Origin of the sequence: Allomuricauda sp. d1, assembly GCF_039592695.1 — a bacterium.
Lineage (GTDB): Bacteria > Bacteroidota > Bacteroidia > Flavobacteriales > Flavobacteriaceae > Flagellimonas_A.
In genome coordinates this window covers 1-115,343 of the sequence record NZ_JBBUTK010000003.1, presented here as the reverse complement: position 1 = coordinate 115,343, position 115,343 = coordinate 1, and the positions used below count along the sequence as shown (strand labels likewise).

The 115,343-nt window shown below is 43.2% G+C and carries 96 protein-coding genes and 1 tRNA gene (1 of these 97 running past the window's edge); 53 read left to right on the top strand and 44 right to left on the bottom strand.

Annotated features, from left to right (window positions below; translation table 11 throughout):
• The 6 genes from AAAH86_RS12350 to AAAH86_RS12325 all read left to right on the top strand — a co-directional run.
• Window positions 1–701 carry the 3' portion of a formimidoylglutamase gene (locus AAAH86_RS12350; protein ID WP_343487956.1) on the top strand. The gene continues 457 nt to the left of window position 1, outside the view, so the window shows 701 of its 1,158 coding nt (coding positions 458–1,158); its start codon lies off the left edge, out of view; it ends in the stop codon at window positions 699–701.
• Between the two features lie 122 nt (window positions 702–823).
• Window positions 824–2,197, top strand: coding sequence for a gliding motility lipoprotein GldK (gene gldK / locus AAAH86_RS12345; protein WP_343487955.1), 1,374 nt, complete (start codon window positions 824–826; stop codon window positions 2,195–2,197).
• A 72-nt stretch (window positions 2,198–2,269) separates the two neighbouring features.
• The gene (gene gldL, locus AAAH86_RS12340) at window positions 2,270–2,920 is read left to right on the top strand and encodes a gliding motility protein GldL (RefSeq protein WP_343487954.1); all 651 of its coding nucleotides are present in this window, start codon (window positions 2,270–2,272) and stop codon (window positions 2,918–2,920) included.
• A gap of 63 nt (window positions 2,921–2,983) precedes the next feature.
• The gene (gldM, locus tag AAAH86_RS12335) at window positions 2,984–4,555 is read left to right on the top strand and encodes a gliding motility protein GldM (protein ID WP_343487953.1); all 1,572 of its coding nucleotides are present in this window, start codon (window positions 2,984–2,986) and stop codon (window positions 4,553–4,555) included.
• A gap of 15 nt (window positions 4,556–4,570) precedes the next feature.
• Window positions 4,571–5,476: a gliding motility protein GldN gene (gene gldN, locus AAAH86_RS12330; RefSeq protein WP_343487952.1), complete on the top strand. Its 906-nt coding sequence runs from the start codon at window positions 4,571–4,573 to the stop codon at window positions 5,474–5,476.
• A gap of 242 nt (window positions 5,477–5,718) precedes the next feature.
• Window positions 5,719–6,774, top strand: coding sequence for an FAD-dependent oxidoreductase (locus tag AAAH86_RS12325; RefSeq protein ID WP_343487951.1), 1,056 nt, complete (start codon window positions 5,719–5,721; stop codon window positions 6,772–6,774).
• Here the strand turns inward: AAAH86_RS12325 and AAAH86_RS12320 are convergent.
• On the bottom strand, window positions 6,762–7,154 hold the full coding sequence (locus AAAH86_RS12320; RefSeq protein ID WP_343487950.1) for a DUF983 domain-containing protein: 393 nt from the start codon (window positions 7,152–7,154) through the stop codon (window positions 6,762–6,764). The genes AAAH86_RS12325 and AAAH86_RS12320 overlap by 13 nt on opposite strands.
• A 64-nt stretch (window positions 7,155–7,218) precedes the next feature.
• Between AAAH86_RS12320 and AAAH86_RS12315 the strand changes: the two genes are divergently transcribed.
• From AAAH86_RS12315 to AAAH86_RS12260, 12 genes are all read left to right on the top strand, one after another.
• Window positions 7,219–9,132 (top strand): ABC-F family ATP-binding cassette domain-containing protein, encoded by a 1,914-nt coding sequence (locus AAAH86_RS12315; RefSeq protein ID WP_343487949.1) that lies wholly within the window; start codon window positions 7,219–7,221, stop codon window positions 9,130–9,132.
• 266 nt (window positions 9,133–9,398) lie between these two features.
• On the top strand, window positions 9,399–10,283 hold the full coding sequence (locus AAAH86_RS12310) for a hypothetical protein (protein ID WP_343487948.1): 885 nt from the start codon (window positions 9,399–9,401) through the stop codon (window positions 10,281–10,283).
• Window positions 10,284–10,573: 290 nt separating this feature from the next.
• Complete coding sequence (locus AAAH86_RS12305; protein WP_343487947.1) at window positions 10,574–11,704, top strand: HlyD family efflux transporter periplasmic adaptor subunit; 1,131 nt, start codon at window positions 10,574–10,576, stop codon at window positions 11,702–11,704.
• A 1-nt stretch (window position 11,705) separates the two neighbouring features.
• Entirely contained in the window at window positions 11,706–14,996 is a 3,291-nt protein-coding gene (locus AAAH86_RS12300) for an efflux RND transporter permease subunit (RefSeq protein WP_343487946.1), read from the top strand.
• The gene (locus tag AAAH86_RS12295; RefSeq protein ID WP_343487945.1) at window positions 14,993–16,390 is read left to right on the top strand and encodes a TolC family protein; all 1,398 of its coding nucleotides are present in this window, start codon (window positions 14,993–14,995) and stop codon (window positions 16,388–16,390) included. The genes AAAH86_RS12300 and AAAH86_RS12295 overlap by 4 nt, the downstream gene beginning before the upstream one ends.
• Window positions 16,391–16,392: 2 nt before the next feature.
• Window positions 16,393–16,575 (top strand): CPXCG motif-containing cysteine-rich protein, encoded by a 183-nt coding sequence (locus AAAH86_RS12290; RefSeq protein ID WP_343487944.1) that lies wholly within the window; start codon window positions 16,393–16,395, stop codon window positions 16,573–16,575.
• Between the two features lie 33 nt (window positions 16,576–16,608).
• Entirely contained in the window at window positions 16,609–17,955 is a 1,347-nt protein-coding gene (locus AAAH86_RS12285) for an MFS transporter (protein ID WP_343487943.1), read from the top strand.
• Between the two features lie 162 nt (window positions 17,956–18,117).
• Complete coding sequence (locus AAAH86_RS12280) at window positions 18,118–20,454, top strand: PSD1 and planctomycete cytochrome C domain-containing protein (RefSeq protein WP_343487942.1); 2,337 nt, start codon at window positions 18,118–18,120, stop codon at window positions 20,452–20,454.
• A complete protein-coding gene (locus AAAH86_RS12275) occupies window positions 20,451–21,947 on the top strand; it encodes a DUF1501 domain-containing protein (protein ID WP_343487941.1) in 1,497 nt (498 codons plus the stop codon). Before AAAH86_RS12280 ends, AAAH86_RS12275 begins: the two co-directional genes overlap by 4 nt.
• On the top strand, window positions 21,947–22,978 hold the full coding sequence (locus tag AAAH86_RS12270) for a 6-bladed beta-propeller (RefSeq protein ID WP_343487940.1): 1,032 nt from the start codon (window positions 21,947–21,949) through the stop codon (window positions 22,976–22,978). The genes AAAH86_RS12275 and AAAH86_RS12270 overlap by 1 nt, the downstream gene beginning before the upstream one ends.
• A 123-nt stretch (window positions 22,979–23,101) precedes the next feature.
• Entirely contained in the window at window positions 23,102–23,806 is a 705-nt protein-coding gene (locus tag AAAH86_RS12265) for a hypothetical protein (RefSeq protein ID WP_343487939.1), read from the top strand.
• Window positions 23,806–25,848 carry a c-type cytochrome domain-containing protein gene (locus AAAH86_RS12260; RefSeq protein WP_343487938.1) on the top strand — a complete coding sequence of 681 codons (2,043 nt, stop codon included), beginning with the start codon at window positions 23,806–23,808 and terminating at the stop codon, window positions 25,846–25,848. Before AAAH86_RS12265 ends, AAAH86_RS12260 begins: the two co-directional genes overlap by 1 nt.
• 55 nt (window positions 25,849–25,903) lie before the next feature.
• Here AAAH86_RS12260 and AAAH86_RS12255 read toward each other — a convergent pair whose 3' ends face one another.
• Window positions 25,904–26,605, bottom strand: a complete 702-nt coding sequence (locus tag AAAH86_RS12255; protein WP_343487937.1) for a LytTR family DNA-binding domain-containing protein — start codon at window positions 26,603–26,605, stop codon at window positions 25,904–25,906.
• Window positions 26,592–27,713, bottom strand: a complete 1,122-nt coding sequence (locus tag AAAH86_RS12250; RefSeq protein ID WP_343487936.1) for a histidine kinase — start codon at window positions 27,711–27,713, stop codon at window positions 26,592–26,594. The genes AAAH86_RS12255 and AAAH86_RS12250 overlap by 14 nt, the downstream gene beginning before the upstream one ends.
• Before the next feature lie 115 nt (window positions 27,714–27,828).
• Here AAAH86_RS12250 and AAAH86_RS12245 point away from each other — a divergent pair, with 115 nt between their 5' ends.
• The 9 genes from AAAH86_RS12245 (at window position 27,829) to AAAH86_RS12205 (ending at window position 41,826) form a co-directional block, all read left to right on the top strand.
• Complete coding sequence (locus tag AAAH86_RS12245; RefSeq protein WP_343487935.1) at window positions 27,829–28,866, top strand: carbohydrate-binding family 9-like protein; 1,038 nt, start codon at window positions 27,829–27,831, stop codon at window positions 28,864–28,866.
• A 109-nt stretch (window positions 28,867–28,975) separates the two neighbouring features.
• Window positions 28,976–30,004, top strand: coding sequence for a hypothetical protein (locus tag AAAH86_RS12240; protein ID WP_343488358.1), 1,029 nt, complete (start codon window positions 28,976–28,978; stop codon window positions 30,002–30,004).
• 295 nt (window positions 30,005–30,299) lie between these two features.
• Entirely contained in the window at window positions 30,300–33,428 is a 3,129-nt protein-coding gene (locus AAAH86_RS12235) for a SusC/RagA family TonB-linked outer membrane protein (protein WP_343487934.1), read from the top strand.
• Window positions 33,429–33,439: 11 nt separating this feature from the next.
• Window positions 33,440–34,930: a SusD/RagB family nutrient-binding outer membrane lipoprotein gene (locus AAAH86_RS12230; protein WP_343487933.1), complete on the top strand. Its 1,491-nt coding sequence runs from the start codon at window positions 33,440–33,442 to the stop codon at window positions 34,928–34,930.
• A gap of 109 nt (window positions 34,931–35,039) precedes the next feature.
• On the top strand, window positions 35,040–38,375 hold the full coding sequence (locus tag AAAH86_RS12225; RefSeq protein WP_343487932.1) for a VCBS repeat-containing protein: 3,336 nt from the start codon (window positions 35,040–35,042) through the stop codon (window positions 38,373–38,375).
• Window positions 38,376–38,407: 32 nt separating this feature from the next.
• Window positions 38,408–40,132: a GMC family oxidoreductase gene (locus AAAH86_RS12220; RefSeq protein WP_343487931.1), complete on the top strand. Its 1,725-nt coding sequence runs from the start codon at window positions 38,408–38,410 to the stop codon at window positions 40,130–40,132.
• A 2-nt stretch (window positions 40,133–40,134) separates the two neighbouring features.
• Window positions 40,135–40,857 (top strand): gluconate 2-dehydrogenase subunit 3 family protein, encoded by a 723-nt coding sequence (locus AAAH86_RS12215; RefSeq protein ID WP_343487930.1) that lies wholly within the window; start codon window positions 40,135–40,137, stop codon window positions 40,855–40,857.
• Between the two features lie 4 nt (window positions 40,858–40,861).
• Window positions 40,862–41,692, top strand: a complete 831-nt coding sequence (locus AAAH86_RS12210) for a sugar phosphate isomerase/epimerase (protein ID WP_343487929.1) — start codon at window positions 40,862–40,864, stop codon at window positions 41,690–41,692.
• Between the two features lie 61 nt (window positions 41,693–41,753).
• Window positions 41,754–41,826 (top strand) — tRNA-Met (locus AAAH86_RS12205).
• A 35-nt stretch (window positions 41,827–41,861) separates the two neighbouring features.
• Here AAAH86_RS12205 and AAAH86_RS12200 read toward each other — a convergent pair.
• The 9 genes from AAAH86_RS12200 to AAAH86_RS12160 are packed head-to-tail and all read right to left on the bottom strand — an operon-like array spanning window position 41,862 to window position 51,934.
• Window positions 41,862–43,049, bottom strand: a complete 1,188-nt coding sequence (locus tag AAAH86_RS12200; protein ID WP_343487928.1) for a Gfo/Idh/MocA family oxidoreductase — start codon at window positions 43,047–43,049, stop codon at window positions 41,862–41,864.
• Window positions 43,050–43,054: 5 nt separating this feature from the next.
• Window positions 43,055–44,386, bottom strand: coding sequence for a Gfo/Idh/MocA family oxidoreductase (locus AAAH86_RS12195; protein WP_343487927.1), 1,332 nt, complete (start codon window positions 44,384–44,386; stop codon window positions 43,055–43,057).
• Window positions 44,387–44,388: 2 nt separating this feature from the next.
• Window positions 44,389–45,762, bottom strand: coding sequence for a DUF1080 domain-containing protein (locus AAAH86_RS12190; protein ID WP_343487926.1), 1,374 nt, complete (start codon window positions 45,760–45,762; stop codon window positions 44,389–44,391).
• 20 nt (window positions 45,763–45,782) lie between these two features.
• Window positions 45,783–47,078, bottom strand: coding sequence for a TRAP transporter large permease (locus tag AAAH86_RS12185; protein WP_343487925.1), 1,296 nt, complete (start codon window positions 47,076–47,078; stop codon window positions 45,783–45,785).
• Window positions 47,079–47,081: 3 nt separating this feature from the next.
• The gene (locus AAAH86_RS12180) at window positions 47,082–47,543 is read right to left on the bottom strand and encodes a TRAP transporter small permease (RefSeq protein ID WP_343487924.1); all 462 of its coding nucleotides are present in this window, start codon (window positions 47,541–47,543) and stop codon (window positions 47,082–47,084) included.
• Window positions 47,540–48,523 (bottom strand): TRAP transporter substrate-binding protein, encoded by a 984-nt coding sequence (locus AAAH86_RS12175; RefSeq protein ID WP_343487923.1) that lies wholly within the window; start codon window positions 48,521–48,523, stop codon window positions 47,540–47,542. The genes AAAH86_RS12180 and AAAH86_RS12175 overlap by 4 nt, the downstream gene beginning before the upstream one ends.
• Window positions 48,524–48,532: 9 nt before the next feature.
• Complete coding sequence (uxaC, locus tag AAAH86_RS12170; RefSeq protein WP_343487922.1) at window positions 48,533–49,930, bottom strand: glucuronate isomerase; 1,398 nt, start codon at window positions 49,928–49,930, stop codon at window positions 48,533–48,535.
• Entirely contained in the window at window positions 49,927–51,108 is a 1,182-nt protein-coding gene (gene uxuA / locus AAAH86_RS12165) for a mannonate dehydratase (RefSeq protein WP_343488357.1), read from the bottom strand. Before uxuA ends, uxaC begins: the two co-directional genes overlap by 4 nt.
• Window positions 51,109–51,115: 7 nt before the next feature.
• On the bottom strand, window positions 51,116–51,934 hold the full coding sequence (locus AAAH86_RS12160; RefSeq protein ID WP_343487921.1) for an SDR family oxidoreductase: 819 nt from the start codon (window positions 51,932–51,934) through the stop codon (window positions 51,116–51,118).
• Window positions 51,935–52,077: 143 nt separating this feature from the next.
• Between AAAH86_RS12160 and AAAH86_RS12155 the strand changes: the two genes are divergently transcribed.
• The 3 genes from AAAH86_RS12155 (at window position 52,078) to AAAH86_RS12145 (ending at window position 55,266) form a co-directional block, all read left to right on the top strand.
• Window positions 52,078–53,445 (top strand): alanine/glycine:cation symporter family protein, encoded by a 1,368-nt coding sequence (locus AAAH86_RS12155; RefSeq protein ID WP_343487920.1) that lies wholly within the window; start codon window positions 52,078–52,080, stop codon window positions 53,443–53,445.
• Entirely contained in the window at window positions 53,432–54,313 is an 882-nt protein-coding gene (gene era / locus AAAH86_RS12150) for a GTPase Era (protein ID WP_343487919.1), read from the top strand. The genes AAAH86_RS12155 and era overlap by 14 nt, the downstream gene beginning before the upstream one ends.
• Before the next feature lie 242 nt (window positions 54,314–54,555).
• A complete protein-coding gene (locus tag AAAH86_RS12145; protein WP_343487918.1) occupies window positions 54,556–55,266 on the top strand; it encodes an acetyltransferase in 711 nt (236 codons plus the stop codon).
• Window positions 55,267–55,334: 68 nt separating this feature from the next.
• On the opposite strand, the gene AAAH86_RS12140 is transcribed toward AAAH86_RS12145, so the two are convergent.
• The gene (locus AAAH86_RS12140; protein ID WP_343487917.1) at window positions 55,335–55,841 is read right to left on the bottom strand and encodes a GTP-binding protein; all 507 of its coding nucleotides are present in this window, start codon (window positions 55,839–55,841) and stop codon (window positions 55,335–55,337) included.
• 74 nt (window positions 55,842–55,915) lie between these two features.
• Between AAAH86_RS12140 and der the strand changes: the two genes are divergently transcribed.
• Complete coding sequence (der, locus tag AAAH86_RS12135; RefSeq protein ID WP_343487916.1) at window positions 55,916–57,217, top strand: ribosome biogenesis GTPase Der; 1,302 nt, start codon at window positions 55,916–55,918, stop codon at window positions 57,215–57,217.
• Window positions 57,218–57,289: 72 nt separating this feature from the next.
• Window positions 57,290–57,709 (top strand): nuclear transport factor 2 family protein, encoded by a 420-nt coding sequence (locus AAAH86_RS12130; RefSeq protein ID WP_343487915.1) that lies wholly within the window; start codon window positions 57,290–57,292, stop codon window positions 57,707–57,709.
• Here the strand turns inward: AAAH86_RS12130 and AAAH86_RS12125 are convergent, their stop codons facing one another.
• The 6 genes from AAAH86_RS12125 to AAAH86_RS12100 form a co-directional block, all read right to left on the bottom strand.
• Window positions 57,710–58,171, bottom strand: a complete 462-nt coding sequence (locus AAAH86_RS12125) for a hypothetical protein (RefSeq protein ID WP_343487914.1) — start codon at window positions 58,169–58,171, stop codon at window positions 57,710–57,712.
• 98 nt (window positions 58,172–58,269) lie between these two features.
• Complete coding sequence (locus AAAH86_RS12120; protein ID WP_343487913.1) at window positions 58,270–59,049, bottom strand: TPM domain-containing protein; 780 nt, start codon at window positions 59,047–59,049, stop codon at window positions 58,270–58,272.
• A 91-nt stretch (window positions 59,050–59,140) separates the two neighbouring features.
• Window positions 59,141–59,578, bottom strand: a complete 438-nt coding sequence (locus AAAH86_RS12115) for a TPM domain-containing protein (RefSeq protein ID WP_343487912.1) — start codon at window positions 59,576–59,578, stop codon at window positions 59,141–59,143.
• A 2-nt stretch (window positions 59,579–59,580) separates the two neighbouring features.
• Window positions 59,581–60,180 carry a LemA family protein gene (locus AAAH86_RS12110; RefSeq protein ID WP_343487911.1) on the bottom strand — a complete coding sequence of 200 codons (600 nt, stop codon included), beginning with the start codon at window positions 60,178–60,180 and terminating at the stop codon, window positions 59,581–59,583.
• Window positions 60,181–60,249: 69 nt separating this feature from the next.
• Window positions 60,250–60,579, bottom strand: a complete 330-nt coding sequence (locus tag AAAH86_RS12105; RefSeq protein WP_343487910.1) for a MerR family transcriptional regulator — start codon at window positions 60,577–60,579, stop codon at window positions 60,250–60,252.
• Window positions 60,579–61,556 (bottom strand): M23 family metallopeptidase, encoded by a 978-nt coding sequence (locus tag AAAH86_RS12100; protein ID WP_343487909.1) that lies wholly within the window; start codon window positions 61,554–61,556, stop codon window positions 60,579–60,581. The genes AAAH86_RS12105 and AAAH86_RS12100 overlap by 1 nt, the downstream gene beginning before the upstream one ends.
• 102 nt (window positions 61,557–61,658) lie before the next feature.
• Between AAAH86_RS12100 and alaS the strand changes: the two genes are divergently transcribed.
• Together alaS and AAAH86_RS12090 are read left to right on the top strand one after the other, a co-directional pair.
• Window positions 61,659–64,274 carry an alanine--tRNA ligase gene (gene alaS / locus AAAH86_RS12095; protein ID WP_343487908.1) on the top strand — a complete coding sequence of 872 codons (2,616 nt, stop codon included), beginning with the start codon at window positions 61,659–61,661 and terminating at the stop codon, window positions 64,272–64,274.
• 154 nt (window positions 64,275–64,428) lie between these two features.
• Window positions 64,429–65,055, top strand: coding sequence for a DUF4230 domain-containing protein (locus AAAH86_RS12090; protein WP_343487907.1), 627 nt, complete (start codon window positions 64,429–64,431; stop codon window positions 65,053–65,055).
• On the opposite strand, the gene AAAH86_RS12085 is transcribed toward AAAH86_RS12090, so the two are convergent.
• From AAAH86_RS12085 to AAAH86_RS12065, 5 genes are all read right to left on the bottom strand, one after another.
• Window positions 65,052–65,534, bottom strand: a complete 483-nt coding sequence (locus tag AAAH86_RS12085; RefSeq protein WP_343487906.1) for a DoxX family membrane protein — start codon at window positions 65,532–65,534, stop codon at window positions 65,052–65,054. The two genes, AAAH86_RS12090 and AAAH86_RS12085, sit on opposite strands and share 4 nt — an antisense overlap.
• A gap of 31 nt (window positions 65,535–65,565) precedes the next feature.
• Window positions 65,566–67,323, bottom strand: coding sequence for an aromatic amino acid hydroxylase (locus tag AAAH86_RS12080; RefSeq protein WP_343487905.1), 1,758 nt, complete (start codon window positions 67,321–67,323; stop codon window positions 65,566–65,568).
• Between the two features lie 102 nt (window positions 67,324–67,425).
• On the bottom strand, window positions 67,426–67,899 hold the full coding sequence (locus AAAH86_RS12075) for a DUF3291 domain-containing protein (protein ID WP_343487904.1): 474 nt from the start codon (window positions 67,897–67,899) through the stop codon (window positions 67,426–67,428).
• A gap of 264 nt (window positions 67,900–68,163) precedes the next feature.
• The gene (locus tag AAAH86_RS12070) at window positions 68,164–68,778 is read right to left on the bottom strand and encodes a DUF4136 domain-containing protein (RefSeq protein ID WP_343488356.1); all 615 of its coding nucleotides are present in this window, start codon (window positions 68,776–68,778) and stop codon (window positions 68,164–68,166) included.
• Window positions 68,779–68,850: 72 nt separating this feature from the next.
• On the bottom strand, window positions 68,851–69,012 hold the full coding sequence (locus AAAH86_RS12065; RefSeq protein WP_343487903.1) for a DUF5522 domain-containing protein: 162 nt from the start codon (window positions 69,010–69,012) through the stop codon (window positions 68,851–68,853).
• Window positions 69,013–69,166: 154 nt separating this feature from the next.
• Here AAAH86_RS12065 and AAAH86_RS12060 point away from each other — a divergent pair, with 154 nt between their 5' ends.
• The 9 genes from AAAH86_RS12060 to AAAH86_RS12020 all read left to right on the top strand — a co-directional run bounded on the left by AAAH86_RS12060 (window position 69,167) and on the right by AAAH86_RS12020 (window position 76,239).
• Window positions 69,167–69,496 carry a hypothetical protein gene (locus tag AAAH86_RS12060; protein WP_343487902.1) on the top strand — a complete coding sequence of 110 codons (330 nt, stop codon included), beginning with the start codon at window positions 69,167–69,169 and terminating at the stop codon, window positions 69,494–69,496.
• Window positions 69,497–69,502: 6 nt separating this feature from the next.
• The gene (locus tag AAAH86_RS12055) at window positions 69,503–70,405 is read left to right on the top strand and encodes a pyridoxal-phosphate dependent enzyme (RefSeq protein ID WP_343487901.1); all 903 of its coding nucleotides are present in this window, start codon (window positions 69,503–69,505) and stop codon (window positions 70,403–70,405) included.
• Window positions 70,405–71,253: a glucosaminidase domain-containing protein gene (locus AAAH86_RS12050; RefSeq protein WP_343487900.1), complete on the top strand. Its 849-nt coding sequence runs from the start codon at window positions 70,405–70,407 to the stop codon at window positions 71,251–71,253. The genes AAAH86_RS12055 and AAAH86_RS12050 overlap by 1 nt, the downstream gene beginning before the upstream one ends.
• A gap of 196 nt (window positions 71,254–71,449) precedes the next feature.
• A complete protein-coding gene (gene hemL / locus AAAH86_RS12045) occupies window positions 71,450–72,727 on the top strand; it encodes a glutamate-1-semialdehyde 2,1-aminomutase (RefSeq protein WP_343487899.1) in 1,278 nt (425 codons plus the stop codon).
• A gap of 234 nt (window positions 72,728–72,961) precedes the next feature.
• Window positions 72,962–73,819 (top strand): AraC family transcriptional regulator, encoded by an 858-nt coding sequence (locus AAAH86_RS12040; protein ID WP_343487898.1) that lies wholly within the window; start codon window positions 72,962–72,964, stop codon window positions 73,817–73,819.
• Between the two features lie 97 nt (window positions 73,820–73,916).
• Window positions 73,917–74,306: a DUF5367 family protein gene (locus AAAH86_RS12035; protein WP_343487897.1), complete on the top strand. Its 390-nt coding sequence runs from the start codon at window positions 73,917–73,919 to the stop codon at window positions 74,304–74,306.
• Between the two features lie 28 nt (window positions 74,307–74,334).
• On the top strand, window positions 74,335–74,826 hold the full coding sequence (locus AAAH86_RS12030; RefSeq protein WP_343487896.1) for a DUF1772 domain-containing protein: 492 nt from the start codon (window positions 74,335–74,337) through the stop codon (window positions 74,824–74,826).
• A 26-nt stretch (window positions 74,827–74,852) separates the two neighbouring features.
• Window positions 74,853–75,689 (top strand): NAD(P)H-binding protein, encoded by an 837-nt coding sequence (locus tag AAAH86_RS12025; protein ID WP_343487895.1) that lies wholly within the window; start codon window positions 74,853–74,855, stop codon window positions 75,687–75,689.
• Window positions 75,690–75,882: 193 nt separating this feature from the next.
• Window positions 75,883–76,239 carry an endonuclease domain-containing protein gene (locus AAAH86_RS12020; protein ID WP_343487894.1) on the top strand — a complete coding sequence of 119 codons (357 nt, stop codon included), beginning with the start codon at window positions 75,883–75,885 and terminating at the stop codon, window positions 76,237–76,239.
• Between the two features lie 198 nt (window positions 76,240–76,437).
• On the opposite strand, the gene AAAH86_RS12015 is transcribed toward AAAH86_RS12020, so the two are convergent.
• The 5 genes from AAAH86_RS12015 to AAAH86_RS11995 all read right to left on the bottom strand — a co-directional run bounded on the left by AAAH86_RS12015 (window position 76,438) and on the right by AAAH86_RS11995 (window position 83,084).
• Entirely contained in the window at window positions 76,438–78,378 is a 1,941-nt protein-coding gene (locus AAAH86_RS12015) for an AAA family ATPase (RefSeq protein WP_343487893.1), read from the bottom strand.
• A gap of 218 nt (window positions 78,379–78,596) precedes the next feature.
• The gene (locus AAAH86_RS12010) at window positions 78,597–79,403 is read right to left on the bottom strand and encodes an SH3 domain-containing protein (protein WP_343487892.1); all 807 of its coding nucleotides are present in this window, start codon (window positions 79,401–79,403) and stop codon (window positions 78,597–78,599) included.
• A gap of 270 nt (window positions 79,404–79,673) precedes the next feature.
• Window positions 79,674–80,105, bottom strand: coding sequence for a hypothetical protein (locus AAAH86_RS12005; RefSeq protein ID WP_343487891.1), 432 nt, complete (start codon window positions 80,103–80,105; stop codon window positions 79,674–79,676).
• 126 nt (window positions 80,106–80,231) lie between these two features.
• Window positions 80,232–80,411 carry a hypothetical protein gene (locus AAAH86_RS12000; RefSeq protein WP_343487890.1) on the bottom strand — a complete coding sequence of 60 codons (180 nt, stop codon included), beginning with the start codon at window positions 80,409–80,411 and terminating at the stop codon, window positions 80,232–80,234.
• Between the two features lie 168 nt (window positions 80,412–80,579).
• A complete protein-coding gene (locus tag AAAH86_RS11995) occupies window positions 80,580–83,084 on the bottom strand; it encodes a zinc-dependent metalloprotease (protein WP_343487889.1) in 2,505 nt (834 codons plus the stop codon).
• Between the two features lie 290 nt (window positions 83,085–83,374).
• Here AAAH86_RS11995 and AAAH86_RS11990 point away from each other — a divergent pair, with 290 nt between their 5' ends.
• The 3 genes from AAAH86_RS11990 (at window position 83,375) to AAAH86_RS11980 (ending at window position 85,470) form a co-directional block, all read left to right on the top strand.
• Entirely contained in the window at window positions 83,375–84,052 is a 678-nt protein-coding gene (locus AAAH86_RS11990; RefSeq protein ID WP_343487888.1) for a hypothetical protein, read from the top strand.
• 378 nt (window positions 84,053–84,430) lie between these two features.
• On the top strand, window positions 84,431–84,730 hold the full coding sequence (locus AAAH86_RS11985) for a hypothetical protein (RefSeq protein WP_343487887.1): 300 nt from the start codon (window positions 84,431–84,433) through the stop codon (window positions 84,728–84,730).
• 152 nt (window positions 84,731–84,882) lie between these two features.
• Complete coding sequence (locus AAAH86_RS11980) at window positions 84,883–85,470, top strand: hypothetical protein (protein WP_343487886.1); 588 nt, start codon at window positions 84,883–84,885, stop codon at window positions 85,468–85,470.
• A gap of 54 nt (window positions 85,471–85,524) precedes the next feature.
• Here the strand turns inward: AAAH86_RS11980 and AAAH86_RS11975 are convergent, their stop codons facing one another.
• The 6 genes from AAAH86_RS11975 to AAAH86_RS11950 all read right to left on the bottom strand — a co-directional run bounded on the left by AAAH86_RS11975 (window position 85,525) and on the right by AAAH86_RS11950 (window position 92,623).
• The gene (locus AAAH86_RS11975; RefSeq protein WP_343487885.1) at window positions 85,525–86,955 is read right to left on the bottom strand and encodes a DASS family sodium-coupled anion symporter; all 1,431 of its coding nucleotides are present in this window, start codon (window positions 86,953–86,955) and stop codon (window positions 85,525–85,527) included.
• A 67-nt stretch (window positions 86,956–87,022) separates the two neighbouring features.
• Window positions 87,023–88,540, bottom strand: coding sequence for a M20/M25/M40 family metallo-hydrolase (locus AAAH86_RS11970; protein WP_343487884.1), 1,518 nt, complete (start codon window positions 88,538–88,540; stop codon window positions 87,023–87,025).
• Between the two features lie 56 nt (window positions 88,541–88,596).
• Entirely contained in the window at window positions 88,597–89,118 is a 522-nt protein-coding gene (locus AAAH86_RS11965) for an isoprenylcysteine carboxylmethyltransferase family protein (protein ID WP_343487883.1), read from the bottom strand.
• Between the two features lie 34 nt (window positions 89,119–89,152).
• Complete coding sequence (gene lysS, locus AAAH86_RS11960; RefSeq protein WP_343487882.1) at window positions 89,153–90,856, bottom strand: lysine--tRNA ligase; 1,704 nt, start codon at window positions 90,854–90,856, stop codon at window positions 89,153–89,155.
• Between the two features lie 65 nt (window positions 90,857–90,921).
• The gene (locus AAAH86_RS11955; protein WP_343487881.1) at window positions 90,922–91,476 is read right to left on the bottom strand and encodes a thioredoxin family protein; all 555 of its coding nucleotides are present in this window, start codon (window positions 91,474–91,476) and stop codon (window positions 90,922–90,924) included.
• Window positions 91,477–91,582: 106 nt separating this feature from the next.
• Entirely contained in the window at window positions 91,583–92,623 is a 1,041-nt protein-coding gene (locus tag AAAH86_RS11950) for a response regulator transcription factor (RefSeq protein ID WP_343487880.1), read from the bottom strand.
• 78 nt (window positions 92,624–92,701) lie between these two features.
• On the opposite strand from AAAH86_RS11950, the gene AAAH86_RS11945 reads away from it, so the two are divergent.
• From AAAH86_RS11945 to lipB, 3 genes are read left to right on the top strand one after another with little or no spacing between them, the layout of a single operon-like run.
• A complete protein-coding gene (locus tag AAAH86_RS11945; protein WP_343487879.1) occupies window positions 92,702–92,857 on the top strand; it encodes a YqaE/Pmp3 family membrane protein in 156 nt (51 codons plus the stop codon).
• An 18-nt stretch (window positions 92,858–92,875) separates the two neighbouring features.
• Window positions 92,876–93,622 carry a hypothetical protein gene (locus AAAH86_RS11940; RefSeq protein WP_343487878.1) on the top strand — a complete coding sequence of 249 codons (747 nt, stop codon included), beginning with the start codon at window positions 92,876–92,878 and terminating at the stop codon, window positions 93,620–93,622.
• Window positions 93,623–93,649: 27 nt separating this feature from the next.
• Complete coding sequence (gene lipB, locus AAAH86_RS11935) at window positions 93,650–94,366, top strand: lipoyl(octanoyl) transferase LipB (protein WP_343487877.1); 717 nt, start codon at window positions 93,650–93,652, stop codon at window positions 94,364–94,366.
• A gap of 25 nt (window positions 94,367–94,391) precedes the next feature.
• Here the strand turns inward: lipB and AAAH86_RS11930 are convergent, their stop codons facing one another.
• The 7 genes from AAAH86_RS11930 to AAAH86_RS11900 form a co-directional block, all read right to left on the bottom strand.
• Window positions 94,392–94,871 carry a hypothetical protein gene (locus AAAH86_RS11930; protein WP_343487876.1) on the bottom strand — a complete coding sequence of 160 codons (480 nt, stop codon included), beginning with the start codon at window positions 94,869–94,871 and terminating at the stop codon, window positions 94,392–94,394.
• Between the two features lie 64 nt (window positions 94,872–94,935).
• Window positions 94,936–95,943 carry a DUF11 domain-containing protein gene (locus AAAH86_RS11925; protein ID WP_343487875.1) on the bottom strand — a complete coding sequence of 336 codons (1,008 nt, stop codon included), beginning with the start codon at window positions 95,941–95,943 and terminating at the stop codon, window positions 94,936–94,938.
• A 14-nt stretch (window positions 95,944–95,957) separates the two neighbouring features.
• Entirely contained in the window at window positions 95,958–96,998 is a 1,041-nt protein-coding gene (locus tag AAAH86_RS11920) for a hypothetical protein (RefSeq protein ID WP_343487874.1), read from the bottom strand.
• A gap of 68 nt (window positions 96,999–97,066) precedes the next feature.
• Window positions 97,067–97,756 carry a hypothetical protein gene (locus AAAH86_RS11915; protein WP_343487873.1) on the bottom strand — a complete coding sequence of 230 codons (690 nt, stop codon included), beginning with the start codon at window positions 97,754–97,756 and terminating at the stop codon, window positions 97,067–97,069.
• A 5-nt stretch (window positions 97,757–97,761) separates the two neighbouring features.
• Complete coding sequence (locus AAAH86_RS11910) at window positions 97,762–99,099, bottom strand: OmpA family protein (RefSeq protein WP_343487872.1); 1,338 nt, start codon at window positions 99,097–99,099, stop codon at window positions 97,762–97,764.
• A gap of 125 nt (window positions 99,100–99,224) precedes the next feature.
• A complete protein-coding gene (locus AAAH86_RS11905; RefSeq protein ID WP_343487871.1) occupies window positions 99,225–101,558 on the bottom strand; it encodes a ribonuclease HII in 2,334 nt (777 codons plus the stop codon).
• Window positions 101,559–101,720: 162 nt separating this feature from the next.
• Entirely contained in the window at window positions 101,721–102,317 is a 597-nt protein-coding gene (locus AAAH86_RS11900) for a ribonuclease HII (RefSeq protein WP_343487870.1), read from the bottom strand.
• A 218-nt stretch (window positions 102,318–102,535) separates the two neighbouring features.
• Between AAAH86_RS11900 and AAAH86_RS11895 the strand changes: the two genes are divergently transcribed.
• From AAAH86_RS11895 to AAAH86_RS11885, 3 genes are read left to right on the top strand one after another with little or no spacing between them, the layout of a single operon-like run.
• Window positions 102,536–105,685, top strand: a complete 3,150-nt coding sequence (locus AAAH86_RS11895; RefSeq protein WP_343487869.1) for a SusC/RagA family TonB-linked outer membrane protein — start codon at window positions 102,536–102,538, stop codon at window positions 105,683–105,685.
• A gap of 17 nt (window positions 105,686–105,702) precedes the next feature.
• Window positions 105,703–107,124 (top strand): SusD/RagB family nutrient-binding outer membrane lipoprotein, encoded by a 1,422-nt coding sequence (locus AAAH86_RS11890; protein ID WP_343487868.1) that lies wholly within the window; start codon window positions 105,703–105,705, stop codon window positions 107,122–107,124.
• 12 nt (window positions 107,125–107,136) lie between these two features.
• Window positions 107,137–107,667, top strand: coding sequence for a hypothetical protein (locus AAAH86_RS11885; RefSeq protein WP_343487867.1), 531 nt, complete (start codon window positions 107,137–107,139; stop codon window positions 107,665–107,667).
• A 206-nt stretch (window positions 107,668–107,873) separates the two neighbouring features.
• On the opposite strand, the gene AAAH86_RS11880 is transcribed toward AAAH86_RS11885, so the two are convergent.
• Together AAAH86_RS11880 and AAAH86_RS11875 are read right to left on the bottom strand one after the other, a co-directional pair.
• Window positions 107,874–108,605, bottom strand: a complete 732-nt coding sequence (locus tag AAAH86_RS11880; protein ID WP_343487866.1) for a hypothetical protein — start codon at window positions 108,603–108,605, stop codon at window positions 107,874–107,876.
• 2 nt (window positions 108,606–108,607) lie between these two features.
• Window positions 108,608–112,849, bottom strand: coding sequence for a thrombospondin type 3 repeat-containing protein (locus AAAH86_RS11875; RefSeq protein ID WP_343487865.1), 4,242 nt, complete (start codon window positions 112,847–112,849; stop codon window positions 108,608–108,610).
• A 234-nt stretch (window positions 112,850–113,083) separates the two neighbouring features.
• On the opposite strand from AAAH86_RS11875, the gene AAAH86_RS11870 reads away from it, so the two are divergent.
• Complete coding sequence (locus AAAH86_RS11870; protein WP_343487864.1) at window positions 113,084–115,105, top strand: putative porin; 2,022 nt, start codon at window positions 113,084–113,086, stop codon at window positions 115,103–115,105.
• Window positions 115,106–115,343: the final 238 nt, after the last annotated feature.

The following is a 115,343-nucleotide window of genomic DNA, read 5'->3' as shown; positions in this document are numbered from 1 at the left end:
ATTTTGGTGAGGATGATGAGTTGATATCCTCCCATTCTTACATGAGCAGACTGATAACCGACAAGCCCAATAATCTTTTCAACTTTTCAAACATAGGCTATCAGAGCTATTTCAATGCCCAAGAAGAAATTGATTTGATGGAGCGCCTCTTTTTTGATGCGTACCGTCTTGGTGAGATGGCCAATGACATCACCTTGGCGGAGCCTGTGTTGCGCAGTGCGCATCTGGTGAGCCTTGATGCCCGTGCCATACGCGCCAGTGAGATGGGGCTGTCAGAGCATTTTTCACCCAACGGATTCACTGGCCGTGAAATTTGTACCATCGCCAGATATGCCGGTATCAGCGACAAGGTGATGCTCTTCGGAATCTATGAAATGGAAAATTCTTCGCTTTCATTTCAATTGACCGCCCAGATGATTTGGTACTTCATTGAGGGCATCAGTTACAGAATAACTGAAAAGCCCGATTCAAAAAACGAGGATTTCACCAAGTTCACGGTGCCCACCGACACAGAAGAACTTACCTTTTTCAAGAGCCATGTTACCGAAAGGTGGTGGGTTGAGGTACCCTCAATTTTGCCCGAGCATACTAAAACGAATTCGGCGGCGTTATTACCTTGCACCGAACAGGACTATCTGGATGCTTGCAATCAAATAATTCCTGAACGGTGGTTAAAGGCCTACAAGAAAGGGCTCAATTAATTTAAAATTTTTTTGACAGTAAGTTGCTACGGCACAATAATTCGTTCAAAATCCTGTTATGGAATTAGCGAAAATTGTCGAAAGCAATTTTAATCTTAAATCGAAATAATTTAACCTAAACTATGAGAAAGCTATTGTTGTCATCCATAGTCCTAGTTTTTTTGCTTGCCAGTTGTGGTTCGAAGTCAAAATCGAAAGGCGAATTGGTGGGTGTCAAAGGAAAAAAGTGGTATCCTGAGAAGCCCTACGGAATGGAATTGATTCCTAGAGGTGCGTTTGTCATGGGTAAAGCCGATGAAGACCAAGCGAAAGTGCTCAATGCTCCGACCAAAACGGTCACGGTGCGTTCATTTTATATGGATGATACCGAAATCACCAACAGTGAGTACCGTCAGTTTGTTGAGTGGGTCAAAGATTCTATCGTAAGAACCAAATTGGCCATCTTGGCCGATGAATTGGGTCTTGGTCCTGAAGATGAAGGTATTGGAGAGTACGCATTCAAGAGTGCCGACACTTCAAAAATTTCAGTCTATGAAAAGTACATGATTGACAATTATGCCGGTCTTGAAGGTGACTATTACGAAAGCCAGCCGTTGGACAAAGATGTTGATTTGGTGTGGGATACTGGAGACTATCCAGATGAATACTATGCAGAAGTCATGGATTCAATCTACCTACCCGAAGAAGAAGCGTACAATGGGCAACGTACCATTGATGTCACCAAATTGAAGTACAAATACAATTGGATGGATATTGAAGCAGCGGCCCGAGCCAAATCAGGCAAGCGTAGCGACTTCATCCGTCAAGAAGAACTGGAAATCTATCCGGACACCACAGTTTGGATCCGCGATTTTGAATATTCGTACAACGAGCCCATGCACAACGATTACTTCTGGCACGATGCCTACAGTGATTATCCGGTCGTGGGTGTGAACTGGATGCAGGCCAAGGCTTTCTGTAATTGGAGAACCAAGTTCAAGAACGATGACCAAAAGAGTCGTGGCAGGCAGTTCGTCAACCAGTTCAGGTTGCCAACTGAAGCCGAGTGGGAATATGCGGCCCGTGGCGGTATCGAAGGGGGCACGTACCCATGGGGTGGTCCTTATGTGATCAGCGACACAGGTTGTTTCATGGCCAATTTCAAGCCACAACGAGGTGACTATGCAGCTGATGCCGCTTTGTACACGGTAGAGGCCAAATCTTACGAACCCAACGATTTCAACTTGTACAATATGGCGGGCAATGTATCAGAGTGGACAAACTCTAGCTACAACCCGAACGCCTATGAATTTGTATCGACCATGAACCCGAATGCAGGGTCTGGCCAAAATGAAAGAAAAGTGATTAGGGGTGGATCTTGGAAAGACGTTGCATACTTCCTTCAGGTGAGTACACGCGATTATGAATACAGAGATTCAGCCAGAAGCTATATCGGATTCAGAACCGTTCAAGATTATATGGGCGAGGAAGATTCCACCAACGGAAATGGATTATAAATTTTTATTTGAGAACACTATACAAACCCAGTAACCAAATACTTATTTATATACTTAATTAAAACTAAAATTATGGCACAGTCAAAATCAACAAAAAAACTGTTTAACATGGCCTATGGCCTTGGTGCGTCGGTGGTAATCATCGGTGCATTGTTCAAGATCCTTCATTGGGAGTTTGGTCCCCTTACAGGCGGTCTGCTTCTAGCGGTCGGTTTGATTACCGAAGCACTTATTTTTGCGATTTCAGCATTTGAACCAGTAGACGACGAGTACGATTGGTCTTTGGTATATCCTGAATTGGCCAACGGTCAATCTAAAGGAAACAAAAATGAGGCCAAGCAAGCCAAAGAAGCTGAAGGTATCCTTTCAAGAAAATTGGATGATCTTTTAAAAGAGGCGAACATTGATTCTCAATTGTTCACTAGCTTGGGTGATAGCATCAAGAATTTTGAAGGTGCTGCCAAAAGCATTGCCCCTACTACTGATGCAATCCAGCATACCAAAAAATACTCTGAAGAATTGTCACACGCTGCCGCCCAAATGGAGTCTTTGAACAGCTTGTACAAAGTTCAATTGGAAAGTGCAAGCCGTCAAGCTTCAATCAACGAAGAAGTGGTGCAGAATGCAGGTGCGTTGAAAGACCAAATGGAGTCTTTGGCATCTAACCTTTCTTCATTGAACGGAGTATACGGTGGTATGCTATCTGCCATGTCTAAAAACTAATTGGAATTACCAATAAAATCGACGAAAAACCCAAATCAGATTAATTAATTCTAATTAGAAAACATGGCATCAGGAAAACAAACACCACGTCAGAAGATGATCAATCTTATGTATTTGATCTTCATCGCGATGTTGGCTTTGAATATGAGCAAAGAAGTTCTTGCTGCGTTCGGTTTGATGAACGAAAAGTTTGAAGCTTCTAACGAAAAATTGACTGCAAACAACGCTGACTATTTTGAGGGGCTTGAAACCAAAGCTTCAGAAGATAAGCTGAAGTATGGTCCGCTCTTTCAAAAAGCGCAAGAAGTAAAACAACTTTCGAACGAGTATTATGACTATCTGTCAAATCTCAAAGACGAAATGTTGGCAGATCAAGAAGACCCCAACAACTATGTTGTAATGGATAAGTCTGACTTTTTAGACCAGAAGTTTTTCCAAGGGGATAAATTGTCGCCGCAAGGAGAAGAGTTCTTGTCAAATTTGGAGAATTATCGAGAAAAAATGCTTCAGGTCATCCCTGCAAATATGGATGATGTGAAAGGATCGGTAAAGACCCGTTTTGAGACTGGTGATGAAAACGGACAAGTGACCCGCATCAGAGATGGTGTCAAGGTTGATTGGATGAACTACAACTATGAAGGATACCCCATGGTAGCCTCTTTGACCAAAATCTCTGCTTTGCAGGCCGATGTTAAGGCATCTGAGCAAGAGGTCTTGAAAGGATTGTTGGAAGGCAACCTGACCGCTGCCGTTTCTTTGAAAAACTTCTCAACTCTGTTGGATACTGAAAAATCAGTCTTCTATGCTGGTGAGCAGTTCAAAGGCGGATTGGTTCTTGGTAAGACCGACAAAACGTCGAAGCCTGTGAAGGCTGATTTGACCCTTGACGGTAGAAAATTGACCGAGGGCAAGGATTACCAGTTAGAGGCTGGTGGTGTTAAGCTATTGGTCAATGCCGGTGCTGCTGGCGACCACGAGTTGAAAGGTCAGTTGACATACATGCAAGATGGTAACGAAGTTCCTGTTGATGTGAACAATACGTTCTCTACCATCAACAAGCCAAACTCGGCCGTTATTGCTGCTGATAAGATGAATGTGGTATATAGAGGGGTTTCTAACCCAATGACGATATCCATTCCTGGTATTCCTGATAACAAGGTTACAGCTTCTGCTCCTGGTTTGAGCAAAAGAAGTGGTAGCAAATACATCATGAATCCTGGTACGGGTAGAGAAGTTACCATCAATGCCTCTGGTGTATTGCCAGATGGAACTCGAATCAGCACTCCTGCGACATTCCGTATCAAAGACATTCCACGACCAGCTGGTACCATTCGTGGTGAGGCCGGTAGTGTGAAAATGCCTAGAAGAAACCTTGAGATTTCTACCATTGGCGCCATGTTGGAAGACTTTGACTTTGACCTGAACCTTGCAGTTAGCGGTTTTAAGTTCAAAGTACCGGGTCAGCCTACGGTCAATGTCAATGGCGGTAAACTTGATTCTCGCGCCAAGTCTGCGCTGAAGAGGGCCAGAAGAGGCGATGCGGTTCAAATATTTGATATCAAAGCGTACATCACCAACAACAAGAGCTACAAGTTGAAAAAGGTATCTCCTGTGGTGGTAGAGCTTACAAACTAATAGTATACGATGATCATGAATTGGAAAAATGTAATTCTAGTAGCGGCTTTGAGCTTTTTGCCCATTTCTTTGGCGGCACAGGCAAACATTTTGAATGCCAAGAAGCCTGAAGAGGTTGGCCTTAAGACCGAAGCCCAAAAAGCCATGGATGATGACAAACCCTTGGATTATGGTTATGTTGACGACAGGGATATTCTCTGGTCAAAGACCGTATGGGAAATCGTCGACCTTGATGAGCGTGTCAACTTTCCGTTGTACTATCCTACCGATACCATCGGTATTGGTGCCGATAGGCGATCGCTCTACCATGTGTTGATGAAGAACATCAGAAATGGCAAGTTGACCGATGTGTACACAGACTCATATTTTACCGAAAAGTTGGGCGGTCTGGATGATTTGGAGGCGACCCTTCAAAAAGTCGATACCACTGACCTTGGGTATGAGCAGTACAATGCCGGTGAGCAAATCTCTGAAGAATTCATTAACCGTAGGGATATTTCTGCTGCCGACATTGAAGAGTACCGAGTTAAAGGTATTTGGTACTTTGACAAACGCCAAGGTGAATTGAAATACCGTTTGATAGGTATTGCACCAGTGGCGCCAGATGTCAACTTTATTGATGACGAATCGGTAGACCCAGGCGAAAACAAGGTAGAATTGTTTTGGGTATGGTACCCTAGTGCCAGGCAGATTCTACATGATGCCAAGGTGTACAACCAAGAAAATTCTGCACGGCCCATATCATTTGATATGTTGTTGAATGCACGAAGGTTCAACGGTGTCATCTATAAAGAGGAGAATGTTCACGGTGACCGTGAAATCGATGATTACATTTTTGACAATGCCCTTTTCCAGTTGTTGGAAGCGAATCGCATCAAAGAGCATATTCGCGATAGGGAACAAGATATGTGGGCGTATTAAGCCTATTCAATTTCCAATTCAATAAGACAAGCGTCCCGGTGGCAACACCAGGACGCTTTTTTTAGTAGTAATTGCGAGCAGTGCGAAGCAATCCGTTGAATTTATAAAAGGCTCGATGGTATCAACAATGCTACACAAATCTCTACTTTTGCCCCATGCTCGATTATTTGATTGTTGGATTGTCACCCTGAGCGCAGTCGAAGGGTTAGGGGTGTTTTCACGATACGACTTACATTTGTCTTATGTTGGATTACCTCATAGTCGGATTGGGATTGGCAGGCACCTGCTTTAGCGAAACGCTTCGCAAGAACAGTAAATCATTCAAGGTGATTTCTGACACTTCACAGCAGGCCAGTTTGGTGGCCGGCGGCCTGTACAATCCGGTGATTCTGAAACGCTTTACCCTCGCATGGAAGGCCGACGAGCAGCTTGACGTGGCGCTTCCGTTTTATACCGAGCTTGAAAGACAATTTAACGTCAAACTGGATTTCAAAGTGCGCATACTGCGACGGTTTGCATCCATCGAAGAACAAAATGGTTGGTTTGAGGCGGCTGACAAACAAGGTTTGAGGCGATTCCTTTCCACCAAAATCCATCCCAATAAAAATTCATCCTTAGATGCGCCATTCGGATTTGGAGAAGTGCTTGAAACAGGAAGAATAGATACCCAAAGATTACTAACTGTGTATAGAAAGTTATTGTTGCAAGAAGAAAAACTGGTGGAAGAAAGGTTTGATCACCAAACCTTAAAAATCAATGAAGATGGTGTTGACTACAAGGCGATAAAGGCAAAGAGAGTGGTCTTTGCAGAAGGCTTCGGGCTAAAGCACAACCCCTTTTTTGACTACCTGCCGCTAAACGGTACAAAAGGGGAATTGCTGACCATCAAAGCGCCGAAACTAAAAGAAATGAGCGTCATAAAATCCTCGGTATTTATCATTCCGCTTGGTGATGACCAGTACAGAATCGGAGCTACACATAAATGGAAAGACAAGACCAATAAGCCCACTGAAGAAGCCAAAGAAGAATTGCTAAAAAAACTGCGGACTTTTCTAAAATGTGATTTTGAGGTGATTGACCATGTTGCTGGGGTACGACCAACAGTAACGGATAGGAGACCTTTGGTGGGGCGGCATCCAGAACACAAAAACTTGTTCGTTCTCAACGGATTTGGTTCGAGGGGAGTTCTCATAGCACCCTATGCATCCCACCAACTGTATGAAGCTGTTGAAAACAACGGAACGGTACATCAGGAAATGAACAGCAATCGTTTCACATCAAAATATCAAGAAGCCTGACTCGACATTTTTTTGGGCTCGTATTTCACGAAAAAGTTGATCCAGATATTTCGAGACAATCGAATGATGACGGGCAAGAACACGACCAAAGTGGCCACAATGGATATAAAGACCTCAATCAAGTCTGCCCCAAAAAAGAAAAAGGATATGATAAAAGCCGCTACGGCAAAGGCCACGCCCACTGCATAGCTCACGTACATGGCCCCATAGAAAAAAGAGGGCTCCATTTTATATTTCAATCCGCAATTGGCGCAGGTTTCGTGCATTTTAAAAAGCTCAGAAATCACATACGGATTCTTTTGTTGGTACATGCTGGTCTCGTGGCAACGCGGACAACTTCCTGTTAAAATACTGTAGAGTTTATTCCCTTTTTTTAACATTTGCAAATCTTTGGGGCAAAGTTACGAAATCAGGCCCTCACGATTTGTAACCAAGATTACATAGATGTTAAACGTACACAGCCTTTCGGTTTCTTTTGGCGGCGAAATATTATTTGAAGACATCAGCCTGCAATTGAATGCAGGTGACAAGGTGGGGCTGATCGGTAAGAACGGTGCCGGTAAATCGACACTTCTGAAGATCTTGGCGCAAGAGCTTGATAGTGATTCTGGCAATATTGCCCTTGAAAAAGAAGTGGAAATTGGTTTTCTGAAACAGGACATCGATTTTGAACAGGGCCGGTCAGTTTTAGAAGAAAGCTACCAAGCGTTTGCGGCGATAAAAGAAGTTGAGCAAAAACTTGAACATATCAACACACAGCTCGCTGAACGAACTGACTACGAAAGTGAAGGCTATAACCAGTTGATGGTCGATTTGAATGAACTCACCCATCGCTATGAGATTCTGGGGGGCTATCATTACGAGGGCGAAACCGAAAAGATATTATTGGGTCTGGGCTTCAAAAGGGAAGATTTCAACAAACCTACCGATACCTTTTCCGGCGGGTGGCGCATGCGCATCGAACTCGCCAAACTACTTTTGCAGAACAATGATGTGCTCTTATTGGATGAGCCGACCAACCACTTGGATATTGAATCCATTATCTGGTTAGAACAATTTTTAAAGAACTATGCCGGTGCGATCGTCATTGTATCACACGATAGGATGTTTTTAGACAACGTCACCAACCGCACGGTTGAAATCTCTTTGGGGCGCATCTATGACTACAAGAAACCCTACTCAAAATATTTGGAATTAAGGGCCGAGATCATCGAGCAGCAAAAGAATGCCAAAAAGAACCAAGAGAAACAGATAGAGCAGACCGAGAAATTGATTGAAAAGTTCCGCGCAAAAGCATCAAAGGCATCCATGGCCCAGTCGCTGATCAAGAAATTGGACAAATTGGATCGCATTGAAGTCGACGAAACGGATACTGAGGTGATGAACGTTCGTTTTTCCACCTCCATCACTCCGGGCAAAGTGGTGCTGAAAATGAAAGACGTTTCAAAAAACTATGGAAAAAAGCAGGTTTTAGAGCACATTGACTTGTTATTGGACAGGGGGAGCAAAACGGCTTTTGTCGGTCAAAACGGTCAGGGTAAGACCACGCTGGCTAAAATCATCGTCGGTGAAATTGATCATTCAGGCAAAGTAGCGTTGGGCCACAATGTGCAGCTGGGCTACTTTGCACAGAACCAAGCAGAATATCTTGACGGTGGCAAAACCATTCTAGAAACCATGATAGATGCTGCCAACGAGAGCAACCGCAGCAAGGTGCGTGATATTTTAGGCGCTTTTCTCTTCAGTGGTGACGAGGTTGAAAAACAGGTCAAGGTACTTTCTGGTGGTGAGCGCAATCGTCTGGCATTGGCCAAACTCTTGTTGCAGCCGTTCAATGTATTGGTAATGGATGAGCCCACCAACCATCTTGATATGGCCTCAAAACAAGTGCTCAAACAGGCCTTGCAAAATTTTGAAGGTACTCTGATATTGGTATCACATGATCGTGATTTTCTCCAAGGGCTGACCGATAGGGTCTATGAGTTCAGCGATAAAAGGATAAAAGAGTATTTGGGCGATATCGATTTTTATTTGGACCAACGCAAAGCGGTGGATTTTCGTGGCATAGAAATGGGAAATGGCACTGAAAAAAATCACAAAGAAGAAAAATCAAGTGGGGCCGAAGACTATCAAAAACAGAAAAAACTCAAATCGTTAAAGAACAGGTTGAGCACTTTGGAGAAAGAAATTTCGAGTCTCGAGACTGAAATTGCTGAAATTGACCATCAATTATTGATGAACTACGACGAGACGATATCAAAACCTGATTTTTTTGATAATTATCAGAAAAAAAAGCAACAATTGCAGGCACTTATGAAAGAATGGGAAAATCTTGCAGAAACAATTGAAAATAAGTAGATTACTTCGGGGAAAGCCCGCAAAGCATTAAAAAACCTGACCATAGATTTTGACATTCCCGTCCCGATAGCTATCTGGAGCTATCGGGATTGGAGCATTTAAATCTCTATTATCAAGCAAAACACCTATTTCACAACACTTTTTAAAGATTTTGCCACACCAAAGCCTGTTTTCACAACAATCGCATGCAGTACATCTAATTTCTTTGTAGCTTAAAGAAGAATAAACGTATATTTGTAAGTAAATTCTTAATAACTCAATATCTGATGAAAGGATTAATACTTTTTGCTACATTGTTTATCACAGGCGCTGTATCAGTTTTTGCTGATGAAGAACTGGTCTCTACCGAACGTGACGCGTTGATAGACCTATTTCAAAGCACCAATGGAAAAGAATGGAAAACCACATGGGATTTTGATAAGCCCATATCCACATGGAAAGGGTTGGAGGTCGAAGATGGCCACGTCATCCGAATCAATCTTTTTGCGAACAACCTTGTAGGCTCTTTGCCAGAAAGTATCGGCAACCTTGGCCATTTGGTAGAGCTCAACTTGGCATTCAACAATCTTACGGGCGAACTGCCCAAGAATATTGTCAAGCTGAAAAGTTTAAAGGTATTCAAATTGGAAATGAACCGAATCAAAGGCTCATTGCCGACAGCGATTGGCAATCTATCACGACTGGAGGAGTTCTCGGTATTCAATAATTTTTTGAGCGGACCGATACCAGAAAGTTTTGGTGAGATTGAAACATTGAAGATATTGAATCTGTCAAGCAACAATTTGAAGGGAATCATTCCCGAATCCATTGGTAAACTATCAAACCTTGAGACTTTGGGCCTTTTTGAGAATGCATTGGAAGGTGATATTCCCAAAGAGATGGGCCAATTGACAAAGCTCAAAGAATTGGTTTTGGCCAACAACGAACTGGCAGGTGAGATTCCTATGGAGTTTGCCCAAATGGAAAGCTTGAAAATCCTACAAATACAAAATAACCGCTTCAATTCATTTAAAGGTTTGGATGCCATCAATAAAGACCAGTTCTTGGTTTTTGACACCGATGAAAGACCGTTTCAAGAGTTTGGTGAAATTAAGTTCGACACTACCAGAATGGCCGATACCAAGTTTGAAGACGTTGATGAAAATGAGTAGTTAGTTATACTTTAGTTTGTTTGGTTGGGGATGCTTTTGCATCCCCTTTTTCGTTAGACCCGAATTTCAAAATCTGTCGCAGACATAGCATTGAATTTTGATGGTCGAACGAACCCCGAACGAAAGCGTCGGGGGTCTAATACATCATTACACAAAAGCTAATCTGATTTCTTTCTGTATCTAGGATTCCATAGTGGTATTCGGGATTTATTCTCTTTTAACATTTATGAATTCTTTAACCACCTTCAAAAAGCCTAGAGAATAGCTTTGCAAAACTAAACCAACTGTTAATGCGCAAGGTAATTCTATCCATTTTAGCCGGTGTGGTAATCATTGGCGGCTCATTTTTCATCTCTCGATGGATCGTCAACAGTAAAAAAGACCGCAGGCCTAAGGCCCAAAAGGTCATTAAGACTGTTTTTGTCGATACTGTTGAGAATCAAACGGTGCCTATCATGGTGTCGGCCAACGGAAATCTGGTGGCCAAACGTAGGGTTGAGCTTTTTGCTGAGGTGCAAGGTGTTTTTAGACCGGGGAGCAAGCTTTTCAAAGCTGGACAGGAATATCGTGCAGGTCAGACCTTGATTCGTATCGATGCCTCAGAATACTATGCCAGTGTACAATCGGCCAAAAGCAATCTGTTCAACCTGATTACTTCGATTATGCCCGATCTTCAGTTGGATTATCCTGAGTATTTTCCCAAATGGCAGCAATATCTCAACAGTTTTGATTTGGACAAGACCACCCCTAAGCTTCCTGAAATTGAAAGCGAAAAAGAGAAGTTTTTCATTTCGGGACGGGGCATTCTCACCAGTTACTATAACGTAAAGAATTTAGAGCAGCGCCTTTCCAAATACACCATCACAGCTCCTTTTAATGGTATTTTGACCGAAGCATTGGTTACCGAAGGCACTTTGGTCAGGGCAGGCCAAAAGTTGGGCGAATATATCAGCACGGGTGCGTATGAGCTTCAAGTGGCCGTGGGCAAGACCTATGGCGATTTGTTGGAAGTTGGCAAAGAGGTCGAGTTGACCAATCTAGAAAAAACAAAATCGTACAAAGGCAAAGTCGTGCGGGTGAATGGTAGGGTTGACCAAGCTTCACAAACGGTAACGGCGTTTATTGAGGTCTCAGGTGAAAATCTAAAAGAGGGGCAATACCTTGAAGCCAATTTACAGGCCAAAGAGGCATCGAACGCCATCGAAATTGACAGGTCGTTGCTGGTAGATAATGAATCCATTTTTGTGGTACGTGATTCCATTTTGGATGTTATCGAGGTCTCACCTGTCTATTTTGGTGAAGACAAGGTAGTGGTCGAAGACATTCCTGATGGTACGACCATAGTTTCAAAGCCCGTTTCAGGAGCCTATGCGGGCATGTTGGTAAAAATATTTGAAGAGGGCCAAAAGCCGGCCGAATAAGATGAGAAAACTTATATCCTATTTTATAAAATATCATGTGGCGGTGAATGTCATCATCATCGCCTTTTTGGTATTTGGTGTCGTTGGCGCCCTTCGTTTAAAGTCTTCATTTTTCCCGCTTACGGAATCTAAAAACATACTGATTTCAATTACGTATCCCGGTGCCTCGCCCCAAGAGATTGAAGAAGGGGTGGTATTGAAGATTGAGGATAATTTAAAGGGATTGCAAGGTGTGGATAGGGTGACCTCTACATCCCGTGAAAATACAGGTTCCATCAATGTAGAAATCGAAAAGGGAAGGGATATCGATTTTATGCTCTTAGAGGTCAAGAATGCCGTAGACCGTGTGCCGACCTTTCCCACAGGTATGGAACCCTTGGTGGTTTCAAAACTTGAGGCAGTTCGCCCGACCATCAGTTTTGCTGTCAGTGGCGATAAGATTTCCTTGGCCACACTCAAACAGATTGGAAGACAGATAGAGAACGATTTACGGGCCATAGAGGGTATTTCGCAAATAGAGATTTCGGGTTATCCTGAAGAAGAAATTGAGATTGCAGTTGACGAAAATGATCTATTGGCCTATAATATTTCTTTTTCTGAAGTGGCGCAGGCGGTGGGTAATGCAAACATTTTGGTCACGGGCGGCAACATCAAGACCGATGCCGAAGAATACCTTATCCGTGCAAGAAATCGATCATATTATGGCGATGAATTGGCCAATATCGTGGTAAACGCTGATGCATCGGGCCGTACTGTTCGGTTGAGAGATGTGGCCGAGATAAGGGACCGCTTTTCTGAAACCCCCAATGCTTCGTACTACGATGGTGATTTGTCGGTCAATGTGACCATCACCAGTACCAACACTGAAGATTTGATAGGCTCTGCCGAAAAGGTAAAAGACTATATCGAAGAATTCAATGAAAAGTATACCAATGTAGCGTTGAATGTGGTTTCCGATTTTTCGACCACGCTCACCCAGCGTACCCAGCTATTGACTGAGAATGCCGTTATGGGCATGATTTTGGTCTTGATTTTCTTGTCCCTCTTCCTCAACACAAGACTGGCGTTCTGGGTGGCTTTTGGGCTTCCCATCGCATTTTTGGGCATGTTCGTTTTTGCACCTTTTTTCAATGTGACCATCAACGTACTGTCATTGTTCGGCATGATCATTGTCATCGGAATTTTGGTCGATGACGGTATTGTCATTGCCGAGAACATCTACCAACATTATGAACGGGGCAAAAAACCGATTCAAGCGGCCATAGATGGCACGATGGAAGTGATTCCGCCCATAGTATCTGCCATAATAACCACAGTTCTGGCGTTTTCCATTTTCTTGTTTTTGGATGGAAGGATAGGCGATTTCTTTGGGGAAGTCTCGGTCATCGTGATTTTGACCTTGGTCGTTTCTTTGGTTGAGGCCTTGATTATTTTACCGGCACATTTGGCGCATTCAAAAGCGTTGCAACCAAAGGATGATACCCCAAAAACAGGAATCGCACGTGTTTTTGCCAAACTGAGGATCATCAACAAAATGGGTGACCGGGCCATGATGTGGATGCGAGACAAACTCTACAGCCCTGTGATACGATTCGGATTAAAATACCGTTTGCTCACACTTTCGTTCTTCATCATGGTACTGTTGTTGACCTTTGGCTCGGTTGGGGGTGGCATCATCAGAACTGCTTTCTTTCCGAGAATAGCCAGTGACCGTGTTTCAATCGAGTTGCAGATGCCCAATGGTACCAATGAAAGGGTGACTGATTCCATCATCAGTTTGATTGAAGAAAAAGCACAGATTGCCAATAGAGAGCTTACCAAAGAGTATCCGCCCGAAAATGGCAAACAACTCTTTGAAAATATCATCAAGAACCTGGGTCCTGGATCTGCTTCGGCGACCTTGGTTATTAACTTGCTCCCAGGGGAAGAGCGTCCTGATGCCGTTCGTGCCGATTTGGTGACGAACCGAATAGAAGAATTGATGGGCCCTGTAGTAGGTGTAGAAAGTTTGGTCTATGGTTCAGGAGGAAATTTTGGCGGTAATCCCGTTTCAGTTTCGCTGTTGGGCAACAATATCGAAGAACTGAAAGCGGCGAAAGCGGAGCTAAAAACAGCTTTGGCAAACAATGCGCTGCTGAAGGACATTGCCGATAACGACCCTGCCGGAATCAAAGAAATACGTTTGCAGCTCAAAGAAAATGCCTATTTGCTGGGTCTTGACCTGCGCACGGTAATGAACCAAGTACGGGCAGGATTTTTTGGGGTACAGGCACAGCGGTTTCAGCGTGGTCAAGATGAGATTCGGGTGTGGGTTCGCTATGACAGGGGCAATAGGGCATCTATTTCCGATTTGGATGATATGCGCATTCTGACACCATCGGGCACTAGGGTGCCGCTGGGTGAAATCGCCACCTACACCATCGGAAGGGGCGAGGTTGCCATCAACCATCTTGATGGGCAGCGAGAAATTCAACTCACGGCAGATTTAAAGAATCCTGAGACATCGAGTGCGCCGGATGTTCTTGCATGGATCAGAAGCGATATCATGCCAGAGATACAATCCAAATATCCGACCATAACGGCATCATACGAAGGTCAGAACCGAGAGCGGAACAAACTTTTTGACTCCTTAAATTTTGTCGGTCTTACGGTTCTCTTTTTGATTTACATCACCATAGCCTTCACGTTTAGAAGTTTCAGTCAACCGCTACTTTTATTGTTGTTGGTGCCGTTCAGTCTGCCAGCGGTGGCCTGGGGGCATTGGTTGCATGGTTTTCCTGTCAATATTCTCTCGATGTTGGGTATTATCGCTTTGATCGGTATCATGGTCAACGATGGTTTGGTATTGATTGGAAGGTTCAATAACAATTTGCGAGAAGGGATGGGTTTTGATGATGCCATCTATGAAGCGGGAAGATCGCGTTTTAGGGCCATCTTTTTAACTTCCATAACCACCATTGCAGGTTTGGCGCCTTTATTGCTTGAGAAAAGCCGACAAGCCCAATTTTTGAAGCCCATGGCCATCTCCATAGCCTATGGTATCGGTTTTGCCACAGTGCTTACATTATTGTTGTTGCCATTGTTCCTTTCATTCAGCAACGATACCAAGGTTTTCAGTAAGTGGCTGAAGACCGGTGAAAAAGTGACCAAAGAAGAAGTAGAGCGTGCCATCAAAGAACGACATGAAGAAGAGATGATGAACGGAGAGCATGCTGCGAAAAATTTGAACGGCAAAAAAGTTGAAATGGGTATGGGCAAATCGACATCCACGCAAACAGAAGATACAATATGACGAGAAAATATCACGAGGCTTTCGTATTTTTTGTGCTCATTTGCTCGCTTGGTGTTACTGCCCAAAAAAATGTACTGACCAAAGAAACGGCGGTAAAATTGATGTTGGAAAACAATTTCGGGGTACGAATAGCCCAAAACAACATTGAAATCGCCGACAACAATCAAAGCATCTTGAATTCTGGTTTTCTTCCCAGCTTAACAGGAAGCGCTGGGGCAAGTTATCAGCGCGATGACTCCACTTTTGAATTTCCGGGGCAATTTTTGAGAGACGAAGATGGTAATCCGGTCATCGATGGCGAGACAGGAAACCCTGTGCCGAGACCCGATGCGGACCTCTATAAGGCAGAAGCACAGCGTTACAATGCCAGATTGACTGCTGATTACGTGCTTTTTGATGGTCTGGGCAGGTTTTATGATTACAAAAGACTGAAAGAAGAGTACGATTTGTCTGAGCTTCAAGCCCGTGAGACCATCGAGACGACCATGCTGCAACTGTTTTCGGTCTATTACGAAGTGGCACGGATTCTAGAGAATATAAACGTGTTCGAGGAGACTTATGAAAGTACCGCCGACCGTTTAAAGCGTGCTGAGTACAGCTTTGAGTTCGGCCAAAGCAATAAGTTGGATGTGCTGAACGCCGAAGTTGACCTCGTGAACGATAGCATCAATTTGATGAACGAAAGGCAGTTGCTCAAGAACACCATCAGAGATTTGAACATTGTGCTGAACCAAGAGCTTGAAAATGCTTATGCGGTAGACACAACGGTCTCATTCACCAAGACCATGCTCGTGGAAGATTTTCTCAAAGAGGCCGAAAAAAACAATGTGAGGATGTTGCAGGCAGAGAAAAACACGATGATCAACGACTATTCGCTCAAGGCCAGTAAATCGGTTTTTTTGCCGACCGTGGGACTGACAGGTTTTTACGGCTGGAACCTCAACCAAAACGCCCCTGGACCATTTTTCCCCGGGGTCAATGTAAACAATACTAGAAATTTTGGGCTGGGGGCCAGCTTAACATGGAACCTATTTGATGGCGGCAGCGGCGTGACCCAGATAAAGAACGCCCGAATACTGTTGGAGTCACAAGAGATTCTCAATGAACAGATAGCGCAAGAGATACGCCGTGATATTGCCAATGCCAAGGGCAACTATTTCAACTTGCTGCAAGTTTATGAACTTCAAGAACAGAACGTCAAGACAGCGACAAACAATTACCTGCGTTCGACCGAGCGTTATAAATTGGGCCAGATTTCGTCTGTTGAACTTCGTCAGGCGCAAATCAATCTGTTGAATGCCAAGACCAGTAAAAATCAGGCAAAATATGCTGCGAAACTGGCCGAACTTCAGTTATTGCAGTTGACGGGGCAACTTTTGAATGTTGAACTATAACAATGTTCGAACACTTCTTTCAATGTCCGTACTGTTGGGAAGAAATCTCCATGCTCTTAGACACGTCCATAGTCGAGCAAGTGTACGTTGAAGACTGCGAGGTTTGCTGCAACCCCATTGAAATAACGACCCATTTTAGCAATGATGAACTTGCCTCTTTTGCAGCCAATCCTTTGGGGCAGTAATTTGCTTACCTTTAAACAAAAGGTTGTGCTTCAATGAACTTTTTCAAAATTATTCCGCCTAAAATATTTCCAATTTTACTGGTCAATTTTATCGGAATTCTCGGTTATAGTATCGTGGTGCCAATCCTGATTTTTATTGTGACCGATTTAGGGGGCAATGGTTTTATCTATGGAATTTTGGGGGCGATGTACCCCTTTTTTCAATTTATCGGGGCACCGATTTTGGGAAGCCTTTCCGATAGGGTGGGCAGAAAAAAAGTACTTATCATCAGTCAATTGGGCACTTTTTTGGCATGGCTACTGTTCTTGTTGGCGTTTATTCTGCCCCAGACCGAATTATGGTCACAACATACGGGTCTTACCGGTTCTTATGTGATGACACTTCCGTTACTGGTTATATTTTTGGCCAGAATTTTTGATGGTTTTACTGGCGGAAACATTTCAGTGGCGAACGCTTATCTATCAGACATTTCCACAGATGAAGATCGCAACAAGAACTTTGGTAAAATGGGTGCTTCGACCAGTCTGGGATTTGTATTGGGCCCAGCGGTAGCGGGAATTTTGGCATCCACCTATCTGGGTGAGGTATTGCCACTGATTTTAGCAGCGGTGATTTCTCTGATTGCCATTTTTGTAATCAACACCCGTTTGGAAGAAAGTAATCCGTGTGTGGTCGATACCGGAGGGATTGAGCTTAAATCTTTCAGACGCTTTTTTCAGGTTGAACACAAAGACTGCTATTTTGATGGCGAGCTGCAAGCCAACCCACAAGTAAAAGAAAGCTGGAAAACCATTCTTTCAGAACCTGGTATTCCATTATTGTTTTCCATCTATTTTCTGACTTTTTTAGCCTTCAGTCTGTTTTATGCGGGGTTGCCCATTTATGCAAATACCATTTTACACTGGTCTGCGAGCGACTTGGGCATCTTTTTGGCCTACTCGAGCTTGATCATGGTACTTGTTCAAGGGCCCGTTTTGAATTGGCTTTCTGATAAAGTGAGCAATGAAGCACTTATCCTCATTGGCTCATTGCTATTGGCGTTGAGTTTCTTTTTGTTGTCCATAGAAAATATTTTAATCCTTTATGTCGCCAATACCTTACTTTCTGTGGGAAACGGTCTTATGTGGCCCAGTTTTATGGCACTGTTGTCAAGAACGGGCAACAAACAAAAACAAGGTGCCATTCAGGGCTATGGCAATAGCATGGGCAGTATTGCAAGCATGTTCGGATTGATTTTGGGCGGGATGCTGTTTGAATCGATAGCCACGTATGTATTTGTTATCGGTGCCGTGATATTCTTTTTAATCACTATTTTGATGGCAGGCAAGTTTTTAAATAGACGCAAGGAAAAACAGGTGTCTGTGGCAGCTCAAGGATGATTTCCATATCCTCATGAGAAATCTCAATGTTTTTTTCTAGAATCAAAAGATTTTACTGCGTTGTCTTTTGTTTATCTTTTCGTACATGTTATCCGTCGAAAATTACTTTAGAAAAAAACCTTTATTCGGTAACTTTTATGAATTAATCTTTTCAATAGACAAATGCAGAGCAATTTCTTCACTTTACCGCTTATTCTATTTTGTGTGCTTTTCTCGATTGGCTGCAAAGAAAAGAAAGAAGCTGTTTTACTGGTAGATAATGTTAGTGGCATAAAAAAGATTCCAGATGCTGTTGATTTTTCGCTCCACATCAAACCCATTTTATCAGACCGCTGTTTTAAATGCCATGGCCCAGACAAAAATGCAATCGAGGGCAATTTGTCACTACATACCGCAGAGGAGGCCTATAAAGCACTTGGAGAGAATTCAGACCGTTTTGCGATTGTTCCCGGGGATGTTGAGAAAAGTCAGTTGGTTCATCGTATTTTTTCTGAGGATTCGGGCTTATTGATGCCCCCTCCCGAATCAAATCTAATGCTTTCAGAACATGAAAAAGTCTTGTTAAAAAGATGGATAGAACAAGGCGCCGAATACAAAGAACACTGGGCCTTTGTAAAACCAGAAAAACCTGAAATTCCTGAAACAATAAATGATCAATGGAGTGCCAACGAAATTGATGCTTTTGTGCTTCGTAAGCTTAATGAAAATGGGTTGCAACCTTCAAAAAAGGCCTCAAAAGAAATTTTACTTCGAAGGTTATATCTTGATGTTACAGGATTGCCTCCATCAATAAGACAGCTGGATACTTTTCTTAACAGTAAGAACAATGAACAGTTTTCCATTTTTATTGATTCAGTGCTCAATTCTATAGACTACGCAGAACACATGGCTGCTGATTGGATGGAAGTATCACGCTATGCGGACACACACGGCTACCAAGATGATTTTGAACGTACCATGTGGCCATGGCGCGATTGGGTAATCAAGGCATTCAATGAAAATATGCCCTATGACAAGTTTGTGACTGTTCAATTGGCGGGCGATTTATTGCCCGATGCCACCAAAGAAACGGTTTTGGCCACTGGTTTTAACAGAAACCATAAGATTACCGCAGAAGGAGGTGTAATTCCTGAAGAATATCGGATTGAATATGTCGAGGACCGTACAAATACTTTTGGAACGGCTTTTTTAGGGATGACCATGGAGTGTGCCAGATGCCATGACCATAAATATGACCCCATTAGCCAAAAAGAACATTTTGAGCTTTTTAGTTTCTTCAACAACGTCAACGAAAGGGGGTTGATGAACAATGCCGAAGACATTCCCGAACCGTACATCACAATAACTAAAGAAGAGGCACAAGGGGTCTTGGATTTTGTCAATATGAACTCGGTTGAGAAAGAACAAGTGACCACCCTGGTCATGGATGAAATGAATGATGTTCGCCCGACCTATGTACTCGACCGGGGGGTTTACGACCAACCGACAGATCAGGTGTATCCTGATACTCCAGAGCGTATTCTTCCCTATCCTGAAGCATACCCTAAAAACAGATTGGGGTTGGCAAAATGGCTTTTTCATGAAGACAACCCCTTGACCGCTCGAATTGCTGTCAATAGAATTTGGCAGAAAATGTTTGGCAGAGGGTTGGTAGAGTCATCGTATGATTTTGGTAATCAAGGGGCACTTCCGACACATCCTGAGTTGTTGGATTTTTTGGCCATAAAATTCATGGAAGATGGATGGGATATCCAAAAGATGATAAAATACATTGCATTGTCTTCAACATATCAGCAATCTTCAAGGGTTTCAGAGAGGCTGAAAGAATTAGACCCTGAAAATATGCTACTGGCACGTGCTCCGCGTTTGCGCCTATCTGCAGGTAGCATTCGAGACCAAGCCCTCGCCATTAGTGGTTTGTTGAATCCCGAAGTAGGTGGTCCGAGTGTCAAGCCTTATCAACCAGAGGGCATCTGGGAAGAAACCACGGGTGGTGGTGGTGGCAGTACAGCGACTTATGTCATGAGTGAAGGCGATGATCTTTACCGAAAAAGTCTCTATACTTTTTGGAAAAGAACCGTTCCGCCACCAAGTATGTTGACCTTTGACGCCTCTTCACGAGATTTATGCTCAGTAAAAACAGAAGAGACCAACACTCCGCTACAGGCCTTGGTACTCTTAAATGACCCCCAGTTGATTGAGGCTGCCAGGGCCATGGCCTATCAAGTTAAAAAAGAGGAGAAAAGCGTTGAAAAACAAATCATTCTTCTTTTTAGAAAAGCAACTTCAAGATTGCCGAACGAAGCAGAGTTGGAAAAACTAAAGTCATTTTATGATGAATCCCTATCAAAAATTGACAATGGCGATGTCATACCGGATAGTTATTTGAATATCGGTCAATTTACGACTGAAGAAATACGCAATAAAAATGAATGGGCCGGTTTGACCTTGGTGGCTCAGATGATTCTGAATTTAGACGAAACAATCACAAGATCATGAGCGAATCAAAAATCATTCAAGAAAACCTGCTCAACGAAAATAGGCGAGCATTTTTAAAGAAATCTGCACTGGGTATAGGGGGTATGGCACTATCCTCCCTGTTGGGCGGCTGTAGTTTCTTTTCAAAGAATGAAAACGGACTCTTGACCAAAACAGAGAATCCTCTCGGGCCCAGAGGTATTTTGGGCAGTTTGCACCATCCTGCAAAAGTGAAACGTGTAATTTATCTCTTTCAAAGTGGTGGGCCATCACAACTGGAACTATTTGACTACAAACCATTGTTGAACGAACGCCGTGGAGAAGACTTGCCAGAATCTGTAAGAAATGGTCAACGTCTGACAGGTATGACTTCGGGCCAAGATAGTTTTCCATTGGTGGGCTCCCTTTTTCCATTCAAACAGCATGGAAAAAATGGGACCTGGGTCAGTGAACTACTTCCGTATACGGCCAAAATGGTTGACGACCTTTGTATAGTCAAATCGATGTACACTGAAGCGATCAATCATGATCCGGCGGTGACATTTTTTCAAACGGGCTCACAACAACCAGGTCGGCCAAGTATAGGGTCATGGTTGAGCTATGGGCTGGGCAGTGAAAACGAAAACTTACCGGCTTTCACAGTGCTTTTATCCCGCGGAAGCGGCAGGCCCAATGGGCAACCTTTGTATACTAGGCTTTGGGGCAATGGTTTTTTACACTCCCAGCATCAGGGAGTGCAGTTTAGAGCGGCAAAAGACCCCGTACTTTATTTGAATGACCCCGATGGGATTTCAAAAAAGACCAAGCGCGACATGCTTGATATGCTCGCCGAAATGAATGAGCAACAATACAATGAATTTGGCGATCCCGAAATACAGGGCCGTATTGCGCAGTATGAAATGGCGTATCGCATGCAGACCTCAGTGCCCGAGGTCATTGATACAGCCAACGAACCTGATTATATCTATAAAATGTACGGTGCCGATGCGAAAGTTCCCGGCACTTATGCGGCCAATTGCTTACTGGCAAGACGCTTGGCAGAGCAAGATGTACGCTTTATACAGTTGTACCACATGGGTTGGGATCAACATGATAACCTGCCTGGGGCGATTGAGAAACAGGCAAAGGATGTTGACCAAGCTTCCGCAGCCTTAGTAGCAGATTTAAAACAACGCGGCCTATTGGAAGACACCTTGGTCATCTGGGGAGGTGAGTTTGGAAGAACCAATTACTCACAGGGTATTCTCACCGATACAAATTATGGCCGTGACCATCATCCAAGATGTTTTACCATGTGGATGGCAGGTGGTGGAATAAAACCTGGCTTTGTTTATGGTGAGACTGATGAATTTGGCTATAACATAGTGAAAGACCCGGTACACGTTCACGATTTTCAGGCTACCATGTTACACTTAATGGGCATTGACCACGAAAGGCTCACGTATAAGTATCAGGGCAGACGATTTAGATTGACAGATGTGGAAGGACATTTGGTAAAATCTATTTTGGCCTGATGAAGCGCCGAGAATTCATCAGAAATACGGGTATGGCATCATTGGCCATGTGTACGGGCGATGGATTTGCCAAATCAATGCCCCAAAACAAAGATGCCATCATCGGTCATGGTGATTTTCGTTATAAAATTGATTTAAATTGGGGCGCTCTCAACAGTACTTTTCATCCCTTGAAGGATTGCCATGAAATGGTTATGGATAAGAGAAAACGCATTTTTCTTCTCACCAACCACACTAAAAACAATGTCTTAATCTACAATAAAGACGGAAAGCTACTGGATTATTGGGGAACTGAATATCCCGGTGCCCACGGTCTGACCATACATGATGAAAACGGGGAGGAGTTTTTGTACATCGCCGACAACGAACGACATGAAGTGATCAAAACCACTTTAGATGGCAAGGTGTTGCAGATTTTTCCCTGCCCGATGGAATCAGGTAAATACGAGTCCATAGAGAAGTACGTACCAACGGAAACAACAATTGTGCCCAATGGCGATATTTACGTTGCTGATGGGTATGGCGAACAATACATTCTCCACTACAATGCAAAAGGCGAATTGTTGAACATTTTTGGTGGTAAAGGTTCCAAAGCCTATCATTTTGACAATGCGCATGGTATCTGCCTAGATAACAGAACGAGCACCCCTACATTGTTGATAACGGCAAGACAGCAAAATAAATTGAAACGTTTTTCATTGGATGGACAACTTTTGAATGAAATTGAACTGCCGGGGGCATACATCTGCCGACCTGTTATTAAAGGACAAAATGTATACTTGGCCACAATCTGGTCAGGTGACGGTTCACCGGGTACAGGCTTTGTTTCAATCTTGAATGGTGAAGACAAATTGGTATCCGCACCCGGCGGCTGCCTGCCACATTATGAGGAGAATGCATTGAGTCCCGTCTATCAGGCTCTAAAAGTATTTCACCATCCGCATGATGTTTGTGTCGACGACGATGAGAATCTGTACATTCCGCAATGGAATACTTTTGGCACCAACCCCATTAAACTAATACGAGTTTGATTTATTTGAATGTTATTTAGGTCATCATACAAAATATCATTGGCCCAAGCGACTTGTTGTTTGGTAATGGCTCTCATGGCCTCTCAGATTTCTTTTGCGCAAAATCATTTTGCCAAAACGGAAATGTTTAAGCTAAGCACCCCTAAAATTGAAGCTGACTCTCTTTTATTTATAAAAAGGGCAACTATTATTGCCAAATCAGGTGAATCGGGCTCTACGGTCTACTTTAAAAGAGATGGTCAACAGCACACCTATCAATCGCCAATCGTATTGAAAGAATCAGAATGGGTTTCTTTTTGGTCGGAGCACCCTGATTTTGAGAGCAGCGATTTGCAAACCATAGAGGTAGTTAAAATAACTCATTCCATGGTTGATTCTGAACTTATTATTGAGCCACAGCCCAACGAAGCCTATAATGGGAAAGGTTGGAAAACGTTGGTGGATTTAGAAAAAGGAACCACCAACTTCAGAAATGGCCATAGTTGGCTTGGTTTTCAAAAAGAAACAATAACCATTTCAGTAAAGCTCAAAAAGCCGACAATGATATCAAAGTTGCAAATGGGCATTCTCATTGACCACGGTTCTTGGATTTTTAGCCCAAAAGCGGTCAAAGTTGAGGCCTCAAAAGAAATTATTGGAACAAAAGAATTTGAAGCACCCAGTACCGCTGAAAGTTCAGAATCCACCTTTTTGACCATCGATACAATCCCAAGGGTTTATGGTGAACTGGTTGTTACGATCAAAGCATTGGATGCCATACCTGATTGGCACCCAGGTAAGGGCACTGTGCCATGGATTTTTATTGACGAACTATTGATTGAACCTTAATGAACCTAGCAAACTTACACCCACTTTTAGTGCACTTGCCCATTGGAATCATTTTTATTGGGTTTCTTATGGAACTTTGGCAGCTGAAATATCCCAATAAAATCAGTAAGGAAATGATGTTGTTCATTTTGGGCAATGGGGCTTTCTTTGCGGTTCTTTCTGTGGCAACGGGTTGGCTTTTGGGCGATGGAGGAGGTTACGATGATACCATGCTCAGCAGACATAAATGGATGGGCATTGCGTTTACGCTGACCATAATCACCTTATTTTTTATCAAGAAAAGTGATAAACCCCTTGCAAAAAAAAGCTATTTACCGCTTTTTGCCATTTCATTGCTTTTATTGACCATCACGGGTCACCTTGGGGGAAACATGACACATGGTGAAGGGTTTCTTTTTGCTGAAAAAGCTGATAAAACCATTGAAATCGAAAATATTGAAGAAGCTGAAGTTTATGCACAGGTAATACAACCCATCTTTGAGGCAAAGTGTGTAAGCTGTCATAATTCCAGTAAAATTAAAGGTGGGCTTCAACTTAAGACTCAAGAACATCTTTTGGCCGGTGGTGATACAGGCAGCTTGTTTGATACAATTACAGAACACGGATCAAATCTACTGATGCACAGAATTGATTTACCCATGGAGGATGAAGAGCACATGCCACCCAAGGGAAAACAACAGCTGACAGAAGAAGAGATGGTCTTATTGGAATGGTGGATTAAAAACAAAAATTGCTTTGATTGTAAAGTTGCCGATTTAGATACCGATGCAAAAACTGAGGAAATTTTAGCAACACTCGAAACGGACAATTCAACACGAGGGAAATTGGCCAGAGAGCTCGATTTTATTGCTTCTGAGAGGCTTGTCGAATTAGCACAGAATAACATTTCTGTACAACAGTTGTCAATAGACAATCCACTTTTACAGGTTAATTTTTCGCAACGCGAAGATGTCTCAGAAGACGATTTTTACCTACTAAAAAGCGTAAATAAAAATATTGTTGAAATGAACCTTGGCCATACTAATTTTAATGACACTTTGGCCAAGCACCTGAAAAAATTTAAAAACCTGACAAAGCTTCAATTGCAAGGCACTGCCATTACCCCAAAATCTTTTGATACCTTCAAAGATTTGGAATATTTAGAGTCACTTAATCTTTTTGGGGTAAAAGCTTCAGAACCAGACTTCAAGTTTTTAAAGCAACTTCCTAACCTTGCAGACGTATACTTGTCTCCCAACAGTATTTCTGATGAAGGCAATGTTCAATTGGCTCAAAACGGTATTCTTGTTCATGGTCAGCATATTGATGAAAAGTTTAAGGCAAGTCAATTGGCCCCTCCTGTATTTCTTGCTGAACACGAAATCTTCAATGACTCACTTTTAGTGACCATAAGCACTGTTTTTGACGACACAAAAACATTTTATCGTTATGCAAGAATGCCCGGTGATACGGTCACTGTAGAGTACAAAGAGCCTTTTTACTTGAAAAAGTCGATGACGTTTTTAGCCCACAGTGAAAAAGAGGGCTGGGGTGTAAGCGAGCCTGCAAAAGCCACTTTCTTGAAAACAGGTGCAAAGATTACGGATGTAACTTTGACAAAACGGCCCCATGAAAAATATAAAGCACAAGGCCCAAAAACCCTTATTGATAAAAAAAGGGGCACAACAAATTTTGTTGATGGCCAATGGATTGGATATGAAGCCTCACACCTGCAAAGTACTTTAACACTTGAAGAAGCCACTAGAATCAGCACAGTTTCTGTTGGCCATCTTTCTGCACCGACAAGCTGGATTTTTTCACCGATAGGATATAAAGTTTGGGGCGCGTCTGATGGTAAAAATTATAAATTGCTAAAAACCATTGACCTACCTCCAAATCCGCCATCCAGTAGTGTCGAACGGCAATTGGTTAACATTCATTTTGATGAGACCAAATTAAAAAGTGTTCGGGTACAGGTATTGAACCAAAGAAAAAACCCAAATTGGCATCCGAATCCTGGAGGCGACAGCTTTATTTTTGTTGATGAAATAGTGCTGAACTAAATATCAAAGGTTTATTGTGGATTAATAAAACAACAAAACTGATGTGTGGATTAGGCTATGTGTTCAATATTCTCTGTTTCGTATCCTCGAGATAACTTCGGCCTATTGTATAACGCATACCATCGATTTCAACGCTGTTACCTTCAATCGATTGAATTTTTTCAATGGCTACGGTATAAGACCGGTGAATTCTTAAGAACTTGTTTTTCGGTAGTTCTTCGGTAAAAGCTTTCAAAGTTCTGTGTAGAATGTATTTACCAGATGTTGTTTTTATCCTGATATAGTCTTTAAGGCTTTCTATGACCAATATCTCATCCAAATATATTTTCTGTAACCGTTTGTTGTCTATCTTGACAAAGATACTTTGGTGCTCATCTGATGGTGGCGACTTGTCTTTTGAAAAAAGGTTGGCCACCCTGTTGACCGTCTTTAAAAATCTCGGAAATGGAATTGGTTTTACCAAATAATCAATGGCCTCTATCTCATAACTCCTTATGGCATATTCTTCATGGGCAGAAGTTATCACTACCATTGGTTTTGACTTTATGGATTCAAGAAACCCAAAACCGTCAAGTACTGGCATATTGATATCCAAAAAAATCAAATCAACAGATTGTTCACTCAAAAAAGAACTGGCGTCAATTGCATTTGAGAAGGTCTTGATGAGGTTTAGGTGTTTGACTTTTTCTATGTAGTCTTCCAATATACTAATGGCCAAAGGCTCATCATCAATTATGATGGTTCTAATTAGTTTCATTCGGTGAAATGTTTAGCTTGAGTAAAACATGAAATTCGTTGTCTTTTTCATTGATGTTCAATTCATAATCTTCCTTTTGATACCCAAGTTCAAGTCTTTTTCTTACGTTTGATAGTCCAATGCCACCAGCTCGAGTTGGCATCTTGTCTTTCTTTTTTCTTTTTGGTTTGGTGTTTGACAATTTGAAATATAAAAAATCTTCTTCAACATGTACAGATAATGAGATTCTGGTTTTTCCGATATTTTGGCTTGCACCGTGTTTAAAACAGTTTTCTATTAAAGGCATAAGCAACATTGGTGCTATGACCTTATTTTCTAAATCTCCAGATATTTCTATCTCAACCTCTAATGAATCATCAAACCTGATGCGTTCAAGATCAATATAGTTCTGAATACACTCAATTTCATTCTTGAGTGTCTGTTTTCTTTTATCTGTCGCGTACAAAAGGTATCGCATTAACTCAGATAGCTTGAGGATGACCTCGGGGGCTCGATTTGACTTTTTAAGTGTTAAGGAATAGATATTGTTCAAGGTGTTGAAAAAGAAATGTGGTGAGACCTGAGATCTTAAAAACCGTAGTTCAGTTGATAACTGGCGCTTTTCAAGCTCGTGCAACTTGCTGTGTTCTCGTAACCAATCAATTGTAATTTTGATTGCAGTTACAAATGAAACCACGTACAGCTCACCTAGCATCATTTGAACGCCATAATTTATCGTAAGACTGTCGATGGGTTCTGGCCCCTCTGGCCAGACATTGGTGCTGATCAGGTAATAGGTGAGGTTATACTTTGCCAATAGCATGATAAAAAGTGAAATCACCATAAGAATTGCATAGGTGAGGTACTTTTTTTTGAAGACAAATTTTGGCATTAAATAATAGATGTTGAAGTAGGTCAAGGCCATGTGAATGGGAAACCCAATAATATTGGACTGCAGCGAATAACTGTAGTCGTCAAAATAACTGCCCCATCTCAAAGTATTGAATATGAAATAGATGGTCCAAAAGATGATATGATGTTTATATGTAATGCTATACCCACCAACCTTATCGGATGAAAAAAGGTTGCTTTGTTCTGTATTTACAATACTATTAGCCGTGGTTTTCATACGTTACTGGTCATTGCTCACTTGTTATTGGTCTAAAAGATGGTAATGAATATCAATAAATTTAAGAATATTAGTTAATTCGGTTTTTGTGTTTCAAAGTATGACAAAAGTGAAAATGAAAACAACAACAACATTTATTGTTTACACTTTTTTGGCCGCAACAGTAGAATTATTCGGGCAGTTTAGTCATGCCCCCCGTACCTACGTTGCTTATAAAACAACCGATAAAATCAATGTTGACGGCCTTGCAGATGAGGTATCTTGGAAAAAATCTCCGTTCACAGACAATTTTATTGATATTGAGGGGATCAAAAAGCCAAAATTCGAAGCAAAGGCAAAAATGCTGTGGGATGAAGAGAATTTTTATGTTTTTGCCAGGATGGAAGAGCCCCATGTATGGGGTAATCTCAAGCAGCGCGATACGATTATCTTTTACAATAATGATTTTGAGATTTTTATCGACCCCGATGGAGATACCCATAATTATTACGAATTGGAAATCAATAGCTTGAACACTCCTTGGGATTTGTTCTTGACCAAGCCCTATAGAAATGGGGGCAAGGTACTCGATAGTTGGGATGCTCAAGGGCTCAAATCGGCAATATACGTTGACGGTACAATCAACGATCCGAGCGATCTTGATAAGGGTTGGTCAATAGAAATTGCGATTCCATGGAGTGCCATAACCGAGGCAGCTTCCGATGGAAACTTACCTGAAAATAAATATTGGCGGGTCAACTTCTCTAGGGTTAATTGGGATTTTAATGTTGAGAACGGAAATTATCATAGAGAAAAGGATGCTTCTGACAATTATTTGCCAGAATACAATTGGGTGTGGTCGCCGCAGTGGGTGGTCAACATGCACGAGCCCGAGCATTGGGGTTATGTGTTTTTCTCTGGCAACATGCCTGAGAGGCCAACAGAATTCAGCATCCCAAAAGATGAACACGTAAAATGGATGCTGTATGAATGGTATAGAAAATTGCACGGCGACATAAATCAAAAGCTGCCAAAATATGCGACGGTTTTTGAAGAACAGATAGCCCTGAACCTAGAAACACATAGAACAGGATGGAATTTGTGGTGCATAAGTCCGTTTTCAGGAGAACAATTAATAATCAAGAACGATGGAAAGTTCATCAAAAAAGAATAAGTTCAAAATTGGCAATTATAAATTTGTATTCGTAGGACTTTTAGCCTTGTTGGCGGTAGGTTTTTTGGATAACCAAATCTTTATTGGAAAAAAGCATGATGGGCAGAAAATGACCACAGATTCAAAACAGATCAGCTTTAAGTTTTGGACATGGATCACCGCCAATGCTGACAGAACCGATATTTCGTATGCGGAAGAATTTCAAAAATACGGTCAAAACGGTTTTGATGCTGTTTTGATAAACACGGGCACTGACCCAAAACTTCTTGAGCGCCTGGTGCCTCTTGCCGTTGAACATGGTCTTGAAGTTCACGCTTGGATGTTCACGACCAACAGACCTGGCGATGAAGTTGCAGAGCAACACCCAGAGTGGTACGCTGTGAGCAGGGAAGGAAAATCCTGTTATGATAATCCGCCCTACGTAGGCTATTACAAGTGGCTGTGCCCAACAAGAAAAGAATCTCGAGCACACATTCTGAGTCTGGTAGAAAGTTTGGCAGAAGTAGATGGTGTTACCAGTGTACATCTTGACTACATCAGATATTCTGATGTCTTCCTTCCAATAGGCCTTTTGCCTAAATATGATTTGGTTCAGAATACTGAGCTGCCCGAGTTTGATTTTTGTTATTGCGATGTTTGTGTGAATGAGTTCGAAAAAATCCACCATAAAAACCCTAAAGATTTTGAACATCCGGAAATTGATATGGAATGGAAAAACTTTAGATTAAACCGTATTAAATCTATTGTTGATGAAGCGTATGACATTGCCCATTCTAATGGAAAATTGCTGACCTCTGCTGTATTTCCTTACCCTGAAATGGCAGACCACATGGTTCGGCAACGATGGGATAAATGGAAAGTCGATGCAGTTTTGCCCATGACCTATCATGGTTTTTATAATGAAGAGTTAGACTGGATCGGTTATGCGACAAAACAAGGTGTTCAAGATTTAGTGGGTAAACAAACAGAGTTGCATACCGGACTTTATCTTCCAGATTTAAATCCAGAACAACTCAAGAATGCCATTTTGATTGCCCAACAGAATGGTGCAAAGGGAGTGTCGTTATTTGATGGAAATACATTAACAGATAAACATTTAAGAGTTTTAAAGACACTAAAGAAAGAATTGAACCAATAGGTAAATATGTCTATTGAAAAATTTAGCAAAAAAGACATAAGGTTGGGGCACGTTTACAAATGATGATGGGTCATCTTAAAAGAAACGCTGCATTGTGCAAAGAAATCACAACCCTACATCGATTGCAGTTGTGATTCTGATAAAAATTCACTTAAAAAAACAGCTATTTTATATTGTTGTTTGGCTTTTCTCAATTGTCGTTGGTCGAAAAAAGTTCAATTAACATTTTCGTAACATAATATTAGTAGTTAGGCAACTATAAAACTAACTGAATGAACAATCAAACTAGCAACTTATGAAACACCTTAAAAAAATCACTTTTTTTGTTTTCTGTCTCTTTGTTTTTCAAGGGGTGCAGGCGCAAAATATAACAGTTTCGGGTACCATAACTGATGCTGAGACAGGAGCTCCGATTCCTGGTATCAATGTGGTACAGCAAGGCACATCAAATGGTACTTCGGCAGATTTTGATGGCAATTACTCAATCAGTGTGCCCAGCAACGCCAATTTGGTATTTTCAGGCATTGGGTTTGCTGAACAAACCGTTGCGGTAAATGGCAGGACCAACGTTAACGTAGTCATGCAGGCATCTGCAGAAGGTTTGGATGAGGTTGTGGTAACAGCCCTTGGTATCAGAAAAGAACAAAAAGCGTTGGGTTATGCAGTAACCCAGGTTGGGGGCGAAGAAATAGCAACTGTGAAGACACCGAATGCCATTAACTCGTTGCAAGGTAAGATAGCAGGGGTGAACATTACCCAGAATGCCACTGGCGCCGGTGGATCTAGTAGGGTAATTATTCGTGGTAACAGTACTTTAACCGGTAATAATCAACCGCTGTACGTAGTTGATGGAATACCAATCGGCAATGATAACAACGGCTCGGCAAGTCTTTGGGGCGGTAATGACGGTGGTGACGGTATTTCTAGTTTGGCCGCTGACATTATTGAATCAATATCGGTGTTGAAAGGTGGTGCCGCGACTGCATTATACGGCTCCAGAGGAGCAAACGGGGTTATTTTGATCACCACTAAAAGTGGTCGTGGTCAAGAAGGCCTTGGTGTTGAATTCAACACCTCAGTTCAATTTGATAAGGTGAATACTTCACTACGTGATTTTCAGACTTCGTATGGGCAAGGAACCCAGGGTAGGATTCCCGCGAATGAGGCAGAAGCCTTTGATTTGGGGTTAAGTTCTTGGGGCCCAAGATTAGACGGTTCGCAAGTAGTGCAATGGGATGGGGTTGAAAGACCATATTCTTATGTCGGGAACAACCTAGATCATTTTTACAGAACGGGTAGCACATTCATCAATACAGTGGCCGTATCAAATGGAACAGAGAATTCAAATTTCAGATTCTCGGCCACAGACCTATCCAATGATGATATTGTTCCAAACTCTAGTATAAACCGAAAAACATTTTCGCTAAATGCTGGAGCCACGATGGCTAAAAAATTAACGGCACAGGTGAATGCACAATATATCGTTGAAAATGCCAACAATAGGGTGCGTCTATCAGATTCACCAGGTAATGCGAATTTCACCGTTGGCCTGCTTTCGCCCAACGTAGATGTGAGGACAATGCAGCCAGGTTCTAATGAAGACGGTACTGAAAGGGGCTATTCAAACAATGTGTTCTCACAAAACCCGTATTGGGCAGCTTTTAATTTCAGAAATGAAGATACTCGAAACCGTGTCATTGCATCAGCATCGATACAGTACGATATTTTTGATTGGCTTTATATTAGGGGAAGGGTAGGTACCGACCACTATACCCGTAAAGAAACCCGGGTTGAGCCTTTTGGTACGGCATTTATACCATTGGGAAGTATGAACGAGCAAGAAAGACGTTATACACAAGTCGACTCTGATTTGATATTGGGCATTGACAAGGAAATCACGGATAAGTTTGCTGTATCATCTTTCTTCGGAGCCAATAAGAACAGCATTGAATTTGAAGAATTGAATTTGGGAGGGCGTGATTTTATTGTACCGGGCCTTGAAGACATTGCCAATTTAGGTCAACAGTCTAGAAGTAGAAACTACAACAAAAGAGAGATTGGATCACTTTACGGCTCCATAGAGTTGTCGTATGATGATATGGCCTATCTGACCTTTACAGGAAGAAATGACTGGTTTTCTACACTTTCTTTTCCGGGTAAAACAACCCCTAACAATGATTTTTATTCAGCCTTGAACGGTAGCTTGATTTTATCGGATCTTTTCAACATTGGCGGGGCCGTGGATTTTTTGAAGCTACGTGGTGGCTACAGTGAAGTGGCCGGTGGAGCACAAGAAGCGTATCAATTGGCACTGAACTATGAAATTTTCGGGCAGGGCCACCTTGGTCAACCTTTGGGCAGAATATCAGGAGGTACTGTTCCCAACGCGAATTTAGTGCCTTTCAACAAGTCTGAGATTGAAGTGGGTGTCGATGCACGTTTTTTTGGCAATCGATTGTCACTTGATTTGGCAGTTTATAAGAATGAGACCACCAATGATATCGTGAATGTAACGACCTCTGTTGGCTCAGGATTTAATGCGGCTTCTGCGAATTTGGGTAGTATCGAGAACAAAGGGGTTGAGGTCTTGCTTTCGGGCACGCCACTCAGAACCGCCGATTTTTCATGGACCACAAGCATCAATGCCACCTTTAATGAAGGTACGGTCACTGGCACAAACGAAGATAATGCAGATATTGGTCTAGACGAACCACGTACCAGAAACGTGAGAATTCAACAAATTGTTGGCGAACCTTATGGAGTCATTTACGGTACATCGTATGTCAGGGATAATAATGGCAACATAGTTTATGATATTGATGGCGATGGGGTGCCCATTCCGCGTCAAGGCGAGCGAAAGATATTGGGTGAGGGTGTTCCTCCGTGGCAACTTGGTTTTACAAACAATATTCGATATAAAAACTTCAATTTGAACTTTTTGATCGATGCCAAGTTTGGCGGACAACTATTTTCGGGTACCAATTCTGTTGCCTATGGAACGGGCTTGCACAAAGCTACCCTTGAAGGTCGAGAGAATGGTTTGACCGTAAGCGGGGTCGAAGGAAGCACTTTTGATGCCGATGCCGGAACAGGTACTTCATTCACGACCACTGTGGCCCCAGAAAACTTACAGACCTATTGGGGCAGGGTGAACGATATAGCTGAAGAGTTTGTATATGATTCTGATTACATTAGTTTTAGACAATTAAGTTTAAGTTATTCTTTTCCAAGCAGTATCTTAGATAGAACATTTTTAAACAGCCTTTCAATAAGTTTGATTGGCCAAAATCTGTTCTTCATCAAGAATGAAGTCGAAAATGTAAATCCTGAAAGTGCCTACAATGTGAGTAACTCACAAGGATTGGAGTATTTTGGTCTACCCGGCACTAGAAGTTATGGACTAAGTTGTAACCTCAAGTTCTAAAAAAAACAGTTATGAAAAAAACGATCTATATTTTAATGTTTGCCCTGATTATGGGGGCATGTGATGAGGGTTTTGAAGAACTAAACGTAAACCCTACAAGACCTAGTCAGGTTGACGTGTCTACAAAATTGACAGCAGCCCAGCTTTTTGCATCCAGTGAGCGCTATGACAATTGGCGAGCGGGCTTGATTTATCAATCTACCATGATGCAGCATATTGCCACTACAGCAGGGTATTGGGATGGTGATAAATATACATGGAACAGGGGCTATGCCTCCTCATTGATGGATAGGTACTACGGCAATGCCGTAAAATCTTTGGAAGATATGCTTGTGCAATTGGATGAAGAAGGTGCTCCTGATGAAATGAAGGCAATTACCCGTATTATGCGTGTTTTTGTTTTTTCACGATTGACCGATTTATATGGAGATGTACCTTACAGTGAAGCGGGAAAAGCTGTTCTAGAGGGTATTTTAACTCCTAAATACGACCCGCAGAGTGAGATTTATGCGGACATGCTCAACGAATTACAAGAAGCTGCCGCTGCACTGGGCTCAGGAACTTCAGGCTTTGGTGACGCCGATATTATTTACCAAGGTGATCAAGCCAAATGGAAGCGGTTGGCCAATTCATTGATGCTAAGGCTTGGCTTCAGGCTGATTAAGGTAGATCCAGCAGCATCACAGCAATGGGTGACCCAAGCAATCAATGGAGGTGTAATGGAATCAAATGCAGATATTTTTTACGTGCCCCATACCGCAGGTCCTGAAGGAGTCAATAGAAATGGCAATGGCGAGGTTTTCACTGTAGACGGTAATCCCAGACTGAGCAAAACGTTTGTAGATTTTCTGCAAGCAGGAAATGACCCAAGATTACCTATTCTAGGGGCTAGAAGAGGCGACGGAAGCACGGACCCAGCAGACTTGCAAGGGTTTCCAAATGGTCTCAATGCACAAATGCTAATGGATATGACCGGCGAAGAGAATACCGATGCCTACGCAGAACCTAACAGAAATATTATAACAGGTGAAGATGCACCTATGTTCTTCCAGACCTATGCTGAGGTTGAATTTATGTTGGCTGAAGCCAGTGTTCGTTGGGGTCTTGCCGGTGATGCAGAGACACATTACAACAATGGTGTTAGGGCAGCAATGGAAATGTTATCGTTGTATGGTGACGGGGGTGTAATTGCATCAGGTGACATCGACACCTATCTGGCTAATAATCCCTATGACGCTGCTAATGCCTTAGAGCAAATAAACACCCAATATTGGGCGGCCACTTTCTTGAATGAATATGAAACTTTTTCAAATTGGAGAAGAACGGGCTTTCCTGTTTTAGTGCCTGTAAACTTTCCTGGCAACGTTACAAATGGTACAATACCGCGTAGAATGTCGTATTCTGAAAGTGAGCAGGTCAATAATAAGGCCAATTATGATGAAGCAATCGCAAGGCAAGGACCGGATGAGCTTACCACACGGGTGTGGTGGGATGTTCAATGATACTTTTGATTTAAAATGAGAAGCTAATTAATTGAGTTAGTTTTTAGTTAATTTAAGCAAGGTAGAGGAGGGGCAACTCTCCTTTACTTTATTTAAACGATTTTAATAAATGCTCTCAAAAATATGTAGAAAGCCTTTTTTGGTATTCGGTACCATCGTCCTACTCTTTGGTTGTAATTCAGAAAAAGAAGATGGCTTTAAGCATCGCTTCACCCTTTTGAACTCAAATGAAACAGGTATAAATTTTACCAACCAAGTTGAAGACTCTGAAGAGCATAATATTTTGAAGTATGCTAATTTTTACGGAGGCAGTGGGGTGGGCATTGGAGATTTTAACAATGACGGACTTCAAGATCTTTTTTTTGCGGGCAACATGACACCCGATAAGCTTTATTTCAATAAGGGCAATCTACAATTTGAAGATGTTACCAGTAAAGCGGGAATCAATGATGATGGCGGCTGGTCAACGGGAGTCACCTTGGCCGATGTGAACAATGATGGACATCTAGATATTTATGTAAGCCGTGAACTCTACGACGAAAAGCCCGAATGGCGGACCAATTTGCTCTATATGAACAACGGCGACGGCAGCTTTACGGAGCAGGCCAAAGAATTTGGTGTGGCGAATGACCAAAGAACAAGACACGCCACCTTTTTTGACTACAATAATGATGGGTTGTTAGATTTATTCCTGTTGACACAACCTCCCAATCCAGGAAGTTTGTCCCAATTGGTTGGCACTGAGCTTTTAAAACCCGAGTACAGTGTACGATTGTACAAAAATGAGGGCAGCTCATTCACTGATGTTACAATGATGACAGGTTTGGATAAAACAGGTTTTCCGAATGCAGTTTCCGCGAGCGATTTGAACAATGATGGCTATACCGATCTGTACGTGGCCAATGATTTCTATGCCCCTGACTTTCTTTTCATCAATAATCAAGACGGTACGTTCACCAACATTGCAAACAATGTGCTGCCCCACATGTCGTATTACAGTATGGGGATCGACGTTGCCGATATCAACAATGATGAACAATTGGATGTGTTTGTTCTAGACATGGTTGCTGAAGATAATTTTCGCTTGAAATCGAATATGAGCGGGATGGATCGCCAAATTTTTTGGGATGTATATGACCAAGGGGGTCATTACCAATATATGTTCAATACACTTCAACTAAACAACGGCAATACAACATTTAGTGATGTGGCACAGTTCGCCAATATGGCTGCAACCGATTGGAGTTGGGCAAATCTCATCGCAGATTTAGATAATGATGGCCATAAAGATGTGTTCGTGACCAATGGTCTACTGCGCGACATACGAAATACCGATGCTGACAAAGCAGTGGCCAATTACGTGAACCAGACACGTTTTGATTGGATAAAGGAAAATCCTGATGGGGGCGGTCTTGACAATATTTTTGACATCATAGATTTAGATACGGTTTTAGGTATGATGCCTTCACAGCCACTGAAGAACTATGCTTTCAAGAATAAGGGTAATCTTGAGTTTGAAAAAATTGCAGAAGAATGGGGCCTTGATACCGAATCTTTTTCAAATGGTGCCGCCTATGGCGATTTAGACAATGATGGCGACCTAGATCTCGTGGTCAATAACATCAATGCACCGGCATTCATATACCGCAACAATTCAGATTCAATAGGTGGAAGCAACTTTTTGCGCATTCAATTGATTGATGAGAACAACAAAACTGTTTTCGGCGCACGAGTTACGTTATTTTCAAAAAACGGGCCCCAGACAATTGAAACTACAAATGTTCGTGGAATTTATTCCACAAGTGAATCCGCCGTCCATTTTGGCTTAGGCGAGCAAGATAAGGCAGACAGTATATCGATAGTATGGCCTGATGGAAAAAGATCCCTTTTAAAAAATAGCAAGGCCAATGAATTGATTGTTGCCAGTCATGCTGATGCGAAACCCTTCCAGCGGAAGAACAATTCCAAAAAAACACTTCTCACCAAGGTGGCACCAAACGCTGATTTAGAACTTGCACATCAAGAAAACGTGTTTGACGATTTTGAGGTTCAAGTCTTGCTGCCCCATAAAATGTCTCAATTTGGTCCGGCCATGGCAGTGGGCGATGTCAACAACGATGGTTTAGACGATCTTTTCTTTGGCGGGGCAACAGGGCAGCCCGCACAACTGTTGGTACAAAAGGCCAAGGGTCAATTTGAGAAAATTGACGAATTGCTTTGGAAGAAAGAAGCGCCTTTTGAGGATGTCGACGCTGTTTTTTTGGATGTCAACAATGATGGTTTTCAAGATCTTTTTGTGGTCAGTGGGGGCAATGAATATCGGCCCAATGATTTTCATTACACTGATCGATTGTATTTAAATGACGGAAACGGAAATTTCACAAAAGGGGCATTGCTCAACGTGAACAGAGAGAGTGGCTCAAAAGTAGTTGTGGCAGATTATGACGCTGATGGTGATGTGGATGTCTTTGTGGGGGGTAGACACAAACCACATGGCTATCCTTCAGCCGCCTCAAGCACCTTGTACCGCAATGACAACGGTCAGCTTGTGAACGCGACATTGTCACATGCACCTGAACTCATCAATTTGGGCATGGTCACAGATGCATCATGGGCAGACTATGATAATGACGACGACTTAGATTTGGTCTTGGTGGGCGAATGGATGCCTATCATCATTTTCTCCAATGAGAAAGGTCATTTGAAAAAACAAGCCTTAGCGGATTTTGAAAAAACAAAGGGGTGGTGGTTTAGCTTGGCTTCAGGTGATTTTGATGCTGATGGCGATATAGATTTTTTGGCTGGTAACCTCGGATTGAACTATAAGTACAAAACTTCCCCTGAAGCTCCTTTCGATATTTATTACGATGATTTTGATGGCAACGGTAGCAGAGATATTGTACTTGGTTACTACAGTGACGGTGTGCATTATCCCTTAAGGGGGTTTTCATGTTCTTCTGAACAGGTACCGATGCTCAAAGAAGAATTCAAGAAATATGACGTTTTTGCTGCCTTGGATATAGAACAGGCCTACGGAAAGGCAAATTTAGAAAATGCACTGCATTATCAAGTCGATACTTTCGCTTCACATTATGTTGAAAATTTAGGTGGCGGCACTTTTAAACTGACCAAACTACCTCACAGGGCCCAATTCACGAACATCAATGACTTTTTGGTCAGAGATTTCAACAACGATGGTCGTTTGGATGCGCTCTGCATCGGCAATCTCTTCGTTTCAGAAATTGAAACACCGCGTAACGATGCCGGAATCGGCACCATGCTCTTGGGTGACAGAAAAGGGGGCTTTAAGGCATTGCCATATTCAGAAAGTGGTTTTTTCGCTTCTAAAGACGCAAAAAAAATAGAACAATTGAATATCAACGGAAAAACAGTAATCACCGTTGCCAACAACAATGATACAATGCAATTTTTTGAATTGAACTGAGAATATGACTAATTCATACAAAAAGAAAAGACATGCAAATAATTGAAAATTCCACAATCTACGATGCCATTGTTGTTGGCTCGGGAGCTGGTGGAGGAATGGCCACTAAGGTCTTGGCCGATGCTGGCTTAAAGGTGGCTGTTGTAGAAGCGGGCCCTTTCTTTGATCCAGCTGACCAAGACCAAAGAACCCAACTTCGCTGGTCTTGGGAGTCTGAACGAAGGGGGGCAGGTACGCGGTATCGGCCTTTTGGCGATTTTGATGCCGCTTATGGCGGATGGGATATCGAAGGTGAGCCCTACACGCATAAAAACGGCACCAAATTCGACTGGTTTCGTTCGCACATGTTGGGTGGCAGAACCAATCATTGGGGGCGAATCTCACTTCGTTTTGGCCCTGATGATTTCAAGCACAAGAGCATTGATGGCTACGGAGATGATTGGCCGATTGGCTATGAAGATGTCAAGCCTTATTATGACAAAGTTGATAAACTGATTGGAGTATTTGGTACCAACGAAGGGCTTAGAAACGACCCCGATGGATTCTTTTTACCGCCCCCAAAACCACGCTTGCATGAATTGTTCTACATCCGTGGGGCTAAAAAATCGGGTGTTCCCGTTTATCCATCCCGAATGTCAATGTTGACCAAGCGAATCAATAAGGAACGGGGTGTGTGCTTTTATTGCGGTCAATGCGGCAGGGCCTGTCAGGTCTATGCAGATTTCTCGGCGGGCACCTGTTTGATATTCCCCGCACAAAAGAGTCGTGGGCAAGTTGATCTCTTCGTGAATTCTGTGGTGCGTGAGGTGACCACCAACGAAGAAGGTAAGGCAACGGGCGTTTCCTATATCAACAAAGAAGACCGTAAAGAGTACAAGCTAAAGGGTAAAACGGTCATCTTGGCCGCATCGGCCTGCAGTTCGGCACGTATCCTGTTGAATTCCAAAAGTAAGCAACACCCGAACGGACTTGGAAACAGTAGTGATGTTGTCGGTAAATATTTACATGATTCCACGGGTGCGGATAGGGCAGCGTTTGTTCCCGATCTGATGAATCGTAAGGTGTCCTATAATGAAGATGGTGTGGGCGGAATGCATATCTACTCACCGTGGTGGGGCGACAACTCGAAACTCGACTTTCCCCGTGGGTACCACCTTGAAATCTGGGGCGGTATGGGCATGCCCAGTTATGGTTTTGGCTTCAATGTCAATGATTTCAACAAATTCTTCGGCACAAAAGTGGGTGGTTACGGTGACATGCTACGAAGTGATGCCAAAAAATATTACGGTGCTGTCGTAGGCATATCAGCAAGGGGAGAATCTATCGCATTGAAAGATAATTATTGTGAGATTGACCCTTCAGTGGTTGATGAATGGGGTATTCCTGTACTGCGTTTCCATTATAAATGGTCTGATATGGAGCGAAACCAAGCCAAACATGCACATAATACCTTTGAAGAGATTTTGACCAATATGGGTGGTGAGCTTTTGGGCGAAAAACCGGGCAAGGATAAAGATTACGGGCTGCATACTCCCGGTAGGATCATCCACGAAGTGGGCACCACTCGAATGGGTGATGACCCCAAAACATCGGTTACCAATAAATACCAACAATTGCACGATGCTGATAATGTGTTCGTGGTCGATGCCGGAGTGTTTACTTCCCAAGCAGATAAGAATTGTACTTGGACCATCTTGGCACTTTCATGGAGGGCGTCTGACTACATAGTTGACCAATTAAAAAAGCAAAACATTTAGCTATGGATAGAAGAGAAAGTTTAAAGTCGATTGTGCTGGGTTCAGTCGCTACGGGCCTTGTGGCCCATGGGTGTAAGACAGAAGATGGGAAACCAGAAGTTACAGACGTCAGAACGCATGATCCTGTAAAGTGGCGAACGGATTATGAAAATGAGATTTTGGAGGAAATCAAGAGCGGTGAAGATTTTTTCAAAGACCACGAAAAAGAGACAATGACCGTGCTCTGTGATTTGATTCTTCCACCAAGTGAAGCGTACAAAGGTGCTTCTGATGCAGATGTGGTTTCCTTTATTGATTTTATGGCCAGAGATACCGAATCAGAACAAATGCAAACCGATTTAAAAGGAGGTTTGATGTGGTTGGATCATACATCAAACACGGCATTTGGTAAAGAATTCAAATCAATCACCGTAGACCAACAGAAGGCTATTTTAGATGAAGTGGCTTTTTATGACCCAGATGTGCCAACTATTGAAAGACCTTTCGGGGTCAATTTTTTCGCATTGGTACGCAACCTGACGATGACAGGATTCTACACTTCAAAAATCGGAATCGAAGAATTGGGCTACAAGGGCAATATGCCCAACGTGTGGAATGGCGTTCCCGATGATGTGTTGGAGCAACATGGTGTCTCTTACGACCCTGAATGGATTGCAAAATGCATTGATCAAAGCAAAAGAAACATTGTGGCCGAATGGGATGACGATGGAAATTTGATAACCTGATAAAGTGAAACGGGCAACGCTTTTTTTGCTGATTACTTTACTGATCAACTTTTTTTCAGTCTCGCAGGAAATAGGATTGCAGCTCTATAGCCTTCGCCATCAGATGGAAAAGGATGTGCCGGGTACGTTAGAGAAAATCCAATCATGGGGCATCTCAAACTTAGAAGAAGGCAACGGGGGCACCCACGGGTACTCAATGCCGGAATATAAGGCTCTGTTATCTAAACATGACCTGAGTATTGTAAGTGTTAGTGGAAGCTATGAAGATTTTCGTGATGCGCCTGAAAAGATTATCAAAAAGGCGAAGGATTATGGAGCCAAGTATGCTGTCTGTTTTTGGATACCCCATAACGATACCATTTTTACAATAGAAGAAACCCGAAAAGCTGTTAATGCATTCAATAAAGCAGGGAAAAAGATGAAAGCCGAAGGCATCACATTGGCGTACCATCCGCATGGTTATGAGTTTAGACCCTATGGTGATGGCTTGTTGATGGACCACATGATTAAAAGTGCCGAGCATTTTGATTTTGAGATGGATGTGTATTGGTTTGCCCATCCTGGAGAAGACCCATTGGAATGGTTAAGAAAATATCCTGAAAAATTTAAGCTCATGCATTTAAAAGATTGTCAAAAGGGCGTAAAGGGGAATCAGAATGGCACTTCAGATGTTGAGACCAATGTGGTACTGGGCTCCGGCCAAATTGATATTGCCGCAATCATTGTCGAGGCCAAGAAAATGAATATCGATTATCTGTTCATCGAAGATGAATCTTCAAAAGTGATGGAGCAAATTCCAAAGAGCTTAAATTTTATCAAGAGTTTACGAGAATAGGGTTAAACCGAATTGCTGGTTTTGCCAATCAAAGAAACCGTCGTATATTTGTCGCCCACATCGCGGGGTAGAGCAGTAGGTAGCTCGTCGGGCTCATAACCCGAAGGTCGCTGGTTCGAGTCCAGTCCCCGCTACAAAGAAAGCCGTCAACGAAAGTTGATGGCTTTTCTTATTCTGAAAGAACTGGTGACGCCCATTCCATAATCTTTTGTCCATACATCGCATCAAGCCCCATCTGTACGCAACGTGCCGCCTTGGCCCCACTATGAATGTTGGATATCGGCTCCTCGTTATTAACGATACCATCCCTAAAATCAATCAAAGCCTGTTTGCTGGGGTCGTCATGGACAACCTCAATGGGAATACCCTTTCCCTGGTCCCAATTCACGGTGGCGCCTGAAACTCCATCGACCTCGCCGACTTCTCTTTGGTAACTTCCCTCGGGATAGTACCACGCCTTGACATAATCGAGAATATAACTGCCCTTGTCACCCAACACTTTGATTTTGTAATCACCCATGCCATTGCTCGTCAGGCAGGTGAATGTGGCCTTTACCCCATTAGGATAGCTATAGATAAGGTGAATGTTGTCATAGGTCTCGCGACCATCCTTCCAATAGTCAATACCGCCGATGCCCATCACTTTTTCTGGGGTGGCATCCAACACCCAATTCACAAAATCCAGTTGGTGTGAACAGAGTTCTGCGAGCAATCCACCGGAATATTCACGGTACATACGCCAATTGATGAGTTTTTCCCACTTTGGGTCGGGCGAGGAACGCCGCCAATCGCCATTGCGGTTCCACTGGCATTCAAAAGCCGTGATGTTGCCAATGGTTCCTTTATTTATTTCTTCCACAATATAGGTATACAAGCGTGAGCTGTGGTATTGGTGGCCTGTTTGAAAGATATTGTTGGAGGCATCGGCTTTTTTCACTAATCTTTCGATGTTTTCATGGCCTTTGGCCAAAGTCTTTTCGCAATAGACATGCTTGTTGGCGTCAAGTGCATCGATGGCAATCTGTGAGTGGGTACTGAACGGCGTGGCGATGAGCACCGCATCTACATTGTTGTCTTCCAGCAATTTTTGATAGTCGGTATATGCCTTGGCTTTGCCATCGATTTTGGCGAGTGCTTCCTGCAACCGAAAGGGAATGATATCACAACAGGCGACCACCCTTAGGTTTGGAATAGCATTGATAATGGGAATCATTCCGCCCCCACGGTCGCCCGTACCAATGATACCGATATTGATGGTTTCGTTAGCGCCTTTAATACCCCCAAGTCCAAACGTGGTTGTGGCATACAAGGCCGCTGATGCTGTCAGACTACCCTTCACAAATTCCCTTCGCTTCATCTTGTCTATAGTTTAGGTTCCCATCCTTTTTCATACTCGCGCTTCCAGCTTTGCATGGCCTTGTCACTGTTGAGCACCTTGCCCGTTTGGGAATCCACTTTAAGTGTATGGCCCGCATCCTGTGCCATGTTGCCCAAATGGCAGAGCATGGTCGAGATGCTGGCATCAGCGATGTCGGCATTCAGCGATTCATTCTTTCGTATGGCGTTGAAAAAGTTTTTCACATGGTCCACATCAAGACCGCCCATGCCCATGGTATTGGTCGAACCACTTTGCTGCCCCTGTTCAAACTCAAATTTTATCGGGTTGCCCCCCAAATCATATAATTTATATGATTCTCTGCTCAATTCAATGCTTCCTTTACTGCCGTAGATGGTCGCACCGCGACCGGGTCTTTCAGGTTTCATGATGCCACGGCTATGGCCCATCCAAGTGATGAACTTGTTGCCAGGAAAGGTATAGGTGACCTGTTGGTTATCCACAAACTCCCAATCATCGTTGTAAGTATATTTTCCTCCGAACGAAGTGACGGTTTCGGGCAAGTCGACACCCAGTGCCCAACGGCAAACATCGATTTCATGGGTGCCGTTGTTGTGTATCTCGCCGGTGCCCCAATTACGGAACCAGTGCCAATTGTAGGGGTGGATGTTGTCGCGATACGCCTTCCTTGGCGCGGGCCCCTGCCACAGCTCCCAATCCAATGTTTTGGGTACCTCCACTTTTTTTCCGTTTCCGATGGAACCTCGGTTGTTCGAATAGTAGGCCTCGCCTTTGTAGACCTCTCCGATAATTCCCTTTTTGATGTCTTCCACCGCCATGGCAGAGGTTCTTGAAGATCGCTGTTGATTGCCCATCTGTACCTTTTTCCCATACTTCTTCTGGGCGGCGACCAATAAGTCATTCTCATGCGGATTATGGCTACAGGGTTTCTCGACATACACATGCTTACCCGCTTGCATTGCAATGATGGCCATGGGGGCATGCCAATGTTCGGGAGTGGCGATAAAGACCGCATCGACCTCCTTATCCTCCAAAATCTTACGAAAGTCTTTTTCTACATTGGGAACATATCCGATGTTTTCTTGGCACCATGTATTGTGTGCCTCAATGATAGTATCGTCAACATCGCAGTTATAGAGAATCTTGGCATTCGCATCTTGGTGAATGGCCATCACATGGGCCTTGGCACGGCTACGCACGCCTATCACTGCACAATTGATTTGGTCGTTGGCCCCCAAAATTTGGGCCTGAGCTATTTTGGGCAATACTAGCCCACCCATGGTCATCGCAACAGTACCGGTTGCGGTTTTTTTAACAAAATCCCTTCTTGAATTCATGTCTAATTTTCTTTGGTTATGGGTCGTATCTTGATGTTTTTGAAACTGACGCGGTCGCCATGATCCTGCAAAAGGATATGGCCATTCTCGGCCTCGCCAAAATTGGGCCATGTGACGTACTTGCTTTCGGAAACCAGTTTTCTGTAGTCATTGCTGCCACGTTCGTATTCGAGCACCTTCATGCCGTTGAGCCAGTGTTCTACATGGTTGTCTTTGGATAGGATTCGGGCGGAATTCCATTCTCCGATGGGATTCACCGGTTTATCGGGATCGGCCTGTATCAAATCGTAGAGGGATGCCAAGGTACGGCTGCCCTCGTGGTTGCCCAATTTGGCATCGGGATGTCTTTCGTCATCCAATAGCTGGTATTCCAGCCCGATGGATGAGCCGGGACCTTTGTTCAAATCGGTGTCGACGTAATATTTGATACCGCTGTTGGCTCCTTCCGTAAGTTTAAAATCGACCTTCAGTTCAAAATCGCCATAGGTGTCAACGGTGACGATATCGCCCCCGGCTGCGGACTCGGCACCTCCAGTCGACAATATCGTCAATTCACCATTTTCGATGACCCAACCCCTGTCAGGAAAGCTGTCCAATCGCGCCCCACGCCAGTTTTCGGTCATCTCCCCATCCCAGAGCAACTGCCAGCCGTTCTTTTGTTCATCAATAGTGAGTTGGTTTTTGGTGACAATGGGTTCCAAAGGTGATTCCCTCGAATATTTTTGAAGGCTGTCGGTCAAGATGTTGATATTCCGCCAGAGGATCTCGGTACCTGCTTTTTGGTCTTTGCCGATACTGTGTACCTGAAGCGCAATGAACCCACCGGAGGTTTTCCCATCAATCAGATGGGCCGCAGGGATTCCATTTACCCAAGTTTTTAAGGTATCGTCAATGACTTCAATACGGTAATGGTTCCATTCGTTCTGCTTAAAGGCCTTTTGCGCTTCGGGATTGCCATCCAATGGATATAGCCACCCCCTGCGGGCCTCATCATAGATGCCCCCGCTCCATGCACGGTCAGAGGGGTCGATTTCCACTTGATAGCCATGTACCCTACCATCCATATAATGCGGAAAACTGTTACTGCGAATCTGGATACCCGAATTCATCGACGGGTCGACCCTGTATTCCAATTCTAATATAAAATCATCGTAGCTCATGTCCGTGGTCAAAAAAGAGTTGGGTGTATTGCGAGCGGTAGTGCCCACAATGGCACCATCACGGACTTCGTAATTGGCATTACCGCCTTTTTGCGTCCATCCCTTCAAACTTTCACCATTGAACAACGGTTTCCAAGGCATATTATCCTTGACGGTTTGCCCGCAGGAATAGAACAATACTAGAAGTGACATACAATAAATCAGTTTCAGTTTCATCGCGTACATTTTTCAGTGAATCATAGGCCAAACACTTTGGGCAGCCAAAGCGTCAGTTCAGGAATATAAGTTATCAAAAACAGGGCAACTATCATAGCCACAAAAAGCGGCAAGAGTGGTCTGACCACTTTTTCTATGGAAGTCTTGGCGATGCCGACCCCTACAAACAGTACCGATCCCACGGGTGGTGTGCACAGACCGATGCATAGGTTCAAGATCATGATGATGCCAAAATGCACGGGGTCTATGCCCAATGCGGTGACAACGGGAAGAAATATCGGGGTGAAGATTAAAACCGCAGGAGTCATATCCATAAAAATGCCAACGACCAACAAAATCAGGTTGATGAGCAATAAAATCACAATCTTGTTGTCGGTGAAACCCAAAAGGCCCGTACTGATTTCTTGTGGAATGTGCTCATAGGAAAGCACCCACGACATGCTCATTGATGCTCCGATCAAGAGCATCACAATGGCCGTGGTCGAAGAGGAATCCAAAAAAATCTTGGGAAGTTTTTCAAAAGTGATTTCCTTATAGATGAAGCCGAGCACAAGGCTGTAAAGCACCGCAATGGCCGATGCTTCGGTGGCGGTGAAAATTCCGGCCACGATGCCCCCGATGACCAGTATCAACAAAAACAGGGAGGGAACGGCATTGATAAATGTGGTGAGCACTTCCTTCGTAGTGCTTCGCCGGCCCACGGTATAGCCTTTTTTCTTGGCCCAAAACGAGGCGACGACCATCAAAAAAAATCCTGTGAGAATACCCGGTACATAGCCCGCCAAAAACAAGGCGGCAATCGATGCTCCACCGCTCGCCAAAGAATATACGATCAAGATATTACTGGGGGGAATGACCAAACCTGTTGTGGCCGAAGTGATGTTAACGGCAGCACCAAATTCCTTATCGTAGCCTTCCTTTTCCATTTCAGGCCCGAGTATGCTGCCCATGGCCGAGGCCGAGGCCATAGCCGATCCCGCGATGGCACCCATCAACATGGCCGAAATGATATTGATCAAGGCCAGGCCGCCGGGCAGGGATCCCACCAAAGTTTTGGCGAAGGCGATGAGGCGTTGTGCAATGCCCCCGTTGTTCATCAATTCACCTGAAAGTATAAAAAAAGGTATGGCCAAGAGCGCGAAACTGTCCAGCCCCGTGGCCATGCGCTGCGATAACGTCGTAAATGCGGGCAGGGCAGGAATGCTCACCAGCATCGTCAGTAGTGATGAAATGGCAATGCTCCATGCCACTGGGGTACCGATGGCCATGAGGCCCACAAAACTGATGATCAATACAAGTATCGGCACATATTCCATGGTTCAAAGCTTTAGCATGTCATGTATTTTATAGAAGATGATGATCAAACCGCTCAGCGGAATCACCACATACACCATCGCCAAGGGGAGCCCAAGTGCCGGGGAATACTGTTCGAGCACATAAGTGACATAGACCAATCGCAGCCCACCGACGACCATGGCGAAAAGGCAGAACAAAATGATGAAGCCCCGCACGATCCGTTTCATGATTCTTTGGTTGTTTGCGTTGGTGCGCTTTGCCAACACATTGATGGCGACATGCCCATTTTTTCCTGCTACAAAGGCAGCCCCCAAAATGCCCAGCCAAATCATCAGGTAGCGGGCGAGCTCATCGGTGAACGAACTGGGGCTACCCAGAATATAGCGGCTAAAAACCTGCCAGAGTACGTTTAACACCATAACGGCCATGATCAAAACCAGGGTTCCGTCCAAAAATTTGTCCAACGATTTTCTGAATCCCATCATTTTTTCATGTGCTGTATTTGTTGGATGATATCATAAAGCTCATCATCATCTTTATAATCTGCATAGGCTTTTTCTGACTTTTGCACAAAAGCCTCTTTGTTCGGTCTCACAATCTCTACCCCTGCTTTTTTGACCGCATCAAGGGCGTCACGTTCAGCTTTGGCCCATAATTTTCGTTGGTGTGCGATGGAACTGTCTGCAGCTTGTTTCAACCATTTTTTTTCCTGTTCAGATAAATTGTTCCAAAAACGGGTTCCCACGATCAGCACATCGGGTGAAAAGGTGTGTTCGTTCAAGGAATAGTACTTGCACACCTCATAGTGCCTTGAAAGGTAAAAGCTGGGTGGATTGTTCTCTGCACCGTCAACAACGCCTTGTTGGAGTGAGGTGTACAGCTCACCCCAAGAGATGGGCGTGGGTGACCCCCCGAAACTCCGTACCATCTCAATTGCGGTGACACTTTCCATCACCCGTATCTTAAGTCCTTTCAAATCATCGGGATGTTCAATCGGCCTTCCCTTTGAATAGAAACTACGGCTGCCTGCATCATAGAATCCCAAGCCTTTCAACCAATATTTTTCGCCATCGTCCAACAATTTTTGTCCTATTGGACCATCGAGCACCTCAAAGGCATGTTCTCTATCCTGAAAAAGATAAGGCAACCCCAAAATGCGGGTCTTAGGGGCAAAATTCTCAAGCGTGGCCACAGAGACCTTGGTCATATCTAGGCTTCCGATTTGCATGAGCTCCAAAATCTCCCGTTCGGTGCCGAGTTGTTGGTTCGGATAAATCTCTATATGCAGGGTTCCTTTTGATATGCTGGCCAAGTCTTTGGCCATTTTCTGCATGGCTTTGTGTACGGAGTGGTTAATGTCGAGACCATGTGCCAAACGGATGATTTTTACATGGTCAGTGTTTCCGCATCCCAAGGTAAAAACAGCCAACAGGAGAAATACACAGTATGTTTTTTTCAGACCCATTTTTCCACCCTAAAATTCAAAATATGCCTTGACATTGTTATAGCAAATGTCCTGCACGATTTTTCCAGTGTGGGCCATATCTTTGGGGAGGAGCCCTTTTTCGATATCATTGCCAAAAATAGCGCAGAGCAGTCGCCTAAAATATTCATGTCTGGGGAAGGAAAGCAGGCTGCGCGAGTCGGTCAGCATCCCTATAAAACAGCTCAAAACCCCCATGTTCGAGAGGGTGTTCAGTTGTTTTTCCATTCCGTCCAATTGGTCTGAATACCACCAAGCGGAGCCATATTGTATCTTTCCCTTAATGCTTCCATCGTTAAAATTACCGGCCATGGTAGCAAAGACCTCATTTTGGGAAGGATTCAGATTATAGAGGATGGTCTTTGCCAATTGGTCAGTGCTGTCCAATAGGTTCAAGAATCGGCTCAGGGGGTATGCCTGCTGGAAATCCCCGATGGAATCAAAACCGGTGTCAGGCCCCAATTTTTGCAGCATTCGCTCGTTCGTATTTCGCAACGGCCCCAAATGGAATTGTTGTACCCAACCATACTTATGGTATTCATGGCACAAATGCACCAAGGTCTCAAACTTAAAATACCGTACTTCTTCAATCTCCAAGGTTTTTTTCGAGAGTATTTTCTTGAAGATGCTCTGAATGTCAAAAGCATCAGGCTCAAAAAAATACAAGCGTTCGAGCCCGTGGTCGGCAAGGCGGCATCCACTATCATGAAAATAGGCAATTCTGTTTTTGAGGGCGGACAATAAATCTTCATAGGAAGCAATCGTACTGCCTGAGGCTTCTTCGAGCTGCTCAATATATTTTAGGTAAGAATCATTCCTTTCAACGGCATACGCCTTATCTGGCCTAAAAGTTGGCAGTATGTTGGGGCGTATGTGCTCTTTTTTCGTCTTTTGGTGGTGTCTCAAATCGTCAATGGGGTCATCTGTCGTACAGAGCACCTCAACATCCATCTGGTTCAGAAGGCCCAGTGCACTGTGACTTTTTTGCTGCAACTGTGAGGAGGTATTTTCATAAACGCTGAGCGCATTGTCGGCAGATAATAGCTCATCGATGCCAAAATAGCGTTTAAGTTCAAGATGTGTCCAGTGATACAAAGGATTTCGAACCAAATACGGTATCACCTCGGCCCATTTTTGAAACTTTTCTTCATCGCTGACCTGACCTGTAATGAATTTTTCATCGATGCCCATGGTGCGCATGGCCCGCCATTTGTAATGGTCGCCGGCCAACCAAGTTTGAGTCATATTTTCAAACTGATGGTCGTTTGCCAGATGTTCGGGATTCAAATGGTTGTGGTAATCGATGATCGGCATCGGTTTGGCATAACCATGGTACAGTTCTTCTGCGAACTTATTCTGCAACAAAAAATTGTCGGTGATAAAGCTCATGTTGCCAATGATTTTTCAATTCCCAACATCAAACCGCGCAGTTCGGCCAAGCCACGCAACCTGCCGATGGCCGAATAACCCGGGTTTGTTTTTTTCTTGAGGTCATCCAACATTTGATGGCCGTGATCGGGGCGCATCGGCATGCGTAGATTTTTTTTGCCCAATTTTTTCCTTTTGTGCTGTTCGGCCAACAGTTCTTTCATGACTGCAAACATGTCAACGTCACCGTCAAGGTGGTCGGCCTCATAAAAATTTCCAATGAGGTCGCGCTTGGTACTTCTAAGATGCACAAAATTAATACGATCGGAAAACCGTTTTGCCATGCCCACCAAATCATTGTCAGGCCGTACCCCGAATGATCCCGTGCAAAAACAAAGGCCATTGTGCGGACTGTCATAAGCATTCAGCAGTGCTTCCACATCTTTTTCTGTGCTTACCACCCGTGGCAATCCCAAAATCGAATAGGGCGGATCATCTGGGTGGATGGCCAAAAACACTCCTGCTGCCTCGGCCTTGGGTGCTATTTCGCGGATAAATGTATATAGATTGTTCCGCAATTGTACATCATCAATCCCTTTATAGCCATCAAGGGCTTTTTGAAATTCCTTTAGCGTATAGCCCTCTTCGGCTCCCGGTAATCCCGCGATGATATTTTTTGCCAGTGTTTTTTTGTCGCGTTCACGCATTTTCTCAAAAAGGTTTTTGGCCTTTTCTATCTCGGTTTGGGTATGATTGGTTGCTGCATCGGGTCGCTTTAGCATGAAAATTTCAAAAGCCGCAAATGCAATCTTGTCAAAACGAAGTGCCAATGACCCGTCGGGCATGGGGTAGGCAAGGTCGGTGCGCGTCCAGTCCAATACCGGCATAAAATTATAGCATAACGTGTCGATGCCACATTCACCAAGATTTTTGATGCTTTGCCCATAGTTTTCGATATATGCTGTAAAGTTTCCCGTACGTTTTTTAATGTCCTCATGTACAGGAATGCTTTCAACGACCGACCATGTGAGACCGGCGGCTTCAATAGCTTGTTTTCTTTTTTTGATTTCTTTGACCGACCAAATTTCCCCATTGGGAATATGGTGCAGTGCCGTGACCACACCCTTGGCCCCCGCCATTTTGATATCGGCCAGTGAAACGGGGTCTTTTGGTCCGTACCAACGCCATGTCTGTTCCAAGCCCATACTATACTCCGCTAAATGCACTGAATCCCCCATCAATGGGTATGATGGCCCCTGTTACAAAACTGGTCGCATCGCTGATGAGCCAATGCACCACCCCGTTCAGTTCATGGGCATGGCCAAAACGCTTCATGGGGGTATTTGCAATAATCGTTTTGCCGCGTTCGGTAAGGCTGCCATCTTCATTCAACAGCAATGTCCTGTTCTGGTCTCCGATAAAAAAGCCTGGCGCGATGGCGTTCACCCGCAACCCATCACCAAATTTCTGTGCCAGCTCGGTGGCCATCCATCGTGTAAAATTGTCAATGGCCGCCTTTGAGGCCGAATAGCCTGCCACGCGGGTGATGGCCCTTGTCGCCGCCATCGATGATATATTAACGATACACCCTTTGCCCTGTTCTGCCATCTGCTTGCCAAATATCAGGGAAGGAACGACAGAGCCATCCAAATTCAATTCGGATACTTTTCTGAAATCCTCCAAATCCATATCAAAAATGGATTGGTTCTCACCGATGGTAGCACCGGGCCTGTTGCCCCCGGCTGCGTTGATGAGCGCATCAATCCTTCCCCATTTTTCAATGAGTTCTTCCTTGGCGTGCTCTAGGAACGTTTTGTCGAGTACATCGCCCGTAAAGCCCATAACGTCAGCATCCACCTTTTTAAGAGATTCTAATTTGGTTGCTACCTTTTTTGGCGTGTGGCCGATGATGGCCACTTTGGCCCGCTGTGAGACCAAGTATTCGGCCATGCTACCGCCTAGGACACCCGATCCCCCGGTGATTACGATGACCTTTTCTGAAATATCGAAGGGTTGATTGCCCATTTTTTTTGGAAATCTATTGTATGGATTTGTTCATTGTCATAAATGTAGGATTTTTATGGGAAGCGGTAAAAATTGGCATTAAAACCAGTGCCAAAGATGGCTATGGCCGAAATTGTTATGTTTGAAATCTTTATTTTCGAAAAATGGAAAAGTTCAATGACTTTCTTTCCGCCGTGCTGCCCTATACCGAATGGGCCATGCTTGTTTTGCTAATCGGGGGCGGACTTTTTCTTGCTTTTTATTCTAAGTTTTTGCCCTATCGATATTTTGGCCACGCCATTGCCATTACCTCTGGAAAGTACGATGACAAGAATGCAAAAGGTGATGTGAGTTCGTTGCAGGCACTGTCTTCTGCCGTAGCAGCGACCGTTGGTTTGGGTAATATCTCTGGGGTGGCAATTGCCATTTATATGGGGGGTCCTGGGGTTATTTTCTGGATTTGGATGACTGCCCTTTTAGGGATGGCCATCAAATTTTATTCCTGTAGCCTCTCAATCATGTTCAGGGGCCAAGATTCGGAAGGAAAATTGCAGGGTGGCCCCATGTTCTATATCATCAATGGCATTGGCGAAAATGCACGACTACTGGCCATATTTTTTTGTATAGCTGGACTTTTTGGCTTCTTGGGTGTCTTCACGGCCAACCAGTTCACACAAACTTTTATGAACGTGGTCAAGCCTGACGATACTCTCATGGTATTGGGAGAATTCAACTGGAAATTGACCATCGGAATTGTACTGGCTTTGATTACCTCTTTTGTCATTTTTGGCGGACTCAAAAAAATAGCCAAAGTAGCTACTGCTATTGTACCATTTATGGTATTGCTTTATTTCTTGGCAGTAGTTGTCGTAATGTTTATGAATGCTACCGAGATACTGCCATCTCTAAAATTAATCTTAGTTGAGGCTTTCAATTTGAAAACAGCTGTCACTGGTGGTTTTTGGGGGCTTGTGATATTAGGGGTTCGGCGTGCCATGTTCTCAAATGAAGCTGGTCTTGGTAGTGCCCCCATGTACCATGGCCAATCAAAAAATGACGAACCGGTACGGGAAGGTTTGGTGGCCATGTTGGGCCCATTCATCGATACCATTGTTGTCTGTACGCTCACAGCTGTTGTGATTATTCTTAGCGGCGCCTATCTGGAAGCTGAAAGCAATGGTATTATCATGACATTGATTGCCTTTAAAAAATCACTCTTTGGTATAGGTGATGTGCTATTGATGGTAATCGTGGCGGCTTTTGCCCTTTCGACTTTGTTCACGTATTCGTATTACGGTGTGAAATGTCTTTCATTTCTGACCAATGCCAAGATTGGTAGATTTTTCAACTGGTATTTTGCGGGCACCATTGTATTTGCAGCGGTGGCCTCGGTCGATTTGGTCATCAACCTTATCGATTTGGCCTACGCCCTGATGGTTATACCGAATATGATTGCGGTGTTGTGGTTGGCACCGAAGGTAAATAAGGCTGCTGCCGAATATTTTGATAAGTTAAAGGATGGGAAAGCATAAATCTGGCTTTGTAAACATTATTGGCAACCCCAATGTGGGCAAATCTACCTTGATGAATGCCTTTGTGGGTGAGAAACTCTCTATCATCACATCTAAGGCACAGACGACACGCCACCGTATTTTCGGGATTGTCAATGGCGATGATTTTCAAGTGGTGTTTTCAGATACCCCAGGAATCATCAAACCTGCCTATGAGCTTCAAAGTTCAATGATGGATTTTGTCAAGTCCGCTTTTGAAGATGCCGATGTGCTGCTTTATATGGTCGAGATAGGTGAGAAAGGTTTGAAGGATGAGGTTTTTTTTAAAAAGATTCAAAACAGTAAGATTCCAGTCTTGTTGTTGTTGAATAAAATCGATACATCTGAACAGGCTGAGCTCGAAGAGCAGGTTCAGTATTGGCAGAAATTGCTTCCCAAAGCAGAAATCCATCCGATTTCGGCACTGGAAAACTTTAACGTGAAAGAGGTGTTCGAAAGAATTTTAGAGTTGCTTCCTGAAGGCCCGGCCTACTATCCCAAAGACCAGTTTACAGATAGACCAGAACGCTTTTTTGTCAATGAGGCCATCCGAGAGAAAATCCTCATGAACTATAAAAAAGAGATTCCCTATGCCGTGGAGGTCGAAACTGAAGAATTTATCGAAGATGACGACATTATCCGAATCCGCTCCGTGATTATGGTCGAGCGCAATACTCAAAAGGGCATCATCATTGGCCATAAGGGCAGTGCCTTAAAAAAAGTTGGGGTTCAGGCCCGGAAAGATTTGGAACAATTTTTTGGCAAACAGGTCCATATTGAACTTTACGTAAAGGTCAACAAAAACTGGCGTTCAAATTCCAATCAATTGAAACGGTTTGGCTACCAATAGAAATCAGAGTTAAGTGCTATTTCAGGTTACCAAATAAATGATTTTAATTCACATCACGTTGTATTTTATTTCCCAAAATAATGCTGCCAAGTTTCGCAATTTGAATGTGGAATTTAGGTTATCTAAACATTATTTCTACGGATTGGGTCAAATTTTCCTACACTGATTCACTTTCTTTATCTATATTTACATCATCGATGAAATGCACTTTTTATCGATGAAATGCAAATCCCCCAAATACCATGAAGAACATTGTCATCTTTGGCGCCTCTGGACACGGAAGTGTCGTCTTGGATTGTATCAAGAAAGAAGGCAAGTACAACGTTGTCGGCTTTGTGGATTACTACAAAAAAAAGGGGAGGTACCACAGTGGTCACAAAATTTTGGGTAATGAATATGATTTGCCCTATTTGATCGACAAACACAATCTTTATGGCGGAATAGTTGCCATAGGCGACAATTGGACCCGAAAAAAAGTTGTGGATAAGGTGTTGCAAATCGTCCCTGGCTTCAATTTTATATCAGCAGTTCACCCCAGTGCAACAATCGGACTCAATGTCAATATCGGTGACGGTACAGTGGTTATGCCAGGGGCAATAATCAACGCCAATTGTGAGATTGGTAATTTCTGCATCCTCAATACTAATTGCTCCTTGGACCATGATGGGAAAATTGAAAACTATTCAAGTATGGCACCACGTGCCTGTGCTGGGGGCAACTTATCCCTTGGCTCTTTTTCTGCTATCTGTCTTGGTGCGAACGTCATAGAAAAAATCACCATAGCTGAACACTCGGTAATCGGTGCAGGATCATTGGTGATAGACGATATTGACAGTCATGTGGTCGCTTATGGTACGCCGGCCAAAACCATCCGAAGAAGAAATGTTGGCGACCCCTATCTAGGCCGAAATGAAAATGGCTCTGTCATTCCCTTTATCGCCAGAGACTTTTAATAAGCACTGGCAATCAATTTTCAGCAAAAGCATTCGCCTTATCTTAAAATGAGATTCGGCTTGGTTCTTTATTTGGTGATGGGCAAGTGACGTACCAATTCGTATAGATAGGCGTTGAGCTCAGCCATTTGGGATTTTCCTTTAGACTTTCCCAATCTTCCAAAGGCATAAAGCACAAACCAAATAATGACCAAAAAACCCATCCCAATCCACATCATCGTAATGTCGTGTCCCAAACTGTATTTGGAATAGGCAAAAATCCCAAGAATGATGAACAAGGTCGCCACACCAAAATGCAAAAACATAAAAAAGGTCCAAAGTGTGGGGTTGGGCCCAAATACCCCGTGAATGGTGCTTTTTCCTTTTTCAAATGAGGTGAGTTCCAAATGCAGTTGCGGTGACCAAAAGCTCGTACGTTCTTTGACAAACCTCAAATAGACGTGCTCATCGATCCTTTTGATTGTAAACGGTTTTTTGGGCTTGACATCAAAAACTGCCTTTAACGTATCCAAATCAGATAGTACGTCAATTTTAAACCTTGGCCGTAGCACAATTTCATTGGTAAGCTCACTCATTCATTGGTCATTAGGTCATAAAAAGATATCCATTTTTCGTAACAATAATGCTACTTTTGCCAAAATTTCAGAGCATGGGAGGCATTGTTGCCATTGTGGGAAGGCCCAACGTGGGCAAATCGACTTTTTTCAATCGTTTGATCCAACGTCGCGAGGCCATTGTTGATGCCGTTAGTGGGGTGACCCGGGATCGTCACTACGGTAAAAGTGATTGGAACGGCAAGGAATTTTCACTGGTTGACACGGGAGGCTATGTCGTGGGCAGCGATGATATTTTTGAACAAGAAATAGATAAACAGGTAGAATTGGCCATTGAGGAAGCCGATGCCATTATTTTTATGGTCGATGTGGAATCTGGCGTTACGGGAATGGATGAGGATGTCGCCAAATTATTGCGCCGTGTGGATAAGCCTATTTTTTTGGCTGTCAACAAAGTGGACAATGCCCAAAGAGCGGCTGATGCGGTGGAGTTTTATGGTCTGGGACTTGGCGATTATTTCACCATCTCAAGCATCAACGGCAGTGGTACCGGCGAATTGTTGGATGCCTTGGTCCAAGTGCTACCTGAAATCGAGGAAGAAGAAAGCGAGCTACCAAGATTTGCGGTGGTTGGCCGACCGAATGCCGGAAAATCTTCCTTCATCAATGCCTTGATCGGTGAAGAGCGGTATATCGTAACCGATATTGCCGGAACGACCCGCGACAGTATCGATACCAAATACAACCGTTTTGGCTTTGAATTCAATCTGGTCGATACTGCTGGTATTCGCAGAAAGGCCAAGGTCAAGGAAGATTTGGAATTTTATTCCGTGATGCGCTCCATCAGGGCCATTGAGCATTGTGACGTCTGTTTGTTGTTGTTGGATGCCACTCGCGGCTTTGACGGTCAGGTACAGAATATTTTTTGGCTGGCCCAACGCAATAACAAGGGTATTGTCATTCTGGTCAATAAATGGGATTTGGTCGAAAAAGAAACGAACACGGTGCGTGATTACACGAAAAAAATCAAAGAGGCGATGGAACCTTTTGTTGACGTGCCCATCCTCTTTATTTCAGTATTGACCAAACAACGCATTTATAAGGCTATTGAAACAGCCGTCGAAGTATATCAAAACCGTTCAAAAAAAGTGGTGACCCGAAAATTGAACGATGTGATGCTGCCCATCATTGAAAAGACACCACCACCATCGTATAAGGGCAAATATGTAAAAATTAAATTCTGTACACAACTGCCGACACCCTACCCCCAATTTGCTTTTTTCTGTAACCTGCCACAGTACGTTCGTGACCCCTATAAACGGTTTTTAGAGAACAAACTGCGTGAAAACTTTGATTTTACCGGGGTGCCCGTTACTATTTTTATTCGGAAGAAATAGATTTTACCATTTCTTTAATACCCTTCATTCAGGCAGTTCCATACCTTTAAGAACAACCAAAATCAATCAATCATGAAACGGACAGTCGTGTTACTGCTTTCTCTTTCCACATTTATCATCAATGCCCAAAAATCAGACTATGAAATGGTCGCGCAGACTGTAAATTATTATCTCGATGGTGGCACCAACAATGATTTCGAAACGCTCAAAAAAGCATTTCACGAAAACGCCACCATGAAATATATTACTGATGAAGGCTATAAAGAGGTGAATGCCTTGGAGTTTTTCTCAAGGATGGATGCCAGTAAGCCCAAACAAAACAGACAAACACGAATAGCCAATATCACCGTATCAGGCCATGCTGCCAATGCCCGTCTGGAAATTGAGTATCCCGACTTCTCCTTTATTGATTTTATGAACCTGCTCAAGATTGATGGAGAGTGGAAAATCGTCAACAAGATTTTCTATAGAAAGCCCACTATGGAAAACTAGTTACTCTAAAATTAGAGTATAAATCCCATCAATAGGTTCTCGGGTTTGCCCATCAATTTGTAAAGATTCTAGTCTGGGTATGCCGCCACAGCACTGACCAGTAGATAAACCGATTTCTGTATTGAACTGAAAAGTGAAATCCGCAGAGAAATTGAGGTTGAATTCGATAACGCCAACCTTCCATTGATTGTTTTGTATCAAAAGCCTTGGAATAGAATCTGAATTTGGGTCATAGATACTGATGTCAAAATCATCTGAACTATCTCCTGAGATTGTAATGTTTTCTAACGAATAGATGTCATTTTCAATAACATTTTCATCATTCTGAATAACCTCAATGATAAAAACAGGAGGTCCTATGCAGGATACTGCACTGCAGTCGAAATCATCACTGACTTCCCCAATACAGCCATTAAATAGGAAAATCGAAAAAATTAAAAAGAGCAGTTTTTTTATTGACATGAATCTTTTTGGTAAGATGATATTTATGGGAATGGTTGCTTTAACAATCTCGGTCAAAGAGCGTAGCGGTCTCATGTCAAGAATCTTACGTCTAAATGCTACCAACCCCCAGAAGCACCGCCACCGCCAAAACCTCCGCCGCCGAAACCACCACCAAAACCACCACCGCCAAAGCTTCCGCCGCCACCGAAGCCGCCACCTGAACCGCTGCTTCGGCCCATATTGCTGAGAATAATGATGTCCCAAATGCTGGGTGCACGACCCCCTCGGCCACCGCGATTGTTTCCTTTACCACCTCGGTTTCTACGGCGTGAGAGTATGATTAAAATGACAAAAAAGATGATGAAGGGCAACAATGACCGCAAGGGAAAGCCCTGTTCGTCGCCAAAAGTGCGTTCTTCCTTAAATTCGCCATTGAGCACTTGAAAAATGGCGTCGGCCCCAGCATCCAATCCACCGTAATAGTCGCCTTGTTTGAATTCGGGAATGATGACCGTTTCAATAATGCGCTTGCTCATGGCATCGGTCAACGATCCCTCAACGCCATAACCTGTGTTGATGGCGATACGGCGGTCATCTTTTGCCAAGAGAATTAGAATACCATTGTCTTTGTCTGCTTGGCCAATGCCCCATTTTTGACCCCATTGTGCACCTAGATAATTGATGTTCTCACCTTCGGTGGAACTGATGATCGCAGTCACAATTTGGGTTGAGGTGCTATCAGCGTAACCAATCAATTTCTGCTCCAACGCTGTTTTTTCCGAAGTGGAAAGCAGATTCACATAATCATAGACACTGGTTTCTTTTTCGGGCTTGGGAGGAATGTCAAACTGGGCCCAACCAAAATGGGAAATAAGAAAGAATGAAATCAGAAACATGCATTGCCATATTGATGTGTCAACATGGGAATTCCCCTCCTTTGGAGGGGTTAAGGGAGGCCTTCTCCCACATGAAGGGGTTAGGGGAGGCTCATCCTTTAGAAACTGCATCGCTCAATTCATTGATATCACCATGGTCCCATGGAAAATGGGCTTCCAGTTCTTTTCCAGCTTTCAATATACCTTCGACGATTCCCGTTTTGAAATCACCTTTTTTGAAGTGTTTTTGCATGACATCACGGGTACTGTCCCAAAAACCTTTTGGCACAGCTTTGTCGATGCCCTTATCCCCATAAATCACAAACTTATGGTCGTGTACCGCCACGTAGATGAGTACGCCGTTTTCATCCTTTGTATTGTCCATCTTCAAAAAATGGAACACCTGTTGGGCACGGCTGAAATGGTCAATTTTGGCCGAAGGCTCAATGTGCACCCGAATTTCGCCAGACGTGTTTTTTTCTGCCTTAAGAATGGCATCGACAATTTCTTGCTCTTCTTTGGCGGTCAAAAATGCCTCGACTTCTGACATGATCAATCAAATTCAAAGTTTACGTCAGGGGCATTTTCAGAACCGGGGTCTGCTTTATAGCGTGGCATTTCCTCAAAACCGAAAAGACCGGCGAGTAGTTTCCCGGGAAATTTGGTCGTATGGATATCGTATTTGTTCACCGCCTCATTGTAACGGTCACGGGCCACATTGATGCGGTTTTCGGTGCCCTCTAATTGTGATTGCAGTTCCAAAAAGTTTTGGTTTGCCTTCAGTTCTGGGTATCGTTCTACCGTGACCAAAAGCCGTGAAAGGGCGGAAGAAAGACCTGTCTGGGCCTGTTGAAATTGGGCCAACTGATCTGCCGTGATATTATTGGCATCAATGGTCGTTGCGGTTGCCTTTGAACGCGCTTCGATGACCTCTGTCAAGGTTTCGCGTTCAAAATCTGCGGCCCCCTGAACGGTCTTGACCAAATTGCCGATGAGGTCGTTACGCCGTTGGTACGAACTTTCAACATTCGACCAGGCAGTCTTTGCATCTGCCTCAAGTTCAACCGCTTTGTTGTTGAACCCAACTCCCCATTGGTAAAGGGCAAATGCAATAACAGCAAGAATGATTACTGGAATTAGCCATTTTTTCATTTTCGTGTGATTTAGTGTTTATTGTGGTTGTAAGATAAGTAGCTGACAGGCAGCTATTGTTACATCAGTTTAAAGTTGTTCCTTTATTTTTTGGAGCTCTGACTTTATTTTTTGGAGCTTTTCAATAATCTCAAAGTTTGACAATGTCTTGTGCTTTTCTTCTTTCAGATGGATTTTGGCGCCCTCGAGCGTAAACCCTCGCTCTTTGACCAAATGATAGATCAATTGCAGGTTTTTTATGTCTTCGGGAGTGAACTTACGGTTGCCCTTGGCATTCTTTTTGGGCTGCAGTACATCAAATTCCTTTTCCCAAAAACGAATCAATGAGGTATTGACCCCAAAGGCCTTGGCCACTTCGCCAATACCGTAATATCGTTTTTCAGGAAGTTCTACGTGCATCAGTCAAGCGATTGGTTCTCTTGGTTGGCAAACTTGAGCATGCTTTCGAATTCATCAGCCGTTAAACTGCCGTAGTAGAAATTGATGGGGTTGATTTTTTCATCATCTTTCCAAACTTCATAATGTAGATGGGGTGCCTCTGAACGACCTGTATTGCCCACAAAACCAATCAAGTCACCTCGTTGCACTTTTTGACCCACAGTGACATTGTACTTGCTCAAATGCGCGTACAGGGTCATATAGCCGTAACCATGTTCTATTCTGATGTGCTTGCCATAGCCCGAAGAGCGATTGTCGGCACGGGTCACCTTGCCATTGCCTGTTGCATAGATGGGCGTACCGCGTGGTGCGGTAAAGTCCATGCCCCAATGCATTTTTCGTGCCTTGGTAAAAGGGTCGGAGCGCCACCCGAAACCTGAGGCCATTCGGGTCAGGTTTTCATTGCTCACGGGTTGAATTGCGGGTATGGAAGCCAACAGCTTTTCTTTCTCTTCGGCCAATTTGGCGATTTCATCCAATGATTTCGATTGTATGACCATTTGTTTCTGAATGATGTCCAATCGCTTTGTCGCATCGATGATAATTTCAGAATTGTTGAAGCCCTCCAAAGATTTGTAACGGTTTACCCCGCCAAAACCGGCACGTCGTTGCTCTTCAGGTATTGGGTTGGCCTCAAAATACAAACGATAAATATTATTGTCACGGTCCTCGATATTGGCCAGAACCTGTTCCATCTGGCCCATTTTGCGATCCAAAATCTCAAACTGCAGTTCATAGTTACGCACTTCGCGCTCCAATGAAAGTTCTTTCGGAGTATTGACCAGACTGGTGTTTAGCAAAATGGTCAGGACGACGAAACCAAAAAGGGCCGAACTGAGCAAAAAGAAAAAAATGTTGCGATATTTTCGCGACTTCTTCTGCTCAATTTTCCGGTACGACAGCGTATCGGGATCGTAATAGTATTTTACCTTAGACATGCGGGAATTTCCCTATTTTTGGTCGTTCTTTTAACAGAAACAAACAAATATAAAAATTGTTTTGTAAGCACTGTTAAAATTCTTTAAAGTATCAATTTCGAAATGACGTCCCAAAAAGTTAGAGAACAGTTTTTAAGCTTTTTTAAGTCCAAAGAACATAGAATCGTTCCGTCGGCCCCCATGGTCATCAAAGACGACCCAACATTGATGTTCACCAATGCGGGCATGAACCAGTTCAAAGAATTTTTCTTGGGGAATTCCACTCCAAAGCACCAACGGGTGGCCGATACCCAAAAATGCCTTCGGGTGAGTGGCAAGCACAATGACCTCGAAGAGGTGGGCAAGGATACTTATCACCACACCATGTTCGAGATGTTGGGCAATTGGAGTTTTGGGGATTATTTTAAAAAAGAGGCCATCACATGGGCCTGGGAGCTGTTGACCGAAGTATACGGTATCAATAAAGACCGACTGTATGTTTCTGTGTTTGAAGGAAGCGACGATGCCGACAAACTCGAAATGGACAAGGAAGCCTTTGATCTTTGGAAGGCCATCGTGCCCGAAGACCGTATCATCATGGGTGACAAAAAGGACAATTTCTGGGAAATGGGCGACCAAGGCCCCTGTGGACCTTGCTCTGAAATTCATGTGGATATTCGCCCGGATGCCGAACGAAAGAAAGTTATCGGAGCTTCATTGATCAACCAAGACCATCCCTTGGTGGTTGAAATCTGGAACCTTGTTTTCATACAATACAATCGCAAAGCCAACGGAAAGCTTGAAGACCTACCTGAAAAGCATATCGATACGGGCATGGGCTTTGAACGCCTGTGCATGGTGCTTCAAGGGGTACATTCGAATTATGATACCGATATTTTCACACCGCTCATTCGCGAGATTGAGACCATCACCAACAAGCGCTACGGAAAGGACCAAGCGACAGATGTGGCCATTCGCGTGGTGGCCGATCATGTTCGAGCTGTAGCTTTTAGCATCGCAGACGGGCAGCTGCCCAGCAATACGGGTGCGGGTTATGTCATTCGCCGCATTTTGCGTCGCGCGATTCGTTATGGCTTCACGTTTTTGGATACCAACAAACCGTTTATCCATCGATTGGTGAACGTGTTGGGAGAGCAGATGGGCACAGCTTTTCCCGAATTGAAAAAGCAGCATCAATTGATCGAGAATGTCATCAAAGAAGAAGAGCATTCCTTTTTGGGCACTTTGGAACAGGGCTTGGTGTTGTTGGATTCCATCATCAAATCCGCAAAATCGAAAACCATTGATGGGCAAAAAGCCTTTGAATTGTATGATACTTTTGGCTTCCCCATTGATTTGACAGCCTTGATTTTAGAAGAGAAAGGATATGATTTGGATGTGGAAGGATTTGAAAAGGCCCTGCAAGAACAAAAAGACCGCTCCCGTTCGGCATCCGAAATCTCAAAAGCAGATTGGACGGTGCTCATGACCGACACCGAGCAAGAATTTGTGGGCTATGACATGTTGGAAGCCGACATACGATTGGTAAAGTATCGAAAGGTCACCAGCAAAAAAGAGGGTGAACAGTATCAGATGGTGTTCAATCTGACCCCATTTTATGCCGAAGGTGGAGGGCAAGTGGGCGATAAGGGCTATCTGGAAGCCCAGAATGGTGATGTCATCTATATCGTTGATACCAAAAGGGAAAACAACGAAATCGTGCATTTTTCCGAAAGTTTGCCCAAAGAAAAATCTGGAATTTTCAAAGCGGTAGTTGATAAAAAACAACGCCAGCGCACTGCGGCCAACCATACGGCCACCCATTTGCTGCACCAGGCACTTCGTGAAATCTTGGGCGACCATGTAGAACAGAAAGGCTCGGCGGTACACTCAAAATATTTGCGTTTCGATTTTTCGCACTTTTCAAAAGTGACCACTGAACAGCTTCGGGAAGTTGAGAATTTTGTCAATGCGCGCATTGAAGGGCAACTGCCTTTGCAAGAACAACGAAGCATACCGATGAAAGAAGCCTTGGCCGAGGGGGCCATGGCCCTTTTCGGTGAAAAGTATGGCGATACAGTACGAACGGTACGCTTCGGGCAGTCCATCGAGCTGTGTGGGGGAACCCATGTAAAAAATACAGGTGATATCTGGCATTTCAAGATTGTCTCTGAAGGTGCGGTGGCTGCCGGTATCCGTCGTATCGAGGCCATCACTTCTGACGCCGTGAAGGACTTCTACTTTGAGAACAACCGTAAACTGTTTGAAATCAAAGACCTACTTGGTAAATCACAAGATCCTGTGAAAGCCGTCACGGCTTTGCAAGAAGAAAATGCCCAACTTAAAAAGCAGGTAGAAAGTTTGTTGAAAGACAAGGCCAAAAACCTCAAGGGTGATCTGCTCAACGAATTTGAAGAAGTCAACGGAATCAATTTTCTGGCTAAAAAAGTGGACTTGGACGCAGGTGGAATGAAAGACCTCGCCTTTGAAATCGGTAATACCAAAGAAAATGTGTTTCTGCTCTTTGGGGCCGAGAAAGAGGGCAAGGCCCTGTTGGCCTGCTACATCTCAAAGAATTTGGTGGGGGAAAAAGAGTTGAATGCGGGCACGATTGTCCGTGAGTTGGGTAAATACATTCAGGGCGGTGGTGGTGGTCAGCCTTTTTTCGCCACGGCAGGGGGTAAAAACCCGGCGGGCATTCAAGAGGCCTTAAAGGAGGCAAAAAAATATATAAAATAAAAACTCCCCTCCTTTTTAAGGGAGGGGTGGCTCCCTGCCTTGGTCAGGGAGACGGGGTGGGTTGAATCAGACCTTTCCGTCTTCCGCTCCCGATAGTTATCGGGATGCGGAATCCACCTCCCCTCGTCTGAGGGAAGGAGTTGAAATAAATCGTATGAAAAAAGTCTTGGCGGGAATCATATTGGCACTGGCAGCGGTATTGATCTACAAATCATGCAACGATGATAGGGAGGATAAAAGAATCCTTCAGGAAAATTCCATGCTCATCCAGCAGCAGATTGAGAACGTTTCAAAACTGATCGTGACCGAAGGGCACTTCGCAGAGGTCTACAATTATGCGGATTCAAAAGCGCTTTTTGGGCCGTTGATCACCGCACAGAAAAAGGCACTGGTGGTCGTAAACGCTGAGGTTACCGTGGCGTATGATTTATCCAAGATTGATTTCAAAGTAGATGAGGAATCTAAAACATTGACCATCAAAAATATTCCAGAACCCGAAATCAAAATCAATCCCGATTTTGAATATTACGATGTCACGGCAGACTATCTGAATCCTTTTGACGCCAATGATTACAATGCCATCAAACGCAACGTGAATGCATCGTTGCTGAAAAAAGTGGAGGCATCTACGCTAAAATCCAACGCAGAAAACCGTTTGGTTTCAGAGCTTTCCAAATTTTTGGTGCTGACCAATAGTATGGGGTGGATATTGGTCTACAACCAAACCCCCATAGAAAAAATAGAGGAATTACATTGGCAACCCACCAAGACCATCGACTAAAACGATGTTTTTTCTTCCCTTGCTTTGGGTGATTTTTTCTCATAAAAAGAACCCCCAATCACCAAAGCTGCTGAGATGACCATCAAATTTTTGATGATGTACTGCCCCTCAATAGTTGGCATAAGAATATTGCTGTCTTGAAAAGTAACTTCCGGCAATATGACCAACGGCATAAACGTACCCACCATCTGGATGAAGAGCAGGGCAATGGCGATTCTAGTGGTCAATCTGAACAAAAAAGTAATGCCGATGACCACTTCCCACCACCCAATGATCGACAACCATTGTTCCGGAGACCCGAACGGCAACCATGCGACGGTAGCCTTCAAAAGACCCTCGGCGGCAGAAAGCCCAAAGGGTTTGAGTATGCCGAACCAAAAGAAAATAATGGCAAAGGAAATACGCAGGGCCGGCATGCCCCACAATTTCATTTGTTTTGCGATATGTTGGTCAATGCGTTTAAATGAGGATTTGTTCATGGTCAATCAAGAGTGGGAAATACATTTGAGCTCAATTGACCAAAACTTGGTCAACAAGGGCCAGTCCATCATCAATCAAATGCCCCACTTTCGGGTTTTGCCGTTTTACCGTTTCCAAATGCTTGAGAATTTCCCCTGCCAGCTCAGTATTGCTGTCTTTTTTGGCCAGTTCGTAGAGTTCTACGGATAACAACCAGTCGTTGGGGTACTGCTCTTTCAGCTCTAAAAACACCTTGCCACGTGAGATGGTGCGATCTACGCCTTCTCGCCAGTCACGAATGCGTTGGTACAAGGTTTCCAAACGTTGGCGTGCTGCCGTCTTCGGTTTTTTGATGGTGGTATCGGTGAGCTCATGGGTGACCAAATCAAAGCTGTTGACATCAGCCGGGCCATGAAATGCTGAAATGACCTCTTGCCCAACGGCCATGCTATAGGTTTCTGACCCCGATTCAAATAGTACCTTTTTGCCGTGGGTCACTTTGCAATTTTCAAAGGTCACCAACAAAATTTTGCCCTGAAGGTTGCGGGTGCCGGTAACAATTTTTCCGGTGATTTTGATGTTGCCGTCAAACTCAAGGGTAATGGTTTCGCCCTCGTAAATATTGTAGGCCTTTAAATCACGTGGCCCCATGTTTTCAATGGCCAGATTGATGCCCTTCAATTTGCCAACGGGCGTACCGAAACCATTGGTGTGTTTTTCAATGCCATGGCCTATGAGCTCTTTCTCCCGATAGGCAAGAGCAGTCGGCCCCTCGGTTTGAATGTAGACAGGCTCGCCATCATGGGCGATGACCTTGTCGAAATTTCCTGAAATCTGGAGTCCTGTGCTCAGCTCTACCGTGCCCAGTTCTTTGGAGTCGATCAATTTTTGCACTCCTTCCAGTCCACCTCTTCGTAATGCCATAGTATCGGCAAAATCTTCCAAGACCTGATTCAAAAAAGCAAAATCAGGAGTGACAAAAAGTTGTGGTTGGGGTTTGGTGATATCGAATTCAGTATGCACGGCTTCCATGGAATAGGGTAGTTTTTTGACCTTATCGGTCATGCACCATGTACTTTCTCCGATTGACGACAACAATCCAGCCCCATAAATTTTGGGATTGTCCACCGTGCCTATGAGACCATATTCCACAGTCCACCAATGTAGGTTTCGAATCAATGCCATTTCACTGGGTTCGCCCATATTGTTCTGCAGGTCTTCAATGCGCTTTTCTGCGGCTTCAATCTCGTCTTGTGGCGTGCCATCGGCCTCTTTGATAATGCTCAGATGGCGAACCGCTTCATAGAGTTCATAATCTTTGGCACTTGATATAGCCTTGCACCCAATTTCACCAAAACGCCGCAGATATTCCGCGTACTCAGGATTGGCGATGATGGGCGCATGGCCCGCCCCCTCATGTATGATGTCAGGAGCTGGGGTATATTCGATATTTTCCAACTGACGGATGTCGGAGGCAATGACCAGCACGTTGTAGGCCTGAAACTCCATAAAAGCTGCGGGAGGTATGAATCCGTCGACGGCCACGGCTGCCCAGCCGATTTCCTTTAAAATACGGTTCATACCGTACATGTTCGGGATGTGGTCAATGGAAATTCCTGTTTTTCGCAACCCGTCAACATACGATTTGTGGGCCACTTTGCTGAGGTAATCCACATTTTTTCGCATCACATACCGCCACACCGCTTGGTCAATGGGCGAATAGTCCTCATAATTTTGCGGTTTGATGTACTGCCGCAAGTGTTTCGGCAGCTTGTCAAGAATCGGGTTGCTTTCGTATGCTGTATCCATAAATTACTCTTTTTCATTCCCGCCCTTCGACTACGCTCAGGATAAACTTCGGCGGGAATCTGCTAAAATTTTTATCACATCTTTCTTTAAGCTTTGATAAACCTAGCCCGTCAATGTTTCAATCAATCTTCCCTCAGCGTCGTAAAATCCCCTAAAAGTAAAGGCAGCGGGCGAGGGCCCGTTAGCTTCCAAAGCTTCCAGTTTTTCTTTGGCCATATCCAACGTCGGCATTTGCCCTTCGGGCATCCACCACATTACAAAAAGTGAGGTGCCCTTGAGGTCAAACCATTTCTTCTTGTTCCGCAAAAAGTAACTGTGCACGCTTCCATAGACAAAATTTTTGAACGATTCCACATCCTCCCAAACACTGATATTGATGGCCATCATATCATCCTTAAAGGGAGACTCCAAATAAGAGGCTGGCCGACCTTGTTCATCTTTCAAGCGCCAAACAAAGCCTTTGCTCTCTTCTGCAAAGCGGTTCACCGGTTCGAGAAAATCAACGAACTCTTTCATCTGGGGGTCAGTCAACGGTGCCTTGAAACGGGCGATATTGGCTTGGGCGAGATGGAACATGGATTACTCTTTGCTTCACTGTAAAAATACGAATTGTTGGGGGGCAATGCCAACATTTTGGGAGAATGCCAAGAAGTTCGATCTGGCGTAAAGAAAAAACCTTTCCGCTCTTATGAACGGAAAGGTTTTTGGGTGGAACGAAGCTTCAACCTCACTTTTCTACTACAATAAACACTCAACCTCAGTTACTATAGATGCTTCGCTCGGCACTGAATATTGTTAAATTCGAAACCATTGACTGTCATCCTGAGCGCAGTCGAAGGGTTAGTTTGCGGCCACTGCGCTTTCAGGTGGATACGCTTCTAGAATTTGGGAAACAAATTCTCGAATTCGCTCTTCTTTCTTCTCAATATTATTGGTATTGCTGTTCAAAGTGCCGGCACCACGACCCTGCCATACCAACTCTTTGTTCTTGGCGTCAATAAGGTCTATGTACAGCGAACCCTCGGTTCGGGTAGAGACATTCGGTCCCCAGGCACCGCCCCAGCCCCAACCGGGACCCCAGAGCCATGGATTCCATCCACCCCAGCCAAAGCCTCCCCAGCCCCAGCCGCCCCAACCAAAGCCTCCCCAGCCCCAGTTGTTGTTGTAGACGTCAACCTGTTCACTCTCTTTGGTAAAGATGCTTATCAATAAATCAGGATTTTGTGACTTCACAAAACCACGGTTGCTGAGTTCAGTATCAATGGCTTTTAAAATTCGCTTTTTGTCAAGGTCAGAAATCTGGGCCTTGTCAATACCTGTTTTGTAGAAGGCATACGATCTGTATTCATTGAAGTTGGCCTCTTTATCATAATCAGAAACTACACGCACAGAAACGCATGAGCTCAAAAAGACGACCAATAAGACGGGTAAGGCTAAAAGTTTTAAATTTTTCATCATATCAATTTTTTTGAGTGAACAGCAATCTTAATTGAAAATATATCAAATACTGTGCCGAAAACCCTGATTTTAGCGGCGTAGCCCAGTTTTTTTGTCAAAACCATACGGACAGTGCCTACAGCCACTTTCGCAACAGTAACCCCGTTTCAGATGGTATTGTTCTGTGAACACCTTATAGCCTTCTTCAGAAAGATAATAATCACCCTCTTCGGGGGGAATGATTTTCTTCATTACTACTGAAAATCTAGCTCCATTTCTATAAAGTTAGTTGATTTTTAGCGATTTTACGAGCGTAGTTCACCTGATTTGTTGATAATATGGCCGACCTTTTGAAATTTTAACAACTAGAAGGCGTTATATTTGATATGAACCATCATTGGGGTATATGGTTGTAGTCTTTAGACATTTCTTTTACAAAAACTATGTGGGGCTCTCACTTTGGCCGTTCATCATTGTAAAAGAAAACCATCACAAAAAAGATACAGTGCTCATCAACCATGAGCGCATTCACCTAAAACAGCAGCAAGAGCTGTTCATTTTGCCGTTTTATCTTTGGTATGTAGGCGAGTGGTTGTTCCGCAGCGTTTTGTACCTGAACAGTTATCGCGCCTACCAGAACATCAGCTTTGAGCGAGAGGCCTATGCCAATGAGCACAACGCAGACTATCTAAATACCCGAAAACGATTTGCATTCTTGAACTATATTTTTCGATAGGTTCCCTTGAAAAGTAGAAATCAGCAAGTACACCTTCCATTTCTCGATGAACATGGTGTGCAATTGGTTATCAAGCGGGAAGATGAACTCCATCCCCATATTTCGGGAAACAAATACCGAAAGCTCAAATACAATCTTGTAAGGGCCAAAGAAATCGGGCATTCGACCCTACTGACTTTTGGTGGGGCATTTTCAAACCATATTTTGGCGACCGCTTGCGCGGGAAAGGAAAACGGATTCCATACCATAGGAATCATCCGTGGGGAAGAATTGGAAAACAACTGGCACGAAAATCCCACTCTGAAGATGGCTTCCGATTTTGGGATGCGGTTTCATTTTGTGTCTCGAGAGGGCTACCGAAAAAAGGCGGAATCCCACTTTTTGGAGGATTTACAGCAACGCTTTGGTAACTTTTACCATCTTCCCGAAGGCGGCACCAACACCCTGGCGGTCAAAGGCTGTGAAGAAATTTTGACTGTAGAAGATGCCAATTTTGATTGTATCTGCTGCGCTGTTGGCACGGGCGGCACCGTTGCGGGATTCATCAATTCCGCCACAGCGAATCAAACGGTACATGGTTATGCATCATTAAAGGGCGATTTCTTGATAGAAGCAATTCAAAAATTTGCCAAGGTCAAGAACTGGCAATTGGTTACAGACCATCACTTTGGAGGGTATGCAAAGGTGACGGCCGAATTGGTTCATTTTATCAATGATTTTTATGCCAAAACAGAAATTCCCTTAGATCCTATCTACACAGGTAAGATGCTATTTGGTATTTTTGACCAAATTAAAAAGGGTGCGTTCAAGCCGAAAACCCGAATTTTGGCCATCCATACCGGGGGGCTGCAGGGCAAAAAGGGCATGAACCGTGTACTGAAAAAGAAAAATTTGCCGTTACTACATTGATGAGAACACGAATTTTGTATGCAGTATTGGTGCTGGCACTTGTATCGAGCTGTGGCACCAAAAAGCGCACGGCGCGTCAGGGTGAAACAATCAAGAAACCGCGCACTGTCTATAATCCCAACACCGATATTGAAAAAACAAAGGTCAAAGAGGCAGAACTCTACCCTATGCCTGAAGACCCTGGGCGATTTTTGAAATTTCCTATCGCGAACACCAAAGAATATATCGAAACTTTTGCCGAGATTGCCCAGTATGAGATGCGTGCCTTTGGCATACCCGCTAGTATTACTTTGGCACAGGGTATTTTGGAGAGTGGTGCCGGAAAAGGCGAGCTGACCCAAAAAACAAACAACCATTTTGGTATCAAATGCCATACAGGCTGGCAGGGCGAGTTTGATTTTCATGACGATGATGCCCGGGGTGAATGTTTTCGAAAGTACAACCACCCCATGTTTTCGTTTCGTGACCACAGTATCTTTTTGTCCTCGCGGTCGCGATATGCCTTTTTGTTCAACTACCGAAAGGATGATTACAAAAAATGGGCGCACGGACTCAAAAAAGCAGGGTATGCCACGGATAAAAAATATCCCCAGAAACTGATTGCATTGATTGAAAGCTTTGAGCTGGATAAATATGATGATGAGGTCGTCAATGGAGGGTTGGATGTCGTCAGGAAGACCAAAGAATATGACGTCTTCACCCATATCATCCAACAGGGCGATACCTTGTACGGCATTTCAAAGTACTACGGTATTTCAGTGGATGAAATCATGCAGTTAAATGGTTTGGAGAGCACCAATATATCCATTGGGCAAGTACTGAACTTGAGACGCCCAAAGACGAAATAAAAGTTGTCATTCCTGCGGAAGCAGGAATCCAAGAAATATTTATTTTAGATTCCCACCAATGTCTATGCTGAGCATGTCACACTGAGCGCAGTTGAAGTGTAATTGAAGTAAGATACGGATTCTAAAGATTACCAGATTCCCGTCTTTACCGAATCAAGTTCGGCACAGGTTCGGGAATGAAAAAACGAATTAATTTATGCGATACGAAAGAAGCAGCGCACTGTTTGCGGAAGCGCAAAAATACATTCCCGGGGGGGTCAATTCACCCGTGCGAGCATTTAAGGCCGTGGGCGGGGAGCCCATTTTTATCAAAGGGGCCAAAGGGGCCTATCTCTATGATGAAGATGGTCACCAATACATCGATTATATTTCCTCTTGGGGGCCGTTGTTGTTCGGCCATGCCCATGAACCTGTCATCAAGGCCGTGGTTGAAAAAGCCAAAAAAGGAACCTCTTTTGGAATTCCCACTGAGATTGAGACCGAGTTGGCCAAGCTGGCGGTCAAAATGGTGCCCAATATTGATAAGATTCGATTCGTAAATTCTGGTACGGAAGCCTGCATGAGTGCGGTACGTTTGGCACGGGGTTATACTGGAAAGGATAAGATCATCAAGTTTGCGGGCTGTTACCATGGCCATTCTGATGCGTTTTTGATACAGGCGGGCAGCGGCGCAGTGACGTTTGGGAGTCCCAACAGTCCTGGGGTGACCCAAGGCACGGCCAAAGACACGCTGTTGGCCAATTATAACGATTTGGATGGGGTCAGAGCACTGGTAAAGGCCAACCAAGGAAAGATTGCGGCCATCATCATTGAACCTGTGGCGGGCAATATGGGTTGTATCATTCCAACCAAAGAATTCATTCACGGACTTCGTGAGCTCTGTACCCAAGAAGGGATATTGTTGTTGTTCGATGAGGTGATGACCGGTTTTCGCTTGGCAAAGGGCGGAGCACAAGAAGTGTTGGGCATTGATGCCGACATTGTCATGTTCGGAAAGGTCATTGGTGGCGGACTCCCGGTCGGGGCCTTTGCCGCCCGAGCGGAAATCATGGCGCATTTGGCCCCTGAAGGGCCCGTTTACCAAGCGGGTACCTTGAGTGGCAATCCCTTGGCGATGGCCGCGGGTCTTGCCATGCTGACCGAGATTGACAAACAACCAGAGGTTTTTGAAAGTATCACCAAAAAGACTGAGCATTTACACAACGGCATCGCTAAGGTCTTGACTGAAAAAGGCATAGTTCACCAAATCAACCGTTTTGGCAGTATGGTTTCCGTGCATTTTTGCGAAGACCCTGTTGTTGATTTTGCTTCTTCCGCCAAGGGCAACAACGACACCTTTAAAAAATACTTTCATGGCATGCTCGACCAGGGCATTTATTTACCGCCCTCTGCCTTTGAAAGCTATTTTTTAAATGATGCCATCAGCTATGATGATTTGGATAGGACGGTTGCGGCGGTGAAAAATACCTTTTAAAAGATTAATAGCTCCTCCCTTTGGATAAAGGGAGGTGTCTTAACACGAAGTGTTAAGACAGAAGGGATGGTTTTATCCACCCTTTCCGTCCTCATTTCATTCGGACACATTTCCCTGTCCAGGGAAAGGAGCCGCCAACTATGCTGATTTGGACAGGGTGGTTGAGGCGGTCAGCACTATTTTTTAAACTGTGGTTCGAGCGGGCATTCCATCCATTTTTGTAATTTTCAGGTAATGACACGTGACACCATCAATATCAACGATTTTATTGTTTTGGTCGAAGCCGCCAATTCAGATACGGACACCATAGATTCGTGTCGATTTGATGAGCCTTTGATTGCCGTGGCCTTTTATGGTTCGGGCAACGTGCATCTAAACATGAAAAATGGCGACCAGAACAACGAATACGACAATACCAAAGGATTGGCCATTTCTTTTTATGCAGACCCTACCATAGAGTGTATCCATACGGTGCCTGCCAATAAGCCTTTGGAGTGTGTGCTTATTGCGACCGCGCCCAAAAACCTTCAGAACCTGCCCAATGGTGAGGGAGAGCTGTTCACGGGGCTTCTAAATGAACTCGTCAATCCGTCGGATTCGTATGTTGAAGGCCCCCGTTTTTTTATGACCCCTGAAATGGAGCAAATCGTGAACAACATCTTTAGCAACCAATACGAGGGCAAGGCAAAGATGATGTTCTTCCGCAGTCAGATAACCGCGTTGCTGTCACATTTTTTTTGGCAACTCTCGAATTTGGAGACCGAAACCATCAACTCCACAGAGCGTGAAAAACTCTTTCAGGCCAAGGAAATCTTGTCCCAAAATTTGGATGCCCCGCCATCATTGACCGAACTCTCCCGACAAATCGGACTCAATACCTTTAAACTGAAAAAAGAGTTTAAAGAACTTTTTGGCGTACCGGTGTTCAAATACCTTCAAAACGAACGCATGACCAAGGCACACGACCTGATTCGCAGCAAAAGTGCCACAGTGCAAGAGGCTGCGTGGCATGTGGGCTATGACAGTCTGAGTTCATTTTCAAACGCCTTTACCAAGAAATTTGGTTTCCGCCCCAGCGAGATAAAGGCGTAGTCACATTCTCCTTTTCGAACAAATCATACTCCCGCTCAAACAAGTGATGCCGTTGTCGCTGGCATAGTTTTGTCTTGTCATTAAAAAACGAGCAGTTATGAAAACTTTTAGAGCACTATGCATCGGAGCGATCATCTGGATTTTGGGCGTCACCATCTATAGCCTATCCTTTTTGGTTCCTGTATTGGAAAATGTAGAAGAGCAGGCCAATTTGGTGTTGATGGTTGCGGTCATCCCCTTGATGTGGTATGGGGCAAAGCAGTACTACAAAACAGACAACCGTACCCATGGAATGTGGGTCGGGCTTACCTTTTTTGGCGTCGCTGCTATATTGGACGCCTTGATTACCGTGCCCTTATTGGTCGTGCCGAATGGAGGCAACCACTATGTTTTCTTTACTGACCCGGGCTTTTGGCTCATTGGCGGCATATTCGTTACTACTCCCATAATCTATAGGCAATTGAAAGGAATCGGAAAAGCACAATAATCAGTACAATCAATCAAAATCATGAACCATGGAAATTACAACAAGCAACCTCACCCTTTTCGCAACAACACTTTTGGTCGGGCTTACAGCAGGACTTTGTTTCACCTGGGGAAACGCCGTCACCCCTGGTATTGGACAGTTGGACGACCTGAAGTATCTCGAAGCCTTTCAGAAAATGAACCGCAGCATTGAGAACCCTCTGTTCTTTGTGGTGTTCTTCGGCTCTTTTTTTGTGGGCCTTGCCACAATCTTTGCCAATCGGGGCGTTTCAGCATACCATTTTTGGGTGGTACTGGCCGCAGTGCTGATTTATTTTTTGGGCGTGGTCTTGGTCACTGTCTTTGGCAATGTGCCCCTCAACCAGATTTTGGACAAGGCTGATTTGGCGAACAGCTCTCTGGATGAACTGCGTGCCTTGCGCGAACGGTTTGAACAGCCATGGAACCGTTTTCATACGGTTCGGATCATAACAGCCACCATTTCTTTTGCGCTGTTGTTATTGGTAGGAATTAATAAATAGGTATAAACATCAAAAATCGAAACATCATGAAACAGAACATTTTAGTATTGGGCGGAACGGGAAAAACGGGAAAACGCATCGTAGAACGTCTGAACCGCTTGGGCCACAACGTACGTGTGGGCTCACGTAGTGCCAACCCCTCCTTTGACTGGAACCAGCCCGCCAATTGGCCCACCGTTCTGGAGGGGATGGACAAAATCTACATCACCTACCAACCCGACCTAGCGGTGCCCGGGGCCAAAGAGGCCATTGAGGCCCTGACCAAAGTGGCGCAGGAAAAAGGCGTACAAAAGTTGGTCTTGCTTTCGGGCAAGGGCGAGGTAGAGGCCGAGCGTTGTGAGCAAATCGTGTTGAACAGCGGTATCGATACGACCATCATTCGCGCCAGCTGGTTCAACCAGAATTTTAGTGAGAGCCATTTTTTGGGGCCCATTCAACAAGGGATGGTCGCCCTGCCGAATGTCCATTCAAAAACACCCTATGTAGATGCCAATGATTTGGCCGATGCAGCCGTTGAAGTATTGTTGAACGATGGCCACAAAAACCAAATTTATGAACTCACTGGACCACGCTTGCTGACCTTTGAAGGGGTCGTTGCTGAAATCGCCGAGGCAACAGGTCGCGACCTGAAGTTTATACCCATTTCGTTGGAAGACTACGTGGCCGCCATGAAAGAAATGGGGCTGCCCGGTGATGTGGTGTGGCTGATTGAATATCTGTTTACCGAAGTATTGGACAATCTCGACAATCAAGTCATTACCAACGACATTGAAAAACTATTGGGCCGTAAACCGATTGATTTCTCAGACTATGTTGCTAAAACGGCTAAAACCGGTATTTGGAAGGAAGTTGTTGAGGCATAACAGTTGTCATTTTGAAATAGTTTTTTTAAAAGCTCCTTCCCTTGGATAAGGGGAGGTGGCTTATTACGAAGTAATAAGACGGTAGGAATTGTTTTGTCTACCCTTTCCGCCCTCTCCCGATCACTGTCGGGATTCGGACACCTTTCCCTAGCTAGGGAAAGGAGCTTGAAATATTTTATATTTTAGGCTGTATATGAAAAAACATGACAAGCCTGAACTAAGGGAAAACAGAAAAGAATTACGTCAAAGCCTGACTTCTGCCGAGGCCTTTCTGTGGAAACACCTTCAGAATAAAAATCTTGAGGGCCGAAAATTCAGGAGGCAACACAGCATAGTAAACTACATCGTAGACTTCTATTGCGCTTCAGAAAAATTGATTATCGAACTGGATGGCCAAGGACACTTAAACCCAACGGCAGAAGAAAAAGACCAAAAACGGGACAATTATTTGGAGGGCTTAGGGTTTACGGTACTCCGCTTTGAAAACAAAATGGTGTTTGACAACTTGTCTTCGGTACTTCAAGGAATCACCGATAATTTTAGAAAATAGCGTCAGCTCCTTCCCTTGAATAAGGGAAGGTGGATCCCGCACATGCGGGAGACGGAAGGGATTGATTTTTTAAATGAAAGCTGTTTTGACAACCCTTTCCGCTTCCACTTTGTGGAACCACCTTTCCCTAGCTAGGGAAAGGAGCCAGCAGCAATGTTGATTTGGATTGGACAGTTGAGGGGTAAAACACTTTTAACCCTATTTAAGTTTCTTTTCAATTGCTTTTAATATTCTTTTTAAGTCATTTTTTCTTTTGGACTCAAGTATTGCCATGTCACTAGGTTTATTTACAATATATTCTGCAAGTCTAACTTTACTTGGAAATTCTCTGTTCAATTTTTCGCATTTCTTTTCAAGCCAGCCTATCTTGTTTATATCTGGAATCAACTCAGGATCAATTGTGACCACATTTTGCCCCCATGCTTCAAATTCGTAATTAATTGCTTCTAGAAGTATTTCAGTTTTTATATAGTCTTCAGTAGATAATCCTTTGTCTAGTTGAACAATTTGATTTTCATTAATTCCGGCTTCAATTAGTTTCTTTTTTATCGAATCTCCACCTTGGTCACCGTCCGCCAAGTAAATTAATTTTGCCGCTTCAAATTCAAAATCTTTAGCTTTTTCTTGCGAAACAGTTGCTATCCCAGGTGCCACTTGGAAATCAAGATAATCTGTATTTGAAGATTCTCTAAACATTCTTGGTAGGAGAATTGTCTCAGAAGGCCCTTCAGCTATAATTGCTTTTCTCGCTAGTGTCATTGCAATAACATTTGCCCCCATTGCCAAAAGTATAGGCGAAAAACCTCCTGAATTACCCCAGATAGAGTTTTTCAAAAGGCTATGTCCAGAATCGATGCCATCTTTTTCAATCACTTCAACAGCTTTTATACCACTTCCCAGATCACTTGGGAGACAACCAGCAGAATGAGTAGTATATATAATTGAGTTAACAATACACTGTTTTTCAAATTCTCTAACTAAATCTGATTGGCCTGCATAATGTAAATGCATTTCCGCTTCATCGATTAATAGTATAGGAGGAACATCCCTTTCTCGAACCGAGAGAAATGCTTTTAGCGCAATGTACATTTTCATCCCCTCACTTCTTGAAATCACTTCGGTATAATTATCGCCAGATGATATAATAGAAATGGTTATGGCACCTGGATCTAGGAGTAACCTTGGGTACACATCTGATTGCGACCAAGATTCAGCATATTCTTTTTTTAAATTGACATTCGCAATGTCTTGCAATTTCAATCTTTCCCCTTCGTCCTTTTCTGCCACCACTTTAAGGTAGCTTTCAGCCTTTATTCCGGCAACAGAAAGCAAATTGGCAATTGCTTTGCTTGGAGAAGCTAACTCTGAAACAGTGTAAGACCCTTTTAGATATCTATCACCATCGTCAAATAATATGAATTTTGGCCGATGTTCATTAAAGTAATCAAGAAGACTTCTCTCCGGGTGTTCTTGTTCTTCTACTTCTAAAAGATTATCGAAATGTTCTTTCAGAATCGTAATCTGTTTTTGGGAGGACTTATTAATGTATCCTAAATCATCATTTAGTACCGATTGGATATAATGAATTAAATTAAAAGCATTTGAAGATAAATCATCGTTTGGTCGTTTAATTTCATCAAGAAGAGTTTCAAAAAGCTGTTTCAGACTTTTTCCCTCTATTTCTTCAATCACTTCATCTTCAAAAAAATTATGATTTAGAACTTTTTGCAAATATCGTTTTGAAAGAAATTGATCAATGAATTTGATTATATGGCTTCTCTTAGATTTATCTCTTTCAACCTTAGTTAAAATCTTATGATTAATTTTGCCATCTACGGTCTTCGAATATAAATACTGCCTAATTTTCCCCTTTCCATTAAACTTAGATACCAAAGAACGTTCTTCTTTGTTCAACAAATATGTTACCTCAACAACAGTATCATTTGAAGATAAGCTATGACCTTTTGTTAATTCATTCTTTTCGTAAGGTTCAGTGTTTTCAATTGATAAGAGGGCTGAAAGAAATGAACTTTTTCCAGATTCATTTGCTCCAACAAATGCAAGAAGGTGTCTATCAAGGGTGACGGTCGCATTGATAAATCTTCTATAGCCATTGATTCTTACAAACTGTGGTATCATAATCTAACTAAATAGAAATTAATTTTACTGATTTATACCATTCATATTTTCATTTTTCAGGGTATGAAAACATAAGTAATAGAATAATTTTTTGGGGAAAGAAATTGTGCAGGTAATATAAATGTTAAAATAGTATTTTCCAATACACAAAAACCACAAAAAAACTGGGGTTTCCCCCAGTTCTTTTTACAAATCAACCTGAACACTACAATAGGAGTTTAACTTTTTGGGTCAGGGGTCAACCTGCCATCGGCCCAGACCAATTCGCGGGTCTCAACACTGCGCTTGATGTGGTTTGAGGTCTCATCCAAATTTTCGCCTTGTTCTTTTTTTAACAGCACCTTGCCCGGCATGCCCCCTTGGTCATGGGGAAAGATAAATTCTTCGGCATGGTAAAATACCCCGGCCTCCGACACTTGCGAGAGTCGGGCCACCTGCTTCAGTTCATCGTCTTGCTGAAAGAGATAGATGCCGCCGCCCTCAACGCCACAGGCCTCGGCCAGATAATCGATATAGAGGATGCCGTCAACACCGTTGAGGCCACGATTGTCCATTGTTTTAAGGGCCAAATTGCCATGGCTCAGACGAACGCTCTTTTCGCCAAAGCTTCCGTCGGGTTTGAGGGTTCTGATATAGAGATACTCCAATTCACCGTTTTTGGCATAGCCAAAGAGATGGGTCTTGCCGTAAAGCTGTTTTCGTTCCAAAGAAAGGAGTCCGCCCAACACATAGCCGGTGGTTCCTTTATAATCCACTTTATAAAAATTGGATTCGATACCGCGATAGGGCCATGAGTTTTCGGTCTTTTCCAACACGGTCAACTCGGTGCCGATATTCAGTATCTTGATAACCTCTGATTCAGTGGTCGGTGCGGTACGCAGTTTTACATCATCTCCAAAAAGATATACCATTTCGCCAGGTTCAAATCCGCATTCGTCATAACTGCAATGGTATTTCTCTTGGGCATTTGCAAACAAACAGATGGTCAGTATGGTAAGGATGGATAACATCTGTCTTGCTTTCATGATTATAGATTTTAATGAACTTTAAAAGATGTACGCCACCAAAGTTTTTCTTGGTCGTTGTGCTCGTTGAAAAGCACTCTTTTCTGGTTGAACTACGGTAATTATAAAATCCTTAACAGGGTTGAAAGGTCAACGCGGGTTCCCAAAAAGTTCTTTGAACACTGAAGTGCCTCAACCGTATTTTCTGCGTAGAACGGCTTAAAAATAGAAGGCCCCCAACATCCTGATGGCTTCAGAACTGGGGGTCCTTCCAAAAATCAACAAAAAACACTACTCCCTCTCACTTCTCCTCTGCATTTTCTTTTTGCCGTGCATGTGTTTTCGATGACTCATTTTTTTCCACTGGGCGTACTGCTCATCGGTAAAGATGGCTTTGTACTGTTCTTGTACCGCTAATTTTTGGTCCAGTCTGGCATTCATCCATTCAAATTTTTCTTCTGAAGATGGGTCGAATTCGCCACTTTCCTTGAGTGCTTTGCGCTCTTCCATCCTCGCTTTTTGAAATTCAGCGTTCGCTACATTGATTTCCATCACTTGTTGTTGTTGATTTTCGTCCAAATCAAGTGTCAAAGCCATTTTTTTGGTGTGCAAGGTTGCCACTTGCTCAGGGGTCATTTCTTGCAACGCTTTTCGGTGTTCGCCCCTTTGGGCAAACGCTGTCAAACCGACCAATATGGTCATTGTAATCAAAACTTTCTTCATGGTTTACATTTTTAATGATTTCAAACCTTAGACCAAGAATTGGGTTTCAGGTTTAAGACCTTTTGAAAGTTTGTGAAGCAATTAACAATTAAAGGGGATTGATTTCGCAGCGAACATCTGAAGCACTTAAGGCAGTATTTCGCCCACAGTTTCAGTTTCTTCAAAATCTTCTGAAGCGGCATCGACAAGTTCTTCACTTTGAAATTGTTCTTCAAAAGCTGCTTGTTGTTCGATACTGTAATAAAGGAGTGATGCCAGCATGAAGGCGCCAAAGTAGAAAAGGCTCCTGATTTTGTAGGTTTTCATAATGTCTAGATTTGGGATGACCAAAATACATATTCTTTTTGGGCACTTTGGGCTTATGTTGCCAATAGGGGGTTAGGTGATGTGAAACTTCCAAAAACTGATGTCACAAAACAAGACATGCTGGTTTACAGAAAACCAGCATGCAGTTCGTCGATTTTTCTTACAAAACTATCCTTCCGGATTCAATATTTTGTCGATACGCTCCGAAGCGTCTTGTAGGTGGTAGCGGCTCATGGTATCTGAAATACGGGAAAGCCCACCCCGGATATCCCTTTTCAAATTATTCAATTCGGCACGTGCCACCGAACGAATATCCGATTGGCTCGTATTCACAACCGTAGATTTACGATAGCCCCCAAAATCGGGCAGTTTCTTCTGGTTCTCTGCGGTCATCAAATACTCCAATCGGTCAATGTGGGCCTTTTGCAGGTTGCGGCGATAGGTGTCGATGGCACGACCTGAGCGGGTTTCTGACCATATTCCACGGCGAATATCACGCATCAGCTCGGTGATGGGGTAGGCATCCTCACCATTGAGGGTCTCATTTTCGATGACCCTCGCCAGTTTGCCCAAATGTAGAACAGTGTTTAAATAGCGCTCTTGTGTGGCCCTGATGCGCTCCACAGAACCTGAATACTCTATTCTGTTGAAAATCTCGGATTCAATCAACCATTCTGGGGTCTCAAAAAGTTGTTCGTTCAAAAATGCGACGCAATTTTTTTGGTGCTCGGCGGGCACGTGGGTATACACCGCCCCTTCTTGGTCGGCGGTCTTGTAATATTCATAGACCCCGCCCACATTATTGGCTACATGGCCCATATAACGTCTGAACTGAGCAATGACCTGATTGTACATATTTTCAAGGTCGTCATAGTCCTCACCCTCTTCGGTCGTCCATTCCGTTAAATTGGGCACAATACGCTTCAAATTGGCAATACCATATTCACTGGCCTTGATGGCATCGTCACCCAAATCTTCGGTCTGTGAGCTTGGGTCATGAACGTCACCCACTTGTTGATGGCCAAAGCGGTACATGGGGTCATCGGCGTGTTCCAGAATCCATTGGTTTAAAATGGGCTTTTCATCTTCTGCGGATTTATCCAAGATTGGACGATACCCCCATCGAATGGAATGTTTGTCATACACACCGATGTCTGGCATCAACGCCACACCATCATCTCCGGGCTGTGCAATGTAGTTGAAGCGGGCATAATCCATTATCGACGGTGCCGTACCATATTTTTGGGTAAAGTTTTTTGAGCGTAAAGAATCCACAGGAAAGGCCACACTACTGCCCATGTTATGCGGAAGCCCCAATGTATGGCCTACCTCATGGGCTGAAACAAAACGGATCAAGCGCCCCATGATTTCATCTTTGAACTCTACATTCTGTGCCTCGGGATTAATAGCCGCGGTCTGCACAAAAAACCAATTTCGCAGCAAGGTCATGACATTGTGGTACCAATTGATGTCCGACTCCAATATCTCACCGCTCCGTGGGTCGCTCACGTGCGGCCCGTTGGCATTGGGTATGGGCGAAGCGAGATAACGAACCACAGAATAGCGCACATCTTCGGGTGACCATTCGGGATCCTCTTCGGGCGACGGGGGATCTTTGGCCAGAATGGCATTTTTGAAGCCAGCTTCCTCAAAGGCGACCTGCCAGTCTTCGATACCTTGTTTGATATAGGGAATCCATTTTTTGGGTGTGGCCCTATCCACATAATAGACAATGGGCTTTTTGGGCTCGACCAGTTCGCCAGCCTTGAATTTTTCCACATCTTCATCTTTGACCTCCAAGCGCCAGCGATCCAGATATCTAATGGTTTTGCTCCGCTGAACATCCAATCCATAGTCGACCTGCCCACGGGCGAACCAACCGACACGCTCGTCAAAATAGCGGCGTTTCATGGGTTCCTCTGGAAGCAAAATCATTGAATTGTTGATCTCAATGGAGATGGAACCCAAACTTTGGTTGCTTGGGGGCTCTTTGGCAGCATAAGTCTTGACGTGTCGTGCCTCTACATTTAATGGATAACTTTTTATGCTTTCGATGTAGCTCCGGTCACCATCCAATCGGCTTACCTTATATTGTTCACGAAAGCGTTTAGGCATTCCGAGCGCATTCACATCTTTTGTGAACATATCATCCACTTGGATAACAGTGGCCGGATTCAGTGAATCTTTTTTGTTGAAGGCTTTGATGTCGAAGGCAAAGAGTACTGGTTCAAAGTTTGAATTGACTACCGCCTCGTGAATTGGCAGGGAATCCGCAGCGTAATTTCCATACGAAACCACCCGCAACAGTACTTTTTTTGGTTTTTTCTCCCATCGCAATACTTGGGTGTTGATTTTGCCACCCCCAAAGCCGATGCCTGTGGCAGTCTTTGAAATTCGGCTGACCATCAATAGTTCACGGTTGAACAACGAATCGGGTATTTCATAAAAATGTTTGTCATCGACCTGGTGTACATGAAACAATCCCTCATCGGTTTCGGCCTCTTTGGTAATGACCTTATCATAAGGCTTTATTTTATCATCCTTTTTTGATTTGGAGTCTGCGGATTTTTCGGTGTCTTTTTTCTTCTTTTTAAAGAGTTGTGCATCTACAGGTTGGCAAATCGCTGTCAAAAAAAGGAGAAAAAAGAGTTTCGGAAGTAACTTTTGAATCATTTCAGATAGGTTTGAGATGGTGAGAAAGTGGAAAGTAACAAAAAATTTGTCTCAGAAAAGTGTTAAAAATATCTTAACGGAAAAAAATTTCCCGATGAACATCGACCTTTCGATTTCCTGAATTTTACTAATACTTCCGATGAAATAGCGCATTATACTTGAGCTCAGAGAGGATTCACTTTTTGTTAAAAAAAACAAATTTGTGTAACGATCTTGAAATTTAAAAGTCTTATAGACGTAGATCATTTGAGATCAAACATACAATCATCAATCATCAAATCAATCAAAAAATGAACAAGTTATTAGTTATTTACGCATGTGCACTTTTCGGTAGTGCACCCGTAGCAGAACCACAAGAGAGTACGGCACCTTTGTTACAGACAAGCTCAAAGATGGCACGTACATTGGCGAACCAAGTTTCAGCAATCAATTTCACCGCTGAAGCTGTCAACGAAACTTCGTACTATAATGCCAAAAGCAAAGAAGAGGCGTCAGAAGAACTGGATTTAAATACCATAAAATTCATTGAGGAAGATGAGAACATTAATCTTGGTTTTGACACTGCAGATTATCTTCCTAAAGATTTCAACCCCAATGAGGTTTATTTTGATGTGAATTCTGTGGAATACGTCGAGGAAAGCGCTGAAGTTGAACTTGGGTTTGATACCAAGTACTATTTGCCAGAAGGTTTCAATGCCTACGGAGACAATTTCGATGTCGATTCAGTGAACTATATCGAAGAAGACGAAGTTGAGTTGGGCTTTGATACAGCAGCGTATCTTCCCAAAGGTTTCGACCCTTACGAAGCATACTTTAATGTGGGTGCTGTTCAGTTTATCGAAGAGGGAGAAGAAGTGGAATTGGGCTTTGATACAAGCAAGTATTTGCCTGCGGATTTTGACCCTTATGCAGCCCCAGCTTCTGTTGAAGCCATCAATTATATTGAATTGGATGAGTTGAACCTGTAATAGGGAACAACCCACGAAGATAAATTTGGCCGCTTGGCCAAGTTAGTTAGGATGTTTTCATTTTATCAAATTTTTGAGTTAGTTAGTTGATAAATCCCGGTCATTGGCCGGGATTTTCATCTTCATTTCTCGACGAATTGCACTTAACGAAAAGATAACATGAAAATCGATAAAGTGTATTTGTTAAAAAACGCGCATTAAAGTTAACTCCTCACAAAAAATCAGCTTCGAAAATTGCGATTTCGATAGCGTTTCATAGTTCAGTTTGTTAATCTTTTTCTTACGTCAATACAGTTGATTTGTTAACAAATGTAAAAACATACTAAAAGATGATTTTAACGGTTTTAGCTTTGTTAAAAATTTAAAACAAAAGTTACCATGAAATATAAAAACTACTTATCAGCCCTGTTTCTCGGGCTTGTGTTATTGCCAGCTTTCAGTGCAAAGAAATCTGTGCAGCCAGCAGAAGAATTCGATGTAAACTCTGTTATTTTTATAGAATCTGAGCATCATCTTGATTTGGATTTTGAAACCGAAGGCTATTTACCTGAAGGCTTTGACGCATATACAGACGATATAGCCATTGAGAGTATCAATTTTATTGAATCTGAAGATTTTGATTTAGGATTTGATACGTCTGAATACCTGCCTGAGGATTTCAATCCCTACAGCGAGTAGGTACAACAGACAAAAGGTTAAAAATAGACAGCCCTTGTAAGTGAAGACTTTCAAGGGTTTTCTTTTACCACTGTTTTTAGGCTTTACACAACAATATTTTGTATACTCGCAGTGTTTTGTTAAAATTTGAACATCTCAAAATCTTACTTATTATGCTCAAAAAAACAATCCTACTGCTTGGCATCGCCATTTTTGCCTTTCAAAACAGTAACGCACAAAACTACAGAGAGTTTATAGCCCTGCACGAGCTATACCAATCTACAGATGGTCATAACTGGAAGAATTCATGGGATTTAAATGCTCCTATCGAAACTTGGGAAGGGGTCACGGTCAAAGACGGACACGTGGTTGCCCTAGACCTTTCTGACAACAACCTGAAAGGAAAAATACCGGCTACCCTGGTCAATTTAAAGTACTTGATACATTTAAACCTATCAGGTAATGCATTGAGGGGCAAGCTGCCCGGTCAATTGGCCCGATTGAAAAAATTGGCATTCTTTGACGTTTCAGAAAATGCCATCGCAGGAAAGATTCCGAACAGTATCGGAAAAATGGCAAAATTGAAATCCCTGCAATTATCAGGGAATGATTTTGGTGATTACAGCGGATTGGAAACCATTCAACAGCATCAACTGGTCGCTTTTGACATGGACCAAGAATTCAAATACCTTGAGTTGATGGATGCCAACGCATTCGGAAGAATGACCGATATAAAATTTGAAGACTCAAAGAACAACTAGCCCTTAAGACCAAATGATATTTTGAAAGGATGCCTTGTGGGCATCCTTTTTTCGTTAGAACAAAAGCGGAATCACAAATTGGAACAGTACAATCAACAGTGCCACTGAGATGAGGTTCAAAACCACTCCGGCCTTTGCCATTTGGTTCACTTTTATGTGACCACTGGCAAAAACAATGGCATTGGGTGGTGTAGCCATTGGCAGCATAAAGGCACAACTGCTGGCCATCGTCACGGGAATCAATAAATAGAGTATCGGAACACTCAACCCGATGGCAATACCTGCGACCACGGGTGCCAAAACAGCCACCAAGGCCACATTGCTCATCAATTCGGTCATGAATAGCATCAATAAAATCAATAAGGATGCGGTCAACAAAATACTGATATCACTGTTAGCGATGGCACCCGCCACCAAATCAACGATGCCGCTCACCGACATGCCCTTGGCCAAGGCCAGTCCCCCACCGAAGAGTATGAGAATGCCCCAAGCCAATCTTGAGGTATCTTTCCAGTGGATGATGAAATCTCCCTTTTTGATGTTGTAGGGAATCGCAAACAAAGCGATGGCCGCAAACATACTGATCATGGTGTCTGACAGCCCCAGTTTTGGAAAAATGGAGTTGATCAACGTTCTGAAAATCCAGAGAAAGACCGTGACCCCAAAAATGGCGAGTACCATCTTTTCCTTTCCAGAGGTCGATCCCAGTTTTTTGAGCTCTTCTTGTATCACCTCTTTTGAAGCGTTGAATTTTAAATCCCCATTGGGAAACATCCATTTCACCAACACAAAGTAAATGATGGAAATAAGCAGGGCCGAAAATGGAAGGCCGAGTGTCATCCACTTTAAAAATGAGATCTCGATGTTGTACTCATTTTCCAACAAGCCAATAAGCACAGAATTTGGTGGTGTGCCGATAACGGTTGCAATGCCCCCCGCATTGGCAGAAAAAGCAATACCAAGCATGACACTCAGTGCGAAATTCCGGTCATTTTTGGTGAATCCGTCTTTGTCATTGATTAACAGTCCGATTACCGAAAGGGCGATGGGCAGCATGACCACGGTGCTGGCCGTGTTGCTGATCCACATGCTCAATGAGGCCGTGGCAATCATAAACCCCAAAACCACTTTGTCAGGTGTGGTGCCCGTCAAACGGATGATATTCAAAGCGATTCTTCGGTGCAGGTTCACTTTTTCAAGTGCCAGGGCGAGCACGAATCCGCCAAAAAAGAGAAAGATGATGGGGCTGCCGTAATTGGCGCCCACCTCATCCATTGGCAATATTTTCAAAAGGGGAAACAAGAGCAGGGGCAACAGTGCGGTCACCGAAATGGACACGGCTTCGGTAATCCACCAAAAGAGCATCCAAAGGGCAACGGCGATGACCGCGTCACCTTTTTCAGAGACCATTTCAAAGGGCAGATTGATACAGATAAGGAATATGATGGGCCCCAAGATAAGCCCCAGTTTTTTGCTCAGTTCCATTGGGATTGTAAGCTAATGCAATTATTTGAAATAAGAAATCTGCCCCAAAACAATTATCGTGTCGTGGTCACAGTTTTTCATTGAGAATGGCGACCATGGTTTTGATTCCCTCCCGATAATTGCCCAACCTGATATTTTCATTGGGGCTGTGTTGGTTGTTGTCTCTATTGACTGTCGGAACCGTGACCGCTGGAATATCCAAGGTGCTGACAAAAGGTGAAATAGGGATGGATCCCCCACTCATACGAATCATTATGGGCTCTTCACCAAACGCATTTTTTAATGCCTTTCGCAGCCAAATACCAACATCGGAATCAAAATCAGTACGGAAAGATTGATAGGATATTTCGTAGTTGAAGGTTGCGATTTTGTTGTTCGTGAGCCGCAGTCCTCTTCGTGGTACGGAATCCAACACCAGATACCCTTGATCTTTGATGTGGTTCTTTACCAATTGTATCAATCGCTCTGGGTCGGTTTCCTTCACCAGGCGTATATCGATTTCTGCCCTGGCCCATGCGGGAATGATGGTACGTACTTTTTCATCGATCCAACCCGATTGCATGCCTCGAATATTCAGGGATGGATATTGTATCGCTTCTTGATAATAGCTTCCCACTTTATCCGCCTCAGCAATTTGAAGCCGATTCTTGATCTGGGCTTCATCATCGGGAACTTTTCTAAGGATACTTTCAACTTCTGGGGAAATAGACACCCCATCATAAAAACCCGGAATGGTTACACGTCCTTCATCATCCTTCATCGATGCCAAGAGCTTACTTAACCGTAAAGCGGGATTCGGGGCGTAGTTACCAAAATGCCCACTGTGTTGGGCGACCAACGGGCCATAAGTGGTCAGCTGAATGGTGGCAATACCTCGGGCGCCAAAAGTGAGTGTCGGTTTATTGGTGATATGTCTTGGGCCATCAAAAATGATGAGCATATCAGATTTCAAGAGTTCGGCATTTTTTTCGACAGCATTAGGTAGGTTGGGCGAGCCCATCTCCTCCTCAAAATCCATGATGACTTTGATATTGTAATTGGGAGTGATGTTTTCGGCCTCCGTAATATCCAACGCTGTCAAGAACATGCCGACAGGGCCTTTGGCATCACTGGCAGCACGCACGAAAATGCGCCAATCATCTTCATAGTTTTCAATGGATTCCCATGGAATTTCTTGCCACATGCCATTTTCATTTTTCTTTTTCAAGGCTGGTTTGAAGGGGTGCTCTTGAAACCAGCGGGTAGAATCCACGGGCTGCCCATCCAGTTGTAGGTACACCAACACCGTTTTTTTGCTGCCGTAATCTCTTTCAGCGAGCAAAAGGGGAGCTCTTTTTGTTACAATACGTGTGGTTTTAAACCCTCTTTTTGAAAAGGAAGATTCACACCATTGCACGTTTTTTTCAATATCATCCAAATAAAAGGCATCGTTGGGTATACTGTACAGCTCCTTCAACATGGGGAAGGAAGCCTTGGTGTATTGCTCCAAAACGGCATCTGATACTGGAAAAGCCTGACTTTGGATGGCCAGGGGCAAATTGAAAAGAAGGCATAAAATTACAGGGAATAGTCTAGAATGAGTCATCTTGTTAGTTTTCAGGATGATTCTAAACTAGGATTTTTTAAATAGATATGAAAATGTCAATCTTCTTCTGGCCTCCACCCAGAAAGTCTGGGTATCCACCGAGGTACATTGCGCTTGTATTCGACATATTCATTGCCGAAACGATTTTCTAAAATAGTTTCTTCCTTAAACACGAAATAGAGATGGTTAATGATTGAAAAAATTATCGCCCAGGCCAAAATGGCGTTCGATTTGAAAAAAAGACCTTCGGCGAAGAGTATAAGAATTACACCTAAAATCATAGGATTGCGTAAGTACCTGTAAGGACTCACAACTACAATCTTTTTGGTGGGGTGCCATGGGGCCAAGGTACCTCGACCAATCTTCATAAAAAGAATCACAGACTGTGAAAACAAAGGAAATCCCACTATCACCAATACCATTGCCAATGAGAACCGTAAGGTATCATTTAGACTGTTAATCGGAGGCTGATCCAAATCAACCTTGAAGTAAACCAAAGCAAATGGAATGACGACTACTACCATAAAGGGTAGGGCCAACACCGCTTTGAGCAAAGCTAAATGGGATGGTTTTTCCACAATTGATTGATATTGTGGCATCAAAGGTAACCAGTTATCCCGTAAACTTGACCAAAAGGGTATCTTCTGTTTTTTCGACTTTTGCCAAATTATTTTTGGTAAGTTCCTTTATAGCCTTGTCCCACTTTTTATTGGATAGGCCCGACGACTCTTTAAGTTGAAGCAACGCCATTTGGCCTTCTTTTTGAAGTGTTTTCAATACTTCTTTTGCGTCGTCATTGGTCAAAACGTCTGCGGCGACTCGCCGCTCGGGTCGCATTTGCGGAAAGAACAGCACCTCTTGAATGCTGGAGTTATTGGTCAACAGCATCACCAAACGGTCTATACCGATACCGATGCCTGAAGTGGGTGGCATGCCGTATTCCAACGCGCGCAAAAAGTCTTGATCGATGAACATGGCCTCGTCATCACCTTTTTCTGACAAACGTAGCTGTTCTTCAAAGCGTTCACGTTGGTCTATGGGATCATTGAGCTCAGAATAGGCGTTCGCCAATTCTTTGCCATTGACCATCAATTCAAAACGCTCGGTCAATCCAGGCTTGCTACGATGGGCCTTGGTCAGCGGACTCATTTCTTTGGGATAATCGGTAATAAAAGTTGGCTGCACGTAGTGGTGTTCACACTTCTCCCCAAAAATCTCATCGATGAGTTTGCCCACCCCCATAGTGTCATCCACTTCAATATCCAGCTTTTGGGCCACCTCACGAAGTTGGGTTTCATCCATTCCTGAAACATCAATACCTGTATGTTCATTGATGGCATCCAGAATCGGTACTCTGGGATAAGGTGCCTTAAACTCTATTTCATTCTCGCCCACTTTTATTTTGGTTCCCCCGGTGGCATCCTTGGCTACTTTTTCAAGCAGTTGTTCCGTGGTTTCCATCATCCAATTGTAATCTTTGTAGGCCACATAAAGTTCCATCACCGTAAATTCAGGATTGTGGGTACGGTCCATGCCTTCGTTACGGAAATCCTTTGAAAATTCGTAGACCCCTTCAAATCCGCCGACAATCAACCTTTTGAGATAGAGTTCGTTGGCAATTCGCAAATACAAGGGAATGTTCAATGCATTGTGATGCGTCAAAAAAGGGCGTGCCGCAGCCCCGCCCGGAATGGGCTGTAAAATCGGGGTCTCCACCTCTAAATATCCCCGTTCATTATAAAACTCACGAATGCTGTTCGTTATTTTGGTACGCTTGATAAAAGTCTCCTTCACATTCGGATTCACCACCAGATCAACATAGCGCTGACGGTATCGCAATTCAGGATCATTAAACTCATCGTATGTCTTGCCATCGGCATCCACTTTAGGCAATGGCAAAGGTCGCAATGACTTGCTCAACAATGTAAAATCTTTGACCATGACCGTTTTCTCGCCCACTTGGGTAGTGAACAGCTCACCTTCGATGCCGATGAAATCACCGATGTCCAACAGTTTTTTGTAGACTTCGTTGTATTGGGTTTTATCTTCACCGGGGCAGATTTCATCGCGATTGAAATACACTTGAATACGCCCTTCACTGTCTTGCAGCTCTGCAAAAGAAGCCTTGCCCTGAATTCGCCGGCTCATCAATCGGCCCGCAATGACCACCTTCTTCCCTTCTTCATACGCTGTTCTGATACTTTTTGAAGTGGCATCAACGGGATACAAAGCTGCGGGGTAGGGGTCGATGCCCATTTCCCTCAACTTGGTCAATTTTTCCCTTCGAACGATTTCTTGCTCTGATAGCTGCTGCATTGCGGTCAAAAATTAAAGCGCAAAATTACACTTTTGCGCTTTAATTCTTAAAACTGCCCAACACCTTATTCAGTACGTTTTAAGTGAGCATAGTTGGGAGTGTAACTTTTTTGCATAAGAATGGCCGCTATATCTTCCTCAAGGCTTTCTACAGGCCTTTCGATGATTCTGTTCATCTCTTTGCCATCGTTAAAGAAAATCATGGTGGGGACCTTGACGATGTTCAGGCCTTGTTCTTCACTTGTGGGGCTAGTTTTATAGAACTCTTTGCGTCTATCCAAAGCGACAATCTCCAAATTTTCCATTGGATATTCAGCAGCATGTAGAATTTTGATGAACCTGGGCACTTCCCTTTTGCTATCGCCACACCACGTGCCCAGAAACAGTTTGATGTGATGGTCGGAAAGTTGCTCTTTGAACATGCTGATTAAGGCATCGTCAACCACATATTTTTTATAGTTCTGTTCAAACCAAGAACTGTAGGATTCTGATTTTAATCCATCCAAAGTCAATTGTCCGACCAAGAATTTACGACCATCATCCAAAGTGATTTCTTTGTTGAACTGGGCATGCGCAGGTAAAAGGCAAATAAGTAAAAATGCACTGATTAAAATTTTCATGATTTCGGTTTTGCTTCCGAAAATCAAGCTATTGTTGGGTTTTTGAAAGATTTATGGGATGGAAATCAGTGCTAGACCCAGGGTGGATTTCGCTAAAGAGCAGCAGTTATAGCAGTTCATTGCGAGACGAAATACCGAGTTTCTTGTAAATATTGTTGATATGGGTTTTGACTGTGCTGTGGCTGATAAACAGTTCTGAAGCGATTTCTTTGTTGGATTTTCCATCGCTCATCGCTTGATAAACCCGTAACTCTTGAGGGCTTAGCTCATGCAAATTTTTTTTAGCACTGTTTCTTTTTCTTCGTAGAAAGAGAATGGCCACTACTAGTGAGACTAAAGCCAGAGAGAGGTATAAAAAATAACTTGGCTTGAATGTAGAGCTTCTCAAATCGACGGTCTTAGCATTCACGATACTTTGATCGGCTTGAAGCTCGCTGATGAATTGATTTGTAAAAGTCGCATCAGGGTATTTTGCTGTTAAGCGGCTTAACGCATTGCCGTAATAGGTATTTTCTTGAAGATCTTTTTGATAGAAGGCATGGGCTTCACTACTTCTATCCGACAAAAAATTGTAGCAAAACAATTCTACCAATGGTTCCCTGCTCAGCACCCCAAAATCCTGTAGTTTTTTGAACCATTTTTCATAATTGAGCATTCTGGCCTTTTCGCTATCGCTATCAACGATATCCAACACCATTGATTCCCGTAACAATTCTGCTTCCAGCAACTTGTTTGAGGCAGCATTGGTAGAAACGATTTCGCAAAACGCTTGCCCTAGATTTCCGACAGGCAATGAAAGCGTATCATTGTTATTGGCGATAAATAAGATGCTTTCACTTGATTCGCATTTTCCCAAAAGATGATTTTTTTCAGCCTCTTGGTCGCTGCAACTATCAGTATGTATTCGGTATATCCTGTTTTGGTCGTTTAGAAAATCCCCTTCAAAAAAAAAGAATCCCAGAGAGTCTGATGGGGTATTTTGAATGACCTGGCTTGTATTGATTCTTGAGACTTTTCGATAGTCATCAACAAGTGATAGATAAACTGGTCTATTCTTAAAGTTCTCTGAGACCTGCCCTTCAAAACGATATTGCGCCTGAATGGAAATAAACGGTACCAGTATAAAAAATGGCAAAAAGCGTTTCACAAGTTTAAAAATAATCGTTTTATGTAACAATTTCACGGTTTTTGATACACATAAAGTACATCAATCAATCAACAGAGTATGAGTTTTTTTAGGGTCTTATTGGCCATCATCTTTCCGCCGCTTTCGGTCATTGGCAAAGGTTGTGGCTCTTTCTTTATTGTGTTACTTTTGACGTTCTGTGGGTGGGTGCCCGGTGTCATCGCGGCATTGATTATTTTGAACAATCCCACGTAACGAAAAGTAAATCCTAAAATGATAAAAAGAAAAATTTGGGCAGTTATCATGGTAGTTGCCTTGGTCTGGTCATGCAATTTTGTGGAGGAAATTCATTTGAACGAAGATGGTTCCGGCAAGATAAACATCCATTTTGATGGCAGTGAAATGATGGCCATGATGGGGGCGATGGACTCTACCAATCAAGAAAAGGCCATAGACTCTACCATAGTGTTCAAACAGTTGTTGGAAGAGAAAAAGGACAGTATTGCCCAACTTTCGCCCCAAGAACAGGCAAAACTCAAGAAGCTGGAACCTTTCTCATTGCACATGGTAATGAATCCTGAAGAAAATGCCCTGCGATTTGACCTCTTCAGTGAGTTCAAAAAGGTCAATGAAGTCAACGATGCCTTTAACGCTTTTCAAGATGCGAGTGCCATGAATCCGCCACCAGGGGGCAACCCTCAAAAGTCACCACCAATGGGCGCCAATAACCAAACTACAAAAGTAGAATACAATTTTTCTGGTAATCGGTTTAAAAGAACAATCACGATTATCGATGAAGAGCTTTTTAAAAAAGCCACCGACAGTCTTCAAAGTGCCGAGATGTTCTTGTCAGGCTCTACGTATACCTTCAAGTATCATTTTCCAAAGAAAGTGAAATCGACCAACGTTGAGGGCGCTACTTTTTCTTTGGATGGAAAGACCATGACCTACGAGGTCGATTTTCTTCAGATGATGAAAGATCCAGAGTCTGTCATACTTGAGGTTGAGCTGGAAGACTAGCCGTCTGCTTCTTTGTATCTTTGTGGGATGAACAAAAAAGTCCATCTTCAAGACTTAGGCCATAAAGACTATAAGGAAACTTGGGACTATCAAGAAGAACTTTTCAAGGGCATTATTGACCTCAAAATCCGAAATAGGAGAGAAGCTGCCGGACTCGAGACCCCCAACCATTTTTTGTTCGTAGAGCACCCCCATGTCTACACCTTGGGCAAGAGCGGAGATATTGACAATCTCTTGGTAGATGAAAAAGTGTTGGAAGAAAAAGGTGCCCAATTCTATAAAATCAATCGGGGAGGCGACATTACCTATCACGGTCCGGGACAAATTGTGGGCTACCCTATTCTGGATTTGGACAATTTCTTTACTGACATTCACAAATACCTGCGTCTTTTAGAGGAAATGGTCATTTTGACCTTGGCAGAATACGGACTCAAAGGTGAACGGTCAGAAGGCGAAACGGGAGTTTGGCTAGATGTGGGCACTCCGTTTGCCCGTAAAATCTGCGCTATGGGTGTGCGGGCCAGCCGGTGGGTGACCATGCATGGTTTTGCCTTTAACATCAATTCCGATTTGGGGTATTTTGATTTGATGATCCCCTGCGGGATAAAGGACAAGGCGGTGACTTCCTTAAATGCTGAACTTGGGAATTCCCACATTGATGAAGAGGATGTCAAAGAAAAGCTTGTCAAGCACTTTGCCGCCCTATTCGAGGCAGAAATAGTGCTAGCTAAAACCAAAGTTTAAATTCACAAACTAGTATTGGTTCTCTCTAATTAAAAGGCCCATTCTGGGCGGCATCGCCATCGTCTTCATCACCCTTGTCACTGACAATTTTTCCATTACCGTTGGTGTCGATGCCATTGCCGGGTGTACTGTCTGGATCAATACCGTTGCTTGCAATGATTTCAGCCATCAGAATGGCATCATCTTTTGTCACATAATTGGCGATTATGGTCAAAACGGCCGCGCGATGCCGTTCGACCGTCCCTATTTTCCAAAGCCCTGTTTCTGGATTGAAATCCAATTTGTTGGGGGTAAAGCTTGAAAATTTTAAACCTTTATCCAAGGTCACCTGCACTTCCACACCATTAGCCGGTTCTTCATCCATATTGCGAACGGTGATATTGAACATGGCTGGGTCGCCCAATACCGAAGTGGGCAGCACATGAACACCCAATTCAAGGTCTTGGGCCTGCAACATCCCACAAAGTAATGGGACAAGCAGCGAGAGTAGTTTGATTTTTTTCATGCTATGGTATTTAAAAGGGATAAATACTTTAAGTCAATTGTGGTTTCTGTCCTGAGCCCCCGTATTACCTCATTTTGCTCAATTGAACCACATACATTGCGATAAATTCACTGGCAGTACAGCCTGAATAACTAAAGCCGCCCATTGTTGCAAGTACATCGGGGGTTAGGTCACGCGTTGTACCACGACGCGAATTATGGTGCGTATGGACATTGCCAGTGCCCAGTGTCACTCCCGACAATCCGACTTGCTTAAAAGCGCCTCTACTGCCTCTAGGGATTACACAGGCACTTAGGGTTCCTCTGTGTACATCATAGTCACCGTCATCAAAATTAAATCGCAACTGAAACTCTGCATTTAGGTGCCCTGCCGGATTGCTTTCAATGGTGATTTTTATGTTGCCTGTTGGGTTACAATCACAGAGTTCGGAGATGGTGGAAACATCGACATCCCAAGTGCCGATTAGACAACTGTCCATAGTTCCTTCCTCCCCACTACAATCAAGAGCCTCAGCGTCAGAAGGGGTTCCACTGGCAGAGCCACCAGGGGGAGGAGATCCACTCGATGTACCTTCAGAAGACGGTGTGCCTGAGACAACGACCAATTGCCCATCACCATCATCTTCATCATCAGGGTCATCATATACATCGCCATCGCCATCAGTATCAACCCCATTGTTGGGCACGCTATCGTAATCCAGAAGATCGCTGGCCAAGACCTCGGCCAAAAGTGAATGTTCACCAGAAATCTTTGCAATGGCCCTAATTCTGAGAATGGCATTTATGCCATAGCCCATACCCCCAATATCCCAAACGCCATTCACCGCATTATAAGAGCCATTGTTGGCATCATAACCTACGAAATCGTAACCTGGGGGTAGAAGGCTAAATACCTGAACATCCAAAGCGGTATCAGGACCATCATTGATGACCCTAATGGTAAAGGTGACCTCTTGACCGGGATCGACAAAATTGTCATCAACCGATAGTTCAAGACTCAAATCGGCTGATTGGGCCAATAAAGTCAGTTGCCCAAATAAGCCAAATAGTAAGAGAAGAAGTGTTTTTTTCATGGTTTGAAATTTATTTAGTGACATTCATCCATCATATCCTCCAATCCCATAGCCTTTGCCATCCGACAATTGAGCCTTTCTTCACGTTCCGTTAATTCTTCCAGTTCTTTATCTATCATTTCTCGGCAATAGTCTGAACCACAGATTTTCCGCTTTTCCCTCAATGTCTCTTTCCTCAACAGAATTTCCCCCATTTTTTCTTCGAAATAAGCTGTTTCGACTTCTATGTCGGAATCCTCATCGCCACCAACGATCATGGGTTTATATTCGCTGGCATCGAATGTAATTCCTGAAGGAATCATAGAATTTAGAGTTACCTGAATATAATTTCCAGATTCCGGTCCGCCAATATTCACTTTATTATAAACGATTAATCGATTGCACTTCGCATCGCTCATATCCTTTAAGATGCCGACCATAAATCCAACCATGACTGCAGTAGTCTTTATAGGTGTCGGAGCAGTATCAAAATACATTGTCCATATATTGTTTAGCCCGGTTTTGGGCTCCCTCATTTCTGCCACATACCCCTGGGTTGGCGTGTCCCAATTAACATGGGATGGCATAGGCTCTGGAATCTTATTGCGTTCTTCTGATTTTGAGAAAAAATGCATTGAATAAATAAGATCGTTTTCAATTCTGATATTTGCTGTCTGGCTGCTTTGCCTTGTGATTGCCCTGTGCTCATTATTATATCTGTCATAAACATAGGTAACGAGTTGTCCGTTGGCCAGCCAAACCGCGCCATCTATTCGTCCCCGCGTACTTTGGTAGACACCCAAATTGTTCTTAAAAAAGCCTAAAGGACCACTCGGAAACAAGATTGACCCATCTGCTGTGTTGACATAATAATCCATGGTGAAGTGCTGAACATCACCTTCAATGGCATATTCCAAATCAGAACTTATTTTATAATCGAACTTAAAACGACGGTTGATTTTATCAACTGGATTGGCCGGAATACTGCTTGCTGCACCTACAGGAGCTAAACACTGGGCGTGCACTCCATTTATGAAGCATATAATGCATACGATTATCACAATCCATTTTTTCATAGTATCATGTTACCGAGAAGTGCATGTCACTACGCTCTATTTTTCACTTTTTGTAAATTGAACAGACGTCATTTACTGAACTTGGTCAATTCCATATAACCTGTAAGATCCCCTTTTTTGTTATAAGTCTCTTGCTTGATCATGCCGACACCCTCTGCCAACCACATTCTTGAAGGAAAGGTTTGGTTAGCCATCATCATCTTTGATTTATTCTCGCTGTAGATGACAAAACAGGGAAACTTTCCCGCGGGGGTAGTAATGATTTCCTTTTTTTCCACTTTACGGTTTACGGTCTCTACATTCATGTTCATGTTCATACCGCCCATTTTCATTTTCATCTCAATATTGGCATCGTCTAGCTCCTGGCCCACCGATAGATTATTGGGCAGCTCAATATCCGTACCGGACATATCAACCTCTACATCACCGAACTGGCTCATCATCTGTTCATTCATCAGTGATTTAAAATCGATTTTTACGACATCACCTTCGCAGCTAATTCCGTATTCTGAATCATAGGTATTTCCTTTTTTATCGGTCATTTGCATGGTCATGGTCGCAGAGACAGAATCGCCACTACCATCTACATCGTCTACAGTATAGGTAAATGTGCCGTCTTCTTTGCCCTTTTTATTGTAGTTGGTGTATTCATAAGTTACACCATCTTCCAACACATAATATTGGCTGCATGCGTTTTGCGCATTCGAAAAGTTGAACGCAAATGCAATCAACAACAGTGGGAGAATCAATTTTTTCATTTGGTTCATTGTTTTATGAATTCTACACGACGGTTTTGCGATTTTCCTTCCGGGGATGTATTGTCGGCTACAGGCTCACTTTCTCCTTTTCCTTCTGTTGATAAGCGATTACCATCGACTCCGTAAACGCTGACCAGTGCATTTTTAACGGCATCAGCTCTTTTCTTAGACAATGCCATGTTGGTGTCATCACCTCCATCAGCATCGGTATGGCCGACAATTTTCAGATTGATGGAAGCATCTTGTTGCAAGACTTGAAAAATCTGGCGGATAATGCCCATGGATTCAGGTTTGATGTTGGCAGAGCCGGAATCGAATAGAATTCCGTTTGTGGATATTTTTCCCTCAGAAATCAATTTTCGACGCAGGTCTACACCACCTTCGGCGACTTTGAGATTGGTAATAAAGACCTGCTCTTTACCATCCTTGAACTGTTTTGCATTGAATTTTATGGTGTGCAGTACAGCTCCTGTAGGCACCAGCCTTGGCACATCGATATATTTCACTTCATTGACCCAAAGCCTAAAACGTTGACCGTTTACGGCGATGGAGACATGGGGCATTTCCAAAATTTCATCGCGTATATCTGCCTGCACAGTGCTACGAATCTGCCTTTTACCATTGATGCTGTTCTCTACCGTAATTCCAACGGCACCATACTGGCAATAGGGTATCTCGGCGAAGACAAAATTTCTACCACTTTTGAATTGGTCATCATCACTAAGGGTAATACTGAGTTGCGCCGTAGATGAGGTGTGCTTGTCTATACCCACCCCTGCGATATCAAATTCAATGGTATAATCCTCTGGCAATTGTGGTACATCAGGTATGTAATAGATGTTGAAACCCGATTTCACTTCCAGCCATTTTTGGGGCGAATCGCCCAAGGTGACCACTTCGCCGCCAGCATTGGTATTCCATCTTGAAGGGAAGTCCCCGATGAAATCATTGGCAAAATCATCGAAAAACAATTGCTTATCGCCTGGCACGAAGTCGAATTTGCTGTAGACTTCAATGGTCTTAGGGCCATTGTCTGAACCATCAGCGGGATTGTTAATGCCACCTTGGTCGTTTCCTGTTCCTCCTTGTTCGCCTCCAGTGGGGTTAGGCTTGTTCGGGATGGGGTTTTTTTGTTTTCCTTTTTTGCCGGGTTCCAGAATACTGTCGAGAACTTCATCGGTCTTTTCAGAGGTTTCTTTGTCTACCCGTCGTTCAATGGTGCGTTCAGCTGCTCTTTCGGCTCTTTTGCCCAGTTTTTTCAGTATTTGGGCATTTCCGTCTACAGAAAAAATAAAAATTGTGAGCAATGCCAAGAAAAGGCTGCCCTTAGGGAATGTTTTCATTTTGCTTTAGTGTTTGATTTTGTGGTACTTAAAATATAAAAATCTATGGAATGTAATGTAAAAAAAATAGGAAGGTTATGTACTGATTGATGTGTATTTAGCCTAAAAACCTGTGTGTGCTGCCGCTAATTTGCCTTGTATACAATCAGTGAGTTTTCTTGGTCTTTGGCTACGAGCTCCAGTTTTCGGTCATTGTCAATATCCATTAAATCAATCATTGAACCGCCAAAAACTGGAAAGTTAGGAGTGGGTTTGGCCTGGCTATCGTACAGGTATATTTTTTTGTTTTGAATATCGGTCACCGCCACATATATTTTGTCGTAGACATAAAATATTTTCGGTGCGGTATAGACACCGAGCTCAAGCTCGACCTTCTTGCCCTTGATGCTCAGTATGTTTTCATTCGTCAGGGCCAGGGTTTTGCTTGTCGCATACATGCCATGGTCTTTGTTGAGATTGAAGTCTGTTTGGGTCAGTTTTCCATTGGTGGCAACTTGATGAAGCACCCCGTTTTTATCGGTGACAGAAAACTTGTCTTTGTAGAGAAAGATACCATTTTCAGAGAAATCTATTTTTTTGTTGACCTTGATGCGCTCTTGGCCAGCTCGGTGGCGTATTTTCAATGCCCCATTCTCAAGTTGAAAGGTTAGATAATCTCTATTGCCCAACCTAAAATGTGAGGGTTTTGCGATAATGGGGCTCTCGGTCTCGGTATATTTGAATCCTTTCACAATGTCACCCTTTCGGTTGTACATGAACACTTTTTGCCCTTGGGTTACCACAAAGCGGTAGTCTTTTCTTTTTTCATAATCAAAAACCGCCAGTGCATTCAAGTTTCCGCCTTCAAATTTCATGTTAAAGGGTTCAACAACCTCACCGTTTCTGTCCAAGATCAAAAATTCATTGTTGGTAGAGAATGCCAATTGCAGTTTGCCATTTTTGTATAGGTCGACCTGCTCAATCCTACCCTGCACCCTTCCGTTGAGCTGCTTTTTCCAAAGTACTTTTCCTTCCGTGGAAATCAAATAGAGGTTGTTGTCATTGTCTTGTACGACAATCTCCTGTTTGTTGGTGCGGTGGTTTTTGACAAATTGTGGATTTGTGGCCAGATCGGCATCCAACTCTAATGTAAACAGTCGGGTTACGGTATTGTTTTCTGAAGTTTTACCAACTTCTGAAATCGTAAAACTGGTATGAAAGAATGTTTTATCGGCGATGGCTTGGGCAGAGAAGACATGGTTTTTGAGCTCATTGGGTTTAAAATCAGAAAACAGGTTTGGAAGCATTTCATTTTTAATGAAATAATCCATGCCGTCAGAAGTGGATAGCAGCAAAATATTCGATTCACTGGCCAGAAATTCCATGCCACTTTCATAAGCAGGCGTGGTATCAAAGGTGGTACCTCTCTTATAATCACTGATTATTTTTTTCAGGGTTTCCTGTTTCTCGCAGAACACAAAGGTGTTCTCTATGATGGTGTAGAATTTTGGTGCAAAACCCTTGAACAAAGGATTGAAGGTCTCGTTGATGAGGTCCAAATCACCAAGTTCAGTAATTTCGGCACCTTGATAATCAGAAACCCTTACTTTTTTGGAAGTGAGAAATTCAGCAATATTGTTGGTGCCAAATGACCCCAAGGTTATTGCTTTTTCGCTATTTAATACAATCACGCCCACCTCTTCGATAGTATTAAAAAGGGTATCGCTTTGAGATGGTTTTTCAAGGTAGGCATCACGATTTTTGGCGAAAGAAGAATAATCGTTAAATGTGTAGGATAAGATGCCGTCGGCATCAGCAGGCGCCATTGACGCAGTGCTATTGGTCAAAGGTTCTACATCTTTGAACAATGATAAAAAATTGGGCAACGAATCATTTGTAATTTCAATGCCGCTTAAGTTCAGCATATTTTGGGATGCATTGAAATCAAGAGAAAGCCAATCGTTATATTTAGTTTCATCAGTTTGGTGTTCAGTGTCTTTAGAACGGAAAACAAAAGGCATTTCGCTTGGCTGCATAAATAGGTTGGCAGATTTGTGATTGTCTGCTGCTTCAAACAACTTTTTTAATGTTTGCGAAATTTGGAAGCTCTGATCAGAATTTGCCGCGGTTTTCAGCAAATCTTCAGAATTGCTAAAGACAAGTTTTTCTCCAATGTGGGCACCAAAAAAAATGGAACCATCTGCTTCGTAGCGGGTAATAACCAAATCTTTATAAGTGAGCTTTTCAACTTGTTTTTGATTTGCTTTTTGGAGGTCGAAGAAAACTTCTTTTTCATCCGCTAGCAGCACAAAATGCGATGTATCATCGCTATTAGATTTATAAAACCCCACAAGACAGTCGTTCTGGGCATTTACATACTCCAAGTCACCAATCAACGATTGCATAGACTTGAAAAGCAGCATATTGTTATACTGCACCAAAAAATCATTGTTTTTGACCTCACTTCTAAATTGGGCCATATCGTTTATACGAAGTATGAATGCAGGGTCTTTCGGTAATATTGAAAGGGGATTTTCAAGTCGGTTTTTTTTGGTGGTACAAGAGAGTATCAAAGTGGTTAGAAGAAGAAGTATCGCCCCTTTACAGCTCATTACGTTGGTTTAGTGACAAATGTAGGTCATTTAAATATCCAATGCCAATTGGTCGGGCAGCTGTTTGAAACTTTTTCGATGATGGGGGCTTAGTCCATATTTTTTGATGGCTTCCCGATGTTCTTTGGTTGGATAGCCCTTGTTTCTGATCCAATTGTACATAGGATATTCCTGATGCAGTTTGGCCATCAACCCATCCCTATAAGTTTTGGCAAGAATGGAAGCTGCAGCAATGCTGAGGTATTTGCTATCCCCTTTGACAATGCATTTATGTGGAATCGCTTTAAAGGTTTTGAACCTATTGCCATCGACAATGATAAATTCCGGGACTTTTGTCAAATTGTCCAAAGCATGGTGCATCGCCAAGATGGAAGCGTTCAAAATGTTGATGGTATCAATTTCAATAGGTTGAATGTGACTGACAGCAAACGAAACAGCTTCTTTTTCAATTATCGGTTTAAGTAAATCTCGCTTCAATTCAGTGAGCAATTTTGAATCTGTCAGTATATCATTTTCAAAATCTTTTGGCAGTATAACCGCGGCAGCGGTCACGGGGCCTGCCAAACACCCCCTGCCTGCCTCATCGGTGCCTGCTTCAAGAAATGAATTATATTTTTTTTGGAGCATTTCGTATAAATGTGAGATAAAATCCTACAATGGGTTTGAAATCAAAATGGATATAATGTTAAAAAAATGAACATTATGCAATTGATGCTGGGAGTGAAGGTTTTTTCAATAAATATTAAGCCTAATTTAACATTACTGGGGGCTTAAGCCTTTTATTTTTTGGTTTTTTAACCATTTATTATGATTTTTGGCGCAGACTAATTCAAAAATTCGAATAAATGAGATCAAAGTTAACTTGGGTGTTAACACCTTTGTTGGTGTTATGCCTTTCATTCTCCTTTGCACAGGAGAAGACGATTTCAGGTAACGTTACGGACCAAAATGGGCTTCCCTTACCTGGAGTTTCAATCGTTGTAGTGGGTACTTCCAGTGGTACACAGACAGATTTTGATGGAAACTACTCCATCGCCGCTGATGTGGGCCAGGTACTCCGCTATAGCTATATTGGACAAGCCACTGTCGACAGGACGGTAGGGAGCGCGAACACTATAGACGTGCAAATGCAAGAAGATGCACAGGCACTTGAAGAAGTAGTGGTCACAGCCCTTGGCATTCAAAGACAGGCTAGAGCACTTGGTTACGGTACCGATGTAGTCAAGGGTGAGGAACTTGTTAAAGCCCGTGAAAGCAATATTGCGAATTCACTTCAGGGTAAGGTAACCGGGGTACAAATCACTAACTCAAGTGGTAACCTTGGGGGGTCTTCAAAGGTGATTGTTCGTGGTGTTTCCTCATTGGGTAGTAGAAACAATCCGCTCTGGGTAGTCGATGGAGTACTTATCAATGACTCACAGGTGCCTGGTAATGGTACCAGAATCAGCGGTGCACGTGATTTTTCCAACGGCGCAGCATTGATTAACCCAGATGATGTAGAATCCATCAACGTTTTGAAGGGTGCTGCTGCAACGGCGCTTTATGGTTCACGAGCTGCGGCTGGTGCCATTATTGTGACCACGAAAAAAGGCCGTGCTGGTGAGGGGGGTAATGCTTCTGTCTCTTTCAACTCTTCGCTAAGGTTTGATAGCCTGTTCAGGGTGCCTGATTACCAAAACCAGTATGCTGTCGGAACTAACGGGCAATACAATCCTGGTTCAGCAGGTGACTGGGGGCCACGAATTGTAGGCCAAACTGTGCCTAATCTACCGATAACGAATCAACCCGGTCAATTACAGGCCATTGAGGACAATGGTGTTCGTGAGTTTTTCCGTACTGGGGTCACACGTATCAATAACTTCTCCATTGGCGATGCCGATGAGCGGTTGGACTATCGTTTAAGTGTGACTTCGTTGAACCAGACAGGTATTCTTCCCGGATCGAGCTTGGATAGGATTACTGTTGGATTGAACGCTGGAGTCCGCCATAACCAATGGTTAGAGTCCAGGTTTAGTTTGCAATATGCAGCGACGCAAACTAGGGGAACAGGCGCGGTTGGTGCCAATGACCCCAATATTATAGGCCTTTCTGCTTTTAGCAACTCTATTGACCCAAGGTTATACGATCCATGGATTGATGCCTCTGGTAATCAAATCAATACGTTGATTGGCAACGATGGCATACAAAGCAATAACCTTTTATGGCTGCGTAACGAGAATTTGAACAGCAGAGACGAAGATCGTATCTTCGGTAACTTCCAAGTGACCGCCAAACCTTTTGACGGCTTCAGCATCTTAGCACGAGTGGGTATTGATTTAGCAGATGACAGACGCTTTATTGAAAATAGTAAAGGAACTATCGGGCGACTATTTGGTGATTTTATCTCAGATAACATCAGGAGAAACGAAATCACATCTGACGTCATTGCCACTTATGATACCAGTCTAAGTGATGACTTGAGCTTGACAGTTTTAGGAGGGATGCAATACAACGCACGTATCTTTGAAAGACAGCAAATAGAAGGGGTTGATTTATTAATTCCAGAACTTTTTAGTCCTGCTAATGCTGCTCAGGTTATTCCTGTTAGAGATTTTTCTGAAGCGAGACTCTTCGGTATTTATGGGTCAGCTGAATTGGGCTATAAAGACTGGGCTACCTTGACTTTGACCGCTAGAAACGACTTTTCTTCAACTCTACCGGATGATAATAATTCCTATTTTTATCCTTCGGCAAGTTTGGCATTTGTCTTTTCTGATGCCTTTGATATATCCAGTGATTTCTTCACTTTTGGTAAGTTAAGGGCCAGTGTGGCACAGGTAGGTAATGATGCTCAGCCCTATCAATTGGATTTTAATTTTAACCCTGTCACTACTGCTACTGGGCAATATGGGCTGAATTTGAACTTTCCATTCAACGGTGCATTGGCGTATTCAGCCAACAATACGATACCAGCAGCTAACCTGTTGCCGGAAGAACAAACCTCGTATGAGTTTGGTTTAGAGGCGAGATTCTTCAATGGTAGATTGGGCTTTGATTTTGCTTATTTTAAAAATCAGAACGATAACCAGATTATAGCTGTACCAATACCAGAGACTACAGGCTTTGCATTTAACGCAAGAAATGTGGGTCGTGTCGATCAAGAAGGGTTTGAGATTGCCATTGATGCAACCCCATTAAGAATTGGAGATTTCTCGTGGAATACCGCTATCAATTTTTCTACGGTAGAATCAGAGGTGGTTTCTTTAACTGAAGGTGTTGAACGCGTAGTCATTGCTTCAGGATTCAATAGTGTGCAAGTTGTTGCTGTGCCAGGAGAAGAATTCCAATTGTTCGGTTTTCCTTACTTAAGGGATGAACAAACAGGTAGGGTAATTATTGACCCCAATACAGGTCGACGTCAGGTGGCTGATGAAGCCGATATTTTAGGCTCTGTGCTCCCAGATTGGACAGGTGGTTTTGTAAATACGTTTAGCTATAAAGGCCTGAGCGTTTCTGCCACGGTTGATGCCCGATGGGGTGGGGTGATGAAATCTTCCACGGTTGAAAATTTGCAGACTGAAGGATTGGTTGTTGAGACACTCCGTAACAGAGAAGGGTCGTTTATCGATTCACAGGGTGTCATCGTGACACGGGATGCTGAAGGAAATATCACTGACAGAAGAGACAATGACGTGCCTCTTTCTAGTGCGCAGGATTTCTGGCAGTCACTGGACGATAACAGCTTGGCAGAACCCTTTGTATATGATGCAACCTTTGTAAAACTTCGGGAGGCTAGTATCTCATACACCTTCCCATCAAAGTTATTGGAAGGTAGCTTTATCAAGGGCTTGACTTTGGGTGTTGAGGGAAGAAACTTGGCTTTATTGTACGCTAAGGTCCCTCATATCGATCCTGAAGCGACCTTATTTGGATCAGGTGCTGACGGTTTCGGTATTGAAAGGTCAAACGTGCCGACTTCAAGAAGTATAGGTTTCAACGTGAGGATGAGATTCTAAAAAATAAAAAAATAGACATGAAAAAATTAAATTTAATTTTACTTGCACTTGTATTCGTGTTTGGGTCGCTCATCTCATGTGATGACCGGCTGGATATCAATACAGATCCATTGGCCGCTACTACAGCGGACCCCAATGCAGTACTGCCCTTTATTTTTGTGCAGTACTCTTCTAGAAAAGTGACTGAATTGGGCACCCGTATTCCTGATGTGTCACAATACGTTTCAAACATCTTTAATAGCCCCAAAAACGGGAATACCAGTATTTTCTTGACGGGTAATACGTGGGGCATGATGTACAACCAAATACTGGGTAACCTTGTTTTGATTAGGCAAGATGCTACCGAAGCGGGCCCCACCTCTAATAATGTAAATGCCATCGCTACGATAATGAGCGCCCATATTTTTTATGAGTTGACCAGTATCTGGGAAGATGTGCCCTTTACAGAGGCTTTGAACGGAGCGGAATTCCCTGCACCCAACTTTGATGATCAACAGACTGTTCTGAATGGAGTCGTCGACTTATTGGACGAAGGTATCCGATTGATTGATACCCGGGAGACCAACGGAGAGTTTCAGATTTCAGCGAATAGTGACCAGTACTATGGCGGCAATATGGATAGTTGGAGGATATTCGCCAACTCCTTAAAGTTGCGGACCTTGATGATGTTGCGAAACGGAGGAGCCAATGTTGATGCACAAATCAACGAAACATTATCGCAACCTTTGATGACCAGTAACGATCAGGCCGCAGTTCTTGAATATTCAGGTCAGCCAGGAGCCCAGAATGCGCATCTCACCATTGTCACGGCCTTTTTTGGACCTGATAATGAAAGCCAGAATATTTGGGGTCCCGGCCCACCATTAGATGAACTTCTTAGGGGTTCTGGTGACCCAAGATACGATTTGTGGATTGCAAGAAATGACTTGCCAGCACCAGAATTGGCTTTTTTTCCTGACCCAGAGACTTCAGTTTTCAGCAACAATCTCATTCGGTTTACATTACCCGATATGGTGATGATACCTGCTGAGATTGACCTGTACAAAGCGCAATTGGCTTTGGAAGGGGTTGCAGCAGCAGGATCTGCGGATGAAAACTATCGAAACGGTGTTGAAAATGCGTTGAGATGGTGGGGACAGGATATCCCAGGACTTCCCAATCCAATAACCGATGGTGAAATCAATGCCTATGTGAGCAGTCTGGCCGCACCAACACTTGAAGATGTGTACAACCAACAATTCTTGGCAGCATTTTTACAGCCTGTCATGGCGTGGAACCACGTACGAAGAAACAGGGTGCCCGAGTTGGATACTCCACCAGCAAGTACCATTTCAACGATTTTGAAGCGGTTCAACTACCCGCCGGACGAGGTGACCAGTAATCCGAATACGCCAACAAACTTGCCTACGGATACACCGATGTGGTTTGAAAATCTATAATTAGCAATCAAGATGAAGAAAACAATAAATATTTTAATCGTAAGTGCACTGGCCTTTGTGGGCTGTGCAGAGGACTTTGACTATGAGGATAGCGGATTTATTCTCGAAGAGCTTCCATCTTATGTAGCTTTCAACCCAGCGGGTACCAGTGTCACACTTGCCCCAGTTGATACTACTGAGGGTGAAACAGAGGAAATCAGTGTCGAGATACCTGGTGGAACTGTTAGTGACGTGACAGTGAATTATACCTTTGCCGGTACCGCAGTATTTGGTACGGATTTTAATGTGGATGGTGCTACCAGTGCGGGGGGATCGTTGACTTTTGGACCTCCTTCGACACCAAATTTAGATGGCCAACCTGTTGGTGGCGACATCGTGGTCGAATTATTGACTGACGGCGTTGAAGATGGTGCAAAAACGTTGGAAATTACGTTGACCAGTGCATCAAATGCTGAAGGAGAATTAGCTATTGGCCGAGGAGGTACTGATGCCCTGAGAACTGCAGTAGTAAATATTGCAGATGCAGATGCACCTGAAGAATAATCAGGTCTTTTAGAATAACTCGAAATGGGGGATGCAATTTTGCATCCCCCATTTTTTTATGATTTGTCAATACGCTACTGCTACAACTCAAAAAATCTTTATACGTCTAATATGAGAAATAAATAAAGGAGGCTACAGAAATCTGTTATTGAATAGATAGTAGAAAACACGTTGGTAGCCTTATAATATAAATAGTAGTAAATTGCCTACTCTACCCTAAACTGAAACACTTCTGAAGTAGAAGAGTTGTTTTCGCTGTCATAAGTAATTATTTGCCAATAATAGGTATTTCCTGATGCTACGCTCAGGTTGGTAAAAGATGTATTTTGAATTCTTCCGATGGAAGGTGGGTTGCTGTCTGTTCCAAAAAAACCCTCGAATTCCACAATATCACCGTCCACATCAGATGCTTCCCATTCTAATGAAATAAGTGTTGTGGATGCTTCAAGAGTTGAACCCCTTGAAGGATTGATTGCTTTAGCGGGAAATGGGGCATAATTTTCAATTCCAGGACCTTCATTATAGAAGCGAAACCTTGAACTTGTTGCTGTGGTATTGGTGCCATCTGCTCGAGAAACTACAAACCATTCGTAAGGTGTTCCTCTATTAATGACAAGAGGAGCTTCGTTTTCGATAACGGAAACTCTTCTTTCTACGATATCGGTATTCAAGTTAACAACATTGATCTGATAGTCATCGGTGTTCTGTGATTCGTTCCACCTAAAAATAACAGTGCTCGTTGCGTCATCAATTATTTCTCCCTCATTGCATTCGGTGTTATCTTCTGGAAAAATCAGTGTTGCGGCCGAGGGGTCAGGCACACTAACGGGTTCGTCATCATCTGGGGGCATCTCGCTTGGAACATCACCACCACCGCCACATGAGCTGGGCAGAGATGCCAAAATCAATATTGATAATAGAGTTGCGTACTTTTTCATTGCTATTTTTTTATGATTTTATAACTGGTCATTGAACTACCAGATTTAATATTTAAGATGTAAACACCAGCAGGCATGCCAGCAACATTCATTTCTACAGCATTATTGTCTGTAGGAAGCTTTTTTGCGAAAATTTGGGTGCCAGCAATACTATATACTGAGACTTCAACATTCTTTTGCCTAAAGTTTGAACCCATGAAAATATTCAGTTCACCAGATGGTAATATTGGGTTTGGAGAAACTAGAATTTTCTCACTTAGAATAATGGTTTCTTCAAAAGAGCCTTGACAATTTTTATCCGTTTTAATGGAGATGAAGTTTTGAACTTTGCTCAGAGGCAATTCAATCTCATTTTCGGTAGTAATGAAAACCTCGCCATTAAGTTCAATAAAATACTTTGACCCACCGGATAAGTTGAACACTACGGTGTTATCAAGAGAACTTACTTTTGAACTTACTGAAAGTGGCTCGGGTTCTTGAACCAAGATGTCAAAACATTGTTCATAACCTGGTTGGTTGCCTACAGTGACACAAAGCAAATAATTTCCGGCAAGAACGTTTGTAAATGTAAAGGCATCGTTAAATTCGTCACTTACAACATCATTGGAGCCTTCAGATGATAAAGTTGCTGTATAGGTTAGGTTAGTGGCAGCGGCAATTATTTCTACACTTCCATTATCACTGTTTGAACATGATTCTCCAATAGAGCGCACATTAAAATTATCTGACGGTAATGAGAAAATTTCGCAGCCGTCAAAGTCTACCACAGCACCCAAAGGAGTATTGTTGCATGCATCAGCGCTATTCAATATGCCATCATTATCGATATCATCATCGCAGAGATCACCAATGCCATCACCATCAAAATCTTCTTGGTTTGGGTTGGCATTCAATCTGCAATTATCTTCCAAATCAAGTATTGAATCGCCATCATCATCATCATCACAGAAGTCACCCTGACCATCACCGTCTAAATCAGCTTGATTGGCATTACCAACCAAAGGACAATTGTCTACCCCGTTCAAAACACCATCATTATCAATGTCATCATCTACTTGTGCCCCTTCAATTCGAAAATCGTCGATTACAACGCCTTCTTGATTCACAGCAGGGTCAGATTGAAAAACAATTCTGAAAATTATACTGTCTTCATTGGTCAGGTCAGTTTCTCCATTAGCAGCATTTGCTACAAAATCGTAGGCATATTCGGTCATTGTGGCATCAGTACCCGTCCATTGAGCTCCCGGACAGTTTTGACAGTCATTTGCGGTCCCGGAACTTTCATTTGTTCTATCGCTATTGTACCAATTGGGCTGGCTGCCCAATTGACCTAAAACTTGCCAATTTGCTCCACCATCAACTGAGTATTCAATATAGACGATATCAAAGTTGATTTCGAGGTCATAAGCCATATTAAATTTCAGAACTGGGGCAGTTATCGATGAAAACTCATAGCAATTTGACAAGATGATACCTGTAACCCCATCCGCATGATTACCTTCTAAATTTGTACCGTACACTTGGGTTCCTGAACTGGCTTGGTTTAAAAGTGTGCCACTTGGCACACCCCGTTCCCAAACGCTATTGTTTTCGTCACCTAGATTAAATGCAGGTAATGAATTTTGTTCACTCTCAAAGTCAAAAACTTGGTCTCCTTGAGCAAAAGTGGAAGGAAAAAAAGTAGTGGACTGGCTATTGTTATCTGAAAACGCATCATTTTCAATGGATACGGTGACGCTATAATCAATGGCAGAGAAATTGTCTACAGGCAGAGAGGGTAAATCCAATACTGTGGTATTCCCGCTTTCTAATGATACGTCAAAATTCACCGTTTGCTGTGCCCCTTGATTAATAGTGTACATAACTTCGACTTGAGAAATAGAATTGATGCCACTGTTCTCAACGGTCACCGTTGGGATGACCTCACCACATACTACAGAGCTGCTGTTTGGAGTAAGCTGTGTAATTTTAATGTCACTTTGCGGTATTTCAATAGGTATTGGGGTTTGCCACACGCCTCTGCCATAGGTGCTGGCTACCAGTAGACCGTCATCGGGACTGATCTCTATATCACCAACAGCTACACTTGGAAGGTTTGTAGAATATTGCTCCCACTCAGTGAGTGTGTCGTCAAGGCGATATACTCCTAAACTTGTACCCACATAAATAGGATTGTTGGTGTTTCTAGCCTGATGCGCTATGGCAAAATAGGCTTGGTCTGTTGGCAAATCAAAGGTGATATTTTCAGCTGACGCAAGTGTATTGCCATTTACGGTCACCTTATATACTGCACGCCCTTCTGTAGGTTGGCCAGCCTGGGCAACACCAACTCTATTGGATGTGGTTACATATACCGTATTACTATTATTGTTATTTATAGCGATGTCAGAAATCAAGGTGTCAAAAGAATTTATCAATTCAAAAGTTACACCGCTGTCTTGGCTTCGATAAAGGCCAGCCCCCTCGGCAACATACATGATTGCAGGATTATTGGGGTCAATTTCTAGATCCTCAACATTTCCCCCATCAAAAAAATCGGAAACTCTTTCCCATTCGGTGCCGACCAATTTGTAAATGGCACTGTAAGCGGCATACACAGTTCCTTCACCGTCAATGGCCAATGGGGTTATCCAGTTTCCTTCCACATTATCTGTTCCTGCTGATGGGGCATTGATAAAACCAACATTCTGGCCTGAATTTGCACTTACAAATAGAGCACCACCAAATTGAAGAAAACCATAAGATAAATTTTGATTGGTGGGGTCAATTTCATAATCCATTCCATCGCCGCCCGTGTAGACATTCCAATTTTGACCATCGTAGATGTATCCTGAGTTGTCTTGAGTTCCGCCAACAATCTTGCTGGCATCATTCTTTGCAATTGAAATCCGATAAAATTGCGATATAGCTATGCCATTGGTGTAGTCGGTGAATGATAGTCCGCCATCATCTGACATATAAAAACCACCGTCACTACCGCAGAACAGTTTATCGCCGAAGAACTTAAGGGTATGAATATCGGCATGGGTATAAGAAGGAGTATTGGCAAACCATCTATTGAGCTGAGAAAATGAGTCGCCCCCATCGGTACTCTTCCAAATGTTCAAACAACCTGTGTAGACCACATCTGCATCTGCAGGGTCAACCTCCATGGCCAAATCAAACCAAGCCTGGGTTGATTCAAAGATATTGGTGGCGTTATCTGTTTCGGTAAATGTATCACCGCTATCTGTTGATTTGAACAACCCAAGGTATGCTGAATTGTTTCCTATGGTGTCAGCAACCAAAACATAAACCACAGAAGGGTCGGCAGCTGAAACACCAAGTACCATTCTACCACCAGAGGTCGGTAGTATATCTTCAATCTGGGTAAAAGTATCCCCACCATCGGTGCTTTTGAAATATCGGGCACTTGGGTCAGAAGATGCTGCACCGGTATTGCCACCCACTGCATAAATGGTGTTCGCATCCCCGGGTTTTAGTTTAAAGTCTGTAATGTTTCCAGATCTTTTAACCTGCCATGTGTCTCCACCATTTTCAGACTTTAACAGCCCATTGGAACCAGCTACCCAAACAATGTTGGAGTCTGTAGGGTCGATGACAATTTCGTTCAGAACATCAAAATCATTTTGATTGCTTGGGTTGATGCCCGTTTCGTTCCAAGTGAGACCACCATCCAATGATTTAAAGACTCCTGCACTAAATGAATCTGAGGCATCATCATCACCGGTGGCAATATAAACTATGTTAGAATTGTTCGAATCAATAGCTATACCAGACACTCCAATTTGGGGAAAGTCGTCAAATAGGTTTACCCAAGAAGAACCAGCATCGGTAGATTTCCAAATACCCCCTGCAGGTGCGCCAGCATACCAGGTATTCTCATTATTGGGGTCTACGGCAACGGCATTTACCCTACCAATACCGGGAAGCGCACCCGCAAGCGTTCCTGAGGTTATTGGGCCAACTGAACTCCAATCACTTGTCGGATTTACAGGCCCTTTACTGTTTTTTTTAAGTTTCCAAACTTCCCATAATTCTTTTGAAGAAGGCAAGTAGCCATTCTTGTCTGCAAAGTGTTTCCAATAATTTTCCCAACGCATGTAGGGTTTGAAGCCACTGCCTTTTTTATCACGGTCTTTTCCTTCCCAATATTGGTGAAAAGCATCAGAGATTTCATATATGGAATATTCATTTTGAACTTGTTTTGAAGAAAGTGATTTGTTTTCCTTCAAATTCTGCATCCAAGGTGCGTTTTGTACATACTGGGCAGATGCCAAACTTGTCAAAAAGAGGCAAAGAAGAAGTAATTTTCTAGTCATAGCTATCATTGTAATCAGTCGGTTAAAATATGCATTTTTCCTCAGTTGTATAGGGTCAAATCGATAAAAGTACCCCAAACTTCAACAAAGCATCTCACAAAACTTTCACATTTCTTTAGAACCAAAAAAACATACCTTTGCGACCTAGTTATGCCCATGAGACTTTTTCTGTCACTTTTAGCCATTTCTTTTTTTCAGTTAACGTTTGCCCAGAAAGATTCAGTAGCGCAAAAAACCGAATCTGATACTGTGTTGGCATCGGTCAAATCGATTGATAGTGTAAGATTGAAGAAGAAAAGAGATTCAGTGAAAACACTGTCTATTAAAGACTATAAAATCATTTCTCTTTCTCGCGATACCACTTATTTTGATACTACACAATCCATCAAAAAAGAATACAAGTTTAATTTTCTGCGTGAAGATGATTTTGAGTTGATGCCGTTTGCGAACATGGGCAGACCTTATAACAATTTGGGCAGGAATTTCGTTTCGAGGGATTTTTTCCCAAACATAGGGGCCAGGGCCAGACATTTCAATTACATGGAGGTTTACGATATCGATTATTATCATGTGCCCACGCCCATTACCGATTTAATGTTCAAGACCACATTTGAGCAAGGGCAAATGTTGGATGCCTTGTTGACCTTCAATACTTCAGAGCAGCTGAATTTATCGGTGGCCTACAAGGGCTTCCGTTCTCTGGGCAAGTATAGATTTGAACAAGTGGAGTCCGGTAATTTCAGAACAACTTTCAATTACCGCACGAAAAATGAGCGATATCAAGCTAAGGGGCATATTACTGCCCAAGATTTAGAGTCGGAAGAAAACGGAGGTATTGCAAATAGGGAACAGTTTGAAAATGGCGAAGATGAATTTTTAGACAGATCGCGAATAGATGTGGCTTACGAAAACGCAAACAATAGGGTTTTGGGCAAGCGCTATTTTTTAGACCATGAGTTTAAGCTGTTCAGTGTAAAAAGAGATTCACTAAAAAAAAGAGCTACCAATCTTGCCATCGGGCATCAATTCAACTATGAGACCCGCTTTTATCAGTTTCAGCAAGATGACGATAATTTGGCTTTTGGCACCCAGCCTTTTGAAGAGCCTATAGATGATAGGGCACGGTTAAAGACGATGTTCAATCAATTATCGGCAAAATTCACCAATAAAACATTCGGAGCACTTACAGGCAACATCGCATTGTATGATTACGATTACTTTTTCAATAGTATATTAATTAACGAAGATGGCACGACCATTCAGAACAGCCTGGAAGGAAATGAGATTACTTTGGGTGGTGATTATTCCAATCAGATAGGTAGATTGAATCTAAAGGGAAGTTTCAATTATACCCTATCAGGCGAACTTTCTGGCAACCGTTTTGACGCTTCCGTAAATTATTTGTTGAATGAAGACAATGTTTTGTTCGCATCCATCCATTCAATTTCAAGACTGCCAAATTTTAATTTTCTGTTGTACCAAAGCGATTACAGAAACTTCAACTGGCAAAATGATTATGAAAAGCAGAACACACAAAACCTGAACGTAGGTTTTGACTCGAAAGCGTTTGGCAAGTTATCGGTAGAATACAGCATCATAGACAACTATGCATATTTTGGGTTGGATGAGGGTGCCGTGGCTGCAGCAGAAGCAGCCTTGAATGAAGGTGAGACCATTGACGCTAGGCTTACTTCGTTTGTTGTTCCCAATCAGGCTTCTGAAAGTATCAATTATTTGAAGGTGAAGTATGAAAAAGAGTTTAAATGGAGAAGGTGGGCACTGAACAATACAATCATGTACCAAAACGTTGGCCAAGATGCTCAGATACTGAACGTGCCCGAGTTGGTGACCAGAAATTCACTGTACTATTCAAAGGATGTTTTCAAAAAGGCCATGTTTTTACAGACCGGGGTCACGTTTAAATATTTCACTTCCTATAATATGGACGCTTACAACCCCTTGCTTGGCGAGTTTTATATTCAGAATAGGGAAGAGTTTGGCGGCTATCCCTTATTGGATTTTTTCATAAATGCCAAAGTCCGTCAAACGCGTATTTTTCTGAAGGCTGAGCATTTCAATACCATTTGGAGCAAAGAATACAATTACTACTCCGCTCCAAACTACCCTTATCGTGATTTCGTGATCCGTTTCGGATTGGTCTGGAATTTCTTTTCATAAACTTTTTATAAAGCTGTTTTTTAAGACCCTATAATCCAATCCATTAAGATTCTCCGTAAATATTTTGGTTATTTTCTTTTGGAAGGATTTGTGGGAAAGAAATAACGTGGTTATATTTGCACCCGCTTTGCTGGTAAGCGAGGTGGAATTGGGGCAGTTTTTTGGAGGTCGGGAGGCCTTATTTTATGCCCCTGTTTTTTTGAAAAGTTCATGTACATATCGGAAAATTGACAGCGTA

Excerpts from the sequence above, each read along its gene's own strand:
- AAAH86_RS11980 (WP_343487886.1), top strand. The coding sequence starts at position 84,883 with ATGCTCAAAAAAACAATCCTACTGCTTGGCATCGCCATTTTTGCCTTT.
- der (WP_343487916.1), top strand. The coding sequence starts at position 55,916 with ATGGGAGGCATTGTTGCCATTGTGGGAAGGCCCAACGTGGGCAAATCG.
- AAAH86_RS11905 (WP_343487871.1), bottom strand. The coding sequence starts at position 101,558 with ATGGCCCAATTTAGAAGTGAGGTCAAAAACAATGATTTTTTGGTGCAG.
- AAAH86_RS12130 (WP_343487915.1), top strand. The coding sequence starts at position 57,290 with ATGAAACGGACAGTCGTGTTACTGCTTTCTCTTTCCACATTTATCATC.
- AAAH86_RS11975 (WP_343487885.1), bottom strand. The coding sequence starts at position 86,955 with ATGGAACTGAGCAAAAAACTGGGGCTTATCTTGGGGCCCATCATATTC.
- AAAH86_RS12110 (WP_343487911.1), bottom strand. The coding sequence starts at position 60,180 with ATGAAAAAATGGCTAATTCCAGTAATCATTCTTGCTGTTATTGCATTT.
- AAAH86_RS12270 (WP_343487940.1), top strand. The coding sequence starts at position 21,947 with ATGAAGCGCCGAGAATTCATCAGAAATACGGGTATGGCATCATTGGCC.
- AAAH86_RS12160 (WP_343487921.1), bottom strand. The coding sequence starts at position 51,934 with ATGGGCAATCAACCCTTCGATATTTCAGAAAAGGTCATCGTAATCACC.
- AAAH86_RS12125 (WP_343487914.1), bottom strand. The coding sequence starts at position 58,171 with ATGTCAATAAAAAAACTGCTCTTTTTAATTTTTTCGATTTTCCTATTT.
- AAAH86_RS11945 (WP_343487879.1), top strand. The coding sequence starts at position 92,702 with ATGAGTTTTTTTAGGGTCTTATTGGCCATCATCTTTCCGCCGCTTTCG.
- hemL (WP_343487899.1), top strand. The coding sequence starts at position 71,450 with ATGCGATACGAAAGAAGCAGCGCACTGTTTGCGGAAGCGCAAAAATAC.
- AAAH86_RS12305 (WP_343487947.1), top strand. The coding sequence starts at position 10,574 with ATGCGCAAGGTAATTCTATCCATTTTAGCCGGTGTGGTAATCATTGGC.
- lipB (WP_343487877.1), top strand. The coding sequence starts at position 93,650 with ATGAACAAAAAAGTCCATCTTCAAGACTTAGGCCATAAAGACTATAAG.
- AAAH86_RS12240 (WP_343488358.1), top strand. The coding sequence starts at position 28,976 with ATGACCACAGATTCAAAACAGATCAGCTTTAAGTTTTGGACATGGATC.
- gldN (WP_343487952.1), top strand. The coding sequence starts at position 4,571 with ATGAATTGGAAAAATGTAATTCTAGTAGCGGCTTTGAGCTTTTTGCCC.
- AAAH86_RS12185 (WP_343487925.1), bottom strand. The coding sequence starts at position 47,078 with ATGGAATATGTGCCGATACTTGTATTGATCATCAGTTTTGTGGGCCTC.
- AAAH86_RS11875 (WP_343487865.1), bottom strand. The coding sequence starts at position 112,849 with ATGCAGAATTTGAAGGAAAACAAATCACTTTCTTCAAAACAAGTTCAA.
- AAAH86_RS11900 (WP_343487870.1), bottom strand. The coding sequence starts at position 102,317 with ATGCTCCAAAAAAAATATAATTCATTTCTTGAAGCAGGCACCGATGAG.
- AAAH86_RS12025 (WP_343487895.1), top strand. The coding sequence starts at position 74,853 with ATGAAACAGAACATTTTAGTATTGGGCGGAACGGGAAAAACGGGAAAA.
- AAAH86_RS12020 (WP_343487894.1), top strand. The coding sequence starts at position 75,883 with ATGAAAAAACATGACAAGCCTGAACTAAGGGAAAACAGAAAAGAATTA.
- AAAH86_RS12085 (WP_343487906.1), bottom strand. The coding sequence starts at position 65,534 with ATGAACAAATCCTCATTTAAACGCATTGACCAACATATCGCAAAACAA.
- AAAH86_RS12315 (WP_343487949.1), top strand. The coding sequence starts at position 7,219 with ATGTTAAACGTACACAGCCTTTCGGTTTCTTTTGGCGGCGAAATATTA.
- AAAH86_RS12155 (WP_343487920.1), top strand. The coding sequence starts at position 52,078 with ATGGAAAAGTTCAATGACTTTCTTTCCGCCGTGCTGCCCTATACCGAA.
- AAAH86_RS12005 (WP_343487891.1), bottom strand. The coding sequence starts at position 80,105 with ATGAAGAAAGTTTTGATTACAATGACCATATTGGTCGGTTTGACAGCG.
- AAAH86_RS12115 (WP_343487912.1), bottom strand. The coding sequence starts at position 59,578 with ATGTCAGAAGTCGAGGCATTTTTGACCGCCAAAGAAGAGCAAGAAATT.
- AAAH86_RS11870 (WP_343487864.1), top strand. The coding sequence starts at position 113,084 with ATGAGACTTTTTCTGTCACTTTTAGCCATTTCTTTTTTTCAGTTAACG.
- AAAH86_RS12080 (WP_343487905.1), bottom strand. The coding sequence starts at position 67,323 with ATGGATACAGCATACGAAAGCAACCCGATTCTTGACAAGCTGCCGAAA.
- lysS (WP_343487882.1), bottom strand. The coding sequence starts at position 90,856 with ATGCAGCAGCTATCAGAGCAAGAAATCGTTCGAAGGGAAAAATTGACC.
- AAAH86_RS12040 (WP_343487898.1), top strand. The coding sequence starts at position 72,962 with ATGACACGTGACACCATCAATATCAACGATTTTATTGTTTTGGTCGAA.
- AAAH86_RS12225 (WP_343487932.1), top strand. The coding sequence starts at position 35,040 with ATGCTCTCAAAAATATGTAGAAAGCCTTTTTTGGTATTCGGTACCATC.
- AAAH86_RS12015 (WP_343487893.1), bottom strand. The coding sequence starts at position 78,378 with ATGATACCACAGTTTGTAAGAATCAATGGCTATAGAAGATTTATCAAT.
- AAAH86_RS12035 (WP_343487897.1), top strand. The coding sequence starts at position 73,917 with ATGAAAACTTTTAGAGCACTATGCATCGGAGCGATCATCTGGATTTTG.
- AAAH86_RS11885 (WP_343487867.1), top strand. The coding sequence starts at position 107,137 with ATGAAGAAAACAATAAATATTTTAATCGTAAGTGCACTGGCCTTTGTG.
- AAAH86_RS12140 (WP_343487917.1), bottom strand. The coding sequence starts at position 55,841 with ATGAGTGAGCTTACCAATGAAATTGTGCTACGGCCAAGGTTTAAAATT.
- AAAH86_RS11920 (WP_343487874.1), bottom strand. The coding sequence starts at position 96,998 with ATGAAAAAATGGATTGTGATAATCGTATGCATTATATGCTTCATAAAT.
- AAAH86_RS11895 (WP_343487869.1), top strand. The coding sequence starts at position 102,536 with ATGAGATCAAAGTTAACTTGGGTGTTAACACCTTTGTTGGTGTTATGC.
- AAAH86_RS11930 (WP_343487876.1), bottom strand. The coding sequence starts at position 94,871 with ATGAAAAAAATCAAACTACTCTCGCTGCTTGTCCCATTACTTTGTGGG.
- AAAH86_RS12175 (WP_343487923.1), bottom strand. The coding sequence starts at position 48,523 with ATGGGTCTGAAAAAAACATACTGTGTATTTCTCCTGTTGGCTGTTTTT.
- AAAH86_RS12105 (WP_343487910.1), bottom strand. The coding sequence starts at position 60,579 with ATGCACGTAGAACTTCCTGAAAAACGATATTACGGTATTGGCGAAGTG.
- AAAH86_RS12230 (WP_343487933.1), top strand. The coding sequence starts at position 33,440 with ATGAAAAAAACGATCTATATTTTAATGTTTGCCCTGATTATGGGGGCA.
- AAAH86_RS12285 (WP_343487943.1), top strand. The coding sequence starts at position 16,609 with ATGAACTTTTTCAAAATTATTCCGCCTAAAATATTTCCAATTTTACTG.
- AAAH86_RS12325 (WP_343487951.1), top strand. The coding sequence starts at position 5,719 with ATGTTGGATTACCTCATAGTCGGATTGGGATTGGCAGGCACCTGCTTT.
- gldL (WP_343487954.1), top strand. The coding sequence starts at position 2,270 with ATGGCACAGTCAAAATCAACAAAAAAACTGTTTAACATGGCCTATGGC.
- AAAH86_RS12220 (WP_343487931.1), top strand. The coding sequence starts at position 38,408 with ATGCAAATAATTGAAAATTCCACAATCTACGATGCCATTGTTGTTGGC.
- AAAH86_RS11985 (WP_343487887.1), top strand. The coding sequence starts at position 84,431 with ATGAAATATAAAAACTACTTATCAGCCCTGTTTCTCGGGCTTGTGTTA.
- AAAH86_RS11995 (WP_343487889.1), bottom strand. The coding sequence starts at position 83,084 with ATGATTCAAAAGTTACTTCCGAAACTCTTTTTTCTCCTTTTTTTGACA.
- AAAH86_RS11915 (WP_343487873.1), bottom strand. The coding sequence starts at position 97,756 with ATGAAAAAATTGATTCTCCCACTGTTGTTGATTGCATTTGCGTTCAAC.
- AAAH86_RS11940 (WP_343487878.1), top strand. The coding sequence starts at position 92,876 with ATGATAAAAAGAAAAATTTGGGCAGTTATCATGGTAGTTGCCTTGGTC.
- AAAH86_RS12100 (WP_343487909.1), bottom strand. The coding sequence starts at position 61,556 with ATGTCTAAGGTAAAATACTATTACGATCCCGATACGCTGTCGTACCGG.
- AAAH86_RS12010 (WP_343487892.1), bottom strand. The coding sequence starts at position 79,403 with ATGAAAGCAAGACAGATGTTATCCATCCTTACCATACTGACCATCTGT.
- AAAH86_RS12145 (WP_343487918.1), top strand. The coding sequence starts at position 54,556 with ATGAAGAACATTGTCATCTTTGGCGCCTCTGGACACGGAAGTGTCGTC.
- AAAH86_RS12090 (WP_343487907.1), top strand. The coding sequence starts at position 64,429 with ATGAAAAAAGTCTTGGCGGGAATCATATTGGCACTGGCAGCGGTATTG.
- era (WP_343487919.1), top strand. The coding sequence starts at position 53,432 with ATGGGAAAGCATAAATCTGGCTTTGTAAACATTATTGGCAACCCCAAT.
- AAAH86_RS11910 (WP_343487872.1), bottom strand. The coding sequence starts at position 99,099 with ATGAAAACATTCCCTAAGGGCAGCCTTTTCTTGGCATTGCTCACAATT.
- AAAH86_RS12190 (WP_343487926.1), bottom strand. The coding sequence starts at position 45,762 with ATGAAACTGAAACTGATTTATTGTATGTCACTTCTAGTATTGTTCTAT.
- AAAH86_RS12075 (WP_343487904.1), bottom strand. The coding sequence starts at position 67,899 with ATGTTCCATCTCGCCCAAGCCAATATCGCCCGTTTCAAGGCACCGTTG.
- AAAH86_RS12260 (WP_343487938.1), top strand. The coding sequence starts at position 23,806 with ATGAACCTAGCAAACTTACACCCACTTTTAGTGCACTTGCCCATTGGA.
- AAAH86_RS12195 (WP_343487927.1), bottom strand. The coding sequence starts at position 44,386 with ATGAATTCAAGAAGGGATTTTGTTAAAAAAACCGCAACCGGTACTGTT.
- alaS (WP_343487908.1), top strand. The coding sequence starts at position 61,659 with ATGACGTCCCAAAAAGTTAGAGAACAGTTTTTAAGCTTTTTTAAGTCC.
- AAAH86_RS11925 (WP_343487875.1), bottom strand. The coding sequence starts at position 95,943 with ATGAAAAAAACACTTCTTCTCTTACTATTTGGCTTATTTGGGCAACTG.
- AAAH86_RS12050 (WP_343487900.1), top strand. The coding sequence starts at position 70,405 with ATGAGAACACGAATTTTGTATGCAGTATTGGTGCTGGCACTTGTATCG.
- AAAH86_RS11880 (WP_343487866.1), bottom strand. The coding sequence starts at position 108,605 with ATGAAAAAGTACGCAACTCTATTATCAATATTGATTTTGGCATCTCTG.
- AAAH86_RS12275 (WP_343487941.1), top strand. The coding sequence starts at position 20,451 with ATGAGCGAATCAAAAATCATTCAAGAAAACCTGCTCAACGAAAATAGG.
- AAAH86_RS12070 (WP_343488356.1), bottom strand. The coding sequence starts at position 68,778 with ATGAAAAATTTAAAACTTTTAGCCTTACCCGTCTTATTGGTCGTCTTT.
- gldM (WP_343487953.1), top strand. The coding sequence starts at position 2,984 with ATGGCATCAGGAAAACAAACACCACGTCAGAAGATGATCAATCTTATG.
- AAAH86_RS12200 (WP_343487928.1), bottom strand. The coding sequence starts at position 43,049 with ATGAAGCGAAGGGAATTTGTGAAGGGTAGTCTGACAGCATCAGCGGCC.
- AAAH86_RS12295 (WP_343487945.1), top strand. The coding sequence starts at position 14,993 with ATGACGAGAAAATATCACGAGGCTTTCGTATTTTTTGTGCTCATTTGC.
- AAAH86_RS12290 (WP_343487944.1), top strand. The coding sequence starts at position 16,393 with ATGTTCGAACACTTCTTTCAATGTCCGTACTGTTGGGAAGAAATCTCC.
- AAAH86_RS12060 (WP_343487902.1), top strand. The coding sequence starts at position 69,167 with ATGGTTGTAGTCTTTAGACATTTCTTTTACAAAAACTATGTGGGGCTC.
- AAAH86_RS11955 (WP_343487881.1), bottom strand. The coding sequence starts at position 91,476 with ATGAAAATTTTAATCAGTGCATTTTTACTTATTTGCCTTTTACCTGCG.
- AAAH86_RS12000 (WP_343487890.1), bottom strand. The coding sequence starts at position 80,411 with ATGAAAACCTACAAAATCAGGAGCCTTTTCTACTTTGGCGCCTTCATG.
- AAAH86_RS12235 (WP_343487934.1), top strand. The coding sequence starts at position 30,300 with ATGAAACACCTTAAAAAAATCACTTTTTTTGTTTTCTGTCTCTTTGTT.
- AAAH86_RS12065 (WP_343487903.1), bottom strand. The coding sequence starts at position 69,012 with ATGAAGAAAATCATTCCCCCCGAAGAGGGTGATTATTATCTTTCTGAA.
- AAAH86_RS12280 (WP_343487942.1), top strand. The coding sequence starts at position 18,118 with ATGCAGAGCAATTTCTTCACTTTACCGCTTATTCTATTTTGTGTGCTT.
- AAAH86_RS12215 (WP_343487930.1), top strand. The coding sequence starts at position 40,135 with ATGGATAGAAGAGAAAGTTTAAAGTCGATTGTGCTGGGTTCAGTCGCT.
- AAAH86_RS12255 (WP_343487937.1), bottom strand. The coding sequence starts at position 26,605 with ATGAAACTAATTAGAACCATCATAATTGATGATGAGCCTTTGGCCATT.
- AAAH86_RS12320 (WP_343487950.1), bottom strand. The coding sequence starts at position 7,154 with ATGTTAAAAAAAGGGAATAAACTCTACAGTATTTTAACAGGAAGTTGT.
- AAAH86_RS12245 (WP_343487935.1), top strand. The coding sequence starts at position 27,829 with ATGAAAACAACAACAACATTTATTGTTTACACTTTTTTGGCCGCAACA.
- AAAH86_RS11970 (WP_343487884.1), bottom strand. The coding sequence starts at position 88,540 with ATGACTCATTCTAGACTATTCCCTGTAATTTTATGCCTTCTTTTCAAT.
- AAAH86_RS12250 (WP_343487936.1), bottom strand. The coding sequence starts at position 27,713 with ATGAAAACCACGGCTAATAGTATTGTAAATACAGAACAAAGCAACCTT.
- uxaC (WP_343487922.1), bottom strand. The coding sequence starts at position 49,930 with ATGAGCTTTATCACCGACAATTTTTTGTTGCAGAATAAGTTCGCAGAA.
- AAAH86_RS12120 (WP_343487913.1), bottom strand. The coding sequence starts at position 59,049 with ATGTTTCTGATTTCATTCTTTCTTATTTCCCATTTTGGTTGGGCCCAG.
- AAAH86_RS11990 (WP_343487888.1), top strand. The coding sequence starts at position 83,375 with ATGAACAAGTTATTAGTTATTTACGCATGTGCACTTTTCGGTAGTGCA.
- AAAH86_RS12300 (WP_343487946.1), top strand. The coding sequence starts at position 11,706 with ATGAGAAAACTTATATCCTATTTTATAAAATATCATGTGGCGGTGAAT.
- AAAH86_RS12030 (WP_343487896.1), top strand. The coding sequence starts at position 74,335 with ATGGAAATTACAACAAGCAACCTCACCCTTTTCGCAACAACACTTTTG.
- AAAH86_RS12310 (WP_343487948.1), top strand. The coding sequence starts at position 9,399 with ATGAAAGGATTAATACTTTTTGCTACATTGTTTATCACAGGCGCTGTA.
- AAAH86_RS12180 (WP_343487924.1), bottom strand. The coding sequence starts at position 47,543 with ATGATGGGATTCAGAAAATCGTTGGACAAATTTTTGGACGGAACCCTG.
- gldK (WP_343487955.1), top strand. The coding sequence starts at position 824 with ATGAGAAAGCTATTGTTGTCATCCATAGTCCTAGTTTTTTTGCTTGCC.
- AAAH86_RS11890 (WP_343487868.1), top strand. The coding sequence starts at position 105,703 with ATGAAAAAATTAAATTTAATTTTACTTGCACTTGTATTCGTGTTTGGG.
- AAAH86_RS12265 (WP_343487939.1), top strand. The coding sequence starts at position 23,102 with ATGTTTAAGCTAAGCACCCCTAAAATTGAAGCTGACTCTCTTTTATTT.